This is a genomic window from Vibrio atypicus (assembly GCF_009811315.1).
Lineage (GTDB): Bacteria > Pseudomonadota > Gammaproteobacteria > Enterobacterales > Vibrionaceae > Vibrio > Vibrio atypicus.
In genome coordinates, this window is sequence record NZ_BLID01000004.1 from 288357 (window position 1) to 403699 (window position 115343).

Annotated in this window: 94 protein-coding genes and 1 other RNA gene (2 of these 95 cut by a window edge); 39 read left to right on the top strand and 56 right to left on the bottom strand. The window is 44.2% G+C overall.

The genetic code is table 11. The features are described from left to right. From dnaK to grpE, 3 genes are all read right to left on the bottom strand, one after another. Positions 1 to 248 carry the beginning of a molecular chaperone DnaK gene (gene dnaK / locus GVO60_RS10865; protein ID WP_159653824.1) on the bottom strand. 1663 nt of this gene lie to the left of the window's left edge, so the window shows 248 of its 1911 coding nt (coding positions 1-248); its start codon is at positions 246 to 248; its stop codon lies beyond the left edge, outside the window. 219 nt (positions 249 to 467) lie between these two features. Further along, a complete protein-coding gene (locus GVO60_RS10870; RefSeq protein WP_159653826.1) occupies positions 468 to 1742 on the bottom strand; it encodes a dicarboxylate/amino acid:cation symporter in 1275 nt (424 codons plus the stop codon). Positions 1743 to 2066: 324 nt separating this feature from the next. Then, entirely contained in the window at positions 2067 to 2663 is a 597-nt protein-coding gene (gene grpE / locus GVO60_RS10875; protein WP_159653828.1) for a nucleotide exchange factor GrpE, read from the bottom strand. Between the two features lie 144 nt (positions 2664 to 2807). Here grpE and nadK point away from each other — a divergent pair, with 144 nt between their 5' ends. The 3 genes from nadK to bamE all read left to right on the top strand — a co-directional run bounded on the left by nadK (position 2808) and on the right by bamE (position 6097). Continuing rightward, complete coding sequence (gene nadK, locus GVO60_RS10880; RefSeq protein WP_159653830.1) at positions 2808 to 3692, top strand: NAD(+) kinase; 885 nt, start codon at positions 2808 to 2810, stop codon at positions 3690 to 3692. 196 nt (positions 3693 to 3888) lie between these two features. Then, the gene (recN, locus tag GVO60_RS10885; RefSeq protein ID WP_159653832.1) at positions 3889 to 5553 is read left to right on the top strand and encodes a DNA repair protein RecN; all 1665 of its coding nucleotides are present in this window, start codon (positions 3889 to 3891) and stop codon (positions 5551 to 5553) included. Positions 5554 to 5737: 184 nt separating this feature from the next. After that, positions 5738 to 6097: an outer membrane protein assembly factor BamE gene (bamE, locus tag GVO60_RS10890; RefSeq protein WP_159653834.1), complete on the top strand. Its 360-nt coding sequence runs from the start codon at positions 5738 to 5740 to the stop codon at positions 6095 to 6097. 88 nt (positions 6098 to 6185) lie between these two features. Here bamE and GVO60_RS10895 read toward each other — a convergent pair whose 3' ends face one another. Both GVO60_RS10895 and GVO60_RS10900 read right to left on the bottom strand, forming a co-directional pair. Continuing rightward, a complete protein-coding gene (locus GVO60_RS10895) occupies positions 6186 to 6539 on the bottom strand; it encodes an RnfH family protein (protein WP_159653836.1) in 354 nt (117 codons plus the stop codon). Continuing rightward, positions 6529 to 6972: an SRPBCC family protein gene (locus tag GVO60_RS10900; RefSeq protein WP_159653838.1), complete on the bottom strand. Its 444-nt coding sequence runs from the start codon at positions 6970 to 6972 to the stop codon at positions 6529 to 6531. The genes GVO60_RS10895 and GVO60_RS10900 overlap by 11 nt, the downstream gene beginning before the upstream one ends. Positions 6973 to 7090: 118 nt before the next feature. Here GVO60_RS10900 and smpB point away from each other — a divergent pair, with 118 nt between their 5' ends. From smpB to GVO60_RS10930, 6 genes are all read left to right on the top strand, one after another. Continuing rightward, positions 7091 to 7576, top strand: a complete 486-nt coding sequence (gene smpB, locus GVO60_RS10905) for an SsrA-binding protein SmpB (RefSeq protein ID WP_159653840.1) — start codon at positions 7091 to 7093, stop codon at positions 7574 to 7576. A gap of 66 nt (positions 7577 to 7642) precedes the next feature. Continuing rightward, positions 7643 to 8009, top strand: a transfer-messenger RNA (tmRNA) gene (gene ssrA, locus GVO60_RS10910). Positions 8010 to 8199: 190 nt separating this feature from the next. Next, positions 8200 to 9423, top strand: a complete 1224-nt coding sequence (locus GVO60_RS10915; protein WP_159653842.1) for a tyrosine-type recombinase/integrase — start codon at positions 8200 to 8202, stop codon at positions 9421 to 9423. A 260-nt stretch (positions 9424 to 9683) separates the two neighbouring features. Continuing rightward, the gene (locus tag GVO60_RS10920) at positions 9684 to 12971 is read left to right on the top strand and encodes a hypothetical protein (RefSeq protein ID WP_159653844.1); all 3288 of its coding nucleotides are present in this window, start codon (positions 9684 to 9686) and stop codon (positions 12969 to 12971) included. Continuing rightward, on the top strand, positions 12952 to 13404 hold the full coding sequence (locus GVO60_RS10925; RefSeq protein WP_159653846.1) for a response regulator: 453 nt from the start codon (positions 12952 to 12954) through the stop codon (positions 13402 to 13404). The genes GVO60_RS10920 and GVO60_RS10925 overlap by 20 nt, the downstream gene beginning before the upstream one ends. Then, the gene (locus GVO60_RS10930) at positions 13397 to 14554 is read left to right on the top strand and encodes a response regulator (RefSeq protein WP_159653848.1); all 1158 of its coding nucleotides are present in this window, start codon (positions 13397 to 13399) and stop codon (positions 14552 to 14554) included. The genes GVO60_RS10925 and GVO60_RS10930 overlap by 8 nt, the downstream gene beginning before the upstream one ends. A gap of 141 nt (positions 14555 to 14695) precedes the next feature. On the opposite strand, the gene GVO60_RS10935 is transcribed toward GVO60_RS10930, so the two are convergent. Beyond that, positions 14696 to 15541: a hypothetical protein gene (locus GVO60_RS10935; protein WP_159653850.1), complete on the bottom strand. Its 846-nt coding sequence runs from the start codon at positions 15539 to 15541 to the stop codon at positions 14696 to 14698. Continuing rightward, positions 15541 to 15777, bottom strand: coding sequence for a helix-turn-helix transcriptional regulator (locus tag GVO60_RS10940; RefSeq protein ID WP_104028042.1), 237 nt, complete (start codon positions 15775 to 15777; stop codon positions 15541 to 15543). The genes GVO60_RS10935 and GVO60_RS10940 overlap by 1 nt, the downstream gene beginning before the upstream one ends. A 226-nt stretch (positions 15778 to 16003) precedes the next feature. Between GVO60_RS10940 and GVO60_RS10945 the strand changes: the two genes are divergently transcribed. After that, entirely contained in the window at positions 16004 to 16585 is a 582-nt protein-coding gene (locus GVO60_RS10945) for a hypothetical protein (RefSeq protein ID WP_159653852.1), read from the top strand. Positions 16586 to 16949: 364 nt separating this feature from the next. Here GVO60_RS10945 and GVO60_RS10950 read toward each other — a convergent pair whose 3' ends face one another. Next, positions 16950 to 17921 (bottom strand): alpha/beta fold hydrolase, encoded by a 972-nt coding sequence (locus tag GVO60_RS10950; protein ID WP_159653854.1) that lies wholly within the window; start codon positions 17919 to 17921, stop codon positions 16950 to 16952. 151 nt (positions 17922 to 18072) lie between these two features. Here GVO60_RS10950 and GVO60_RS10955 point away from each other — a divergent pair, with 151 nt between their 5' ends. Then, entirely contained in the window at positions 18073 to 18792 is a 720-nt protein-coding gene (locus tag GVO60_RS10955) for a helix-turn-helix transcriptional regulator (RefSeq protein WP_159653856.1), read from the top strand. Positions 18793 to 18941: 149 nt separating this feature from the next. Then, the gene (locus GVO60_RS10960) at positions 18942 to 20093 is read left to right on the top strand and encodes an amidohydrolase (RefSeq protein ID WP_159653858.1); all 1152 of its coding nucleotides are present in this window, start codon (positions 18942 to 18944) and stop codon (positions 20091 to 20093) included. 50 nt (positions 20094 to 20143) lie between these two features. Here the strand turns inward: GVO60_RS10960 and GVO60_RS10965 are convergent, their stop codons facing one another. From GVO60_RS10965 to GVO60_RS10980, 4 genes are all read right to left on the bottom strand, one after another. Next, a complete protein-coding gene (locus GVO60_RS10965) occupies positions 20144 to 20569 on the bottom strand; it encodes a universal stress protein (protein WP_159653860.1) in 426 nt (141 codons plus the stop codon). A gap of 1 nt (position 20570) precedes the next feature. Next, positions 20571 to 21893, bottom strand: coding sequence for a TRAP transporter large permease (locus GVO60_RS10970; RefSeq protein WP_159653862.1), 1323 nt, complete (start codon positions 21891 to 21893; stop codon positions 20571 to 20573). Further along, positions 21890 to 22468, bottom strand: coding sequence for a TRAP transporter small permease subunit (locus tag GVO60_RS10975; protein ID WP_159653864.1), 579 nt, complete (start codon positions 22466 to 22468; stop codon positions 21890 to 21892). Before GVO60_RS10975 ends, GVO60_RS10970 begins: the two co-directional genes overlap by 4 nt. 117 nt (positions 22469 to 22585) lie before the next feature. Next, positions 22586 to 23617 (bottom strand): TRAP transporter substrate-binding protein, encoded by a 1032-nt coding sequence (locus tag GVO60_RS10980; RefSeq protein ID WP_159653866.1) that lies wholly within the window; start codon positions 23615 to 23617, stop codon positions 22586 to 22588. On the opposite strand from GVO60_RS10980, the gene GVO60_RS10985 reads away from it, so the two are divergent. Next, complete coding sequence (locus tag GVO60_RS10985) at positions 23616 to 23924, top strand: hypothetical protein (RefSeq protein ID WP_159653868.1); 309 nt, start codon at positions 23616 to 23618, stop codon at positions 23922 to 23924. The two genes, GVO60_RS10980 and GVO60_RS10985, sit on opposite strands and share 2 nt — an antisense overlap. 11 nt (positions 23925 to 23935) lie before the next feature. Here the strand turns inward: GVO60_RS10985 and GVO60_RS10990 are convergent, their stop codons facing one another. Further along, positions 23936 to 25381: an NAD-dependent succinate-semialdehyde dehydrogenase gene (locus tag GVO60_RS10990; protein WP_159653870.1), complete on the bottom strand. Its 1446-nt coding sequence runs from the start codon at positions 25379 to 25381 to the stop codon at positions 23936 to 23938. Between the two features lie 153 nt (positions 25382 to 25534). On the opposite strand from GVO60_RS10990, the gene GVO60_RS10995 reads away from it, so the two are divergent. Further along, positions 25535 to 26467: a LysR family transcriptional regulator gene (locus GVO60_RS10995; RefSeq protein ID WP_159653872.1), complete on the top strand. Its 933-nt coding sequence runs from the start codon at positions 25535 to 25537 to the stop codon at positions 26465 to 26467. Positions 26468 to 26569: 102 nt separating this feature from the next. On the opposite strand, the gene lhgD is transcribed toward GVO60_RS10995, so the two are convergent. Both lhgD and glaH read right to left on the bottom strand, forming a co-directional pair. Then, on the bottom strand, positions 26570 to 27844 hold the full coding sequence (lhgD, locus tag GVO60_RS11000) for an L-2-hydroxyglutarate dehydrogenase (RefSeq protein ID WP_159653874.1): 1275 nt from the start codon (positions 27842 to 27844) through the stop codon (positions 26570 to 26572). A gap of 109 nt (positions 27845 to 27953) precedes the next feature. Further along, a complete protein-coding gene (glaH, locus tag GVO60_RS11005; RefSeq protein ID WP_159653876.1) occupies positions 27954 to 28913 on the bottom strand; it encodes a glutarate dioxygenase GlaH in 960 nt (319 codons plus the stop codon). Positions 28914 to 29109: 196 nt separating this feature from the next. On the opposite strand from glaH, the gene GVO60_RS11010 reads away from it, so the two are divergent. Both GVO60_RS11010 and aptA read left to right on the top strand, forming a co-directional pair. Next, positions 29110 to 29991 carry a LysR family transcriptional regulator gene (locus tag GVO60_RS11010; protein ID WP_159653878.1) on the top strand — a complete coding sequence of 294 codons (882 nt, stop codon included), beginning with the start codon at positions 29110 to 29112 and terminating at the stop codon, positions 29989 to 29991. 145 nt (positions 29992 to 30136) lie between these two features. Continuing rightward, positions 30137 to 31447 carry an omega-aminotransferase AptA gene (gene aptA / locus GVO60_RS11015; RefSeq protein WP_159653880.1) on the top strand — a complete coding sequence of 437 codons (1311 nt, stop codon included), beginning with the start codon at positions 30137 to 30139 and terminating at the stop codon, positions 31445 to 31447. 104 nt (positions 31448 to 31551) lie between these two features. Here the strand turns inward: aptA and GVO60_RS11020 are convergent, their stop codons facing one another. Both GVO60_RS11020 and GVO60_RS11025 read right to left on the bottom strand, forming a co-directional pair. Then, the gene (locus tag GVO60_RS11020; protein ID WP_159653882.1) at positions 31552 to 31887 is read right to left on the bottom strand and encodes an ATPase; all 336 of its coding nucleotides are present in this window, start codon (positions 31885 to 31887) and stop codon (positions 31552 to 31554) included. 9 nt (positions 31888 to 31896) lie between these two features. Further along, positions 31897 to 34257, bottom strand: a complete 2361-nt coding sequence (locus tag GVO60_RS11025) for a S8 family serine peptidase (protein ID WP_159653884.1) — start codon at positions 34255 to 34257, stop codon at positions 31897 to 31899. Positions 34258 to 34680: 423 nt separating this feature from the next. Here GVO60_RS11025 and GVO60_RS11030 point away from each other — a divergent pair, with 423 nt between their 5' ends. Beyond that, positions 34681 to 35448, top strand: a complete 768-nt coding sequence (locus tag GVO60_RS11030; protein WP_159653886.1) for a 1-acylglycerol-3-phosphate O-acyltransferase — start codon at positions 34681 to 34683, stop codon at positions 35446 to 35448. 181 nt (positions 35449 to 35629) lie between these two features. Here the strand turns inward: GVO60_RS11030 and GVO60_RS11035 are convergent, their stop codons facing one another. After that, positions 35630 to 36490 (bottom strand): MBL fold metallo-hydrolase, encoded by an 861-nt coding sequence (locus GVO60_RS11035; RefSeq protein WP_159653888.1) that lies wholly within the window; start codon positions 36488 to 36490, stop codon positions 35630 to 35632. A 110-nt stretch (positions 36491 to 36600) separates the two neighbouring features. On the opposite strand from GVO60_RS11035, the gene GVO60_RS11040 reads away from it, so the two are divergent. The 3 genes from GVO60_RS11040 to GVO60_RS11050 all read left to right on the top strand — a co-directional run bounded on the left by GVO60_RS11040 (position 36601) and on the right by GVO60_RS11050 (position 40059). Continuing rightward, a complete protein-coding gene (locus GVO60_RS11040) occupies positions 36601 to 37491 on the top strand; it encodes a LysR family transcriptional regulator (RefSeq protein WP_159653890.1) in 891 nt (296 codons plus the stop codon). 127 nt (positions 37492 to 37618) lie between these two features. After that, on the top strand, positions 37619 to 38635 hold the full coding sequence (locus GVO60_RS11045; RefSeq protein ID WP_159653892.1) for an alpha/beta hydrolase: 1017 nt from the start codon (positions 37619 to 37621) through the stop codon (positions 38633 to 38635). Positions 38636 to 38778: 143 nt separating this feature from the next. Beyond that, on the top strand, positions 38779 to 40059 hold the full coding sequence (locus GVO60_RS11050) for a hemolysin family protein (protein ID WP_159653894.1): 1281 nt from the start codon (positions 38779 to 38781) through the stop codon (positions 40057 to 40059). Between the two features lie 79 nt (positions 40060 to 40138). On the opposite strand, the gene GVO60_RS11055 is transcribed toward GVO60_RS11050, so the two are convergent. Continuing rightward, a complete protein-coding gene (locus GVO60_RS11055; protein ID WP_159653896.1) occupies positions 40139 to 41407 on the bottom strand; it encodes an O-acetylhomoserine aminocarboxypropyltransferase/cysteine synthase family protein in 1269 nt (422 codons plus the stop codon). 249 nt (positions 41408 to 41656) lie between these two features. On the opposite strand from GVO60_RS11055, the gene GVO60_RS11060 reads away from it, so the two are divergent. After that, positions 41657 to 42184 carry a hypothetical protein gene (locus GVO60_RS11060; protein WP_159653898.1) on the top strand — a complete coding sequence of 176 codons (528 nt, stop codon included), beginning with the start codon at positions 41657 to 41659 and terminating at the stop codon, positions 42182 to 42184. Between the two features lie 44 nt (positions 42185 to 42228). On the opposite strand, the gene GVO60_RS11065 is transcribed toward GVO60_RS11060, so the two are convergent. Further along, positions 42229 to 43461, bottom strand: coding sequence for a S1 family peptidase (locus GVO60_RS11065; protein ID WP_159653900.1), 1233 nt, complete (start codon positions 43459 to 43461; stop codon positions 42229 to 42231). 194 nt (positions 43462 to 43655) lie between these two features. On the opposite strand from GVO60_RS11065, the gene GVO60_RS11070 reads away from it, so the two are divergent. Beyond that, a complete protein-coding gene (locus tag GVO60_RS11070; protein ID WP_159653902.1) occupies positions 43656 to 44381 on the top strand; it encodes a DUF3581 domain-containing protein in 726 nt (241 codons plus the stop codon). A gap of 81 nt (positions 44382 to 44462) precedes the next feature. Here GVO60_RS11070 and GVO60_RS11075 read toward each other — a convergent pair whose 3' ends face one another. Beyond that, positions 44463 to 45440: an ion channel gene (locus GVO60_RS11075; RefSeq protein WP_159653904.1), complete on the bottom strand. Its 978-nt coding sequence runs from the start codon at positions 45438 to 45440 to the stop codon at positions 44463 to 44465. A gap of 78 nt (positions 45441 to 45518) precedes the next feature. Continuing rightward, positions 45519 to 46421, bottom strand: coding sequence for a LysR substrate-binding domain-containing protein (locus GVO60_RS11080; protein ID WP_159653906.1), 903 nt, complete (start codon positions 46419 to 46421; stop codon positions 45519 to 45521). 101 nt (positions 46422 to 46522) lie between these two features. On the opposite strand from GVO60_RS11080, the gene GVO60_RS11085 reads away from it, so the two are divergent. Both GVO60_RS11085 and GVO60_RS11090 read left to right on the top strand, forming a co-directional pair. Beyond that, positions 46523 to 47773 (top strand): D-amino acid dehydrogenase, encoded by a 1251-nt coding sequence (locus GVO60_RS11085; RefSeq protein WP_159653908.1) that lies wholly within the window; start codon positions 46523 to 46525, stop codon positions 47771 to 47773. Positions 47774 to 48055: 282 nt separating this feature from the next. Next, entirely contained in the window at positions 48056 to 49594 is a 1539-nt protein-coding gene (locus tag GVO60_RS11090; protein WP_159653910.1) for an alanine/glycine:cation symporter family protein, read from the top strand. Between the two features lie 129 nt (positions 49595 to 49723). On the opposite strand, the gene GVO60_RS11095 is transcribed toward GVO60_RS11090, so the two are convergent. Both GVO60_RS11095 and GVO60_RS11100 read right to left on the bottom strand, forming a co-directional pair. After that, a complete protein-coding gene (locus tag GVO60_RS11095) occupies positions 49724 to 50320 on the bottom strand; it encodes an acetate uptake transporter (protein ID WP_159653912.1) in 597 nt (198 codons plus the stop codon). A 175-nt stretch (positions 50321 to 50495) separates the two neighbouring features. Further along, positions 50496 to 52199 (bottom strand): chitinase, encoded by a 1704-nt coding sequence (locus GVO60_RS11100; RefSeq protein ID WP_159653914.1) that lies wholly within the window; start codon positions 52197 to 52199, stop codon positions 50496 to 50498. A 432-nt stretch (positions 52200 to 52631) separates the two neighbouring features. Here GVO60_RS11100 and GVO60_RS11105 point away from each other — a divergent pair, with 432 nt between their 5' ends. Further along, entirely contained in the window at positions 52632 to 54782 is a 2151-nt protein-coding gene (locus tag GVO60_RS11105; RefSeq protein ID WP_159653916.1) for a two-component system response regulator, read from the top strand. Then, positions 54782 to 58936, top strand: coding sequence for a response regulator (locus tag GVO60_RS11110; protein ID WP_159653919.1), 4155 nt, complete (start codon positions 54782 to 54784; stop codon positions 58934 to 58936). Before GVO60_RS11105 ends, GVO60_RS11110 begins: the two co-directional genes overlap by 1 nt. Positions 58937 to 59011: 75 nt before the next feature. Here GVO60_RS11110 and guaA read toward each other — a convergent pair whose 3' ends face one another. Next, positions 59012 to 60565 (bottom strand): glutamine-hydrolyzing GMP synthase, encoded by a 1554-nt coding sequence (gene guaA / locus GVO60_RS11115; protein ID WP_159653922.1) that lies wholly within the window; start codon positions 60563 to 60565, stop codon positions 59012 to 59014. A 115-nt stretch (positions 60566 to 60680) separates the two neighbouring features. Next, on the bottom strand, positions 60681 to 62144 hold the full coding sequence (gene guaB, locus GVO60_RS11120) for an IMP dehydrogenase (protein WP_006877936.1): 1464 nt from the start codon (positions 62142 to 62144) through the stop codon (positions 60681 to 60683). A 232-nt stretch (positions 62145 to 62376) separates the two neighbouring features. Between guaB and xseA the strand changes: the two genes are divergently transcribed. Beyond that, positions 62377 to 63708 (top strand): exodeoxyribonuclease VII large subunit, encoded by a 1332-nt coding sequence (gene xseA, locus GVO60_RS11125; RefSeq protein WP_159653924.1) that lies wholly within the window; start codon positions 62377 to 62379, stop codon positions 63706 to 63708. On the opposite strand, the gene GVO60_RS11130 is transcribed toward xseA, so the two are convergent. From GVO60_RS11130 to GVO60_RS11195, 14 genes are all read right to left on the bottom strand, one after another. After that, entirely contained in the window at positions 63701 to 63925 is a 225-nt protein-coding gene (locus tag GVO60_RS11130) for a zinc ribbon domain-containing protein (RefSeq protein WP_159653926.1), read from the bottom strand. The genes xseA and GVO60_RS11130 overlap by 8 nt on opposite strands. 44 nt (positions 63926 to 63969) lie before the next feature. Continuing rightward, entirely contained in the window at positions 63970 to 65010 is a 1041-nt protein-coding gene (locus tag GVO60_RS11135) for a sensor domain-containing diguanylate cyclase (protein ID WP_159654219.1), read from the bottom strand. Positions 65011 to 65336: 326 nt separating this feature from the next. Continuing rightward, positions 65337 to 66203: an alanyl-tRNA editing protein gene (locus tag GVO60_RS11140; protein ID WP_159653928.1), complete on the bottom strand. Its 867-nt coding sequence runs from the start codon at positions 66201 to 66203 to the stop codon at positions 65337 to 65339. An 84-nt stretch (positions 66204 to 66287) separates the two neighbouring features. Beyond that, the gene (gene der, locus GVO60_RS11145) at positions 66288 to 67778 is read right to left on the bottom strand and encodes a ribosome biogenesis GTPase Der (RefSeq protein WP_159653930.1); all 1491 of its coding nucleotides are present in this window, start codon (positions 67776 to 67778) and stop codon (positions 66288 to 66290) included. A gap of 168 nt (positions 67779 to 67946) precedes the next feature. Further along, complete coding sequence (gene bamB / locus GVO60_RS11150) at positions 67947 to 69107, bottom strand: outer membrane protein assembly factor BamB (protein ID WP_159653932.1); 1161 nt, start codon at positions 69105 to 69107, stop codon at positions 67947 to 67949. A gap of 11 nt (positions 69108 to 69118) precedes the next feature. After that, positions 69119 to 69733: a YfgM family protein gene (locus tag GVO60_RS11155; RefSeq protein WP_159653934.1), complete on the bottom strand. Its 615-nt coding sequence runs from the start codon at positions 69731 to 69733 to the stop codon at positions 69119 to 69121. Between the two features lie 53 nt (positions 69734 to 69786). Continuing rightward, positions 69787 to 71055 (bottom strand): histidine--tRNA ligase, encoded by a 1269-nt coding sequence (hisS, locus tag GVO60_RS11160; RefSeq protein WP_159653936.1) that lies wholly within the window; start codon positions 71053 to 71055, stop codon positions 69787 to 69789. A 45-nt stretch (positions 71056 to 71100) separates the two neighbouring features. Next, on the bottom strand, positions 71101 to 72219 hold the full coding sequence (gene ispG, locus GVO60_RS11165) for a flavodoxin-dependent (E)-4-hydroxy-3-methylbut-2-enyl-diphosphate synthase (protein ID WP_159653938.1): 1119 nt from the start codon (positions 72217 to 72219) through the stop codon (positions 71101 to 71103). An 8-nt stretch (positions 72220 to 72227) separates the two neighbouring features. Further along, positions 72228 to 73178, bottom strand: coding sequence for a cytoskeleton protein RodZ (gene rodZ, locus GVO60_RS11170; RefSeq protein WP_159653940.1), 951 nt, complete (start codon positions 73176 to 73178; stop codon positions 72228 to 72230). 324 nt (positions 73179 to 73502) lie between these two features. Next, on the bottom strand, positions 73503 to 74627 hold the full coding sequence (rlmN, locus tag GVO60_RS11175) for a dual-specificity RNA methyltransferase RlmN (RefSeq protein WP_159653942.1): 1125 nt from the start codon (positions 74625 to 74627) through the stop codon (positions 73503 to 73505). A 135-nt stretch (positions 74628 to 74762) separates the two neighbouring features. Then, positions 74763 to 75191 (bottom strand): cysteine desulfurase sulfur acceptor subunit CsdE, encoded by a 429-nt coding sequence (csdE, locus tag GVO60_RS11180; protein ID WP_159653944.1) that lies wholly within the window; start codon positions 75189 to 75191, stop codon positions 74763 to 74765. 23 nt (positions 75192 to 75214) lie between these two features. Further along, positions 75215 to 76024 (bottom strand): tRNA cyclic N6-threonylcarbamoyladenosine(37) synthase TcdA, encoded by an 810-nt coding sequence (gene tcdA, locus GVO60_RS11185; protein WP_159653947.1) that lies wholly within the window; start codon positions 76022 to 76024, stop codon positions 75215 to 75217. An 86-nt stretch (positions 76025 to 76110) separates the two neighbouring features. Beyond that, entirely contained in the window at positions 76111 to 77214 is a 1104-nt protein-coding gene (gene mltA / locus GVO60_RS11190; RefSeq protein ID WP_159653950.1) for a murein transglycosylase A, read from the bottom strand. A gap of 69 nt (positions 77215 to 77283) precedes the next feature. Then, positions 77284 to 77688, bottom strand: coding sequence for a DUF2850 domain-containing protein (locus GVO60_RS11195; protein WP_159653953.1), 405 nt, complete (start codon positions 77686 to 77688; stop codon positions 77284 to 77286). Positions 77689 to 77927: 239 nt separating this feature from the next. On the opposite strand from GVO60_RS11195, the gene argA reads away from it, so the two are divergent. Both argA and GVO60_RS11205 read left to right on the top strand, forming a co-directional pair. Continuing rightward, positions 77928 to 79265 (top strand): amino-acid N-acetyltransferase, encoded by a 1338-nt coding sequence (gene argA, locus GVO60_RS11200; RefSeq protein WP_159653956.1) that lies wholly within the window; start codon positions 77928 to 77930, stop codon positions 79263 to 79265. Positions 79266 to 79468: 203 nt separating this feature from the next. Beyond that, the gene (locus tag GVO60_RS11205; protein ID WP_159653958.1) at positions 79469 to 79648 is read left to right on the top strand and encodes a hypothetical protein; all 180 of its coding nucleotides are present in this window, start codon (positions 79469 to 79471) and stop codon (positions 79646 to 79648) included. Positions 79649 to 79700: 52 nt separating this feature from the next. On the opposite strand, the gene recD is transcribed toward GVO60_RS11205, so the two are convergent. The 9 genes from recD to GVO60_RS11250 form a co-directional block, all read right to left on the bottom strand. Beyond that, complete coding sequence (gene recD, locus GVO60_RS11210) at positions 79701 to 81803, bottom strand: exodeoxyribonuclease V subunit alpha (RefSeq protein WP_159653961.1); 2103 nt, start codon at positions 81801 to 81803, stop codon at positions 79701 to 79703. A 2-nt stretch (positions 81804 to 81805) separates the two neighbouring features. Next, positions 81806 to 85426 (bottom strand): exodeoxyribonuclease V subunit beta, encoded by a 3621-nt coding sequence (recB, locus tag GVO60_RS11215; RefSeq protein ID WP_159653964.1) that lies wholly within the window; start codon positions 85424 to 85426, stop codon positions 81806 to 81808. A gap of 263 nt (positions 85427 to 85689) precedes the next feature. Beyond that, on the bottom strand, positions 85690 to 89148 hold the full coding sequence (recC, locus tag GVO60_RS11220) for an exodeoxyribonuclease V subunit gamma (protein WP_159653967.1): 3459 nt from the start codon (positions 89146 to 89148) through the stop codon (positions 85690 to 85692). A 171-nt stretch (positions 89149 to 89319) separates the two neighbouring features. Continuing rightward, on the bottom strand, positions 89320 to 91038 hold the full coding sequence (locus GVO60_RS11225; RefSeq protein WP_159653970.1) for an ABC transporter substrate-binding protein: 1719 nt from the start codon (positions 91036 to 91038) through the stop codon (positions 89320 to 89322). Between the two features lie 127 nt (positions 91039 to 91165). Next, complete coding sequence (locus GVO60_RS11230) at positions 91166 to 91438, bottom strand: DUF2160 domain-containing protein (RefSeq protein WP_159653973.1); 273 nt, start codon at positions 91436 to 91438, stop codon at positions 91166 to 91168. An 11-nt stretch (positions 91439 to 91449) separates the two neighbouring features. After that, positions 91450 to 92268 (bottom strand): carbohydrate ABC transporter permease, encoded by an 819-nt coding sequence (locus GVO60_RS11235; RefSeq protein ID WP_159654221.1) that lies wholly within the window; start codon positions 92266 to 92268, stop codon positions 91450 to 91452. A gap of 16 nt (positions 92269 to 92284) precedes the next feature. Further along, positions 92285 to 93148 carry a carbohydrate ABC transporter permease gene (locus GVO60_RS11240; protein WP_159653976.1) on the bottom strand — a complete coding sequence of 288 codons (864 nt, stop codon included), beginning with the start codon at positions 93146 to 93148 and terminating at the stop codon, positions 92285 to 92287. After that, positions 93148 to 94248, bottom strand: a complete 1101-nt coding sequence (locus GVO60_RS11245) for an ABC transporter ATP-binding protein (RefSeq protein ID WP_159653978.1) — start codon at positions 94246 to 94248, stop codon at positions 93148 to 93150. Before GVO60_RS11245 ends, GVO60_RS11240 begins: the two co-directional genes overlap by 1 nt. A gap of 5 nt (positions 94249 to 94253) precedes the next feature. Then, positions 94254 to 95342: an ABC transporter ATP-binding protein gene (locus GVO60_RS11250; protein WP_159653981.1), complete on the bottom strand. Its 1089-nt coding sequence runs from the start codon at positions 95340 to 95342 to the stop codon at positions 94254 to 94256. Between the two features lie 337 nt (positions 95343 to 95679). Here GVO60_RS11250 and GVO60_RS11255 point away from each other — a divergent pair, with 337 nt between their 5' ends. After that, positions 95680 to 97548: a sigma-54-dependent Fis family transcriptional regulator gene (locus tag GVO60_RS11255; protein ID WP_159653983.1), complete on the top strand. Its 1869-nt coding sequence runs from the start codon at positions 95680 to 95682 to the stop codon at positions 97546 to 97548. Here GVO60_RS11255 and GVO60_RS11260 read toward each other — a convergent pair. Continuing rightward, the gene (locus GVO60_RS11260) at positions 97545 to 98519 is read right to left on the bottom strand and encodes a TDT family transporter (protein WP_159653985.1); all 975 of its coding nucleotides are present in this window, start codon (positions 98517 to 98519) and stop codon (positions 97545 to 97547) included. The two genes, GVO60_RS11255 and GVO60_RS11260, sit on opposite strands and share 4 nt — an antisense overlap. A gap of 104 nt (positions 98520 to 98623) precedes the next feature. Between GVO60_RS11260 and GVO60_RS11265 the strand changes: the two genes are divergently transcribed. The 7 genes from GVO60_RS11265 (at position 98624) to GVO60_RS11295 (ending at position 104111) form a co-directional block, all read left to right on the top strand. Continuing rightward, entirely contained in the window at positions 98624 to 99514 is an 891-nt protein-coding gene (locus GVO60_RS11265) for a LysR substrate-binding domain-containing protein (RefSeq protein WP_159653987.1), read from the top strand. A 137-nt stretch (positions 99515 to 99651) separates the two neighbouring features. Then, positions 99652 to 99957: a YebG family protein gene (locus tag GVO60_RS11270; protein WP_159653990.1), complete on the top strand. Its 306-nt coding sequence runs from the start codon at positions 99652 to 99654 to the stop codon at positions 99955 to 99957. Positions 99958 to 100107: 150 nt separating this feature from the next. Next, a complete protein-coding gene (locus GVO60_RS11275; RefSeq protein WP_159653992.1) occupies positions 100108 to 100857 on the top strand; it encodes a copper homeostasis protein CutC in 750 nt (249 codons plus the stop codon). Between the two features lie 66 nt (positions 100858 to 100923). Next, entirely contained in the window at positions 100924 to 101850 is a 927-nt protein-coding gene (locus tag GVO60_RS11280) for a LysR family transcriptional regulator (RefSeq protein ID WP_159654025.1), read from the top strand. A gap of 181 nt (positions 101851 to 102031) precedes the next feature. Beyond that, a complete protein-coding gene (locus GVO60_RS11285; RefSeq protein WP_225874924.1) occupies positions 102032 to 102733 on the top strand; it encodes a hypothetical protein in 702 nt (233 codons plus the stop codon). A gap of 50 nt (positions 102734 to 102783) precedes the next feature. Beyond that, positions 102784 to 103458, top strand: a complete 675-nt coding sequence (locus GVO60_RS11290) for a hypothetical protein (protein ID WP_159654027.1) — start codon at positions 102784 to 102786, stop codon at positions 103456 to 103458. Positions 103459 to 103598: 140 nt separating this feature from the next. After that, positions 103599 to 104111 (top strand): hypothetical protein, encoded by a 513-nt coding sequence (locus tag GVO60_RS11295; protein ID WP_159654030.1) that lies wholly within the window; start codon positions 103599 to 103601, stop codon positions 104109 to 104111. Here the strand turns inward: GVO60_RS11295 and phoU are convergent. The 4 genes from phoU to GVO60_RS11315 form a co-directional block, all read right to left on the bottom strand. Then, positions 104108 to 104806 carry a phosphate signaling complex protein PhoU gene (phoU, locus tag GVO60_RS11300; protein ID WP_159654032.1) on the bottom strand — a complete coding sequence of 233 codons (699 nt, stop codon included), beginning with the start codon at positions 104804 to 104806 and terminating at the stop codon, positions 104108 to 104110. The two genes, GVO60_RS11295 and phoU, sit on opposite strands and share 4 nt — an antisense overlap. A gap of 196 nt (positions 104807 to 105002) precedes the next feature. Next, entirely contained in the window at positions 105003 to 105821 is an 819-nt protein-coding gene (gene pstB, locus GVO60_RS11305) for a phosphate ABC transporter ATP-binding protein PstB (protein ID WP_159654034.1), read from the bottom strand. 2 nt (positions 105822 to 105823) lie between these two features. Beyond that, complete coding sequence (gene pstA / locus GVO60_RS11310; protein ID WP_159654037.1) at positions 105824 to 107470, bottom strand: phosphate ABC transporter permease PstA; 1647 nt, start codon at positions 107468 to 107470, stop codon at positions 105824 to 105826. A 26-nt stretch (positions 107471 to 107496) separates the two neighbouring features. Continuing rightward, positions 107497 to 109680, bottom strand: a complete 2184-nt coding sequence (locus tag GVO60_RS11315; protein WP_159654040.1) for an ABC transporter permease subunit — start codon at positions 109678 to 109680, stop codon at positions 107497 to 107499. 200 nt (positions 109681 to 109880) lie between these two features. Here GVO60_RS11315 and ppk1 point away from each other — a divergent pair, with 200 nt between their 5' ends. After that, positions 109881 to 112007, top strand: coding sequence for a polyphosphate kinase 1 (ppk1, locus tag GVO60_RS11320; protein WP_159654043.1), 2127 nt, complete (start codon positions 109881 to 109883; stop codon positions 112005 to 112007). Further along, the gene (gene ppx, locus GVO60_RS11325; protein WP_159654045.1) at positions 111982 to 113481 is read left to right on the top strand and encodes an exopolyphosphatase; all 1500 of its coding nucleotides are present in this window, start codon (positions 111982 to 111984) and stop codon (positions 113479 to 113481) included. Before ppk1 ends, ppx begins: the two co-directional genes overlap by 26 nt. 18 nt (positions 113482 to 113499) lie before the next feature. On the opposite strand, the gene GVO60_RS11330 is transcribed toward ppx, so the two are convergent. Next, entirely contained in the window at positions 113500 to 114456 is a 957-nt protein-coding gene (locus GVO60_RS11330) for a PstS family phosphate ABC transporter substrate-binding protein (protein ID WP_159654047.1), read from the bottom strand. Continuing rightward, positions 114456 to 115343, bottom strand: the 3' portion of a protein-coding gene (gene phoR, locus GVO60_RS11335; protein WP_159654050.1) for a phosphate regulon sensor histidine kinase PhoR. Its footprint extends 411 nt past the window's final position; 888 of the gene's 1299 nt are visible here — the last part of the coding sequence; its start codon lies beyond the right edge, outside the window; the stop codon is at positions 114456 to 114458. Before phoR ends, GVO60_RS11330 begins: the two co-directional genes overlap by 1 nt.

Consider the following 115343-nt stretch of genomic DNA (forward strand, 5'->3'; position numbering starts at 1 on the left):
CGCTGAACTTCTTCGTCTTCAAAACGACGACCAATAAGACGCTTGATTGCAAATAGCGTGTTTGTTGGGTTTGTAACTGCTTGACGTTTAGCTGGTTGGCCTACTAGCGTTTCACCATCTGTGTATGCAACAACAGATGCCGTTGTACGCTCACCTTCTGCGTTTTCGATTACGCGTGGTTTGTCGCCGTCTAGTACAGCAACACATGAGTTAGTAGTACCTAAGTCAATACCAATGATTTTACCCATCAGGCTATCTCCGAATAATTTTCTATTTTCGTTTTGCTCTATCCCCTATGTGGGGGACGTAGGATCGGGTTTCAACCCTTGCTCACAAACAAAAATAATGTTGTTTGCTTCATCTATGCCACATAGATAAGGGCGGCAAATGGGTTTTCAAGGGAAGAAGTGAAAAAAAATCAAAAAAAAGCGAGGCACATGGCCTCGCCTCTTAGTTCAATATGAAGATTATGCGTTCGCTTGAGCTGGTTTTACTTCAACCTCTGCTTCAGCGCCGATTTCACCTTCAGATTTTGCAACAATCGTGTTCACTGCTGTATCACCAACAACGTTTGATGATGTACAGAACATATCGTTAATGCGGTCAACAGCGGCAACAATCGCTAGACCTTCTGGCGGTAGACCTAGTTGGTGCAAGATAACGCCAACCATAACAACACCACCACCAGGAACACCACCAGCACCGATAGACAGTAGTAGAACCGTGAAACCAAGTGTCACTAAATCAGAAACTGCGATTGGCTGACCAAATGCGTTTGCACAGAAAACAGCGGCAATAGCGATGTAGATAGATGCACCAGCCATATTCATGGTTGCACCTAGTGGAACACCAAAACCAGCCACTGACTTAGATACACCGATCTTATCTGTCAAAGTACGCATTGTGACAGGAATCGTTGCGTTTGAGCTTGCTGTAGATAGCGAGAATAGAACCTGTTCGCGAGTCTTACGTGAAAACTCTACTGCAGAGATACCCGTGAACATCTGTACTGCGATTGGGTAAACCACGAAGATCCAAAGTACTAACATTGATACAACAAGTGCTACGTAACCCGCTACAGACGCTAGTGTATCCGCATCTAGAGTTGCACCAAGCTGAATCATTAACGCAAATACACCGTATGGCGCTAGGCTCATCACAAGGCCGATTAGCTTCATCATGATGTCGTTAGCCACTTTAAATGTACGAATCGCCGGACCACCTTTCGCATCAAGCGCCTGAATAGCAAGACCTGTCAAAATTGCCATAAAGATGATTTGAAGCATGTCGCCATTAGCAAACGCCTGAACAGGGTTGCTTGGTACAATATTTACAACCATAGAGAAGATATCTGGCGTCTCAGTACTCTTAAGAGTAATTGAATCCGAGATCGTCCCTGCAAGGTTTGCACCCGCACCTGGCTGAACAATCATAGCCACTGTTAGGGCTGCAATAATCGCGACGATGGTATTAATAATGTATAGAGCAAAGGTTTTACCACCTAAACGACCAAAAGAGCGAATATCTTTAAGTTCTACGATACCGCAAACGATAGACACATAAACCAAAGGAACGACTAACAGTTTGATTAGTGAAACAAACATGCCACCAGCACCTTCCGCTGCGCCTAAAAGATACGTATCAAAAATCGCAATACCGCTAAATAAGTACTGAATCGCTGTACCGATCAATAGACCAGCAAACAGACCTATGAAAATCTTACTTGAGAGCGACTTATCCATGTATAAATCTCCGAAATGTTGTGTTTAATATTTATAGTTTTATAGGTATTTCCACCAATATATTCGGTGGATATCGCGAATATTACACGTCAGAGTCACAAAATAAAGGATTAATTTACATAACTATCACATATAGCAAACAAGTTGATTATTTTGAAACAGGCTATAAACACAGACAAACAAACCTAATAGCTGAGATTACATAGAGTTATAACAAGAGCAAATCAGCTCTATTAGAAAGTGCTAATTTTAATCCTTAGAGACAAAAAAAGAGAGGCAATGCCTCTCTTTCATAATTTCCAAATTTATGTGATGTGTAACTAGTTACTTAGCAACCATTACCATCGCAGGGCGAACAACACGACCATTTAACTCGTAGCCTTTTTGCATAACGAACATCACTGTATTGGCTTCGTGGTCCGGGCTCTCTTGAATTGACATAGCCTGGTGCAGTTCAGGGTTGAACGCTTCGCCTTCTGGGTTAATTTCTTTCAAACCAAACTTAGCGACAGTATCAACGAATGTCTTGTGCGTTAATTCAACACCTTCCAGCAGAGGTTTCACCGCTTCTGCTTCTGTGTCTGCTGCTTGAATTGCACGCTCTAGGTTATCGATAACTGGCAGAAGCTCTTCAGCAAATTTGTTCAGCGCATACTTACGTGCTTTGTCGATCTCAGTTTCAGTACGACGACGCATGTTTTCAACTTCCGCTTTTGCACGAAGTACACTGTCTTTTTGCTCTTGAATTTTTGCTTCACTTGAAAGCAATGCCGCTTCTAGTTGAGCAATCTTAGCGTCTTTCTCATCACCAATATCTTCAAGTTCAGCTTCCGCCTCTTGAGCAGCTGCTTCGACTTTCTCAGCCTCTTCGATGATTTGATCTAGCTCTTCTTCAGTAACTTTGTTTTCTTCGTTGCTCATGATATCTCCAGAATTCATTTCCTTCGGCACCTAACGCTTCACGTTTATCGCGTTTAGATACACAAAAATTCGCATAATTAGCTAACTTGCCATTATTATGGGGATGAAGATTATTGATTCAAGCCTATTTAGTGCGGAAACCCTATGAAAAAATCTTTTCAAGTGATCGCCATCATTGGTAAACCACGAGATCAACAAGCTATTCAGACCCACCGAGAGCTGTATCTTTGGTTAAAATCTGAAGGTTATCAAGTTTTTATCGACGATCGCCTAGTCGAGATCCTCGATGACGTACCAAAAGAAGACTTTGCGAGCTTGATTCAACTCGGAAAAGCGGCAGATTTGGCCATTGTTGTTGGTGGTGATGGCAATATGCTTGGCGCCGCACGCGTCTTGTCCCGCTTCGACATCTCAGTTATTGGCGTTAACCGTGGCAATTTAGGCTTTTTGACCGACCTCAACCCTGAAGATTTTCAGTCAGCATTGAAAGCAGTGCTAGAGGGAGAGTTCATAGAAGAAGAGCGTTTCTTATTGGAAGCGGAAGTTCATCGCCACGGCCATGTAAAAAGCCACAATGCAGCATTAAATGAAGCGGTGCTGCACCCAGGTCAAGTCGCTCACATGATCGAGTTTGAAGTCTATATCGATGAGACATTTGCTTTCTCGCTTCGCGCAGACGGATTAATCGTATCTACACCAACAGGTTCTACAGCTTACTCTTTGTCCGGTGGTGGCCCGATATTGTCACCAAGCTTAAATGCTATTTCACTGGTACCGATGTTTCCTCATACCTTATCAAGCCGTCCTTTGGTTGTTGATGGCAACCGCCGCATTAAGCTACTCGTTTCGCCAGACAATCGAGGAACACAGGAAGTCAGCTGCGACGGTCAGGTCTCTTTACCTGTGTCACCTGGCGACGAAGTCCACATTTACCAGAGCCCAAATGTACTTAAGCTGATCCATCCAAAAGATTACAGCTACTACCACGTTTTACGAAACAAACTCGGTTGGTCGAGCAAATTGTTTTAGTGTAGGTTGAAGACACACCAAGGCTGGCGCATAAACGTCAGCCTTTTTGTTTTAATAGTTGAAATGTTTTTACTGGTTACTCCTAAACCTCTCAAAATCTTCCTCACAAAAATTTTCACCTGTAACTTTACTGTATAAAGAAACAGTATATACTGTATTCATACACAGTATTGTTCATTTAAACAGGTACATAAAAATGCTGGCTCATCTAAGTGTTAATAATTTTGCGATTGTTAAGTCTCTCCAGCTAGAGCTATTCAAGGGAATGACCACCATCACAGGTGAAACGGGCGCGGGTAAATCCATTGCAATTGATGCATTAGGGTTATGCCTTGGCGGCCGAGCAGAAGCCAGCATGGTACGACAAGGAGAAGAAAAGACCGAAGTAAGCGCGGCCTTTTCACTAGAGAACAATATTCACGCCACCCGCTGGCTTGAAGATAACGATCTGCTAGACGGTAGCGACTGCATTTTGCGCCGAATTGTCAGCAAAGAAGGTCGTTCACGTGCATTTATTAACGGCAGCCCTGTTCCCCTTTCTCAGTTAAAAAGTTTAGGCCAGCTACTGATCAACATTCACGGTCAACACGCTCACCATCAATTGATGAAGAGCGATTACCAAATGGCGATGCTAGACCAATACGCGGGCCATACGAACCTACTTAAAAGTACTCGAAATGCATACCAGACTTGGCGGCAAGCGGACAACAACTTAAAACAGTTGAAAGAAAACAGCGCCGCTAATCTGGCTCAAAAACAATTGCTCGAATATCAGATCAAAGAACTCAACGAGCTATCACTTGGTGAGGAAGAATATGAAGAGCTTGAACAAGAACACAAACGATTGTCCAATAGTGGAGAGCTTGCCTCTACTTGCCAACAAGCCATCGAGCTTATTTACGAAGGTGAAGAAGTTAATGCGCTTGGTATTTTGCAATCAGCCAATAACTCCCTAATTCAACTCGCCGAACTGGATGAGAAACTTGCCGAGCTTCCAAACATGCTGACTGAAGCAATCATTCAAATTGAAGAAGCAAACAGTGAACTACGAAACTACCTAGATTGTATTGACGTAGATCCAGCGCGTATGGCATTTGTTGAGGAGCGATTCTCTAAAGTGATGTCGATGGCAAGAAAACACCATGTCTTGCCAGATGAGCTCTATCCACATCATCAAGACTTGCTCAGCCAAATTGAAGCGCTAGATTGCTCAGATGAACGCCTAGAAGAACTAGAGCAAGAAGTGGAAACGAAGTATCAACTCTTCCTCACGACCGCAGAAAAGCTGCATAAGTCGCGCAGCCGCTATGCAAAAGAGCTAAATAAACTCATTACGGCAAGTATGCATGAATTGAGCATGGAAAAAGCCCAGTTTAGTATCGAGATTAATAACGAAAGCACACACCCATCACCGCTCGGCATGGACACTGTGTGTTTTGTTGTATCGACCAACCCAGGCCAACCAATGCAGCCTATTGCGAAAGTAGCCTCAGGTGGTGAGTTATCTCGAATATCTTTGGCGATTCAAGTCATTACCGCGCAGAAAGTTGACACACCAAGTCTAATCTTCGATGAAGTCGATGTGGGCATCAGTGGCCCTACAGCAGCTGTGGTTGGTAAAATGCTGCGTAAGCTTGGCGAATCAACCCAAGTAATGTGTGTGACTCACTTACCTCAGGTTGCAGGCTGTGGCCACCAGCAGCTCTTCGTTGCTAAGCAAACCAAAGCAGGAAAAACCGAAACACAGATGAATTCACTCAATGAAGATCAACGAGTGTCTGAACTTGCGCGCTTACTTGGCGGTAGCCAGATCACCGAATCAACCATGGCAAATGCCCGTGAACTGCTTATTGCCGCTTAACTCCGGTACTTTCTTCCTTTTGTCGAGCCAAAGTTCCCTAAATAAAACTTTTTGGCTCGACTTTGCAACAAATCTCAAAAATCACGGTCTGAAACAATTCAAAACCGCATGAGTTTTTTACATTAACGCTCAGCTTGTTTATTATCGGAAAAGTTTAAGAAATATCAGTAGCAAGAATTAAAGTATGCAACTAACTAAGTGGCTTATCGCTGTACCGCTCGCTATGTCTACCCTGACAGGCTGCTCTTTATTGGAAAAATTGGTTTATCGTATCGATATCAACCAAGGTAACTACATTGAACAAGATTCAGTTGAAAAACTGAAATTTGGCATGACCAAAGAGCAAGTACGTTATGTAATGGGATCACCAATGCTCATTGAGAATGGATACCCTGACACTTGGTACTACATCTACCACCATACAGATGGCCACAATGACTCCATTCAAAAGGATCTGATCGTTAATTTTAATGGTCAAGGACAGTTGGTTGAAGTGAAAGGTGACTACCCAGCAAGCACCGATTTTTTTGAAAGCATTAACTAAGGTTTCCTCACTTTAATGCTAAAAATTAGAAAGGGTTGACGTGAAAGCGCCAACCCTTTTTTGTATCCTATCTTTGTAAGCAGTTCGCTTAACTCTCTTTACGCAGTGGATTCTTTTTACCACCGGTCACCGGATCTGCAGCCCCAGCAGCTTTTGCTTGCTCAGCTCGCTTACGGCGAATCTCTTTTGGATCTGCAAGTAACGGACGGTAAATTTCGATTCTATCTTTGTCGCGCACCGTCGCATCAAGTTTAACATTGCGGCTAAATACACCGACTTTGTTCTGCTTAAGGTCGATCTCAGGGTATTGTTCAATCACACCTGACTGCTCAATAATCTCTTCAACCGTCATTGCCTTGTTAACCACAAGTGTGAATACACGTTGCTCGTTGGGCAGTGCATAAACCACCTCGACATGAATCATGTCCGATTCAATACTCATATGCTGGATACACCTGTTTTGCGCGTTGAGTGAAAGCATTCACCATATTGCTCGTCAATTCATTGAAAACTTTACCAAAAGCCATTTCAATCATTTTGCTTGAAAACTCAAATTCAAGCTTCAATTCCACTTTACATGCCTGCTCATCGAGTGGCGTAAAGAACCAGCCACCTTTTAGAGTTTTAAACGGGCCATCTACTAAGCTCATGACAATAGCTTCACCTGCCACAAGCGCATTTGAAGTAGTAAACGTTTTACTGATCCCAGCCTTAGAAACATCAACAGAAGCCACCATTGCATCTGAGCTTGATTCAATCACGCGAGAGCCTGAACACCCTGGCAAAAACTCAGGATAGCTGGCTACATCATTAACCAGATTGAACATCTGTTCTGCACTAAACGACACCAAAGCAGAACGGCTGACTTGCTTCATATTGACTCCTCGTAACGGTTGCTTGAACCTCAAGCTTGTTGCAATTTTACTTTTATTTGCACTCAGCGCAAATAAAGGGATTTCCTAACTTAGCTCCTAACCGTATAATGCAGCCATTATGGCAAAGAAAAAATCAAAACAAAAAGCGGGTAGCAATACCATCGCTCTCAATAAGAAAGCTCGCCACGAATACTTCATTGATGATGAAATTGAAGCTGGGCTTGAGCTACAAGGCTGGGAAGTTAAGTCACTTCGTCAAGGCAAAGCAAATATCGCTGAAAGCTATGTTTTCATGCGTGACGGTGAAGCTTTTGTCAGTGGTATGACGATTACTCCTCTTAATCAAGCATCTACCCACGTCGTTGCTAACCCAACGCGCGTGCGCAAACTTCTTATGAGCCGTCGTGAACTCGACAACCTACTCGGTCGCATCAACCGTGAAGGTATGACATTAGCAGCACTATCATTGTACTGGTCGCGCTCATGGGTAAAAATGAAAATTGGTGTAGCTAAAGGTAAAAAGCTGCACGACAAACGTACTGATCTTAAAGAAAAAGATTGGGCTCGTGAAAAAGCACGAGTTATGAAGAGCTCATTGCGTTAATCTTGAGCACTTAAACGCACAAGTATAGACAGGCTACGCTTTTCTGGTACTATGCGAAGAACACTTGGGGCTGATTTAGGATTCGACAGGAATTTTGAAGTCTGAGGTGCATGCCGTGGGGCGGTTGGCCACGTAAAAAGCCGCAAAAAAATAGTCGCAAACGACGAAAACTACGCACTAGCAGCTTAATAACCTGCTCAGAGCTCTCTCGCCCTAGCTTCCGCACGTAAGACGGGGAACAACGAGAGATCAAACCCAAACGCGCTAGCTCGGATTCTCCCGCCTGAGAGATGAACAGCGAATTATAATTCAGGATAGCTTTTGGCTAGCGTGTCGGTTCGCAGGTCACTGGTGAAATTAAAGATCGACTAAGCATGTAGTACCAATGATGAATGGTTTTTGGACGCGGGTTCAACTCCCGCCAGCTCCACCAAACGTTTGGAAAAGGCCACCTTCGGGTGGCCTTTTTTGTATCTAAAAAACATACATTTCAATTAGTTACCTTTATTTTCTGTCTTATTCTGTCTCATCGCGTCTCATACCTGCTCACGTTTTTAGTACCCAATGAATTACCCTATACTCGTATCCAAGATATTTTTGGGTACTAAATCGAGTATAAAGAAATGGCAAGACGCGTAGTTCCGCTAACAGATAAAAAAGTAAAAAGCCTTAAACCCGCTGGCAAAGAGACAATCGCCAGTGATGGGAAAGGACTTCAGCTTAGAATAATGCCAAATGGAACTAAGTCTTGGCGTTTTGTATACAAGAGTCCTGCTACGGGAAAACGTAGTAATATGACCTTAGGCAAATACCCAGAACTATCGATAGCTAATGCACGGAAAATAGTAGAAGGCTACCGTGAGCTCGTTGCACTAGAAATCGATCCAAAACACCACAGAAAAGAAGAGAAGGAAAAAAGCGAGGCTATACATCAGCACACACTATTCAATGTTTCACAGAAGTGGATGGAGCTGAAGAGAACAGAAGTCACCGAAGACTACGCGAAGGATATCTGGCGCTCATTTGAGCTTCATGTTTTCCCTACTTTAAGCTCAAAACCTATATCTATGATTACAGCACAGTCCGTAATCGAAACTCTAAAGGTAGTAGAAGCTAAAGGTTCACTGGAAACTGTTAGACGCCTAACACAACGCTTAAATGAAGTTATGGTCTATGCGATGAACTGCGGACTACTGCAAGCAAATCCGATTAGCAACATCCTAGCTGCTTTTAAAAAGCCCACTAAGCAAAATATGAAAAAGCTGGAGTCAAATGAGCTACCAGCCCTAATGAATGCACTAGCAAACGCGAGCATTAAACGCTCTACACGCTGCCTTATTGAGTTTCAACTTCATACTATGACAAGACCAAATGAGGCGGCTAGCGCGAAGTGGGAAGAGTTTGACTTGCTAAAGCGCGTATGGACGATTCCGAAAGAAAGAATGAAAAAACGAAAAATGCATCGTATTCCTCTGACTGAAGAAGTCGTTAATCTGCTAAAAACAATGAGAGTAATGAGCGCAACTAGCGAGTATGTCTTCCCTTCAATTAAAGATCCAAAAAAACCGATGCATAGTCAGACGGCAAATATGGCACTCAAAAGAATGGGATTCAAAGATCGTTTGGTCTCTCATGGTATGAGAGCCATGGCGAGCACAATACTTAATGAAAATGGTCATGATTTCGTTCTAATTGAAGCAGCCCTTGCTCACGTAGTTGGAACTAGCACCCAACGTTCGTATAACCGAACTGACTACTTAGAACGCCGTAAAGAGCTAATGAAATGGTGGAGTCATCACATTCTAGAAGCATCTAAAGTTAATGTGTCACTAGCATCGGTAGCTTAAGAAAACAAAGATGTCGTCTAACTATGAGAATACAGAACTCCTTTCAATGACGTAGCAGTAAGAGTATCACGAAGGTATATAACCATAAGTGATAATGATACGCTGGTGTAACTACAATGCCTGTACTTAGTAACCTAAGTAGTTGGCATTGTTAGTTAATTGAGCCTATTTGTTCATTGTTATTTGTGAATAAGCCCTACCTTAAATACCGTAACAAATGATACTATGAGCATATAAGTGTATATTTTTTGGAAAGCATGATGAAACGCTCCATCAACTCGGCAATCTCCACTGTATTCTCAATCAAAACGAAAAATGAAATTGAAACGGATTACTATAGATCAGCATTGATAATTCAAGAAGTAACTCAATTTAGAGGGATCGAGTTAGATAATTTTTGTCACCGTGTATTCAGTCATCCCAAACTTCCGAATGGAATTAAGTTCATTTACAAAGATCTAAGTAAATTCTGTGCTTTGCCGAACATACGCTTTTATGATTCAAATTCAGAGTTAACATGGCTTTCTCATCTATTCAAGTATAATAGTGAGCTTCTTACATACTTTTCTTCTGCAAAAACACGTATTGAATCACGAATATTGACCTCTAATTATGAGGAAGCATTAAGAGAACTTGATAAGTTGCATGATAACTGTGGCTATTCATTTTGGGAAATAGAAATGAGAAGCTGCTTAGAAAAACATGTTAAAAATACATCTAATCAAAAATATATATCAAGCGTTAGAAATACAGTTAAACGTAAGGTAGAAGATTTCTTTCTACAGCAGATATTGTTTAAACACCAAAGCAAGAGATTTGAAACCTTTTCAAAAAATTTAGTTGGAATATTAGATGAAATGCGTGATTCTCAAGGAGATGCAATTGCGACACACTACGCAGATGTATATTCTAGCTATTTTTTACCAATTGAATTTGATAAAAGAATATCTGTAGATGAAAGAAGGTTATACCCATCCACTCATATATCTTGTATTGACCAGTACTTGCTTTTCAAAAAATACTTTAACGACAAAATTGCACATGGTAGCGGCTTAAACAAAAGAGAGTTTACCATATTGAAAAGTGTTACCGATGCAACTAATGACACAGAACTTGAAAATCTAATTAAAGTTCACAACAAAGTGGAAAGAAATGTTAATGACACCATATCACTCTGCATTAAAAAATATACAGAAGGGAACTATTCACCTGTAAAGGAAACCATATCAAAACTTATTTGTGAGGATGTTAGATATACATCACTAATAGAAATACTATCACGAAGTGAAATATATCTTAACTCTCAAAGAGATCCTGATTCTTCATTACTAGATAATATAGTAAATTCATTTAAATCCGTATTATTATCAAAACCGGATTCAGTTACGCAAAGATTATACCTAGAAAGTGTTGCGACAACATTCAATCACTCTAGTATATGCTCTTCTGTACTATTTCATTTATATAACACTATAAAGAACAACGAATATAAGCGAGATATTGCACGCCGTAACTGTTTAATTCAATCTGATTTTTGCACCCCATATGTTAGTGGTATAGACAAGAAAAACCTTGAATCATATGAAAACGTTCCTAATTATAGGAAAATAAAACACAGAGACTTGTCATCACTTAGTGAAAAAGAAATAGAGGAACACTTTAAATCCTATCAACAAGAGTGCTTAATTGAGTCTGACTACATTAGAGACTACTCAAATTATCTGATAGAAACCAACAACCTCTTACAGTGTGCTGAATTTACAGTAAATACATTTATAAGCAATAATCTCACTCATCCATTTCTTCCAATAAATGAATTAGTAGAACTCATAGTAGAAAATGGAATAGAAGAGCAAAGTATTGATATACCAATACTTTATAGCATTTACAGTAAAACCATATCTAAAGATAAGGACGAAGATAAGGTAGAGGCTTATGAAGACTATATCTGCGAATCTGGCACTCACTTACCTTCGATTCTATTTCCAGACCCAGTTAATTTTGATGCCAAGGTGGCATATTTCTTAAAGCATGTATGTATAATCTCAAATATGGATTCATCAGAAGAATTCGAAAGTACGGAAGATATAAAGAAAGAAAGAGTGGTCATACTGGATTTATTACGGAATAGTAAATTTAATGACGAGATAATACTGTCTGAAAGGAACAGTATTTTAGACGAGTTATCCTTTGATGGATTAAAAACAAAATTTGATACTAGTAAAATATTTGTAGATGTGGATGCAATTAAAAACGAGAAATTTGAAAGATACAAATTTTTATATGAACTCTATCAAGACGCCATTACAACCGAACCATCTATAAGTTTAGAAGATGAATATACGGTAATTGATGATTATAATAATGAAAAAACTGTAGTACCTTCAAGCAATAAAACCGATGTGCTATCACAAATATATCGAGAGATTGTAAATGATTTCGTTTGTAACGAAAACTATGGCTTAGATAAATATCTGAGCGCTGATATTAGACATGGAATTTTTGTAAGTCAAATACGCTCAGGCATCGAAAAGCACGGTATTATAACTGATGTCGACGAACATGATAATTATGAAAAAAACACGATAATGGATGAAAAATACCCACTATTGATATCTAATATTAAGAATAAAATAGTCGAAGACATGTGTGAATTTTCCAAGAATTTTGACACTGTGCTAAATTCCGCGAATTCAATATTCAATGTAGTCATAGAAATAAACGATAACAGCAGTGGTAAATTTAATTTCCGACCTACCATAGATAACGTTCACGGTTTAAGAGATGCTATTGAAAATAAAAATAATTTTGAAGATTTTTTTGATTCAATCATTAATTACATGTGGAAACTCACAATTGACGCACTAAATGAAGTCAAAAAATATATCAATGAAAATTTGAAAGTTGAACTTACTGAAACCGTAAACAACCTTGAGTCAAGCTTTATCAACCACAAGAAAACAGTACCTTTGAAAGAACTTTCTGAATGTATTACTCACATGAAAGCATCTGTTGTCGAGGAACTAGATCGAGTGACCTCATGGTTAAATGTGGCAGAAATGAATGAAAGTAATATTTATGATGTTAGATCTGTAGTTTACGCATGTAAAACAACTTTTGAGTCTATATTTTCACAATATCAAATTAACTTAAACTTGGATAATTACACTAAGAATATAGCGTTTACATATAAAGATGCCAAACCACTTATGACATCGATAATTACAGCATTAGATAACGCAAACAGTCACGGCAATGGTGAAGTTTCTTTATCAATAGATGAAAATCAAGAAACCACTAGTATAACTATTACGAACCCTTTCAAATTCGATTCTTATCAAGACATCATTAATTTAAGGACATTAATTAAGCAAAAAATGTCTGACACAGACCCCACTTTAGCTAAAATAGAGGGCGGAACCGGAGTATACAAAATATACAATCTATTGAAAAACTGTTCTAACCGATTTAATTTAGATTGCAATATTACCGATGATGGATATTTTAGTTTAACGATAGGAGTAAAGGATGAAAATATTAATCATTGAAGATAACGAGCACAAAAGAGAAAAAGTATGTACTTTTATTCAGTCGCTAAACAATGGTATTGAGCTATATGAGTCTGCATCTTTCAATTCAGGGATTAAAGCCATATCTAAGTTCGATCTTGATCTAATCATTCTAGATATGAGTCTACCAACTCATGACAAGTCTGCAAATGAATCAGGTGGTAGATTTAGAGTTTATGGTGGAAAAGATATTGTACGTAAAATGAGAAGAAAATCTATTACAACACCTTTTGTAATCCTCACTCAGTATTCGAATTTTGGTGAAGGAGAAAATAAAAAAGATCTAGCTGACATCGAAAAAGAATTCGAAAACACGCATCCAGACCAATATATTTCAACAATTCATTACGAAACTTCAAGCCATTTATGGAAGGAAAAACTTCAACAGGTAATAAATAAAATAAATGATTAAAGTACTAATTGTCGATGACAACAAAAAACGCTTAAAAAAATTAATTACTAAGTTGGAACAACTGGACAATCAGCAATATCTTAAAATAGATGAAGCAAAGAGTTCTTCCAAAGCAAAACAGCTCATGCGAGTGACTAAGTATGATCTTTTAGTTTTAGATGTAGTCCTTCCTAAAAGAGACCGTGAAACACCAAGTGCAAATGAAGGAATCAAAACGCTGAGAGATATTCACGTAAAACCAGACTTTTATACCCCTACTAAAATAATCGGAATCACTGCATTCATTAAAGATATGGGTAAGTTTTCGAACGAATTTTACGAACGAACATCTGTGATTTTGCAAGCAGAATCTCATTCATCCTCTTGGATCAGTCAGATTACAAGTAACGTAGATAGTTTAATTAAGACATTGGTCTCAGAAGCGCAATCTCAATCAAATGTGACACTTATTTCTATTCACGGAATCAGAACTATTGGTCACTGGCAAAATACTCTAAATGATTTAGTAAAAGAAAACTCCCGAAAAATCGAACCAAAACCAGTAAAGTACGGTTTTTTTAGCCTATTATCTTTTCTATTTCCACATCTTAGAGATTACGTAGCAAAAAAAGTAGTAAAGAAGATCCACTCTGCATTAGATAGTTCAAATCAAGATAGAGTTATTTTGGTAGCTCATAGTTTTGGTACATATATCGCTGCAAAAGCGATAGAAACATATACAGGTAAAACTCAAATAGACCTTACAATTTTCGCTGGTTCTGTCTTAAAAACAGATCATGATTTAGATAGTATTTTCAAAAGAACAAACATGTTTATAAATGAGTGTGGAGCAAGAGATAAAATCTTAATGATATGCAATATGCTCGTTCTTGGTTTGGGTGATGCTGGTAGGAGTGGTTTCTCATCTCATCAACACAACTCTTTTATTAATAGGTATTACAATGGAGGCCATGATGTTTATCTAGCTAAAGAAAAAATGCTAGAAAATTGGGTTCCCTCTATTATTTCTGGTCAGAAGCCACGTGATATTGATGAACGACCGAATCTTCGGTATCAAGACATAAGCGAATTTATAATACAACTATTCTCAGCAACAAAACCATTACTTTACTTGCTGATTGGATATGCCATATATACTGGATTAAGATAGCGAAGTAACTTCATTAGGAACCGTATCTCGGTTCCTGATTTGACTGATCGCGATAAGTAGTGTTGTACAAGTAATTTAATCTAAACATTAGTTTCATTGTTATATCCAGTTTCAAACTAAGTCAAAGTTACCATTTGTATTCTATACTTTGGACTGTTTAAGCCATTCTCTAGCGTGCCATTGAAAAGGCAATAATCTTCGGTCTTTGCTATCCAGCCAACAAAGAGACTCACAAAACAATAACTTATTTAGACGATGCTTATGAGTAATTCTCTTACCAGAATGAGTCTTGTAGTCTCTAACTTCAAAGCTTGCTAATTTATAGATATAGCTGAGTTGCTTATGTGGGTCGTTTAACTTTTGTTCCATAAATGGTCTAGCGCACCTGTTTTTCTTTATATTCTTAGGATGCAGCTTATGCATACAGCTTTTTAGCTTTCTGATAGCATCTTCATTGCCTGTTTTACGAATTAGAAGATGGTAATGTGGCAACCACCTTTGAGGTTGTTCATGAAAATCGAGCTCAAAAGATCCAACTACAGGACCGGAAATTCCACACCTTGACAAAACTTGTCGAACGCGGTCTTTATCTTTCGGTACATCATAGTTAACGAACTCATACGCGCTCACACAATGAGAATACTGCAATATGGTGTAGATACCATATTCAAATTCAAATCCATGTTCCTGTTCTAGCTTCATCGCAGAGACGATATCGTTCACTCTTTCGATCTTGAATTTGCGATTGCACTTCTTACATGCCAAGCTTTTGCACTCAATGATGTCCTCGTTACACGCTTCTAGTTTGTCCGCCAACTCATGTAAATCTCCGGTCGAATAACGTCTTCCTCTGTTTAGATACACTTCATCAGCCAACTCGCGTAACAATGCGATCCGATAATCATTCTCTTCATACGCGTCATTTTCACTGGATAGCCAGCTACATTCATCAAGACTGTAGCTAGGAAGATCAATCACACTTACCATTATCCCCAAACCTCTTTCAATAGTCTCTGAGAGCGGTCTAACTCAACCATTAGAGTTGTGCTCTTTCTGTTTTCTGACCAATTGCGTATTTCTGTTTCTTTCCATGCAACTCGATTCTTCGATAATCTATACGAACTCGGAAACTCTCCTGATTTCATTAGTCGATATATCTGAGCACGACTATAAGAAGTTACTTTCACAACTTCCTCTATTTTTAAATACCTTTCACTCAGCATCTTCTACCTCTTTCACTCATTACCTTTGGGACGTGTATAAGCTTAACACTCATTTTTTCACTAAGTGAGGCTCACAAAAAACCGTGAGCCTCACATTGTATAAAATGAAATTTAATACAATAAATTCATGAACTTGAATTGATTTTTTAGTGAGCCTCACATATTTATAATTGACGTTTATCTATAATTTTCTGACAAGGAAACTGAGCTAACAGAGTAGGAAATAATGAGTGATTCAGATGATGCAGTTAGACAGCGTTATGTAACCAATAGGAGGAAAGAGTCTGGATTGGTTACAAAGAAGTACCACCTTAATCAAGAATCTATAAATAAGCTCCGTACTATAGGACTTAGAATGGGATTCAATGAAAATGAACTCGGGAAAAACGAGAATTTATCCGCCATCATCGATGACTGTATAGAACGTTACTTTGAAAATTCACTTGAAAAGCGTAGGGCAACCAAACACGCACTCTATCTCAAACAAGTACATAGAATAGTTAAATACCGTGAGAATGAAGGATATTCCGACAAATCGACAATGAGATTCCTAGAATATTGGGGATATGAGCCACCAATGTCAGCCGAGCTTTATGAGCAGAACGGTGTTAAGCGTGTAAGAAAATTCACTCTAAAAGGCTGGTCAGTAGCTTCAGTGGCTAAACTGAGAGATGAGGAGTATGTAGAGAAGCAATTTCAACTTCTTTGCCGAAAAATGAAAAGAGTTATCAAAAGAAAGAATAAAGGAACGCCTGTGAAGAGAACTAAGCGAAAAAGCTACGAAGACTGGGGATACTTACCCATGTGAAGTGATGCTCTTTAAAATCGTCATCAAATCAGATTGGCGTCACACTTTTCGATAATAAATTTTAGTACCCAATCAGTTACCCAAAACTATTTTTCATCACACCTTTATCTTTAAAAATCAAAGCATTAGAATCAAACTTCAGATGACGCCAGCCCACCAAACGTTTGGAAAGGCGCTAACTCTTTGAGTTAGCGCCTTTTTTGTATTTGCTTCTCAGTAATTTGGCTATTGATACTAAGCCACAGTACTGAACAGTAGCTTTTGTTGATGATAAGCAATCTTTTATTACCCGAATTGGAATGACAATTATTCAGTAAGTTGAGAACAGCAAATTCGCATACCAAGCTATTCAACCGCAAGAGCCTCACTTAGACTCGTTAGAATGGCTACTTTCAGTTGCATTTTTTTGCTGTAGCCAATTTAAAATAGCTCGATTGGTTTCTTGCGGCTTTTCTTGCTGGATCCAATGGCCGCAATCTAGATTTACAACATCCGCATTTGGCACAAAATCTGTAAGTTTTTCAAACTTAGGTATCACGTCTCGATCACCGTAAATCATAAGCGTAGGGTGTTGAATAATTGGATCTACATCTACCAGTAAATGCCAGTTGCGATCCAAGTTTCTGTACCAATTAATACTCCCAGTGAACCCTGTTGATTCAAAGGCAGATACAAAAACCCCCAATTCACTGTCACTCATTAAAGGCTCTCCGGTGGGCACTTCCGCTCTAGCAAGATTAATCATCGCCATGCCCGGTTCAGGTTCGTTAGGCAGCTCGTTTTTTCGATAGAGATTACGAAGAAAACGGTATGTATTGTCGTTCATCACAGCATCTGCAACGCCAGGCTGTCGATTAAAGTGAACAAAATAATTGTCACTTCCTAGCACCTGCTCCATGAACTCAATCCATGGTGTTTCTCCTCGTTCTTGATAAGGTAGGCTCAGATTAATCAGTTTACTAACGCGATCTGGATGCAACAAAGCTAGCCCCCAAACGACCATTGCTCCCCAATCGTGCCCCACAAACGTCGCATTTCTGTATCCATAGTGATCAAGAAGCGCAATGAGATCACCCGTCAAATGTGCGATGTCGTAGGCCGTAATATCAATCGGACAAGACGAGTTACCGTAACCTCGTTGATTTGGAACGATAACATGATACCCCGCAGCGACCAGAGCTGGGATTTGGTAGCGCCAAGAGAAAGCGAGCTCTGGCCAGCCATGACAAAGTACTATTGGATTTCCAATATTTTGCGGCCCCGCTTCGAATACTTCTAGCTCGACGCCATTAATAGCAATAAGGGTTGGATATGGAAAACAGGTTGATTCAAACATACGCTTCTCTATTTACTTAAATTAATCAGACAATGCCTCAGGATTTTCGGAAGTGGATTGCAACTTCGACATAACCTTGATGACGTGTTCAATTAATTTATATAGCGTAATGGTGACAAATATTGGCACCATAAATTGATAAACTGAAGAAATGAATATTCGCCTAAGACAAGATGCCATCGTACGCTGCCTTCGCCGTAATGGTACTTCGACTGTCGCTTATTTAGCGCAAGAGATTGGTGTATCTAAACGTACCGTATTACGCGATATAAGTACGCTGCGCGATGAGGGCTATATTATTAACTCTGAACCAGGACGTGGTGGCGGGCTTCAACTTGACCCGCGATCTATTCAGACGACTGTCAGACTCTCGGTAGAAGAAATCTTTGCTCTTGTGATCAGTGTGACTTCGATGCACGCCAGCGGAGGAATGCCGTTTTCGAACCTTGCAGATGTGGGTCTTGCCAAAATAGAGCAATCACTCCCCCCAGACAAGATTTGCGACCTTCGCAGGTTTCTCGATTGTTTGTATGTCGGACAGCTTGCGCCGCAGGTGGACACATCCAGTATTGGAGTGATGGCTCCCTTGTTACTCCCCTCTTTCGAGGCCGCTTTTCTTCAAAGGCAGCACCTGCGTTTTCAGTATATAGATGCCAAAGGGTCCTCAACTCAACGAGAAGTGGAACCTCAAGCAATGCTGATTTTACCTCCGCTCTGGTACTTAGTCGCGTGGGACCCCACCCGAAAAGATTTCCGCCATTTTAGAATGGACAGAATCCAATCACCAAAGTTGGTTGAAGGGACTACATTTCGTCGGCGACATGTGCCGTTCGATGCTCATGTCTCTCCGGTACGTAACTTGGCGCGCTAACTCCAAGTGCATTTATGACCTCGCGTAATTTATCAACCCCATATCACAAAGAATCACACCTCAATAGTTAGAACTCCATCAACCTCCGTAGTCATTGGTCGGCGTATAGTGGGCAAGTTTTCACCATTACAACGACTTATGGACCTGACATGCTAACCAAAACGCAACTGACTCAGCTTCGAAAAGAGCTCCACCAGCACCCAGAGCTTTCTAATAAAGAGCAACGAACTGCTGCTCGAATTGAGCAAACTTTTGCTGCGTTCTCACCGGATGAAGTGCACACACAATTAGGTGGGTATGGGTTGGCGTTTGTATTTAATAGTCAGTCACCAGGGCCGACAACTTTGATTCGCAGTGAACTTGATGCCTTGCCAATCCATGAACTCAATCAGTTCGAACATCGCTCTGTGGTAGATGGCGTATCGCACAAATGTGGCCATGATGGTCATATGGCAATCATCTCAGCGCTCGGCGTGGAGCTTGCAGATCATCGTCCACTTAAAGGTCGAGTCATTCTCTGCTTTCAACCTGCAGAAGAAACAGGAACCGGCGCGATAGATATGGTCAACGATCCTAAATTCTCTTCGTTAAAGCCTGACTACGCTTTCGCACTCCACAATTACCCGGGATTAGCTCTGGGCCATGTTGCAGTCAGATCTGGCACGTTCAATTGTGCCTCTCGCGGTTTGATCATTGAGCTTACGGGTAAGACTTCTCATGCCGCTCATCCTGAAGATGGCCTTAGCCCTGCCCTTGCAATGTGCCAAATCATCGAGCAGCTTAACCAATTACCACAACAGATAGAGCAGCAAAACCTTGATGGAAAAAATTGGGTCACGGTGATTCACGCTAAGCTTGGGGAAGTGGCGTTTGGTACTTCTCCCGGTCATGCTGTGGTGATGGCAACACTGCGGAGTGAAACCAACCAAGGCATGCAAACCTTAGTTGACTTGGCCAAAGCGTGCGCGCAAAAACAAGCCAAACAAGCGGGGCTAGAGGTAAGTATTCGTTATGAAGATGTATTCCAAGCCAGTGTGAATAGCCAAGAAGGGTGCGATCGTGTGGTTCAAGCGTGTGAGAATACTCATACAAGTTACACCATCATGAATGAGCCAATGCGTTGGTCAGAAGATTTTGGCCAGTTTACAGCCATAGCAAAACAAGGAGCGATGTTTGCGCTTGGTGCAGGAGAGGATACACCGCAGCTACACAATCCAGACTATGATTTTAATGACCATTTGATTCCGGTTGGTAAAGCGCTGTTTTTAGATTTGATAGAGCAAATCAACGGGCTGAGCTGAATCAAATATAGAGCCTAGTTTTCAAGCTAGGCCCTATATTTAGAGACCAATTAACGGACGACAAACACCGAGCATGGCGCATGGCGCACCACTTTAGCCGCATTTGAGCCTAGTAGGTAAGAGCGCAATTTAGGCTTAGCCGATGCCATCACTATCGCATCAACACCAGATTGCTTGGCTTGTAAGACAACTTCATCAAACACCACGCCATTACGGACAATGCTCTTTCCACGATGTGCTTTAGGAACAAGTTGTTCAAGCATTGTCTGCACACCATCAAAAGCGCTCTGATGCTGAGCACAAAACACCTTACCTGCCGCGGTCGGCACCATACTACGATGAACTCTCGCCTCATCGACATAGAGCATATCAATCACGCCCTTTTCCGCGATGAGTTTAAGTGCCATCTCTACTTCTCTTTTCACCACTTCAGGGTAAGCGAGATCCACTGGCATCAAAATACGTTGCAAGCTCATATTAATCGACTCCCATGATCTTATTCGGCAACCACATCACCACTTCCGGGAATAACATACAGGTCACCAATACACATAGCTTAAGTAAGATGAACGGCAAAATGGAGCGATAAATATCCATCATACTCACACCTGGCGGAGCAATGCCTTTTAGATAAAATAGGGCAAATCCATACGGCGGTGTCTGCACGGCAATCTCAATATTTAAGATCATTAAAATACCAAACCAAATCGGATCATAACCCAGTGAGACCACAATCGGCGTGAACAGTGGCGCGCACATTAAAACGATGATCAGCTCATCGATGATGAATCCGAGCAACAGCATGATCACTTGCAATAAGATGATGACACCCAATGGCGGTAAGCCAAGATCTTGAGTAATTTGCGCCACCATGTTTTGCACGCCACTGAGCATATGGAAATTGCTAAACAGTGATGCGCCAAGAATGATCCACATGGAAACGCTGACTAGCATCGCCGTTTCAAAGCCTGATGACTTAAACATCTCAAAACGAAAACGTTTAAAGACTACTGCCAGTAAAATCGCTCCAACCACACCAATCGCACCAGACTCAGTCGGAGTCGCAATCCCTGTAATAATACTGCCCAACACGGCAACAATCAGCAGCAGTGAAAACATACCATCACGCGCAGTTCTCACTTTTTCTTTGCCCGTCATGCTGCTTTCGACACCCGTGCCTAGTGGCGCTTTTTTCGGATTCAACTTACAACTGATGATGACGTAAGTAATAAGCAGGGTAATGGAGATCAGTGCAGGAATAATTGCGGCCAAGAACATGCGACCGACAGAGTTCTGCGTTGTTGCCGCGTACATAATCATTGGAATACTTGGTGGAATCAGAATCCCCAAGCCGCCACCCGCCATGATCACACCTAGCGCTAAGCGTTTGTCATACCCACGCTCCAGCATAGGCTTAAGAGCGATGCTGCCAGATGTCATGATCCCTGCGCCAATAATGCCAACCATTGCGCCAATCATTGAACAAACACCGATCACACTGATCGCCAGCGATCCTCGAATTCGGCCTATCACCATTTGGCTAGCATTAAACATCGCATCGCCGATACCAGAACGTGTGAGAAGCTGTCCCATGTAGATGTAGAGCGGAATCGCAAGCAAGATAAAACTGAAAAAGTTACTTTCTATTGTTGTTGGGATCAGATTGAAAATACCATCGCCCCAAGTCATATAGCCCATGCCCATTGCGATGCCACCCAAAGCTAATCCAACCGGTGCGCCCAAGGCAAAGCTAAATAGGATACAGCCAATCAGCAGCAGCGTTAAAACTTCAATACTCATGCATCACCTGCCTGTTCGACGAGTTCTTCTTGTTGTTCACTGAATTCGGCTTCTTGTTTCAGTAACGTTTTACCTGTGAACACAAAATAAAGGTCCTGTAATATGTCACTGGTGAATTGGATGATAAACGCGCCACATGCCACCATCATCATGACCCAAAAATGTGCCATGGAAGGTGCCCATTCAGATTGGCGTCGATAGTTAAATTCCACCGCTTCTTCAAACTTGCCAAACGCCATCATCAGTACAACGGAGAGGAAAAAAATCGCTAGCGAGTAAGAGAACAGATTGAAAACCGACCGCACCCGCATTGAGACCGATAGATACAAAACGTCGACGTTGATGTGCGCTTTATTTTGTTGAGCCAATGCGCCCCCGAGCGCAGCAATATAACCAAATAAGAACAGCGAAACGTCGTAGGCCCAGATGGTTGGCTCTCCTAATACGTAACGTGAAAAGACTTCAAAGGCGACCGTCGCTGCAAGGATAGGCATCAAAACAGATGCAGACACTCCTACCCAATAAACGATCCGATTCACCCCCAAGCAATAAGCGGCTAAAACCTTACTTAACATAGTTATCATCCCTGCCAGCAAATAGGAAAAGGGGGCAAGCCCCCTAAATTGGCAGTTTCACTGGTAATTCGACATCTACCCCATGATTTGAACGCAGTGAAACCGCCAAATTTTTATTTAGTTGTTTTGTACAATCTTGATTAAGCGTTTACTGTATTTATCCGATTCAGCGTATTCACCCCATAGTGAACCTGCAGCGTCATTCCATTGAGCAACATCTTCTGCACTTGGCTCAGGGCTCCACTTCATGCCTTTTGATTCCATATCTGCAATCGCTTGAGATTCCCACAATCTAGACTTTGTCATTTGCTCACGGGCGTGCACGGCACTGGCAGCGCGGACGATCGCTTGAAGATCTTCAGGCAGTTTGTTCCAAGCACTTTTATTCACTACGATAGGCAAAGCCTGTGCACCTGCAATCGGCAGGCGGTACATGTATTTCGCCACCTCAACGTGGTTACCATCACGGTGGTCAATCAAGTTACTGCCAATCGAACCATCGATAACGCCGGTAGCAAGACTGGTGTAGATCTCACTCCAAGACAAAGAAGCTGGAGACGCGCCAAGATTGCGTAGGAATTTTCCGTAAGCGCCAGGAGCTCGAATTTTTAGCCCTTTAAACTCTTCAATGGAGTTAATTGGCTTTTTGGTTAACACGTACACAGGCAACTGAATGTAAGGTTCTAACCAAACAAGATTCTGCTTGTCGTATGCTTCTTCCAGAACCTCTCCCCAGCCTTTTTCATGGAACAAAGCACTCAGTTCGCCGACATCATCAGTCATACCCGGGAGACCAACTTCAACAACTCCTGCTGGGAACTCACCTGCATGCATTGGTTGAAATGGTGCCCCCATGGTCATTAAGCCTGATTTCACAGAGCCTAAAACCCCAGTTTGACCAACACCTTCACCGGCATACATCACCTGAACAGAAATACGACCGTTCGACATTGCCTCAATGTTTTCTGCAAAGCTTTTATACACTTCACCATAGGCTGTACCACGCGAATAAAGGTTTACAAAGCGCCAGTTATGTTCGGCAGCAAACGCCTGAGACGCAGTAAAAAAAGTGCTAGAAATCGCCAACGCGTATCCAGCCACAAGTTTGGTTACACTTCTTTTGCGCAGCTTGCTTAAGGTTTTAAACATGAATAATCTCCTTGATGTAATCCTGTTTGCTCTGGCCTTGCCAGGAACAGCTATGGGTAACGTTTCACTTCCTCGTTGTCACCTTGTGATAAATAATTACAATTCATTTACATTTAATAAATTCATATTTATCCACCTAAAGTTTTACCGCGCTCAAACCTTTGCAAAGGTTCCGCGTAATTATTCACATTCCCCATTTTCAAAAGACAAAAAAAGCAGCACATTATGTGCTGCTAAAAGCATGAACCCCGAAGGGCCTGAACAATTTAGGGAAAAAAGATCACGTTTAAAACGCAGTCGGAATTAAAAGGGTTCAGGTCAAATACCGTGACATAAGTATTTGATCTCTAGATAGTCATCAATGCCATATTTGGATCCTTCACGACCACTTCCCGACTCTTTTACACCACCAAATGGAGCAACTTCCGTCGAAATAATGCCTTCATTGATGCCAACAATTCCGTACTCAAGCGCCTCACCAACACGCCAGACTCGGCTATGATTTTGGGTGTAGAAATAAGCAGCCAAACCAAATGGCGTATCATTGGCACGTCGAATCACGTCGTCCTCATCACTGAAACGGAAAATGGTCGATACCGGACCAAATAACTCTTGGTGAGCAATATCCATCTCTTCGGTAACATCAGTTAAGATGGTTGGCAGATAGAACTGAGCACCGACATCAGACACTTTACCGCCAAGCGCCAGTTTCGCCCCTTGCTCCACCGCTTTTGCAACCAAATCATCGACTTTATCGACGGCTTTTTGATTGATAAGCGGGCCTATATCGGCACTTTCACTAAGCCCATCCCCAATAACGAGATCATTAACCACTTGGGCATAGCGCTCGATGAATTGATCGTAAATCGCATCATGAATGTAAAGTCGATTGGTACAGACACAAGTTTGACCAGCATTACGATATTTAGAGATTAACGCCCCCTGCACTGCTTTCTCTATATCTGCATCATCAAACACAATAAACGGCGCATTGCCGCCAAGCTCCAGAGATACTTTTTTAACCGTATCTGCGGCTTGACGAAGAATCAACTTCCCCACTGGAGTTGAGCCTGTGAACGACACTTTGCGCACAAGTGGATGCTGACAAAGCACATCGCCGATCTCTGCTGGGCGAGATGTTGTCACAACATTGATGACGCCTTTAGGAATGCCCGCTTGCTCCGCTAACGCCGCCATTGCTAAAGCACATAATGGTGTGTCTTCTCCCGGTTTAACAACCACGGTACAACCCGCAGCAAGTGCAGGCCCCACTTTGCGCGTGATCATCGCCACAGGGAAATTCCAAGGAGTAATCGCAGTAACAACACCAATAGGTTGCTTGATGGTCATATAACGATTGTTGGGATTGGCAGAAGGAATAATATCGCCATAAACACGCTTAGCTTCTTCAGCGAACCACTCTATAAATGAAGCACCATACATCACTTCGCCGTAGGCTTCTTTATACGGTTTACCTTGCTCCGTTGTCAGGAGTTTCGCCAATGCATCCGCATTTTCAACAATCAGATCAAACCATTTTTTCAGTAAACTAGAACGATGTTTTGCGGTGGTTTTACGCCAGTCTAAAAAAGCATTATGCGCAGCAACAACCGCCGCTTCAGCTTCTTGTTTGCCCATATCGGGTACTGTGGTAATGACTTCCCCGTTGGCAGGGTTTACAACCGCGACTTGTTCGCCACTGTTTGCTTCGACCCATTCGCCATTAATAAAGCCTCGGGATAAAACCAAGTCTATATCTCTCATCACTCAAGTTCCTACTGTTATAAATATTAGCAACGTCAAAGATTAATGAATTTAAATCACGCATAATCATCAATGTACATAACAAAATAATAACAAACAGAAAGGGGCAATAAATATGTCCCTCTAAACATAAAGTTTTATGAGCCTAAAACAATGACTAAAAACCCTTCGCCTGTCGGTCAAATTGGTGACTACGAAATAAAACAACTCAAAATCTTCAAAGTCGTCGCAGATTGCGGTGGCTTTTCTGCAGCTGAAACTGAACTCAATATCAGCCGCTCTACCATCAGTATTCATATTTCCAACTTAGAATCTCGACTCAACCTGATTCTTTGTCGTCGAGGACGGGCAGGATTCGCCCTAACCGAAGAAGGCGTTGTGGTTTATGAAGCCACAGTAAAACTCTTGGGAGAACTCGAAGATTTTCGCAATACGATTAACCACCTCGATATTCAGCTTTCAGGGAGCTTAACCGTTCTCTTTAGTGACACCATCAGCTTGGATCAGCGCGCTAGTATGCCCGCTGTGATTCGTAAGTTTTCTAAGTTGGCCCAAGAAGTATACCTCACCGCAGAGGTGGCCCGCATGACAGAAATAGAAAGAATGGTGATGCAAGAAGAGGCCGATATCGGTTTCATCCCTTATCACCGTGAATTGGATGGTTTGGAGTATGAGCACATCTACACCGATATTTGTTATCTCTATGCCAGCAAAGACAATCCTTTAGCTCAATTAAGTGACGATGAATTGACCGATGAGATCATCGATGGTTTTCCCGTTGTTTATGCTGGAATGAAAACTCAAGAGCGAATCAATGGCCACCTCGCCAACATGAACTTAAAAGCAACCGCCTACAATTACGAATCTCGTATGGCGTTGCTGCTTTCTTCTCGCTTTATTGGCTATTTACCAGAGCACTATGCCAAACCCTATGTCGACACTGGCGAGCTAATCGCAATAGCCCCAGACCGCCGCTACTATCATTTAGAAATCATGGCGATTACCAAAAAAACCACAGCCCTAAATAAAGTACGCTCGCTATTTACTAAAACCATGCGTGATTACTACCGCAAGCAGCGCAGCTAGGCTATGTTTCGCTAAGCGACAATCCAAAAAAATGCCTGAGGCGTAAACCTCAGGCATTTGATTATCTATCTCGCAAAGTCTTAACGTTTGCTTTAATAGAACTTAAGCCACTTCTGACACTGTTATGTGCTCTTTTTGATTTTGCTTTAGAGGCGTCTCATCTTGTTGCTGCTTCTGCATAATTTTGTCGCAGATGTAGCCACCAATGGGAATCGCAGAGGTTGCCGCTGGCGACGGCGCATTGCAAACATGCAAGCTTCGTTTACTTTCCGCAAAGAGAAAATCATGCACTAAAGTGCCATCTTTTAGTACGGCTTGAGCGCGGATTCCTGCGGGGTACGGCTCCAAATCTTCCACTTGAATTTGCGGACAGTATTTATTGACCAATTTAAGATAGCCCGCTTTCCACCATGAATTTTTGGTTTCAATTAAGCCTGTTTTTAGATGCTTTGCCGACACTTTCCAAAAACCTGGAAAGCTAAGCATATCGAGCACATCCCGTAGATTGAAATTGATCTTGCCATACCCTTCACGCTTCCAACCTTGAACGGCGTTTGGTCCCACAGTCACCGAGCCATCAATCATTCGCGTCAAATGAACACCTAGAAACGGTAGATCTGGATCTGGGATCGGATAAATCAAGTGGTTAACGATATCGTTGTACTTTTCCGGCAGTCGGTAATATTCACCACGATAAGGCACAATTTGAAAATCCGTCTCAATGCCCATCATACGGGTTAAGCGATCAGCCATAAGGCCTGAGCAAACCACTAAGAATTGACTAGCATAAGTAACAGCTCTCTCAGCTGAATTTGCCGAGACCAGAACACGCTCTGGCGACTCAATCAGCCCAGTCACTTCAGTACTCAGCTTTACTTCTCCACCAGCATCAACAAACTCTTCGGCCATTTTCTCTGTCACTTGGCGATAGTTAACGATACTGGTGGTCGAAACCGCAATCGCCCCTAAACCGACAATATTTGGCTCACGGCGTTTTAGCTCTTGTTGGTCAATCAACTCAACGTCTAGACCGTTCTCGTGGCAGCGCGCGTACAGGGCTTGCATACGCTCAACCTCTTGTGCAGAAGTCGCAACCAACAACTTGCCACAGTTCTCGACTGGGATATCATGCTTAGCGCAAAACTCGGTGGTCGCCGCAACGCCCGCTTTGCAAAATTCCGCTTTTAAACTGCCTGGCGCGTAGTAAACACCGGCATGAATCACACCACTGTTGTGACCAGTTTGATGACAAGAAAAGCCGGATTCTTTCTCAATCAGTAAAATCGACTTATCGGGAAAACGGCTTTGTAATTGCCAAGCGGTAGAGACACCGACAATGCCCCCACCCACCACGATGTAGTCATAGATTTTTTCCACGTTCACGTGCTCCTTCACTTTCATAGGTCTAATTATAGCGAAGCGACTTCATCGCAAAATGTCGATCAAGTCGCTTAACGGTAGATTAAATAGGTTTAGGCACTGAAAATTAACGCGTAAAGTGACCACGTTGACGAAGAAGTTCACGCTTTAGACCTGGATCGGCAACAAACTTGTCACGGCCGTGAAGCCAGCAGTGATTTTGAACCACCAGCATACTGCCAACGTTCACACGTACATTAAAACAGCTCTCATCACTTTCCAGTGACTCGCTCATCTGATGTAAATACAACCCTTGCTGCATATTTTGTGGCTGAGCAAACTGGTCAATAAACAGCATGTGAGGTTTGCCATTTTTATCTTCTTCGAAGAAAACTGGATGCTCGATGGTATATCCGACGTTCTTACTTGGTGGCGCACCCCAAACGATATCTTGCTTCGCCATTGGATGATGATAAAAACGCTCCAGATCGCCCCAATCATCCACATGCAATAGCAATGAGTCGCCCATTTGCATGTTCTTTTCATCCATCTTCATCATCAATACAAAATCAGTACGCTCGTTCACATAAGTGCCGTCATTATGCAGTTCCATTCGGCGATGAGCTTGGCGCAGGTAACTGTCACTGTTGTCATCATTTTTAACGGTAAAACGAGCATAGTACTTACCATACATCGCATCAAAGTTAGGAATACCGATCAGGTGAGAGATCGCGGTAGAGAGAATCACAAAGAAATCGCGCTGTTCGTCGCTGTCTTCAAAAGCCGCTTTTGCGTCCGCATCTGGCTCTAGCAGAAAGGCACCGGTTTCTCTGTCTTCCATTGTTTCCACTAAGAATTTACCTAGTTGATAATCACATACTTTATCGAGAGCATCCGCCACCGCGTAACGGAGAAACGGTTTATATTCGAGCGATTGCAAACTGTAATCTTGGATAAGATCAACGAACGCATCCAGAGTCGACTTTGCCAATGTCACCACTTGTAGGCGCGGGCTTTCTGGGTGGAGCGAGATAGTAAAGCCACTGCGTTCTTGTACGTTTTGATTAAATACCGTCGCGATATTCATTGTTTCACATCCTTTTGGCTGAGCCGCTAAGCGACTTATTCACGTTATGTTTTATTGTTTTGATGGGTACAGAAGTTCAACCTTGAGCATTAATTGTCTCCCACACCTCGAGTTAACAAAACTATAACGACAGCGAGATTATATTAACAATATATGGTAGATATAGTTTCCATATACAAAATAGATGGCGAGAGAAATGGATTTAAAACGTCTCTACTATTTCAACCAATTGGCAAAAACCGGCAATTTCACCAAAGCTGCCGACCAACTTGGTATTGCTCAATCCGCGTTAAGCACCAGTATTAAAAAGCTGGAACAGCAACTAGAGCTGAAATTGATCAACCGAACAGAAAGACAAATGAGCCTGACAGCTGAAGGCCAAGTTTTGCTGCGCCATACAAAAATCATTTTGGAAGACGTCGAACAAGCTGAAAAAGAGTTACAAGAACTTAAAGGGCTTACCAGTGGCGTGATTAACTTCGGCGCACCCGCTATGCTCGCCTCTTATTATCTACCTGATGCGCTTGAGCAATTTAAAAAAGCCTACCCTGGCATTCAGATCAATATTCATGAAGCAGGAACAGCCACACTCGGCCAAATGTTGGTAAACGGTGAGCTCGATTTAGCATTGATTCGCGGTGATCGCGAGCATGAACAAATCCGCCATACCCTGTTAGCAGAAGATCAAATCGCTGCCTGCGTTCCTATCAATCATCCGTTTGCCAAACGAGAGAGCATTAGCCTAGAAGAGTTGTGCCAACAACCGCTCGTCTTGTTCAAAAATGGTTATTTCCTGCGAGAAACCGTCAACAGCTACTGTCAGCAGTATAAAGTTCAGCCTAATATTCACTTTGAAACCAACCTTCCCGAGTTGCTCAAATCGATGGTTCGCCGGCAGATTGGTATTGGCACCTGCTTACCAATTTTGGTTGCCGATGAACCAGAGCTCAAAGCGATCCCATTTAATCCTCCGATTCCTCTCCAGTTAGGTATTGGTTGGAAATCAAGCCACTACCTTTCTACCGCCGCTAAAGCGTTCGTCAGCTTTTTGCAAGGCACGCTGCGCGATCAGCATTAAAGAAGCTCAAGATGGATAGTTTAGAAATCGCTACCCAATGAAAGTTTGATAGCGATAAACCTTTATATTTATTCGGGATGATTTTACGCAGCCAACTCCATGGATAACATTCTCGCAACATTAACAACCGCAGAGCTTGTCGATCATGGAAAGAAAAGTCAGTTACGATGCCTTTTGGATGCCTTTTACCGCAAACCGCGATTTCAAGGCTAACCCTCGTATTATTAATCGCGCCGAAGGCATGTATTGCTACTCCGATAAAAATGTCCAATTGCTGGATGCGACCGCCGGTCTTTGGTGCGTTAACGCTGGCCACGGCCGTAAAGAAATCGGCGAAGCAATGGCGAAACAAGTCGCTGAGCTCGATTACAGCTCTCCATTTAATTTTGGTCACGACATCGGTTTTGAGTTCGCTGAGCGACTGGTTAAATACACGCCACCCGGGCTTAACAAAGTCTTTTTTACGAACTCGGGCTCTGAAGCGGTAGAAAGCGCACTTAAAATCGCCTTGGCTTATCAACAAGCAAAAGGCAATACCGGTAAGTTCAAATTGATTGGCCGCGAGCTTGGCTACCACGGCGTGAACTTCGGCGGAATTTCTGTTGGTGGCCTAACACCAAATCGCAAAGGATTTGGACCACTACTGCAAACCGATCACCTTGACCATACACTCGATATTGAGCGCAATGCCTTTAGCCAAGGATTACCCGAGCAAGGTGTTGAAAAAGCTGAGCAACTGGAACGTTTGATTCAATTCCATGGCGCAGATTCCGTCGCTGCGGTAATTGTTGAACCTATCTCAGGAGCGGGCGGTGTTATCCTCCCGCCGAAGGGATACTTGCGTCGCCTGCGTGAGATTTGTACTCGCCACGATGTGGTGTTGATCTTTGATGAAGTAATCACAGGCTGGGGCCGTTTAGGAGCGGCATTTGCAGCGGAAGAGTTTGATGTAGTTCCCGATCTTATCACTTCCGCAAAAGGGATCAGCAGCGGCGTAGTCCCTCTAGGCGCCGTATTTGCCAGTGAACACATCTACGATACAGTGGTTAATAGTGCGCCAGAAGGTGCAGTCGAATTCTTCCACGGTTACACCTATTCAGGCCACCCAGTTGCGTGCGCCGCGGGTTTAGCAACACTCGATATCTATGAACGAGAAGGTCTACTTAATCGTGCCAGTGGCGAGATTGGCCAATATTTTGAGCAAGGTCTTCATTCACTGAGAGGCACGGGTTCTATCGTTGATATTCGCAATTATGGCTTAATTGGTGCCGTTCAATTTGCCCAAGCATCTCATGGTAAACCGATCGGTTTTGATATTCTTAAACGCTGCTACGACAAAGGCGTTATGGTTCGCAGTATGGGTAACACCATTGCTTTGTCGCCACCACTTATTATTGAAAAAGAACATATTGATGTGATTGTTGATACCTTGGGGGAGGTGGCTAAAGAGCTCTAAAGATAAAAGCCGACGCTAACCTATAACAATCAAAAAAATAAACGCCCAGTTCCAACAAGAACTGGGCGTTTTTCAGATTATGATTCACTAAACTTTTTAATTTGTTACTGAGACAACAATCGGCGTGCGGGCTCTGGCTCGACATAATCGATAAGCTCACTTTGAGTAAGCTTCTCAACTTGTTCTTTGAGCCCAGAAACGATAAACACCTGCTGGCCCTCTAGCGAATCGACCACTTCTAGCTGGTGCGAACGAAGAAGCGATAAAGCTTGTTGCTCTTTACCTGGAAAATATTTAACGAAAAACCGTGGCATTTGATCAGCAGCGGCTTGCTCTCTTTCATCAATAGGAGGGAAAGCAGAATTGTCCGCATGACTACTCATTACAGCCGCGCCAAGTGCGCCCACTATGGCTAAGCAAATATAGGTTTGCTTCTTCATATTCACTCCTTATTGAAATGATAAAGTCCAGCTGTTGACCGTACCTGTATCTTGGCGAGCGTTATCTACCGCTTTAAGTTCCCAGTTACCTTTTGACTCAAAACCGGAAAAATCCGCCTCATACACTTTGTTGATATTGTTCGCCGAACCGCCGCTATTATTGTGCAGTACCACTTGGCCACCGGTTGGGGAGGTCAACGTCACCTCTAGATCACCGATGTAACTGTGACTAATATCCACTTCTATCGTCACCGTACCTGCATCGCCAGAACGTAACACATTGATCTCGCTTGTTGCGCCAACAGCACTGTTATCTGGAATCGCGACCGCATTGTTGTTGCTGTAGCTCAGTGGCTGTTGACTGCCAGAGCCGCTACCGTCGTGCGTTGCAGTTAATGTTGCGCCAGAGAATGCAGAGTAACCCTCAATCAATACTTGATACGTTCCTGCTGACGTCACATCCAATGTACAACTTTCATTGTTGCCACTTTCCCATGAACGACAGTCATAAAGGCGAGAGGTTGGTTCACCTTCAAAACGCACATACATATCAGCATCACCGCTACCACCCGCTAGCGTAAAACTTGCTTGAGTGGCACTGGCAGGTACATCAAAAGTGAAAATCGCGGTGGATTTACTTGCACCGGATAACGGCCCTTTCGTGACACCATTTTCTAGAACATTGTCGGTTTGACCACCGTCTGGCCCGTTACAACCCGCATCCAAATAGGTTTTAGCCGCGTCAGCATTTACTAAACCATAACCGGTACGATTGTCACGCCCAGCGACATCAATATCTGTTGCGCTTGCTGTCAATGCATTACGAACTTGCTGCGCGCTACAGGTTGGGTGGTAACTCCACACCAAGCTAGCAACACCTGCGACATGAGGCGTCGCCATTGATGTACCGTTATAATATTCGTAGTCTTCACCTGTTGTTGTCGATACCGTTACAGGTGTTCCCGCTTGCGCAGAAAGCTCTAGGCCGAACTCGCGATCGACAGTCACAGAGATCAAACGATAGCGATCATTATCATCCAGTACGAATGGGTTCTGTAAACCTGGCAGGGCACCATTACTGTAAACGATGGCAGCTTTAGCACCGGCATCATAACAAGCTTGTACAGGGTTTATCTCAGGTCGAACACCAGAACGCTGGTTTTCAATTCGCTCTGTCAGACAGACCTTGTCACTCATATCGCCACAAGCATAATCGCCCGACGAAATATCACACTCAGCAAGTGCTCCTGTAAAGCTACCTGCAATAGGATCAGAGACATAGCTACCTGATGTTTTGTTCTTACGGTTATGCGGTACGACACCACGAGCAAAACTGCTGACACCATTAATAGTAATGTCCGACAATACCCCCTCTCCAACCGTCACAGTAGAAAGAACGGCCACGCCCGGCGCTGCAATATCCACTTGGTCTGTCGCCTGAGAGAACGCAGCATGATCGCTATTGGTATCGACCGCTGCCACTGACATCACTGCATCGTAAGAGGCAGGGTAACTATGAGCGGTATTCCCATCATTGCCCGCCGCGGCAATCAATAACACACCTTGGTCATACAAAGATTGCAGAGCATTTCTTTCTGTTCGGCTCGATTGGCTACCACCTAAACTCATGTTCACCACATCGGCGCCATTGTCAGCACAAGTCTGAATCGCTTTGACCAAGCTAGAAGAATATCCCCAACCTGACTCGTTAAAAACTTTAACAATGTGAAGATTCACATTCTGATTGGGCATGACGCCTTTAACCCCTTCAGTATTGGCAATCGCCGCAATCGTACCTGCAACATGCGTACCGTGGGCATTGTTATTGCCCGGCGCACTCCAAGAGCCAGTACCGCTATCGTTGGTGCCCGACACTCGGTTACCGCTAAGATCGTTGTGACTCAAATCGTAGCCGGAATCTATGATACATACGGTTCGATTACCCGCATTAGCATCACTAAGTAGCTGAGCGTTGACCGCATTGAAACCCCAAGGTGTGGTTTCACTGAGTAAAAAACGAGGTGGATCGACTTCTACGTATTCCACCTGTGCATTGCTGCGCAAGCTGGATAACTCACCATCGTCCATCTCGACACTGTAGATTGGAGCCGCGCCTAACTTTTCGACTTGGCGCGCTTTGACCTGCTGAAGTACGTTTTCACGCACTTCACTTGGCGCCATTGCCGGCTCACCCGAGCGGGTAAACGGAACGGGTGCATCCTCTTTAAACTTAACAATGTACTTCGTTGGCAAATCTGCCTCACTAAAGCCCATTGATGGCGAAGCATTCACCATTGGCAAATTTGCCATAGCCACTACTATTGCTGAAAGGGCGAATAACCCCTTGGTTTTATTATTGATATTGTGCATCTGCTCGATTCCTTATTGAGCTATTTTTATTCATTTATGTGCTTCGTTTAGTCATTAGTTCGACCAATCACAAGCGTATTAGCTATAAGACAGAACTATAAAACCAACAATAATTTATAGAGTAAAAACACCATATGCAGACTAAGTATCACCAAATAAACGTAAACAGTGAACGGTCAATAAGAATTAATCTCATTAAAAGTGGGGGTTAAGAATTAGGATGATTATGCAAATTACGAAGAAATTCGAATCAACCGCATAGGAATAAAGCCACATCGAGTTCATCTCATCCTAATGCGCTTCAAAAGTGATTCTTACCGACAGCTAACAGAAAAATTGTTGCAATTTAGTTAAATAGAATTAAAACTCTAATAATCTTAAACAGTTCGATCTCTGCATGATGCAGTGAATAAGGAGAGAGTTGTGCTTGCTGTTCTTCGTCTTTTCATGGCAGCGCTGTTTGTCATCATTACTACCCTATTTGCGTTTATTTACTGTCTGTTTAGCCCTAAAAACCCTAAACATGTCTATTTCTTCTGTCGTTGGTTTAACCAATTGCAAAAAATCGTAGGTGTCACGCTAGTTCAACGCGGCTTAGAAAATGCACCAACACCAAACAAGAGTGTTTATATCTCGAACCACCAAAGTGTGTTCGATTTCGTGACCGACCCGGGTATGTTAAGGCCGCGCACTGTATCGCTAGGTAAGCGAGATTTACTCTGGGTACCTTTCTTTGGTTTGCTCTATTGGATCACCGGTAATATTTTGATTAACCGAGAAGACAAGTCCAAAGCGCGCGACACCATCAAGCAAGTCGCTGAGGCTATCCACCAGCGAGATTTGTCAGTTTGGGTCTACCCAGAAGGCACACGCAGTAAAGGCCGTGGCTTATTACCTTTTAAGACAGGGGCGTTTCGAATGGCAATTGAAGCTGGCGTGCCCATCACTCCCATGTGTACCAGTACAACTCACAACAAGATTGACCTAAATCGCGCTAACAACGGCATCGTCATTACTGAAATGCTTGAGCCCATTGATGTCTCTGGTTACAAGTTAAGTGATGCAAGAGCCCTTGCCGATCATTGCCACAGCTTAATGGCAGAGAAAATCGCTCAGTTAGATCGAGAAGTCGCCCAGCTAGAGTCTCAAGCAAATTCCAAGTTCGACTCACACAATCCATCGACGCATTAATTCCGGACCTGTCGTATTTGATTCATAGCGAGCCAGACACTCAAACACACTTTGCCAAAGTGTCGAAAAAGCAGGGCTACTGCGTCAAATAATACCCATAAAAAAGCCCGACTGAATGGGCACTCAATCGGGCTTAGCGGAAACAAATTCGCTTAAAATGGGGAGGAAACGATAGGCGCTTTTACCAGCTCGCTTCTTTCATGTGAACTTGCGCACCTAGCTCTAAGCTAAAATCGGAACCGAGTTCTGGATAATGCTTTACCATGGTCTCGATCAGCTCCGCACTGTTATTGCTCTCTTTTTTCGCCTCTTCAAAGCGCTCTATCCAAGTATGGGTAAAGTTAATAGTGCTCACATCCAATTTGCCATCTGCCATCATATGGCCAGGTACCACTAATTTAGGTTTTAGCGCTTGCATCTCTTCTAGTTGAGTCAGCCAAGCTTGTACTTCTTTGTCTGACTGAGTATCCGCCATCCAAACATGCATTCCTTGAACAATACCGACGTTACCAAGAATGGCCTTTTCACTTGGCACCCATAGATATGGTCGGTGAGCCAATACACCATCAGCATCTCGGATCTGAATAATTTCGTTATCAACCTTAATTTCATTGCTGTGAACCGCCTTTGGTAGCTTTGGCTTCTGTGGTGCATTCAAGCCCATTTTTGGCCCCCAAAAACTCACTTTTTTCTCTAGTTTTTTCGCAATCGCATCGCGCACCGCTGGCGTGGTGATGACATTCGCTTCAGGGAAAATCTTGAGAAGTTCAGAAGCACCAAAATAATAATCAGGATCCGCTTGGCTGATAAAAATGGTGTTGAGCGGCTTACCTGCATCAAGTACTTTCGCCGCAATACGCAGTGCATCAGCGCGGGTAAAACCCGTATCAATCAATAACGTTTCCGTCTCACCAATTACTAATGTCGATGTGACGTTGAAGCTGTTCTCATCCGCGTTGTAAACCTCAAAGTTAAGGTCTGTTTTTGCCATGACACTGCTTGATGTAGCAAGCAGTAGAGCAAGTGTTGTTAAGGCTTTCATAATCTTTCCTATTTCCGGTGGCTTTTATTGTCGAGACTTATGTTAGCCACTGGTTTTATTTCGAAATAGAGCCTATTCTTTGCATCATTATTTCTTAAATCGAGCAAGTAATGGATAAACTGACCGCTGCAAAAGTACTGCTGGATGTTGCACAAACTGAGAGTTTTACCGCCACCGCAGATAGATTAGAAATGTCACGACCTATGGTGACTCGCTACGTCGATGCCGCCGAAAGTTGGCTTGGTGCAAGACTACTGCAGCGCACAACACGTAAAGTTTCTCTCACCAGTATGGGTGAGCAGTTACTGCCCGATTTACAGCGCTGGGTAACGCAGGCCCAGCAAATAGAAGAGAGCACGATGCCCTCTCAAACAATCAGCGGGTTTGTTCGGTTGTCTGTCAGTATGTCTTTTGGCTTCTCTCAACTCATGCCTGCCTTACAAGATTTTCGCCAACAATACCCCGGCATAAAAGTCGATATCGACGCCCAAGATCGCGCAGTCGATATGGTGGCGGAACGCATTGATTTGGCGATTAGGACCACCAATGACCCAAACCCAGCTTTGATTGGCCGCCCGTTCGCGGTTTGCTATTCAAAGTTGGTCGCCTCCCCTGACTATTTAAATCAAAACAACGAAATCCTCTCTCCACTCGATCTGCGTGAACATGCTTGTTTGGGGTACAAAAACTTTGGTCGCCATATCTGGCAGCTGACCAACGAAACAGAGCGTCATGAAGTCGAAGTAAACTGTGATATCACCGCCAATGAAGCCACAGTTTTGCTGCATGGTTCATTAGCTAGCCTGGGGATTTCGATGCAACCCACCTATTTAGCTGATGAGTGGATTGCACAAGGGAAGCTTCATCAGGTGCTGCCAGAGTGGCAATTGATGTCACTACAGATGTATTTGCTCTATCCGTCGAGGAAGCACTTATCTCCTCCCGTTCGCGCTTTGATCGACTTTTTACTGGCCTATTTTGAGAAGACAAAACAGGAATAACCGCACGCTTTACATGCAAATAGAATAAACAAATCTCGTTTGCTTAAATTCCCAGTTTTAGCACACATGAGTGAGTTCATACTCTTCCACACTGAGTCGACATACAACCAACAACTAAGGTGTGGCTATGAACAACTCTCACAGTAATTTCGTCATTTGTGTTCGCAATGTAAAAGGACAGGGAGAAGGCGCAGAATTTGGTAGTGAGCCCGGCTCAACCCGTTATCTTGATGTCCCTGATAGTGAGTATCCACACCCTGAACGTCATAAGCTAACCCGTACAGAATGGGTAAAGAGGTTGTTGGATCGTGCGACGATTGGCATGCATGTAGAGCAAGCTAAATCGCCTGTCTCAGGCTACACCATTGGTGACATTCTGATCTTTGTCCATGGCTACAACAACTCGATAGACGACATCATGCGCCGCCACAATTTATTGCAAAAGCGATTGAAGCAAGTTGGCTATCAAGGGGTTATTGTTAGTTTTGACTGGCCAAGTGCTAACGCCACTCTCAATTACCTTGAAGACCGAAGTGACGCCAAAACCACAGCCATTAAATTGGTTAAAGATGGCATCGCGATTTTAGCCAAAGCGCAGCTAGAACAAGATAAAAACAAATGTGATATTGATGTTCACTTGCTTGGTCATTCAACTGGCGCGTACGTGATTCGAGAAGCCTTTTATGAAGCGAACCACTCCCGTAGCTTGCAGCGAATTAAATGGAACGTCAGTCAAGTAGCCTTCATTGGTGGCGACATCGCCCGTAAATCCACTAGCCAAAGTGATTGCAAGTCACAGGCACTATTTGAGCACTCTGTACGTATCACCAATTACCAAAATCCACACGATAGTGCGCTTAAAGTGTCGAATATCAAACGTCTCGGGACGGCCCCAAGAGTCGGGCGAGTAGGTTTAGCCGACGACGCGCCAGACAATTTAGTCAACGTGCGTGTTGACAGACATTGGAAGCAGCTGGACGAAGATAACAGCGTTGCTGGTGGTAATTGGTCCCATTCTTGGCACTTTGACGATGTCCAGTTTGCTCAAGATTTACTCTACACATTGCAAGGTGATGTAGACAGAAATGCTATTGAAACACGCGAACATTTTAATGGCGAGTTACACCTTAAAATCGCGCCTTAATCGGCACCCCACAGCACTGATAAAACAAATTAATCGTGACCAAAGAAACATCTGATCGTTAACTGCGATTTTCCCGTTTCAGGTCACGTTTATTCACCAAAGAGATCACTATTCTATGGGAGTGTTTATCTCCGGAAATCTATATGGACGTCTTATTGCTGTTTGGTCTTATCTGTTTAAATGGTCTATTTGCCATGTCAGAAATTGCCCTTGTAACAGCGAAGTCAAACCGACTAAAAAAACTAGCTGAAACTCAATCCTCTGCGGCTATCGCACTCGATCTCAAAAACAATCCCACTCAATTTCTTTCTACGATACAAATCGGCATTACGGCCATTGGTATTCTTAGCGGTATCTTTGGTGAAGCTGCGCTTTCCGCGCCTTTCTCACAATGGCTCATTGCTCAAGGCTTATCGGCAGACATTGCCAATGTATTTGCAACTATGAGTGTTGTTGTCACCATTACTTACTTCGCCATTGTGGTGGGCGAACTGGTACCAAAACGGTTTGCTCAAAGCAACGCCGAGCGTATTGCCGTCATTGTTGCCTATCCAATTTACGGTTTGGCTAAAGTAGCCTCGCCATTCGTATGGTTGCTGAGTAGCTCAACCGATGCTTTGCTTAAACTATTTCGCCAGAAGCAAGATGACGGTGATCAAGTCACTGAAGATGACATATTCGCCATCATGACCGAAGGTTCTGAGTCGGGTGCCATAGAACCACAAGAGCAGCAGATGATCCGAAACCTACTCCACCTGAACGATCGCTTGGCTACCTCTTTAATGACGCCGCGTTGCGATATTGAGTTCTTAGATGTCACTCAGCCAATCGAGCTGATTTTAAAACGCGCTCGTCAAACTCAACACTCGGTTTGGCCTGTATGTCACGGCAGTTTAGATAAGATCATTGGCACTATTTCTTCCAAGGTGCTGCTTGATCAATATACAGACCTATCTGTCGCGGCTATCGCAAAACAAGTTCGCCGCCCACGTTATGTACCAGAATCCATCAAAGGGTTGCCGCTGCTGAACGACATGCAGCAAACAAACGGTGAGATGGCGTTTATCGTCGATGAGTATGGCGATGTGCAAGGTCTAGTCACGCACTATGATCTACTGGAAGCGATTGCAGGCGAGCTTGGCATGGCGCCACAGCATCTATGGGCAAAAAAACAAGCCGATGATAGCTGGGTTATGGACGCAATGATTCCACTCAATGAGTTAAAGCATCGATTGGAGCTTGGTTTATTAGATGGTGAAGAAAGCGAAGGTTTCCAAACGCTCAATGGTTTCTTAACTTGGAAAGTTGGCCGAGTGCCTGAAAGCGGTGAAATGCTCAACTATCATGGTTGGCAATTTGAAGTGCTAGCCGTGAGCCATAACCGAGTTTTGCAAGTCAAAGCACGTAAATTAGCCGCCGAGTAACAAGCAAACATCTCATTAAAAAAATACTCCCGATATTCTGCTTTGAATATCGGGAGTGTTGCTTTTCTATCTCACGTAATTAGGCACTTAGCGCTTGTTCAAGATCCGCTAAAATATCATCAATATGTTCAATGCCGACCGACAAGCGAATCATCTCTGGTGCAACACCTGCTTGTTTTTGCTCTGCTTCACTAAGCTGACGGTGCGTGGTCGAGGCCGGGTGACAAGCGAGTGATTTTGCATCACCAATGTTGACCAAACGCTTGAAGATCTGCAATGCATCGTAAAAACGCACTCCGGCCTCATAGCCATATTTCAAACCAAACGACAAGATCGCCGACGGCTTACCTTGCATGTACTTTTCCGCCAATGGGTAGTGATCTGAACTTGGCAGACCGGCGTAGCTCACCCAACTGACTTTATCGTGTTGGTTAAGATACTCTGCTACCTTCAGCGCGTTTTCCGTGTGCCTTTCCATGCGTAGCGACAATGTCTCTAACCCTTGCAGCAACATGAATGAGTTCATTGGTGAAAGTGCAGCACCGGTATTACGCAGTGGCACTGTTCTCGCTCTGCCAATAAAGGCCGCTTCACCAAATGCTTCGGTGTAGACCACACCATGGTATGAAGGTTCTGGTTGATTGAAAACCGGGAAGCGATCTTTATGCTGCGCCCATGGGAATTTGCCCGAATCAATGATGATGCCACCGAGGGTTGTGCCGTGTCCGCCAACGTATTTAGTTAATGAGTGAACCACGATATCCGCGCCAAATTCGATGGGTTTACACAAAGCAGGAGTCGCGACTGTGTTATCAACGATGACAGGCACACCTTGAGCATGAGCCAAGTCTGCGACACGCTCTAGGTCTATGATGTTACCTGCCGGATTGCCGATACTCTCGCAGTAAACCGCTTTAGTGTTTTCATCGATAAGCTCAGCCAGGCTTTCTGACTTATCATCTTTCGCAAACCGAACTTCAATACCTTGGTTTGGCAACATATGGGCAAATAACGTATAAGTGCCACCATAAAGCTGCGGCGTAGAAACAATATTATCGCCCGATTGAGCCAACGTTAAGATGGCGTAGTTGATGGCTGCACTACCGGCACTTACAACCAAACCTGCGATTCCCCCTTCCAGTGCCGCCATGCGTTTTTCCAATACATCATTGGTCGGGTTCATGATGCGCGTGTAAATATTTCCTGGCACTTCCAAATTAAACAGATCGGCACCATGTTGCGCGTTATCAAATTCATAAGCGACAGTTTGGTAGATTGGTGTCGCAACAGATTTGGTCGTTGGGTCAGTTTCGTAGCCAAAATGAATCGAGAGTGTTTCGTCTTTCATGTGCTTTCCTTGCTAAAAACAGATTGAACAATATTCACCCAATAAACCGCATTCCAATCAAGCCTGCTGATTATTTATGCAAATATGTGGATGGACTCACATTCATTTTTACCGAATATATGGCTGCGAATTCATCAATCTATTAGTAGTGCGCATAGTAGTGCACACTTTGCTCCATCACTATTAGCCAAGCTCAATGGCGCTCTTTATACTGCGGCAATAATTAGATAATTCAGTCGCTCATCAAACATGCAAAACACACTCTCTTGTTCTCTTTTAGAGTTCTGTCGCCCAACAAATACGACCAACCTCGAGACCTTTTTGGCTCAATGCCCAGCAACAGAGCAATCATTCGTAAGCCAGAATTGCCAATTGCTCCAAGCTAGCCTCAATCAACTGCCTCACCTCGCAGGTCATATCTTTGTGAGCTTTGCTGTTCCAAATAGCGACCAATTTGTTAGCAGTGTGATTTTGTATCGCGGGCTAATTTTTGTGGTCTCTATTGATCACCAAAGCAGTGAACATAGCCCGGCATTGATAGAACAAACGCACCACTTCGCTCGCCAGTTCAAACAACATCACAAATCAAGCAAAGATAAATTTATTATTCCGGTCGCCCTGACACCAAACGCTCAGCCTCAAGGCGGCGCTATTCATGTTTCAGAAGATCTGGTTGCCAATACCATGTGTGATACCGGCGAGCATTTAGCCGCACTCATTGAACACTTCTCGAATCAATATAAAGACGACGAAATTATTGCTGATGAGTGGGTATAAGGTGGTGCGACTTGCCCAAAAAGTCGCACCATTTAAATAAGGGTTTAGAATGGGTATCGATTAATTCGTCTTCTCCATAGCAATATTAAACCCAGTAGACTTATTGAGCCCATGCCACCACCGCTTCCTCCTCCACTTGAAGAGCAGCCCAGCTCGGTCGTGCCTCCGCCAACACTCACTGGTGTGCCAGAGCAGCTTGAAGGCTGACTTGGTGCCTCCTCCTCTTCACTCTCATCACCAACACCGACATCGGGCGTTTCTGCTGCGGTGATAAAGTTAGGCTTAGTGATCACTTCAGATGGTGGGCTCGTGGCAGTGGTATAAGATTCGATCCACGTTAAGTAACTATTTACATTGGTGTACCAAGCGGGAATCGTCGGAGAGCTACAAATCGTATTGCTGACAGGGCTGGCACTAATAATACCAACTTGATAGGTATTGCTATCAGCGGCTTCAAACGTCAGTGGGCCACCAGGGTCCCCCTCACAGGCACCATTTCCGTACGATTCATCTTGATCATTGAGAACGACCAACGTCGACATGGTACAAAGCTTACTGGCATCTGTGGTAGAAGCAATATAAAGCGGTGTGTCACGCCCACTTTCAACGCGAGCATAACAATCTGCAATAGGGTTAAAAGAAACGTCCACTTCATCGAGAGTTGAATCACTGCCCCCAAAAGCAGGATCGGGCTCAGTTGCATCGCCATCTCCCCAACCCACCACTTTTACATTTAGTTGAGGGTTTGCAGGATCCCACAAAGGTTCTAGAGTGAGTAACTCCGTATAGCGAGTGGCATCTACCAATGTAATTGGTGTTCCAGAAAATGCCCTCTCGACATATAACAAAGCAATATCATTTTGGTAAGCGGTCGAACTGGCCGTCGCGGTTGGGAAGTAATCCGGATGAATCACCACATGAGTAACACGGTAAAGGTTACTGATAGCAGCATCTTCAAGATCAGCAACGCCGGCAGTGATAGATAGTTCAATCGGTTTGGCGACGTCATATTGGGTAATATTATCAGGGTTATCTTCAGAGTCTTCTTGAGTCGCTCCAGAAGAGACCAAACAGTGCGCAGCAGTCAGTACCCATTGGCTTGCGATAATTGTCCCACCACAAAAGTGATCTTCTGCAAACACACTCGCACCGACTGACACCATATAGCTGTACTCATTATTGTATTCAGTTTGGTCGATTTGATTACCCGCTACAATTGCTTGCCCCGACAGCGGCCACATTAAGCCCACTGCCAAAATCCAATGATTCTGTTGCATCTCGCCTCCCTGCACCGATGAACAATAAGAAGTTCTATACTCGTTCAGTTTCTTACTTTAGTATTAGCCAGGTGAGCAAAATTCGCACAATTTTATTATTTTTAAATATCTAACGACCAAAGCATCTGGATAGACCATTTAACCATGAACCTTCATGTATACTTCGCTCCAGTTATAGCCACATGAATAAAAGTATGTTTCTGACACCGTATTTCTCGCAAGATAGCGACCAGTTTCAATTCACTCGCCAGCAAGCAAGTTACTTTGCTAAAAAGGTTGCGGGTGACTTCAACCCAATCCATGACGAAGACAATAAACGCTTCTGTGTGCCTGGTGATTTGCTGTTTGCCGTACTACTGAGCAAAGAGGGCATCAGCCAAAAGATGCGCTTTGATTTTTCAGGAATGGTGAACAACGGTGTTGCGCTGTCTGTCGACAACAAATGTGAGAAAGAAAGCTCTGTTGTTGATGCCAACGGTAAAGAGTACTTACACATGTCGCGTGAAGGTGAAAAAAGCGTTAATGCGGATTTTATCGAACACGTTGTGACTAGCTATGTGCAATTCTCCGGAATGAACTTCCCGCACATTATGGTGCCGTTAATGGAAGAGCAGCAGATGATGATCAACTGTCAGCGTCCATTAGTGATCTACGAGAGCATGGAAGTCGAGTTTGACCACTTAGATCTCACGCACCCTGAAGTGGAGTTTTCAGGCGCGACGTTCGATGTAGAAGGCAAACGCGGCCTAGTAACACTGAACTTCATCTTTAAAGAAAACGGCCAAGTGGTTGGTCGTGGTCTGAAGCGTATGGTTGCAAGCGGTCTTAAACCATATGATCAAGCTTCTGTTGATGACTTAGTAGAGCGCTTCAATGCTCGCAAAGAAGCCTTTCTAGAGCAGTTTGCTAGCGCTGCTTAATTGACTTTAAGCTCTATAGAATTAAAAAACACCAGCCTAATTTAAAGGCTGGTGTTTTTGTTTATTCACTCTTAAATCATTTCAGCGCGTCATTTTTTTTACAAACACCACCACAAATAACGCCATGGTAAAACTGCCTAAGAAGGCTTCAAACGCGGCTATAAACCGCGCGACCCCGACGGGAGAGATATCCCCATAACCCAAAGTGGTAAAGGTGACCACACTAAAGTAGAGGGAATTGAAAAACTCTAACAAATAGAACTGCCAACCCGTAACCCCTTCGTAAATAGGATGAGCCCCTGTCGTATCCAAGAAGAAATACGCAAGTGCGCATATCAAAATGAGAAAAATAGAAAAGCCCACAACTCGAGCTGGATCTTCACCATAACCGCAGAAGAGATCCACCAGCTTAGAAATGATTCGCTTCACACTGAGCCTAGGCATTTGATAACGCCGAAAACGCATTTCTCGTTTAAAGAAATCACCCGCCATCTCAAACAAGCCTTGCTTTTCACACTGCTTACGTATGTTTCGACACACTTCTTCTGCCTCTTGGCATAAAATGATCGCTTGCTTACGTCCTTTTTTCCTTAATGCATACCGAGCCTCTTTTTCTTGCTTTAGACAATCCCCCCACTCGATGTTCTCTAACTTCGCACGAGAGAGTTCGGCCCCCAACAAATTACAGTCATCCAGCTTGGCACAGTGTAAATTCGCACCAACCAGCTTTGATTTCATCATTGAAGTACCACGTAAATCTAAACCGAAGAAATGCGCATCGGTTAAATCGGCACGGTAAAAATCCGCGTCACGACATGAAAAGCCTTCTTTACATCCTCGATTAACCAAATCAATGTCAACCAGGTTTGTTCTTGCCAACTGAAATCCGTCGAGAGGTTTACCCGCTGCGGCCCATTGCTCAACCTTCTTTTTTACGTCATCTTTGCTTTTATCGATTTTAGGATCATGCCAGTAACAAAGCCCGGACTCTCCACACGGTTGATCGCAGCACCAGCCATCAGGATTTTGATAGCTGCATTGGCCATGTTCAGATTTCATATGCGCTGCCCCAAATGCCAGTGTATTGTCATTCACTAACCACTTATAAGTGTAGTGGGTGCATATGGTGCTGCCAGACTATTTTATATTTTTATCACTAACTACCTGTTGTCGAAGCCACTGTTTAAATAATCGAGTGTGAGGGTTATCGACATGGGTAATCACAAAATAACCGGCATTTGCCTTAATCGGTTCGAGCGGTGCGACTAAGCGACCTTTAGCAATCTCATCCCCGAGTAGAGCCATGCGTGCTAATGCAACCCCAACACCTGCTTCCGCAGCCGACATAGCCATATCTGTTCGATTAAAAAAGTGACCTTGATTGGTTTCAAATTCGAGCTGGTTCTGCGACGCCCAATATAGCCATTCATAATCTTTGGGCGCACCTTGCCACGGCATTGCATCGTGCAATAACGTAATCCGTTGCCAAGTGTCTAGATGACTTAATAGCTGACTGTGCCGTTGATAATAACTCGCGCTCATCACTGGCAATAACGACTCTTCCATCAGCAACTCAGCGTCTTTTAACTTATAAGGCATTGGCCCATAATCAATTGCTATATCGAAATTTCGATTGTCACTATCAACTAACGCCCCCTCAGCAAACGTGTGAATTTGAACATCAGGATATTGCTTTTGAAAATCTTCAAGTCGAGGAACCAACCACTTAAACGCCAATGACGGAGTCAGTTTTAGGCGAATCTGCTTGCTCTCAGACACACGCGTGATCTGATAAATGTTCTCTTCAATCGCGCTTAAATGATGAGCAACAGATTCAACAAGCTGACTCCCCTGCTCTGTTAATCGAATACCGCGCGCATGGCGTTCAAATACAGTAAAACCTAACCGTTCCTCGATGGCATGCAACTGCTGACTCACAGCACCAGTCGTTAAACTTAACTCACGCGCAGCACTGGTAAGACTGCTGTGACGAGAAACAATACAGATCAAGTTAATTCCATGCAGGAGTGCTGACTTCATAAGCGTTTATTTTTTCTAAAGGGTGATATTAATTCTTATCGATTGTTAAGCAGATGTAAATCCAACATGCTTGGCGAAAATTCTAATTTGTGGAGTGAAGTGTGAAAGTTGTCGTATTAGGCAGTGGCGTGGTCGGGTTAACCAGCGCGTGGTATTTGTCTCAAGCAGGCTGTGACGTTACTGTCGTTGATCGCCAGCCTCGTGCCGGTGAAGAGACTAGCTTTGCTAATGCAGGACAAATCTCCTATGGCTATTCCTCTCCATGGGCGGCGCCTGGTATTCCGGCGAAAGCCATTAAATGGTTGTTTGAAGAGCACGCTCCATTAAAGATCAAGCCATCTCTAAGCCCTGAACTCGCCAATTGGGCGAGTAAAATGCTGATGAACTGTCAGTTAGAAAAGTACCGAATCAACAAAGCTCGTATGCTGACCATCGCTAACCGTAGCCGCGAGTGTTTAGCTCAGTTAAATAAAGAGCATAATCTGCAATATCAAGGGCGTACTCAAGGTACCTTACAAATATTCCGTAAAGAGCAGCAATTGCAAGCGGTTGAAAAAGATATGGTACTACTCGAAGAGAGTGGTACTAAGTACCAACTCTTGACTCCAGAACAGTGCTTAACACAGGAGCCAGGATTGGCGAATATGCGCGGCGATTTAGTCGGTGGCCTCTATCTACCGGATGATGAAACTGGCGACTGCTACCTATTCTGTCAGCAACTACACAAGATGGCCGAAAAAGCCGGTGTTAAGTTCCTCTTCAATACTCAAGTGTTAGGCTTTGAGCTAGAAAGAAACCAAATCACTGCGGTACAAACGGATCAAGGTAGCATCGAAGCAGACAGTTTTGTGGTCGCACTTGGCAGTTATTCAAAGCACCTTCTAGCCTCGGTAGATATTGACCTCCCTATTTACCCGGTAAAAGGTTATTCACTCACTCTTCCAGTACTAGACGATGCAAACGCTCCGCAATCCACGATTATGGATGAGACTTATAAAGTTGCCGTAACACGATTTGATCAACGAATTCGCGTTGCAGGCACAGCAGAGCTAGCAGGGTTTGATCCCGCGCTACCAGACAAACGCCTAGCAACGCTCAATCATGTCGTTAGTCAACTTTTCCCTCAAGGCTGTGATTTATCAAAAGCGGAATATTGGACTGGCTTTAGACCTATGACACCCGATGGAACACCAGTGATCGGCGAAACCCCCATAAACAATCTGTTTACCAACACGGGACATGGCACATTGGGTTGGACAATGGCTTGTGGATCAGCCGATATCCTCACTCAAATTATTACTGAAAAAAACACCTTATATAGAGAACTTAGTACGGCGAGATATTATTCATAGTAACTATCACTAAAATACCCACCCTATACCGAACATATCAATAGCCCAAAAACTCCGTCGATATACAAAATATCGCCGGAGTTGCCCACCTGTTCGCAAACAAATCCTACCAATTACCTACAAAACCATTAATTAGTTTAGCTTTTAACATTTATTTAGCATTTTGTGCCAAAGCTCACGCAAATTAACTTTAAAGAATAAATCTATTAACAAACGCATTACAGAAAGGGTAATATCCTGCTCATAAAACAACCATTACAAACAATAAACAGGGAAATACATATGCAGTCATTTGTTGATTTTCTGAATGGAATCATTTGGAGTCCGGTACTGATTTATCTGTGCCTCGGCGCTGGTTTGTTCTATTCGATCATGACTCGTTTCGTTCAAGTTCGTCACTTCAGTGAAATGTGGCGTTTGCTTCTTTCGGGGAAAAGCTCATCAAAAGGTATCTCATCATTCCAGGCGTTGGCAGTTTCGCTGTCTGGTCGTGTAGGTACTGGTAACATTGCGGGCGTTGCTGCGGCGATCGGTTTCGGTGGACCGGGTGCTGTTTTCTGGATGTGGGTTGTGGCGTTTTTTGGCGCAGCGACTGCATACGCAGAATCGACATTGGCTCAGATCTACAAAGAAGAAGACAACGGCGAATTCCGTGGTGGTCCGGCATACTACATTGAAAAAGCGATGGGCCAAAAATGGTACGCATGGATCTTTGCTATCGCGACAATCTTCGCATGTGGTTTCCTACTACCTGGTGTTCAATCAAACAGTATCGGTAACGCAGTTGAAGCGGCATTTGGTTCTGGCGCAATGATTGAAACCGGATTAGGCACATTCAGTTTTGCTAAGATTTTTACTGGTACGGTTATCTCTGTCATTTTGGCTTTCATCATCTTCGGTGGTGTTAAGCGTATTGCGAACTTCACCCAGATCGTCGTTCCATTCATGGCTCTGGCGTACATCATTACGGCATTCGTTATTATTCTTCTGAACATCAGCGAAGTTCCTCGCGTGTTTTCGATGATCATCAGTGATGCCTTCTCGCCAATGGCAGGCATGGGCGCCGCTATCGGTTGGGGTGTTAAGCGCGGTGTTTACTCAAACGAAGCGGGTCAAGGTACTGGTCCTCACGCAGCGGCAGCAGCAAGTGTTGACCACCCAGCGCAACAAGGTCTGGTTCAATCTTTCTCTATCTACATTGATACTTTGCTAGTTTGTTCAGCGACAGCGTTCATGATCATCATCACTGGTGCATACAACGTTCATGGCGCAGAAGGTTTCTTGATTCAAAACCTATCTGCTGACATCGCTGCAAACGGCCCTGTATTTACACAGATGGCAATTGAAAGCGCACTTCCAGGTATCGGCAAACCATTTATCGCAATTGCACTGTTCTTCTTCGCTTTCACAACGATTCTGGCCTACTACTACATTGCAGAGACCAACATCGCTTACATCCGCCGTACCTTCAAGGTTAACGGCTTAATGTTCGCACTTAAAGTCGCTCTGATTGCCGTTGTATTTTATGGCACAGTGAAGACGGCCAACCTAGCATGGGCGATGGGTGATGTGGGTGTTGGTCTTATGGCTTGGCTGAACATTGTCGGCATTCTGATCATCTTCTTCATGTCAAAACCAGCTTTGAAAGCATTAAACGATTATGAAGAGCAACAGAAGCAAGGCGTTGAAGAGTACACCTTTAACCCTGTAAAACTTGGTATCAAAGGCGCTGACTACTGGGAAGACAAATACCGTCGTAAGACAGGTAAAGAACCTTCATCAGAAGTAACGTCTGAGCCTGTAGATCAACCATCAACATAAGCACGACATAATAAAAAGCAGTGGTAAAAAAAGGGGTTAGCCGATGGCTAACCCCTTTGTTATTACTGTTCCCATATATCTCTGTACTGGCGCTATCAGGCTAGCTAAACCAATACTCAATATTCTTTATTAAGCTGCAACTTGCTCAAGCTCAACTTGTACGACTGGCTTCTTGTCACCAATAGGCAAAATCGTACGACCGTATTCGTTGTTCAGAACTTGTGCCATCGCAAAGTAAATAGCGCTCGCGCCACAGAAGATGCCTTCAAAGCCCGCAATGGTACCGATAAGCTCACTACCAGTGAAATCACGAGCAGCTAGCAAGAAGAAAAGAATGGTCAACGAACCGAATACAACTTGCTTAGCAACTGGGTAGCAAAGTGAACCAATAAACATGAAGCCAGTGAACACGCCCCATAATAGTAGGTACCAACCCATAAAGCTTGCTGGACTTGCTGGTAAGCCCATGTATGGCATTACGATAAGACCAACTAATGTTAGCCAGAAAAGACCGTAAGAAGTGAATGCTGTAGTGCCAAAAGTGTCGCCGCGTTTAAAACACATCATGCCAACGATAACTTGGCTAAGACCACCATAAAAAATACCCATTGCCAGGATCATTGAATCAATTGGGAAAAAACCTGCATTATGGATGTTAAGCAGGATGGTCGTCATACCGAAACCCATAAGGCCCAGTGGAGCCGGGTTTGCCAGTTTTGTTGACATTTTGCGCACCTTTCAAAAAAGTTAATAAATTTTACGCGCGAAGTTTAATCTTGTTCAACAAAAAAGCTAGATCATGGAATTGCAATCTAAGATTACAAAAATCATTCAAATCATATAGAAATAGAGGCAATCTATCAGACTGCCTCTATTGTGGGTTAATTATGGAACAAAGTTCTTACTGACAAGCAATTTCATCCCAGAACCAGTTGGATTGTGTTGGAGACTCCCACACACCCGGGCCATTCTTAGCTATGAAGCATTTGCCTAAATACGTCACTTTGTCACCATTAGCCACTTGAGAAACACCAGGCTGCCATTGAATAAAGGTATCAGGAACCGGGGTTGGATCTGGTGTAGGTGTTGGTTCAGGATCTGGGGTTGGAGTCGGCTCTGGATCCGGCGTCGGTGTTGGAACTGGATCTGGAGTTGGCTCAGTTGGTGTACCTGCAATGAGCTCCCATGGACCACCTAAGCTTGGATCGTCGCCTTGAGTCCACCATTTCGCTTTGTACGTTGCACCTTTGTAAGTGACTTCTTCGCCGCCAGTGTAAACTTTGTTTGCATCCCAATCTGTACCCGTTCCTGGGCCAGTACCGGGATCAACAGGATCCAGTTTCTCCACCACTCGAACTTCTGGCCAGCTAGAGTGTGAACCATATAAGTTTGTCACACACTTCTCGTAATCTCCCGGAACCAAAGCAGAATAAGCGGTTTGGAATCCAACCAATTCACACTCAAACGAGTAACCACCTGGGCGATCGGCGTAGTACTTCCAGTTGCCGTCCCAGTTGGTATACAACACATCTGTTGCGCCATTTAGATTCAAGCTACCGTAAGGCGTTTGCTGCCAACAGGTGTTCTTTTCATCGGTACCAATCGGAATCTGGTAATGTGAAGATAGCCCTTCCCAATAACGGATACGATTAACTGGCTGACCTTTGTCTTTGTTTTGCTCACCACACTCGATACCACCATTAATAATGTTGATTGTGGTACCAAAGCCGTAACCAATACCCGCATCAATCTCTCGCTGTGAAGGTGTCCACGTTTTATCAATCACATGCAGCATGGCTGGCTTCGGAGCCTGCGGCGTCAGGAAGAACCAAATCGCAGATGCTAAGTTAAGCCATGAGTCAGCGACTAAGCCCGGATTATTTAGCAATACTGTAGCATCGCCATCAAACATCACTTCAGAGAAAGCACCATAGTTAAAGTGATAAGAAAGCTGCTTTGCTCCGCGGCCAAAATAGCCTTGCCCTGCCGCACATGGCCACTTCTTGTTTTGCCAATCGTTCTGACCACAACCTGTTGTGTAACCTTCTTGACCTTCTGACCAGCCCATTTCGCGAACATGTACTAAGGCTTGTTGCCACTCTTCTAGTCCAAGTGGATTATCCGAAACATTATCAATCGCAATGTGGCCGCCAGTTTCTTGAGCAAAGTGAGCGAATGCCGTCACGATTGAACGCTTACAGATAGCATCTGAATCACGACCGTCAGTGTATTCAGCACAGAACGCAGGGAACTTACCGATGGCACGCAAAAAACGTGTATAGGTATATTCTGGGGCTGCCATGCCCGTTAGAAAGTCCCACTCAGCTCTAGGAAAAACACGCTCAGCACGTTTGACGTTTTCAGGGTTAGATGCAAGGCCTGCGTCTATTGCTTCTACTAATGTATTTGGTGCAGTACGTAATGCTTGAGACCAAACTTGATACATAGGGTCTGATGTTTTTGAAGCTTCTGCCGCTTGAATATCACCGCGTGAGACAACATAGCCAGTTGGGTTAAGAGGATCGGGTTGGATGTTCATCGTTGCAGATGCACCAGAGGCGATAACTGCGCAGATCGCTGACGCTAAATAGATGGTACTTTTCATAGCACTTTTTTCCTTGTCATTATTGCTGGAAAAAGGGTATGAGATAGATGAACAATCCGCACGAGCATTAATTGAAACAATGATTAACTTGCGAGGCAATTTGAGTTTGCAACACAACTCGAAACAAAACCGCCGAGTAAAACATAGAGCGGCTTCCAAAAAGTAAGCTCTGAGACGCTACTATCATCACCTCAGCTCAACAAATAACCGAAGCCAATTAAGAGCGGTGGCTGTGTAATTTTGACCGCAGCGTCCTTCATAGGTACTACCTGTAACAACTGTCATTTTTGCAATGATAGCTGTTGAAATGAAACAAACTGGTCTACGTTAACAATGTGAAGTGAGAAAAGTTAACTTTAGTATTACTTCTCCGTATTCGATGAATTTTCTTGTCGAACCGTAACAGTCATTACCTATAAAGAATATAAGAATATGACCCCAGCTTTGTCTTCAAAGATTCAACCCGCATCCCGAATTTTGATTGTTGATGATAGGGAAGAGAACCTATTTGTTCTAGAAGAGCTACTAAGCGGCATGAATGTCGATGTTGTCAAAGCCCTTTCCGGCACTGAAGCCTTGCATATTCTTATCAAAGACTCCGATTTCTGCTTAATCCTAATGGATGTCCAGATGCCGGTGCTTGATGGGTTCAAAACCACTCAGTTGATACATAAACACCCCAAGACCCGCCACACGCCTGTAATTTTTATCACAGCAATCCATAAAGACCTCAATTATATACATAGGGGGTTTGACTCAGGTGCTGCCGATTACATCTGTAAGCCGATAGATGCAAAAATCCTGCTGGCCAAAATACAGGTCTTTGTTGACCTGGAACAAAATAAGCGCGCTCTAGAAAGACTGTTCCAAAAAACAAAGGCTCTGGAAGAAAGCAAAAATCTGCTGTTGAACTATTCGCAAGACGGCATCATTGCGGTAGATGATAACGGCCTTATCAATTTTTGTAATCCAGCGGCACAAGAGATTCTTAAGGTAGACTCAAACCAGCTCATCAATAAAAGCATCCTGATGCTGCTCGATCATCCAGCATTACGTGACAAGCTTGATTGGGAAAACAGTATTTTTCGTCGCGCGATTCTTCAAGGTGACACTATCCGTGAAAATGATGCCAAGATAGCCAATGAAAAAGGGCAATGTACTCCCTGCAGTTATTCCTTCGGGACTTTTCGCTCCGGTGATAAGGGCGGTGGCGTGTTAATGTTTCATGACATTTCTCAACGCAAGCAGAATGAAGAAAAACTCCTGTACATGGCAACTCATGATCCGTTAACCAAACTGCCAAACAGAATTCTGTTCAAAGAGGCTCTAAATAACGCGATTAACCGCTGCAAAAGAAACGGTCATCGACTGATAGTCATGTTTGTTGACCTAGACCATTTTAAGAAAGTTAACGATGAATTCGGCCATTCTGTTGGTGATGAATTATTAGTCAATCTCGCACAACGACTTCTATCCTATAGCAGAAAAGTCAGCCTATTTGCTCGGTTGGGAGGAGATGAATTCGGGGTGCTGTTTGAAGACGAAGACGGCAATTTCGATTCTACTGTCATGGCTGGAAAAATGCTCGAGGTATTATCTAAACCGATTGAGCTAAAGAATCACTCTATTCTTACTAGTGGCAGTATAGGGATAGTCGAGCATCCAGAGTATGGGGAAGATGCGGAATTTCTTATTAAGGCGGCCGATCTTTCCATGTACCAAGCTAAGAATATGGGTCGAAACTGTTTTGCCATGTTTGACCCCACATTTGAGGATTTGGCTGTTCAACATTCTCATCTGGAGCGAGATTTTAAAAATGCAGTATTGGAAAACAAGCTATGCTGCCATTTTCAACCCATCATAGATTCCCATAACGAAAAGTTAGTCGCTGTGGAAGTATTAGCCCGGTGGATTCACGACACTCGTGGTTTCGTATCTCCGGACAATTTTATTCCTATCGCTGAAACCTCTGGGCTCATTATTCCGTTGAGTACTCAAATCTACACCCAAGCATTTAAGGCTCTCCAAGCATGGATAGATCAGGGGATTTGGCCGCAAGGAGCACGTATAGCCCTAAATACTTCCTCGGTTCAATTTAGAAACAAGCTGGTGATTGATCAACTGATGGAGATAAAGGACAAATTCAGGCTGGAGATGGATCATTTTGAGATAGAAATTACTGAATCACTGCTGTTGAACGACCAAGAGGAAGTAATAGAGACTCTCCGCATGATGCAAACCATGGGACTGAGTATTTCTATCGATGATTTTGGTACTGGTTACAGTTCACTCAGTTACTTGCGACGTCTACCCATCAATACACTTAAGATCGATCGTAGCTTTATCAAAGATATAGGAAAGGACAAGGATGACGAGTGTATTATCACCGCCACCATTGATCTTGCTCACAACCTCAATCTAAAAGTGATCTCAGAAGGTGTAGAGACCGAGGAGCAAGCCGAATTTCTCCGTCACGCAAACTCGGACTATTTTCAGGGATATCTGTACTCGCGTCCTCTTCCCGAAAAGGAAATGGAAGACTGGCTGAAGGCTTATGCTGAGAATTCAAAGAGGCCTGATTAATGTTATTTATCGGCAAAGAAAGAAAACTCAAAACAGTACTGCTAAGTGGTTTTGGTCTGGTCATTATTCTGCTGGTACTTACTTGCGGATTGGCTTGGTATTTCTTAAGCGGTGCCAAAACCATTGCTACTGGTGTTGAAGAGGATGACGTGCCGAGTGCATTTCTCTACCTGGATATGGGTAAAAACGTCAGCATTATGCAGACCAATGTGCTCGAATACCTGTCAGGAGAGACGGAGGGTATTCAGGAAGACTTCCGTGAGGCCTATAAAAACTTCGGTATCGCTCTAGACAGGGTCACTCGGTTGGAAGTAGGCAGCATAGAAAGTCTGGAGCGCCTTTCTACCATTCGTGCACTGGTCGACGAATACTTCAGTGAGGTCAATCGATCTGTCTTCCAGAGTTACGACCCATTGGCAGAGATATGGGCTTTGAAAGCCGTCGATGACCTGGAAGATAATCAAGGCGCGGAGCTTGAAGTCCTGCTCGATCAATTGACAGAAAATGATTACCGGGAGGCATTGGAGTCCACTACGCTGGAACAGGCTATCGGTGATGATATTCCGGGCCTGCGCTACTACCTAGAACTGCTTGACCAGTCTGGTGATATGCTCTCCTCATTAGCTGAATATGTTGGTGGCGAAATCGACGAAAAAGATGCGTACGACGACTATGCGGATGAGTTTCTCATTTATTTTAATTTGCTAACCACACTGGAAATAGAAGAAGGCGATAAAGAGAATCTAGACAAAATTAGGAAGCTGTTTGATGACCTTGAAGATACGTCTGACGTAATTTTCAAACGTTATGATCCCCAGACCAAAAAAGATGCGATTGCCACTACCGATCAGTTGGAGCGGACGATTTATGCAGAGGTGGACCATTTGCTGACAACCGCAGCCAATGAGGAACAAACTGATGCCAAAACTGCGCTGGCTAAACTGGTGAACAGTATGGACAGTACAGTCGCAGTGCTGATCGGAGTGACCTTATTTTCACTTGTTTTGGGCTTTTTGATTGCCTTCGGTGTTAGTAATATGATTGGCTCCGCCCTAATACAGGTTCTCAGAATCACAGAATCACTGTCTCATAATGATATTACTGAGGCACGAAATTTACTCAAAGTAGATATCGATCCAACACTTAAAAAGCTGTCTGATCCTGATTCTAAAATAGCGGGTGGACTCAGTTATTTTTCTGAATTTGAAGAAGTACGCAACAGCCTGACGAAAGCGGTGGACGATCTTGAAAGAGCAAACATAAGCAACGCCCAGCAAGACTGGCTCAAATCTGGAATATCGGAGTTGAGTAAGAAACTCAGTGGCGAATTACCGCTTGCCCAGATGGCTAAAAACACTGTCGATTTCATTTGTGAATATCTAGGCGCCTCAGTTGGCTTTGTTTACCGCACTCACACTGCCGAAGGGACAGAAGCAAGTCAGGAGTTGCACCTGATGTCTCACTATGGCGCACTTGTAGAACACGGAGAAAATGGACGTGGAATGGTGTTCTACCCTGGCGAGGGATTGGTAGGCCAAGCGATGAGCCAGAAGAAAATAATTGAACGGAATCTAGAACTTAATGAGCGATTACCCATTGCCCAATCGGCGGCTTCGCATACTACCCCCGCCTACATAGTCGTTGCTCCCTTGCTTTATGAAGGCAATGTGGAAGGGGTGATAGAGATTGGACATAACCAGCCGATGACGCGAGGACAACTTGAGTTTATTGAACAAGTAATTCCCAGTATTGGTATTGCTATGAGAGTTTCTACCTCGCGTGACACTATGACCAACTTGTTACGCCAGAGTCAGTTGCAAGCTTCTCAGCTAGAACAGCAACAAGGAATGTTAGGCGAGTCAAATGAGCAGCTCAAGCAAAAAGCAGCCGAGCTAGAAGATAAGCAAGCCACGTTACGTAACCAAAATCTCAGTTTGCAAAAGGTACGTCAGGACCTTGAACGCCAGGCCAGGGAGCTGGAGCAGTCCAGCAAATACAAATCAGAATTCTTAGCCAATATGTCGCATGAGCTACGCAGTCCTCTTAACAGCCTATTGATTCTTGCCAACCTGCTAAAAGAGAACAAAGAGCAAAACCTGACTGATAAACAAATTGAGTACGCGACAGTAATCCACCGCTCCGGAAGCGATCTTCTTTCGATAATCAATGACGTCCTTGACCTGTCAAAAATTGAGGCGGGTAAGTTTGATGTCATCATCGAAAATATGAACTTGGACAGCTTCCTGACCAATCTTTACCAACGCTATATCGAAGTAGCCAACATGCAGGGCTTGGCCTTCACTACACGTAATGACAGCGGCCTGACAACGATTAAGACCGATCCGAAGCGATTCCAGCAAGTGATCATTAACCTACTGTCAAATGCCTTTAAATTTACCGAAAAAGGCGAAGTGCAACTGGTCATAGAACGCATTAACAAAGGCATAAAAGACTCTGATGGTAAGGAAGTCCACCAGGACATGCTGTGCGTCAAAGTTGCTGATAGCGGAATTGGCATAGATAGTGACAAGCTGAATGCGGTGTTCAATGCCTTTGCCCAAGGGGACGGAAATACCAACCGTAAATACGGAGGCACCGGGCTGGGATTGTCCATTTCTAGGCAGTTGATTGAATTGCTCGGTGGGTATATTACTGTGACCAGTAAGGTTGGCGTTGGTACAACCATGTACACCTACTTGCCGCTAGAACTCATCGGCCCCGAATTAGGCCACGACTCATCTTCAGATATCTTTACGGCGCAAAGGGATGTTCCCGCTGCCGCCAATACTAATGAAGCTTCCAATTCCTTAGGCTTGACTGAGCTGCAAAAAGCCCATATCCCAGCAGAATTTGCTCTGCTTGATGAGGAAGTATCTGCGGCCGCCTCTGAGTTTGAGAATTCTAGTGTAGACATTAGTGACACAGATCAGCTTGCGGAACGCCGTCTTTTGATTATCGAGAGTAATCCTGAGCTTCATGCTCAATTGAAAAAACAGGGGGAGCAAACCGGCTTCAATGTTGTTACCGCTTTCGATGGTGGTAAAGGCCTTCAGTTTGCTGAGGAACTGCTCCCAACTGCGATTATCATGTCGGAAGATGCTGAGTGTGTAGACGGGACTCTGGTCTTGGAGAAGCTCAAGGCAAATATTAAAACACGACATATTCCTGTATATGTACTGACCGAAGACTACAACAAGCTGCGCAACCCAGAACTGGTAAAAATGGGGGCTATCGGTTCTTCCTTCAAACCTATTGATGATGAAACCGCAAAACAGATAATGGAAGCATTTTCCTCACGCATCAAAAAGGCTGAGGCGCAAGTGTTGATCATTGCAGAAAAAACAGCGATGACGGCCTCTCTGTCGGAGTTCCTCACCGCGCCGGGATTAAAAATAGATACCTGCGAAAACACCGATTCGATGATAAAGATGGCTCAAGACACAACCTATGACTGCATAGTATTAAACATCAGCCAGGCAACCGATATTTCGTTTATTCAGCAGGTTATCGACGGGTTGAGTGACAGTTTAACGACACCTTTGATCATTCACAGTAATGAGCCTCTGACCAAACCACTACAGGCAATGGTTGACCAGGTGGCGGAGCAGCACCCAGTTTCGCCAGTTATGAGCCGCAGTGCCCTTCTTATTGAAACCAGCCTTTTCCTGCATCAGATCAGTAGGCAATTGCCAGAAGAACAGCTCCGTATTCTGTTTGATCAACTTAATTCCAATGATGTACTGAACAATAAAAATCTGCTGGTAGTTGACGACCAGATCAGCAATATTTTTGCCCTGACATCCGTTCTTGAGGAGCACGGTATCCACTGTACGATAGCTAATAACGGTAAAGAAGGGCTGTCACTTCTGGAAGGCGGAGACAAGGTCGATTTGGTGCTGATGGATATTATGATGCCGGAAATGGATGGCTATGAAACCATGCAGCATATTCGCAACATGAGCGGATTTGAGCATTTGCCTATTATTGCTCTGACGGCCAAGTCAATGCCAGAGGATCGTGAAAAATGTATCCGGGCCGGAGCCAATGATTACCTGACTAAACCCTTAGATCCAGATAAATTACTTAAACTGCTTAATATCTGGCTGGTCCATTCACCAAATGGAGTATATGGCGCAGATACAACAAAGCCTTGACGCTCTCCACAACGTGGAACCCATCAAGGCTTTTATTTATTTTACAATGAGTTAGATGTAGGAGTTAACCTAATCTTATTCCCACTCGATTGTCGCTGGTGGCTTACCAGAAATGTCGTAAACCACGCGAGAAATACCGTCTACTTCGTTGATAATACGGTTAGAAACCTTACCTAGGAAGTCGTATGGTAGGTGTGCCCAATGCGCTGTCATAAAGTCGATTGTTTCGACTGCACGTAGTGATACAACCCAATCGTACTTACGACCATCGCCCATAACACCAACAGAACGAACTGGTAGGAATACCGTGAACGCCTGCGATACTTTGTTGTAAAGGTCTGCTGCGTGAAGCTCTTCAATGAAGATAGCGTCTGCGCGGCGTAGTAAGTCACAGTACTCTTTCTTGATTTCGCCAAGAACGCGAACACCTAGACCAGGACCTGGGAATGGGTGGCGGTAAAGCATGTTGTAAGGTAGACCAAGCTCTAGGCCGATCTTACGTACTTCATCTTTAAATAGCTCACGTAGTGGCTCAACCAAGCCCATTTCCATATCGTCTGGCAGACCGCCAACGTTATGGTGAGATTTGATTACGTGCGCTTTACCTGTCTTAGATGCCGCTGATTCGATAACGTCTGGGTAGATTGTACCTTGAGCTAGCCATTTCGCATTTTCCAGCTTCTTAGACTCTTCATCGAATACATCAACGAATACGTGACCGATAGTCTTACGCTTCTCTTCTGGATCAGACTTGCCTTCAAGTGCTGCTAGGAAGCGCTCTTCTGCGTCAACTTTGATGATGTTTAGGCCGAACTTGTCGCCAAACATATCCATTACTTGCTGACCTTCGTTCAAGCGAAGCAGGCCGTTATCAACGAATACACACGTTAGCTTGTCGCCGATTGCGCGGTGAACCAGCATCGCAACAACAGATGAGTCAACACCACCAGATAGACCTAGAATTACTTCGTCGTCACCGACTTGCTCTTTAATACGAGCAACGGCGTCTTCGATGATTGACTCAGATGTCCAAAGACGCTCACAGCCACATACGCCAAGAACAAAGTTCTCTAACATTTGTAAGCCATTTTTAGTGTGCGTTACTTCTGGGTGGAACTGAACACCGTAGTATTTCTTCTCTTCGTTTGCCATCGCAGCGTAAGGACATGTGTCTGTCTCGCCCGCTTTAACGAAGCCTTCTGGAATCTCGACAACTTTGTCGCCGTGGCTCATCCAAACGTCTTGAGAAGCTTCAAGATCTTTGAAGATTGATGAATCGCCTGAAACTTGTACCGCAGCGTAACCAAACTCACGCTCATCAGAAGTTGAAACTTTACCACCTAGCTGCTCAGCCATAGTCTGCATGCCGTAACATACACCTAATAGAGGAACACCTGAGTCAAATACATATTGAGGCGCACGTGGAGAGTTTTCTTCCGTTACGCTTTCTGGGCCACCAGATAGGATAATACCGTCTGGATTGAATTCACGAATATCCGCTTCTTCAACATCCCAGCTCCAAAGTTCACAGTAAACGCCGATTTCACGTACGCGGCGTGCTACTAGTTGAGTGTACTGAGAACCGAAGTCCAAGATCAGAATACGTTGGTCATGAATATTTTTAGTCATTTTGAGCAGTCTTATAAGCTAAGTGATTAAAACGGAGGCGAGTGTACTCGCCTCTTCTTAATGCTTCAAGGAAAAAAGCAAACGTTTACGTCAGGTGTATAAATCTCTAGCGAAATTAACCTAGACGGTAGTTTGGTGCTTCCTTGGTGATTTGAACGTCGTGTACGTGAGACTCTTTCATGCCTGCACCTGAGATACGTACAAATTCAGCTTTAGTACGCATATCTTCAATAGTTGCAGAGCCTGTTAGACCCATGCTTGAACGTAGACCACCCATTTGTTGGTGAACGATCTCTTTTAGGCGACCTTTGTACGCGATACGACCTTCGATACCTTCTGGTACTAGCTTGTCTGCTGCGTTGTCAGACTGGAAGTAACGGTCAGAAGAACCTTGAGACATAGCGCCAAGTGAGCCCATACCACGGTAAGCTTTGTAAGAACGACCGTTGTATAGGATTACTTCACCAGGTGCTTCTTCAGTACCCGCGAACATAGAGCCAACCATGACACATGATGCGCCCGCTACGATAGCTTTACAGATATCACCTGAGAAACGGATGCCGCCATCCGCGATAACTGGAATACCGTGCTGGTTTGCGACTTCTGCTGCATCAGCAATAGCTGTAACTTGAGGAACACCCACACCAGTTACGATACGAGTTGTACAGATAGAACCAGGGCCGATACCCACTTTAACTGCACTTACGCCAGCGTCGATAAGTGCTTTAGCGCCAGCACCTGTCGCTACGTTACCACCGATGATGTCTAGATCTGGGTATGCTGCGCGAGTTTCGCGGATACGGTTTAGAACACCTTCAGAGTGACCGTGTGAAGAGTCGATAAGTAGAACGTCAACGCCCGCTTCAACAAGAGCAGCAACACGCTCTTCGTTACCAGCGCCAGCGCCAACTGCAGCACCTACGCGTAAACGACCTTGTGCATCTTTACATGCATTAGGCTTACGCTCTGCTTTGTGGAAATCTTTTGCGGTAATCATACCGGTTAGTTGGAACTCATCGTTCACTACCAGTACTTTCTCTACGCGCGCTTTGTGCATTTTCTCTTGAACTTCTTCACGAGTTGCACCTTCTTTCACTGCTGCTAGACGCTCTTTAGGTGTCATCACAACATCTACTTTCTTAGAAAGGTCAGTTACAAAGCGAACGTCACGGCCAGTGATAATACCAACAAGTTCGTTAGTATCCGTTACCACTGGGAAACCTGCAAAACCATGCTTTTCTGTTAGGGCAACAACATCAGCAATCGTTGCATCAGGGCTTACTGTAACAGGGTGAGAAACCACGCCCGCTTCGTAAATCTTCACCTGGTGAACCATCTGCGCTTGCTGCTCAATAGACATGTTCTTGTGGATAAAGCCAATGCCACCCTCTTGCGCTAGCGCAATCGCTAGACGAGCTTCAGTAACGGTGTCCATAGACGCCGAAATCATTGGGATGTTTAGGGTGATGTTCTTGGTCAACTGAGTGCGAAGATCAGCTGTGTTTGGGAGAACGGTGGAGTGTGCTGGCACAAGTAGTACGTCATCGAATGTCAGCGCTTCTTTGGCAATTCTTAGCATTTGCAATATCTCACAATTAGAGGAGTAAAAAGAACAATCCGGTCTCATCGTTTCGCATAATGAGGGCAGTAAGTTTTGCTAACTTAACTACATTTGGATTAGATATTGCGGACGGATTATACGGCCTACGTAATCGCTTGACCACAAATTTTTTAATTTTTTTCTTGCATTTACCCCCTTGATATGTATTATATTGCCGCTAATTTCCATATTCACGTCCGCGAGATTAGCTGTGTCATCTCTGACCAATCAAAACATCTTCACTGTTTCTCGTCTCAATGCTGAAGTACGTCTGTTACTAGAAAATGAAATGGGTATTGTTTGGTTAGTCGGTGAGATCTCAAACTTCTCTGCTCCTGTTTCCGGCCACTGGTATTTAACGCTTAAAGACTCTCGCGCCCAGGTCAAATGTGCCATGTTCCGTGGCAATAATCGCCGTGTTACCTTCAAGCCGCAAAACGGCAATCAAGTTCTCGTTAAAGCTCGTTTATCACTGTATGAACCGCGTGGTGACTACCAGTTAATCATCGAGAGTATGCAGCCAGAAGGCGACGGTAGGTTGCAGCAGAAGTTTGATGAGTTAAAAATGAAGTTGGCAGGCGAAGGCTTATTTGCTCAAACCAATAAGCAACCATTGCCTGAATATCCGAAACGAGTTGGCGTGATCACCTCGAAAACTGGCGCAGCACTTTTCGATATTCTCGATGTACTGAAACGACGTGACCCTTCTCTACCCGTCGTGGTTTACCCGACTATGGTGCAGGGTGAAGAGGCTGCTATGCAAATTGCTCAAGCGATTGGCTGTGCTAACAGCCGCAATGAGTGTGATGTATTGATCGTCGGACGCGGTGGTGGTTCTTTAGAAGACCTTTGGTGTTTCAATAATGAAATCCTAGCGCGAACGATTGCAGCGAGCCAAATACCTATTATTAGTGCCGTTGGCCATGAAGTGGATGTGACAATTGCCGACTTTGTCGCGGATATGCGTGCCCCAACACCATCAGCGGCTGCTGAACTGGTTAGTCGAGATAACAGCCACAAAGGCCAAGCACTAGTGACTCGCCAACAAAAACTCGCGAGCGCTCTACGCTACTATCTTAGCCAACAGCGTCAACGTACTACTGCACTACTCCACCGTCTTGAGAAACAGCACCCTAATCATCAGTTGCAGCGTCAAAGTCAACAACTTGATGATTTAGAAATGCGCCTTCAACGTTCAATGGAGCGCTACCTATCATTGCGCCAGCAAAAGGTTGAACGCCAGCAGCACAGACTTGAACTGAATTCGCCTGTAAAACGTTTGAGTATTCAGCAATCAAACTTGCAGCGCCTAGAGCAAAAACTGTTAGATGCGATGGATAGAAAACTACTCAATACACGTCATCAGCTTGCCTTAGCCGCAGAAAAACTAGATACAGTCAGTCCACTAGCTACATTGAAGCGTGGTTACTCCATTACCCAGAGCGATTCTGGCAAAGTGATCACCAAAGCATCTGAAATGAAAACGGGCGACACCTTGGTCACCCGCTTATCTGATGGCGAAATTCGCTCTACTGTTAATTAATTTTTTGAAACTCAAATCTAACTCGTGATTTAGATTTGAGTTCATTGCAGCTGTTACAAAAGTAGCTAGCAGCGCCACACGCTTGTAGCTTTTCAAGTTCCGCATCACAATCAGGGCAAAATCCAACTTTCTTATAGCCTTCATCACACTGAGAGCAATGATAATGGCCTTGCCATTCAAGCTCTTGTTGGCATTCTGGGCAATGATTTTCGTTCATAATAATCCTCACAATTTGCTCTATTGTGTCCAAACAGTCAGTGACTAACTATGATCAAAATCAGGAGTAGATCGCTTGGTTAGACCTCTATGCTCGCGTTTCACCTGATACATACTAACATCGGCTTCTCTGATCAACTGTTTTAAGCTGTCATGATCAATATCTATACCACAGGCAGCGCCAAGACTGATAGAAACTTGAAACTCTTCAAGTAAACAAAAAATCTGCAATTTCTGTTTTACTTGATGATAAAACTCGATGAATTCTGATTCGGTTTCAAAACAACTAAACACAACAAACTCGTCGCCACCGTATCGACCAATAGCAGAGCAGGAGTAAAATTGACGTTTTAGCCATTCGGCAACGTCTATCAAAACTTGATCACCAATCTCATGACCAAAACGATCGTTAATATATTTAAAGGCATCGATATCAGCAAAAAATGCCGCTACATAGCGCTTCTTACCACAATCCGTTCGGAAGCTATTCTCAACCTTTTGAATGAGAACACGACGGTTATAGCAAAGCGTTAACGGATCACGGCTCGCGTGAAAGTGTAGCCGCTCCTCTAACAAGTATTTTTCGATAGCAATGGAGTATAGCGATGCCAACATTTGCAAGATTTCCATCTCATCAGGCTGTGGCTCCGAAGGAACACTACTGTATATAGCAAAAGTTCCTAATACTTTATTATCACGAGAAAGGATCGGTACAGACCAACAAGCATGGAGATTAGCTTGTTGAGTTAGGGCTGTAAACGGTGCCCAATTTACGTGCTGGTTGATATTCCCGACAACAACTGGGACTTTGTGATAGGCGGCGGCACCACAAGATCCTATGGTACTTCCTACCCCTACCCCTTCAATCGCATCATTATAAAAATCAGGGAGATTCGGGGCATATTCAAGATGTAATGTTTGCATTTCAGAATCCAAGCGTAATATTGACGCTAGGCGCTGACCAAACAGGTGCTCTGAAAGCGTAACAATTTCGTGATTTAGCTTATCGCGCTCAAGTCCTAATGCTAACTTGCCTAATAAACCATTCACGGAACGATGCGCTTCTAATAGCCTCTCGTTATCCATATGGCGCTCTACTTTGACTTTACTCATTATTATAATTTGCTGAGAACTGGTGCCCAAAAAAGCAACTTGGCGACAGTTCAGCCGCCTTTAGGATAGCATATACAACCTTTGTATTACTTTTAGCTTACGCACACTTACAAAGATCATAGTATGATCGTGGGCGAATAACGATTTGATCAGCGATCTGCCTTCAAAAGAATATTTATATAACCACATACCGAAAGCATAAGTTACATATGCTGCATTTCAATTTAAAACAGCATACTAAACCAATAAAACACAAATAACGCAAGATATTAGAATTTAATAAAAAGATCGTATTTCTACTATTTCCCTTTTACATCGGTGTGCATTTCAATATTCTGAGCATCTATTTGAGCTAAAGTGACTAATATTTCATCAAATTCAGTCAAAGAAGAGGCATGCGTACCACCACAAGGGATTTCTGCGATACTTTTTTCGTTGAAATCACATTGCCAGTAACGTGAATCCGTTAAGCACTCACCATGGCACTCAACCTTAATCACAGAATCCAAATTCAACCACTGGTTTATTTGTCTATTTACTTGCTCTTCAATAGTTTTTAAATCTGTTAGAACATCAGCGCTATTCAAACCGCGTTTGCGCAGTGTTTTGCCTAAACGATAGGTATCAAGACATTTATCTTCACTTACAAAGCTTGTCTCTTGTGCGTAACTATTAAAGTCATAGTAGCCATGTGGATCTTTTCGGTCGGCATCTTTACGCCAATATGCACCTTCAACTAGCACTTTGTTCAATGCTAAGTAAGCGATATGACCAGCACTGTGACCTCGGCTCAGGCTATCTTGGTATTCCTTATCCACTTGAAGGGTTACAACTTGTCCTTCTTCAATGGCTAAATCCGCTTTTGCTAAAACATGTACCACAACAAAAGCCCAACCTGGTTCGTCTCGCTTCACTGGGATTGCTTTGCCAACATATAGAGTGTTAGATTCGAGCTCAACCGCCCCAACTAAGCAATCTTCAACTTCAACACCATTTAAAGTGCCTCTATCTGCTGGGTGATCGGGCCATATATGGCTTACTGGGTGAAATGGGGTTTTCTCAGTAACTACATAGATTTGATTATCGGATTCTTGAACAAGAAGAGCTGTAGACTCAAGTTGCCACGTCTGATGACAAAACTGAGTGATTGTTGGAGTAATAGACATTTTCTAACCTATAAATACAAAAAAGCGCCAATAGAATTCTACGGCGCTTTATTTCAATTCAGAACTTATCTCAAATAGATAAGCTTATTTTTTGCGATCTTTCATCATGCTCATCAAGCGCTTACGTTTACGCTCTTGAGACAGAGTCATCTTATTCGACTTACCTTCAAACGGGTTATCGCTGCTCTGGAAGCGAATACGAATTGGCGTACCCATGATTTCCAAAGACTTACGGTAGTAGTTCATCAAGTAACGTTTGTATGAATCTGGAAGTTCATTAACCTGGTTACCGTGTACTACAACGATTGGTGGGTTGTAACCACCTGCGTGAGCGTATTTCAGCTTCACACGGCGACCACGAACCATAGGTGGTTGGTGATCATCCGTTGCCATTTTCATGATGCGAGTCAGAACTGAAGTACCAACACGAGTCGTTGCAGACTTATAGGCTTCTTGAACCGATTCAAATAAGTGACCAACGCCTGTACCGTGCAGTGCTGAGATAAAGTGAATACGTGCAAAGTCAACGAAACCTAAACGGCGATCGAGTTCTTTCTTTACGTGTTCTTTAACATCAGTATCTAGACCATCCCACTTATTCACGGCAATCACAATTGAACGACCCGCGTTCAAAGCAAAGCCAAGTAAGCTAAGATCTTGATCAGAGATGTTTTCGCGTGCATCAATAACAAGAAGAACAACGTTCGCATCTTCTACCGCTTTTAGTGTTTTAACTACCGAGAATTTCTCTACGGTTTCGTTAATACGACGACGACGACGAACACCAGCTGTATCGATCAATACGTACTCACGACCATCACGCTCCATAGGAATGTAGATAGAGTCACGAGTTGTACCCGGCATATCGTAAACAACTACACGCTCTTCGCCGAGAATACGGTTAGTTAGCGTTGATTTACCTACGTTCGGGCGACCGATAATCGCCAGCTTGATCGGTTGATCTTGAAGACGCTGGAATTCTGCTTCCGCTTCTTCTTCAGTGAAATCAAGTTTCTCTTCTTCTTCATCATCGATGAAATCAGTTAAGTCTTCGATTTCGCCTTTAGATTCTTCAAGCAATTTCTCAGCAAATGGGTTAAGTGCAAGATCAATCAGAGCAGTTACACCACGACCGTGAGCCGCAGCAATCTGGTACATGTTTTCAACACCAAGCTGCCAAAATTCAGCGCTTGCTGCATCTGCGTCAATACCATCAACCTTGTTCACAACAAGCATCGAAGGCTTTTCAATTTTGCGTAGGTGCTGAGCAATGGCTTCATCTGAAGCAGTTAAACCAGCACGGCCGTCTACCATAAATAGCACAACATCAGCTTCATCAATCGCTGCAAGCGACTGCTCTGCCATTTTGGTTTCTACGCCTTCTTCAGTGCCATCAATACCGCCGGTATCAATCACAATAAATTCGTGTTCACCAAGCTTAGCTTGGCCATACTTACGGTCACGAGTTAAGCCAGGGAAGTCCGCAACCAAAGCGTCACGCGTGCGAGTCAGTCGGTTAAATAACGTTGATTTACCAACGTTTGGACGCCCTACCAGAGCAACAACAGGAACCATAACAACCTCTACAATATACTTTTCTTTATGTAGTTATAGGTAACAACTCGCCATATTTCACTCTATTGGCGACTTACCTATAACCACACATAACTTCTTGTTTTCAAAACAAACAAACGGCTCCCAACTGTTACCAGCTAGGAGCCGAATGTGAATTATATCACACGATTACTCGTTGATCGTCAGTTTCTTTACATTGCCATCGCGCGTCGTTAAGACGTAACCACCAGGAACAACCATAGGTGGTACAGCAAAACCGCTACTATCGACTTCTTGCTTTGAAACAAACTCACCGCTATTGCGATCAACCCAGTAGAGATAACCTTCGCTATCGCCAACAACAACATAGCCATTGATGACTGTTGGTGCCGTTAGAAGTCTGTGCTCTAAGCGTTCGTTCTTCCATAGCTCAGTACCACTGCGCGCATCAAAAGCAGCTAAGTGATCTTTATCGGTAACAACGAACAAACGACTACCATCACTAGCGATATCTGTTGCCGATGAGTAATTACGTTTCCACGCAGGCTTGCCTGTACGCAGGTCAATCGCTGTCAACTGGCCGTTATAGCCAATAATGTAAAGCGTACTGCCTAAAACAAGTGGCGTTGCATCAACATCAACCAGACGATCAATTTCCGTTGCACCTTGAGGAAGACCAATTGGTTGTTGCCAGATCAATTGACCACGCTCAGCGATAGCAGCAGCAAGGCGACCATTTGCCGTTCCCCAGAACACACCGCCTGAAACTGTCACTGGTGCACTGTTGCCACGCAATGTTAAGTTTGGCACTTCCGTACTGATCGCCCACTTTTCTGAGCCATCTTCTTGGCTAAGCGCTAAGACAGTACCTTTATTGGTATGAACAATAACAAGGTTGCTATCCGTTGCCGGAGCCGCAAGAACTTCGCCGTCAACTTCTACACGCCAGTTTAGCTCACCCGTCTCTTCATCAAGAGCAATCACTTCGCCGTTTTCGCTACCGATAAACAACTGGCTATAACCTGCAGTAATACCGCCTGATAAACGTGGAGAAACATCAGCTTCTACGGTTTGTTCCCACAATGTTTTACCATTTTCAGGATCCAGCGCTTTCACTTTACCGTCACGACTTGCGACAAAAACTTTGCCATAAGCGTACTCTGGTGACAGTTTTGAGTAGTAGAAATCAACGCCATTGCCGATAGAGTTACTCCACACACTTTGGGGAGTAAATTCACTGCTCACCTGTGGTACAGGTGCCATGACAATTGTATCTTCTTCACTAGCACAGCCCGCAAGCACACCAGTAAAGATGGCAACTGCGAGTGCTTTCTTTAGCATTTCCTTCATGCATGTCGCCCTTACTTGGCTAGATCATCCAACTTCATTTGCAGAGTCTGACTCGCATCACCTGCTTGTTGAGCTTCTGTGTAAGCGGCATACGCTGCTTGAGTATCGCCTTTACGTAGTAGAATATCGCCACGCTGTTCAGCAACACGACCAGCCCAGCTTTCATCTGTGATAGCGTTAAGCTCAGCGATTGCGGCGTCAAACTCACCTTGCTCAGCTTTTAAACGAGCCAAACGGTAGTTGATCACAGCAGAAACAGCTTCATCTTTAGTTGCCGTTTTCGCCCATTCTAGTTGCGCTAAAGCTTCGTCAATGTTGCCTGCTTCTACTTGAACTTTTGCAAGTTGAAGTGCTGCAAGAACGGCATATTGAGTCTCTTTGTTTGCGTCAATAAAACCTTGGATCGTACCTTCAGCGGCAGCGCCTTGTGTCGCTAGCTGTTGAACGGCTTTTGTATAGCTCTCTGACGCTGCTTCTTGAGCCGCTGTCACTGAATCTTGGTAATAGCGCCAACCAAATAGGCCGCCTAAACCGATAACTGCGCCAAAAATGACCGCTTTACCGTTTTCTTTCCACCAATCTTTGATTGCTTCTACTTGTTGTTCTTCAGAATCGTAGAGTTCCACTTCCTGTCCTCTTATAAAAAGTGGCGAATGCCTCGCCACTCTAAAATATGTTGTTAAACCAGTTCAGCTAGCTTAGCAATAACGTCTGCTTGGCTGTAAGTCTCTTGCGTACCACCGATAAGGTCTTTCAGTACAACTGTATTGTCTGCAACTTCGTTCTCACCAAGAACCAATGCTACTGCTGCACCCACTTTATCTGCACGCTTAAACTGCTTCTTAAAGTTACCGCCACCGAAGTGGTTCATTACGCGTAGACCAGGCACTTTCTCACGTAGCTGTTCTGCCAGCTTCATACCCGCGATAGTCGTACCTTCACCTGCTGTTACCATGTACACGTCAACACTGCGACGTACTTCGTTCAGCTCGAGTGTTTCTAGCATCAGCACAAGACGCTCTAGACCCATAGCGAAGCCTACAGCTGGTGTCGCTTTACCGCCTAGCTGTTCAACTAGACCATCGTAGCGGCCACCACCACACACTGTGCCTTGAGAACCTAAGCTCTCAGTGATCCACTCAAATACCGTGCGGTTGTAGTAATCTAAACCACGAACCAAACGTTCATTTACTGTGTATTCGATACCTGCAGCGTCAAGAAGTTCACACAAACCAGCAAAATGTTCTTTCGACTCTTCGCCTAAGTAATCAGATAGACGTGGCGCGTCACCCAGAATCGCTTGTACATCCGGATTCTTAGTATCCAGTACACGTAATGGGTTAGTGTGCATACGACGCTTACAGTCATCATCTAAAACATCGATGTGCTGTTCTAAGAATGCAATCAATGCCGTACGGTAGTTCGCGCGATCTTCTAGAGAACCAATAGAGTTCAATTCAAGGCGAACATGCTTGTCGATACCCAACTCACGCCATAGACGTGCGGTCATCATGATAAGCTCTGCATCTACATCTGGACCATTTAGACCAAACACTTCCACGCCACATTGGTGGAACTGACGGTAACGGCCTTTTTGTGGACGCTCGTGACGGAACATTGGACCCATGTACCATAGGCGCTGTTCTTGGTTGTACAACAAGCCGTTTTCGATACCAGAACGTACACAACCCGCAGTCCCTTCAGGACGTAGCGTTAGGCTGTCACCGTTGCGGTCTTCAAACGTGTACATTTCTTTTTCAACAACGTCTGTTACTTCACCAATTGCACGGCTAAATAGATGCGTCATCTCAACGATTGGCATGCGCACTTCGTTATAACCGTATGCGCTGACTACGTTTTTCACTGTGCTTTCTAGCTTCTGCCACAGTGGTGATTGAGTTGGGAGACAATCGTTCATGCCTCGAATTGCTTGAATAGTTTTTGCCACAATATCTACCGTAATTTGTCTTACTTACCGTAATCTTGGTTGAGATTAATCTTGTACTTTAATGTCGATGCGTTGTTGCTCATCCAGAATAGAAGCTTTCGCTCGAATCTTCGCTTCCAGTTGATTCACAAGGTCAGTGTTATCGAAGCGCTCTTTTTGACGTTTTCCGTCTTCATAAAAAGCACTCTTCTTGTTACTGCCTGCAAGACCTAAATGAGAAACTTCCGCTTCACCTGGGCCATTCACAACACAACCAATGATGGAAACATCCATCGGAGTAATAATATCTTCTAGACGCTGTTCTAGAGCATTCACCGTACCGATTACATCGAACTCCTGACGAGAACAACTTGGGCACGCAATAAAATTGATGCCACGAGAGCGAATACGTAATGATTTTAGAATATCAAAGCCAACTTTGATTTCTTCTACAGGATCTGCTGCTAGCGAAATACGTAATGTATCACCAATACCCTCGGCCAAAAGCATACCAAGGCCCACAGAGGACTTAACCGCACCTGCGCGAGCACCACCAGCCTCTGTAATGCCAAGGTGAAGTGGTTGGTCAATCTTCTTAGCCAGCAAACGGTAAGAATCAACCGCTAGGAAAACATCAGATGCTTTCACACTCACTTTAAACTGATCGAAGTTAAGGCGATCCAGAATATCCACATGACGCATTGCTGATTCAACCAGCGCTTCCGGTGTTGGTTCGCCGTATTTCATCTGGATATCTTTTTCCAGAGAGCCACCGTTCACACCGATGCGAATTGGAATATTCTTGTCACGAGCACAGTCAACAACAGAGCGAATACGTTCTTCATTACCGATGTTACCTGGGTTGATACGCAAACAATCAACACCATACTCCGCGACTTTAAGCGCAATGCGGTAATCAAAATGAATATCTGCAACAAGAGGAATGTTTACTTGCTGTTTGATGAGCTTAAATGCTTCTGCAGCATCCATCGTTGGCACAGAGACACGAACAATGTCTGCACCTACGTTTTCTAACGCTCGGATTTGAGCAACAGTCGCGTCTACGTCTGTTGTTCTTGTGTTGGTCATCGACTGCACTGCGATAGGTGCGCCATCACCAATAGGTACATCGCCCACGTAGATACGAGTCGATGGGCGACGTTTAATAGGAGATTCGTATTGCATAGTAATATCTAAGGTAAGGTGAATCTTGCAACTTTGCCTGAAGTATACCCAGAAAGGTCGACAGGTTCACTTGCTAATGTCATTGAAACGTTTCTTGGCGCGCCTAAAACCACTTTATATGGCATTTCTCCGGTCAATTCTAAAGTTTGACCCGATTTTTTCACACCGCTAGAAATCGTTTTACCTGATTTGTCTTTAATCTGAATCCAGCAATCACCGTTAAATGTCATGCTGAGTAGATTCGCGGCTACGGTAGGTACAGGCTCTTCTACAGGCGCTTGAGGCTCTGCAACTGGCTCAATTTTCGCCACTTCTTCTACTGGCTGTGTTGGTTCACTTTCAGGTGTGACAAGTTCTTCACTGACTTCAGGCTCTACAACTTCTGGTAGGGTTGTTGGTTCAGCGTCTTGCTCTGTTGCTGGCTCAACGACCAACACAGGTTCAGCCGGATTAAGCTCTGCTTGTTGAGCATTTTCAAGTTGCTGCTCCAGCTCTAATTCCTGATCTGTTGCTTGAGTCAAATCGACGATGCTAGTTTGTTGATTTTGCCACCACCAAACTGACGAGATACCGATAATGACCACCAAGATTCCCCAAGTGATCGTCATAATGCGGCTGTCATGTCTTTCACGCTTTGTTTGGCGAGAAAAGCTCTGCATTGTTTGTTCTTCTGGCTCAGGATTATCGAGCGTAGTGTAAGCGCTCAATACTTCCGCTTCACTGATACCTACCGCTTTCGCGTAAGAACGAAGATAACCTTTAGTAAAGGTTGCTACGAGATCAGAAGAGAACTCGTTGTTATCAATACTTTCGATAATCGAAACACGTAAACGCAGGCGATCAGCAATCTGTTTTTGACTTAATCCTAGTTGTTCACGCTTTTGTTTTAATAGCGTCCCCGCTTCGACTACATTTGAATGCGTCTGCTCTGTTGCTGTCATTTCTTTTTCAGCTGTCATGGTCGTAATTTATCTCTTAACTTTATGAGCACGATTGCATTTACTTTTGTTTTTCTTTATTGGTAGTCTTGTATCAATCATGTTTAATGAATTTTTGCTTGGAGATGCCAGCTCCGAACCAAGCCACACTCCACGAAATTTCAAAGATGCCTCTTTAGAGTGTTAACTTTCAATTCTAATAGATATCAAGGATGAAACAACACAAGAGATGTGCATAATTTACAGTCAGCTCAAGGTTTTTCCTTAATTTGACAGAATATCTGTGTATTGATGTAACAAAAAAGCCAGAGCAAGGCTCTGGCTTAGTAATTTTCGACTTAAGTATTACACCGCTTTTACGGCGATAGTGTCACCTTTTGCCGCTTTATTCATCGCTGTACGTTTAGTGCGATCGATAACGTCTCCCACTAACTGACCACATGCAGCATCAATATCATCACCACGAGTTTTACGAATCGTCACCGTGTGATCGTATTGCATTAACGTTTTCTGGAAACGGTCAATACGTGAGTTACTTGGCTTCTTATAAGGCGAACCTGGATAAGGGTTAAATGGAATCAAGTTGATTTTACATGGCGTGTCTTTCATCAACTCTGCCAATTCACGTGCATGGTCCATATCATCGTTAACATGGTCAAGTAGCACATACTCTACAGTTACTTTACCGCGGTTAGCATTTGAAGATTCAATGTAGCGACGCACTGACGCTAGGAAATCTTGAATATCCCAACGGTCATTGATTGGCATAATTTCACTGCGCAGCTTGTCGTTTGGCGCGTGAAGAGAAATTGCCAAGGCTACATCGATTTTACCTGTCATTTGGTCAAGGCCAGAAACAACGCCCGATGTCGATACGGTTACACGACGTTTTGAAAGGCCAAAGCCGAGGTCATCAAGCATGATTTCTAGTGCTGGGATCAGGTTCTTCATGTTTAGAAGCGGCTCACCCATACCCATCATTACGACGTTAGTAATTGGACGACGCCCTGTCTCTTTTTGTAGACCAACTTCGCGCGCAGCACGCCAAACCTGACCAATGATTTCAGACACTTTCAAGTTGCGGTTGAAACCTTGCTGAGCAGTTGAACAGAATTTACATTCCAGTGCACAACCTACTTGCGAAGAAACACACAGCGTAGCGCGGTCATCTTCTGGGATGTATACCGTCTCTACGTCTTGATCGCCAACTTTCATCGCCCATTTAATAGTGCCGTCTGAAGAGTGTTGAGCTTCTGCTACCACAGGGGCTTTGATCTCACAGCGATGCTGAAGTTTCTCACGTAGCTTCTTGTTAATGTTGGTCATGTTATCGAAGTTATCGACACCGAAATGGTAGATCCACTTCATGACTTGATCTGCACGGAACGCTTTCTCACCGAGTTCATCGGCAAAAAACTTACGCATACCTTGGCGATCAAAGTCGAGTAGATTAATTTTTTCAGTGGTCATGTGGCCTCTCAAGCGACGGAACATTAATTAAGGGCGCGAATTGTACAGCCTTTACGCGGTGACAACAAGCACAGTAAAGCCATGAAATTACTAAGGCGTTAATATAGAAGTGGTTATTTATTGAACAATGTTATTTTAAGTGGCAGTTTGCTTGATCTGATCAACAATTGCTTTCAAGCCATTACCACGAGATGGACTTAAGTGAGCAATTAAGCCGAGTTTTTCAAAGTAACCATCAATATCAAATGATTGTATCTCTTCGGCGCCTTTACCATCATAAGCCGCCATCACCAAAGCGATTAAACCGCGCACGATACGCGCATCCGAATCGGCGCAAAAATACCATTGTCCATCAAGCTTCTCACTCACTAGCCAAACGACACTCTCACACCCAGAGACGGTTACCTGTTCAGATTTTAGTTCATCTGGCATTGATGGGAGCTTTTTGCCCCATTGAATTACTTGGCGATAACGGTCTTCCCAGCCTTTGAAGTTTTGCATTGTTTGTGCAATATCTTCAGCACTGATTTCGTGACCAAACGGGGATTGAGGAAACGAGGACATACTACTCTCCAGATCGAACCAAACTATTTACTGTGCTTTTGAATCAGTTTTTCTACGATGCGCGCAACCGCAACAAAACCAAACGTCGCCGTAACAACCGTCGCCGCACCAAACCCACTAGCACAATCCATACGTTTTGGTCCTTCCGCTGTCGATTTGACTCCACAAACACTGCCGTCAGCTTGTGGGTACTTCAACTGCTCAGTAGAAAACACGCACTCGATATTGAACTTACGCTGTGGATTCTTCGGAAAGTTATGATGACGGCGCAAGGTATCTTTAATCTTTTTCGCCAGCGGATCTTGAATAGTTTTGGTTAAGTCCGCCACCTTGATTTGAGTTGGATCTGTTTGACCACCAGCGCCACCAGTCGTAATCACTTTAATTTTATTGCTGCGACAATATGCAAGCAGTGATGCTTTCGCTTTTACGCTGTCAATCGCGTCCAGTACGTAATCAAACTCTTTACTCAAGTACTCATGCTGATTGTCTGGTGTAATAAAATCATCAATCAGATTGATTTTACACTCAGGGTTAATCAATTTAATGCGCTCTGCCATCACTTCAATTTTGCTCTGGCCTACCGTCCCTGACATTGCATGAATCTGACGGTTGATGTTGGTAACGCAAACATCATCCATATCAATCAAGGTTAATTCACCCACACCCGTTCGAGCTAACGCTTCCGCTGCCCACGATCCTACACCACCAATACCAATCACACAGACATGCGCTGCGCGTAGGATTTCTACTTCGCTATTACCGTATAAACGACGAGTGCCGCCAAAACGTTGGTTGTAGTTATCAGAAGCTGGAGTATCGAGTTCGCGCATGGTGCTATTCTTCCGCTAAGTCAGGGTACAAAAATAAAGAGTGCGATTTATACGCACTCTTTATTAAAAAGTCTAGATGTGAAGTTCTATTGTAACTTCTCTGGTGGTATTGCCCAAGGCGCTTGCGTTACCCCACCTTTTAAACCAAGTTTCCAGACTCGGCCAAAGTGTTTGTAATGTCCCGCTTCAGTGCCAGCTCTTGGCCCCATTCCGTGGTATAGGTCTAGGTGGTTTCTTTTCACTGCACCTCCAGTATCAAGGACAATCAACAGACGCAATTGGTGAGCACCACTCCAAGTACCATCGGCATTCAATAAAGGTACTTCGGCTAAGATTGGCGTACCCATTGGAAAGATTGAGCGATCACCCGCAACTGATGCCATTGGCAATAGAGGGATACCTGCCGATCCTGTCACAGGCGCATCGGCTTGTGGCAAAAAGAACACATATGAAGGGTTCTGCTCTAACAGTTCACGCACGGTTGCTTCATCGTTAGCTAGCACCCAGTCTTTGATCGCTTTCATCGACATGTTTTCACGCGCGACCTCATCACGCTCAATCAGGACGCGACCAATGCTGACATAAGCTTTATTATTTTTGCCGCCGTAAGCGAAATACTCAAGCGTGTCATCATCCTCAAAATGAACAAATCCACTGCCCTGCACTTCCATTAAAAACGGATCAATCATGTTCGCCGCATAGCCTAACTCTAACCCTTGACCAGCTAGTGCACCCGAGTATATTTCAGCGCGAGTTGGGCAATTGCTATCACAATTTGGTTTGCCATAAACAGGGTATTTGAAGGTTTCATTCGGCTCATGGCGTAACTCCATCACTGGAGAGAAATAGCCAGTAAATAACACGTTACCCTTGCTATCACCGCCACCTAGTTGCGCTGTTTGAATATCAAAATTTGCTAGTTCACTTGGGTCACCACTTTGTAGTACCCATTCATTCAGCTTTTCATACAGAGGTTGATAAACCGAAGCCATAGAAGGCGACTTATTGACCACTTGTTCAGCCTGCTTATGAAACTCGGTAAAATCACGCGGTTTGTCAGATTCAACAACTGCAGTTTTATTCAAAATCGTGTTGAATTCGTCGCCCGTATATTGTTGAGCACGTTCGGTCGGTTGAGCACAGCCAAAAAGTAACGTGGCTGCAGCGATAGGAAGATATTTTTTGAACACGGATTAGATTCCTCTCTAGCAATCTAATCAGCATGACAAACTCAAGGAATTTGCGCAATCAAAGAGAGGTTAGCGAATGTTATTTTTAACGTTTTCTGACAAATGGAACACAGGTTGATAATGTGGCTGAGAGATAAGTTTCATCTTAGTAAAGCTTTCATTGAGCATTAAATAACGACGCTCCTTATCACCGACCTGGTATTCCACATAAGTCCCATCAAAACTGTACTGAGTGTCCACCACGCCACCATCGATCGACACACCAGCAGGGCCCAAAGTAAATATTTCCGCAGAATAACGTGCAACATCTTGCTCTACCCAAGTGCCATAAACGTTCGACTTAGGGTAAGTTATCGATAAATAGTGCTGATAAAGCGGGACAGATAAGGCGATCAACGCCGCTGCAGCACACAGCGCCAGTAGCAATACTGTTCGTTCTACAACTTTCTTTTTACGCGCGCTCAAATTATCCACTTGATTTCTAGTTATGGTAGTAATAATTACCTCACCTATGCAGTTAGTGTAAGACTAAACTCATACAAACGCAGCATCTATCGAGCTTCATTCACTCATTTTCGCCTTCTATAACACCTAAAATTAAATCGAACAATAACCGCTATATAATTATCAGAAAGCAGTTCCAAAAATTCGCTTGCTCAAAATGGAATAAAATTGCAATATTATTAAATATAAATTCACCACTAGGTTGTACCGTGAAAATAAGAAACACAGCACTCGTAAAAGGATTCAGACAGTCTGTCCCTTATGTTAATGCTCACCGAGGCAAAACCATGGTGATCATGCTTGGCGGTGAAGCAGTTGCTGACAACAACTTCTCCAACATCATTAGCGATTTAGCTTTATTACACAGCCTTGGAGTAAAAATCGTATTGGTGCATGGGGCAAGGCCACAGATCACGAGTATTTTAGAAAAAAATGACCACCTTTCGCCCTATCACAAAGGGATCCGTGTAACGGATGAAACTACCCTCAATTATGTCATGCAAGCCTCTGGTCAGTTGCAACTTGCCATCACCGCTCAACTTTCTATGAGTCTAAGCAATACACCGATGGCAGGTACTCAGCTCAATGTCGTGAGTGGTAATTTTGTGATTTCTCAACCTCTTGGTGTCGATGACGGTGTCGACTATTGTCACAGCGGCAAGATTCGCCGGATTGATGTTGAAGGCATTAACCGCATGCTGGATCAGGGCTCTATTGTTTTGCTTGGCCCAATTGCAAGCTCAGTAACAGGTGAGTCCTTTAACTTGCTTTCAGAAGAGGTGGCGACTCAAGTCGCTATCCGATTAAAAGCCGATAAGTTAATCGGCTTCTGTTCCGAGCAAGGCATTATCGATGAAGATGGTAATGCACTTGCTGAGCTCTTCCCACGTGAAGCTGAACAGTTCCTGCAGAGACTTGAGCAAGATGTAGATGTAGGAGGCGATAACTCTTCCGGTACTTTACGTTTTTTACGCGCAGCGATATCCGCTTGTCATGCTGGCGTACCAAGAAGTCACTTAGTGAGTTATAAAGTTGATGGTGCACTGGTTCAAGAGTTGTTCTCACTAGATGGTATCGGCACGCAAGTCGTACAAGCAAGTGCTGAACAAGTCAGGCTGGCAGATATTGATGATATCGGTGGTATTCTCGATTTGATTCGCCCACTGGAAGAACAAGGTGTATTGGTTCGCCGCTCCCGTGAGCAGTTGGAGCAGGAAATCCATCAATTCACCATTATTGAAAAAGATGGCCTCATAATAGGTTGCGCCGCTCTATACCCTTATCCAGAAGAGAAGATGGCCGAGATGGCCTGCGTCGCAATTCACCCAGAGTACCGGGATGGAAATCGTGGGTTATTACTCTTTAATCACATGCGACTACAGTCAAAAGCTCAAGGTATTAAGCATATCTTCGTATTAACGACCCACAGCTTACATTGGTTTAGAGAACAAGGTTTCCACGAGATGAATGTCAACTTCCTGCCTTCTCATAAACAGAACCTCTATAACTACCAGCGAAAGTCAAAAGTACTCGCTATCGAACTTTAACCCCTAATTTTCTCAAAGTAGAGACACAATTGCGTAAAGTTGACATAAATTCCGACTTTATACCCTTTATTTCATATCCTCTATTGGTTAAAATTTCGGCTCCTTATTTAAGGAGCCGATAGGACTCATCTCTGCTTCACCTTTTCAGGTCAAGTTGCACGGATTGCTTAGGTTGATAACAACGTCACTAAGAGCACGATTCGATGAAAACTATTATTTGCAACTCAATTCAGAGCTTTTGGGATATGGCGGATAACGAGCTATTAGAGGGCTTGGATGTACACTGTGTTTTCCCTGTCACAGAAGGCCTAAAAGCCTTCATATTGAACTATCAGGAAAAGTACCACATCCGCAGCATCTCTTTTACTACCGCTCTTGTATAAATTGCTGCTGGCTTAATTTTGCTAACCAGGGATGGTTACGCAACACTTCATTCTAAGATTCAAACCGACCACTCAAGCGACTCACCAACCCACTCGCCCTTTCCGTTCTAATCTTGATACCACGCTTCATCACTCGCTCATCGATATACAGACTTAAACGTTTTTTGGCACGTGTGATCCCTGTGTAAATCAGCTCACGAGTCAAGATAGGCGTAAATTCCGGCGGCAAGATCATTAAAGTATGCTCAAACTCACTGCCTTGAGATTTGTGAATCGTCATCGCGTAGGCCGTTTCATGTTCAGGCACTCGACTTGGCAATACTGCTTTCACCGTACCATCAGGCAATTCAAAAAATACTTTCAGTTTGCCTTCTTGCTCATCTCGAATGCAAAGCCCAATATCACCATTATACAAACCGAGCCCGTGATCATTTCGAGTCACCATGACAGGTCTACCGTGATACCAAAGCTCATCCTGTACTTGAATTAACTTGCGAGTGACTAAAGCTCGTTCAACACGCTGATTAAGGCCCGTCACACCGAAGTCACCTTCGCGAATCGCACAAAGCAATCGACAGCGACTAAACGCATCTAAGGCCGATTTAGCTCGTTGCTTAAGTGTCTCTTCTTCACCTGTATCTGGGTTCATTTCGACACGTTCAATACGTTTCAAGTAATGACTATACTCAGCCACTAACGTTTGAATCATATGCGTATAGTGCTGGCTATCTATCGGATACTTAGCAATATCTTCAAACGATTTCTGCCATACCCAATCCACCTGCTGCGCTGAGCCCGCATTGATCGCTTTTGCTAACTGGCCAATCCCCGAACGAGCATCGAAGCGGTAACTCTTTTGCAGCATGCACAAGCTATCGGCAATAGAGATGTTGCTCTGATTACAATGAGATAGCGTTTTATAGCCTGTCAGTTGAGCTACCAAATTGCCTTGCGCAGCACTGTAACCAAATTGATTGAATGAGCAGATATCTCCCAGTACCGCCCCCGCTTCTACTGAGGCGAGCTGATCTTTATCCCCCAATAAAATCAAGCGAGCGTGTTTAGGTAGTGCATCAACCAATTTATACATCATTGGCAAATCAACCATTGAGGCTTCATCCACCACCAAAATGTCTAAATGCAGCAAGTTGTTTTGGTTATGTCTAAACTCTGCACTGTTAGGCAATGCGCCAAGTAAACGATGGATGGTGCTCGCATCTGTTGGAATGGCTTGTTTAAGCGCCTCTTCTACAGGTAATTGTGCAACAGCTTTACCAATAGACTCAGTCAGACGAGCCGCAGCTTTACCCGTTGGTGCCACCAGCTTAATTGTCGGTAGATCGTTGCTCTGCTTCGCTTGTTCAATAAGCGCGGCAAGCAGTTTGGTCACTGTGGTCGTTTTACCGGTACCAGGTCCACCAGAAATAACAGCGAATCGCCTTGTCAGTGCCACCGCGGCCGCAACCTTCTGCCAATTGACACAAGCAGACAACGGAACGAGCTCATCAAGCACCGAGTATTGTTCAATTTTTTTGGCTGTAGAGAGCTTTTGGCCTATGGTAGGCCAATCCAACGTTTCTTCTGCCACTATGTCCAAATGGTCACAGACTAAGCGTTGAATTTTAACCGCCGAAAGATCAGGTTCATTATTAATACTTTCAAAAAGATAGCGGTAGTTTCGCGCAAATAAATGATTCAATAATTCCGTCAGTTTCTGGCCTTCTTCAGGCTTTAGGATCATAGGAGTCCCAAAGCTATTTAATCTATCTGCGAGTGTGACTTCGTAATGCCAGTAGCGATGAAGATAAAGTCGTTCGCCATCGAAGATAAGAGGAAGTGATTCACCCTGTTTACCAACTAGGGATGAGTCATTTAATCGCTGATGCCAATCGATAGAGACCAATTCACTATTCAGCTCAAGCGCATTATCACCAAACAGACCTAACTTGGCTGCCAAGTCTGTACTTTGACCCTGCGGATCAGTCAGAGGCAAACAAATATGTCCTTTGCCTAATTCACTGCTTACCACACCAGCAATAAATGCCAGACAATCATCATTCGATTGTGTTTGAATAAAGCGCGCGAATTGATAATCCAATTGGCGGATAGAGCCTTTCGCCGCAAGCTGTTTTAGTTTAGAGATAAGATTCAACATGGTTAAATTAACTCTCCTTGACCTGCGCTGTTGTACTTAGTGTCAATCGGTAACCCATCAATTAACCTGTCCATATCATCTAAAAACTCTAAGCTAGGTTTTGCAGAGAAAATACCATGTTCACTTTCGCCATCCATACCACGTAAAAATAGGTAATAGACGCCACCAAAGTGGTGTTGGTAATCGTAGTTAGGTAAGCGACTACGTAGAAAACGGTGTAACGCCAAAGCATATATTTGATATTGAAGATCGTAGCGGTGATCCGCCATTGCAGCTTTTAACGCGTCACCATGATAGTGACTGACATCGTCGCCAAGATAATTCGACTTCCAGTCCAATACATAGTATTTGCCACTGTCTTCAAAGACTAAATCGATAAAGCCCTTGAGCATACCTTGCACAGTTTGAAAGCCGAGGTCACCCGCTTTAGCCGACAAAGGATCATGACGCTGTATAACTCGATTTAGTGCCGGAGAAGAGAGCACTTCGATCGGTAGTAAGAACTCCATCTCGACCAAACGTTGCGCTGGCTGTTTTTGGTTAAGTAGCATCTTTCTGCCGTCCAATGGCGTGGCGAGTACGGTATCAATCAAAGTCTGTAATACGGGTAGCCAACTTTCTTCAAGCTGTTCGCTTTCCATCAAACGTAAAATGGTTTGCGTATTCTCATCGCTACTAGCAGGCTCAGTAAACTCAACCTCCTCAAACAGGGAATGCAAAAACGTACCAGGGCGCGCACCACGAGGAAAGGTGAAAATCGTCTGCTCAGGTTCCAGCATTTCTTCGTCATCTTGCTCGCCAGAAGAATCGACATCCAGTTTCATCAAGTCAGTTAACGCATCATCGCTGTGATGGGAATGGCCTTGCTTAACCAACCCAGAGTAACTGGTAATGCGCCAGTGACGATCAATTTGCTGTGCTAACTCTCGAGCATTCAATTCAGTCTGTTCTGCCTCGACCAAAACGAATGGCCCATCATGTTCCTCAGGCAAAGATGAACACGCCACAGCGCTTAACCCTGTGACCTGCTTTTGGATTGCGTTAGACAAATCACTAATGCCACCTTGCTCACCATCTTGCAGTAAATACCCCATCGCACTATGGTGAACCCCTGTCGGTTCTTTGGTAGAGCGACCGTTACGCAGTGGCGCAGCGCCAATAAAGCAACCATAAACGGCGCGAGTTAATGCTACATAAATTAATCGCAAATCCTCGGCTAAGCGTTCTTTATCTGCTTGCGCTAAAGCGGCATCTTGTTTGGTAATGTCGAGTACCGTTCTGTCTTGCTCAGCATCATAGTATTTTGCTTCACTGGCTTCACGATAACTCAAGACAAAAGGCAAGAAGACCAAGTCATATTCCAAACCTTTGGACTTATGGATAGTAACGATCTGAACTAAGTTCCGTTCTGATTCCAAACGCTGTATTTGGTCATCACTGCCACCCAGTCCATTTTCTGCATCGCTGATCGCTTGAGCTAACCAGCGCAGCAAACCATGGTCACTATCGAGCTCTATACTTGCTTGCTGCAATAGTTCACCGATGTGCATTAAGTCAGTCAAGGCTCGCTCACCGTTATCTTCTTCCAACAATCTTTCAGCAATATGACGTTTGCTCATTACACTGCGCAGCATAGGTAGTACGCCACGTTGAACCCAAAGTTTTCGATACTCTTTGAATTCATTGATCGCACTTTCCCACTCATTCTCATCATTGTTGAGTTTATCGAGCGTGCCTGCATCTAGCGCAAACAACTCAGAAGCCAAACTGGCACGCAGCGCTCTATCATGCTCTGGAGTCAATACCGCTTGCAGTAGTCGCTGTAGATCACTCGCCACAACCGAGGTAAACACGCTGTCTCGGTTCGACAGGTAAACACTGGCTATGCCCTGCTTGGCCAATGCCTCTTTAACCATTCGACCTTCATTACCGGTACGAACCAACACCGCAATATCACCAGCCTTTATTGGATGTTCTAATTTACCATCTGAAAAATGCGCCTCACCATTTTGTGCACAAGACAAGATGGTTTGGATTTGATCCGCCGTGGCGGTCGACATTGCTTTTAAATACTCACCTTTAGGTAACGGTTTTTCTTCAGCATCTTGCAGCCAGTAGGTCAGCGCTGGTTGCTTTTGGCCTGCCATGGTCCAAACGCGCTTATCCGCATTCGGACTCGCTTTAACTGGCAAAAATGGGATGTCTTGATCATAAATAAACGGGCTGGATGGCAACTCAAACACTTGGTTCACCGCGGCAACCATATCCGCACTTGAACGCCAGTTAGTGCCCAAGGTAAAGTGCGAAGACACCTGATTACGAGCTTTGATGTAGGTAAAGATGTCCGCACCACGGAAACCGTAAATCGCCTGTTTTGGATCGCCAATCATAAACAGGCCACATTCAGGATTGTCTAAATAGATGCGACTAAAAATACTGTATTGCAGCGGATCAGTATCTTGGAATTCATCAATCATCGCCACGGGATAAAGGGTTCGAATGCGCTCGGCGAGTAGATGAGATTCGTCATTATCAATAGATGCAGATAAGTTGGTCAGTAGATCGTCGAACGATAACCACTGCTTCTGTTGCTTCGCTTTGGCGAGCATCTCGCGGCAATGCTCAATTGCGTGGGCCAAAATAGGCGCCTTTAAACTGATAGGTTTGGCAAGGAAGTCCTCTACCGCGCTGAACACCTCATGGACTGGAGCTTCACCTTTTGGCGTCTTCTCGAGCAGCACATTTTGAGCAAACTTCTCTAACTTGTCAGGAAACTCATAACCTGTCGTTTCTGCGCTCGCCCACTCATTAACCACTTCAAGCCAAGTGGGTAATGATTTTTTTGTGTAGCTGCGTCTATTGATGTCCGAATTACTGATCAGGGCTAAGAAGTCATCTTGGCTTGCTCGCCACTGCTGTTTAAGCGCCTCTATCCCCGCTAAGTTCTCTTTATGCAAATCGGCCAAGCTACCTTGCATTGCTTCAACAGACAGCTTTAATGGAGCACCCGTCAAGTAGTGCGTCACCTCAGATAGTAGTGCAGATGGAGAGCCCCAAATTCGGCGCACTTCGCCCGCCAGATTAAACGGCAGTGGGTAGAAATTACGTCGCCAATAATCAGCAACAATCTGAGCTTTAAGGTGGCTTTCATCAGTCACAAATTCATTGTCAAACCGACTGCCCGATTCAAACGCATTTTGGGTCAGCATTCGTTGACAGAAGCCATGGATGGTATAGACCGCCGCCTCATCCATCTGCCTTTCGGCTTGCAATAAAATCTCAGCCGCTTGTTTATGATCAGAGACCTCTTCAAGCAAAGGTTCAATCACAGGATCGCTACTTTGACCGCGTGAAAATGCCAGTCTCGCATCATGGATTCGAGCGCGAATACGGTCACGCAGCTCTGCCGTGGCCGCTTCGGTAAACGTCACGACCAGAATCTGATCAACCGTCAGTGGAACTTGATGTTTCGTTTCGCTGTCACCATGGCCTAAAAGCAGTCTTAAATAGAGGCCAGCAATGGTAAAGGTTTTCCCCGTACCCGCGGATGCTTCGATCAACCGAGCACCATGCAAAGGAAAAGTCATGGTATTTAGCGGAGTAACCACGGACGATGCTGTCATAAAAATATTGCCCTTCGAATGTAAAGCCACGATTCAAATGTGATCCTGGCTTAAAAATGCTAACTATTAATAAAAATCCGTTAAAAGTGAGGGCTTTATGCGATCCCTCTCACAGCAGAAGATCCTTCTAGCCGTTAGTATGCGCCTCACGTGTTGAGCAGCATCCATTGCTGCAACAGACCACCGAATAATGGTCCCTCTGACCTGTGGCCGTACAGCGAACGCCCTACACAATAATGATTTACTGGCGGCCACCTACTTTCCTACTCGAGATCACTACCCTCTTTCGCAGCCAATCGAGCAGCTTGAATAACTCTTACCGCAATCGTGCGTGTTTGCTGTGCTAACTCTTCATTCCAATTTGGCCAAATTCGCGAAATGTAGGCATTGTTACCTTCTCCCGGAGCCATGTAGCTGTCGTTAAACGCGTCTGCCATTTTCTTTAATGACTTCTCTTCATCATCGACCCAGTTTCCGCGGCTGAACCCCGCTTCAATACAGGCTAACGAGGTTTTTGGGAAGTAGCTCAAAGGCTCTGTCATGCCTTGATAGAAGAGTGCCACCAACTCACCGAGCAAAGACTTCGCTTGAGCCGCATCCTGCATTGGCGGATAGATAAGATGAACGACACCCTCTTTGCGATCATAACCAATCATATGCGTGCGCTTGGCTTGTCCCATCGCACACATTGCAAGATGGTCAATCCAAGCAGATAAATAATCTTGTGAGCGAATCTTGCCACTACGGAAACGAATCAATCCCGATTGATAGTGCTGAGTGAGCCAGCCTGTGAGGTTAACGTTGTTGCCTTCTCCAAGCACATCAAAGGTCAGTTTAATCTCTAGATCATCGCCTAACGATTGGCAGAGAAAACTGAGCTTCTCGACTAATTCTTCAGTTTGTGCTCGGTTGGTTTCAAATTCGATATCACCAAACGCACCAACGGGCAATTTACCTTGCGCTCGCTGCTCTGCGACAAACTCGGCAATCACCCTCTGAGTATCACTTTGGCCCGCTAACTGATGCGACAAAAGATCATCAAGCAACTGGTCGCGCATCTGATAACTTTCAAGGCCACCTAAAACAAACGGTTCATCATCTTCCATTACCGGAAGCGGCGGTTCGAACATCACCTTGAGACGGCGATTAAAGAAATACTGCACGGGTAAGCGCCAGAAACGTTGCAGTTCAACCAGATCCAGCTCAAGCGGATAAGTAACATCGAGTAAAAAGTCAGCGAGTTGTCGGTTGAATACACCACTCCCCTTACCTTGACGATTGGCAGCAGGTAACCACTCTTTGGCGTAACTGGCCTGCTGGCCGACAAATGCGGATGGGCTAAAAGGTACCATAGAGTGATGCGTGACGAGCATATCAAGCAATCTATCTCCGGACGTATCGCAAGCCAGATCAGATTCACCTTCCAAACAGTAATTCTGGTGACAATATTCCATCAACTCAGACACGAGCACTGACGGAACTCGCTCAGTGTTGTCTTGAATAGAGCGCCCAACATAGCTGATGTAGAGATTGTGCTGCGCAGACAATATGGCTTCTAAGAAAAGATAGCGGTCATCATCACGACGAGATCGATCGCCTGGTTTCGCGCGGCCATTCATTAAATCAAACCCTTCAGGCGGCATAGAGCGAGGGTAGACACCATCGTTCATACCCAGCAAGCAGACCGTTCTAAATGGAATTGAGCGCATTGGCATCAAGGTACAGAAGTTCACCTGCCCCGCTAAGAAACGCTGACTTACACGCGTACCCGATAATTTGTTATGCAGATATTGTGCGACGATAGAAGGTGTTAACGGTTGATCAAAAGCAGCATCCATTAACTGCTCTTTTAACGCAGACAAAGTATCACGAATCGATTTCAGTGCTGCCTCACCTTCGAGATCAACACTAAAGAAATCATCCAGTAATAGAGTCAGCACTTCACGCCAATCATCAATCGATTGAGTACGAGTCAATTGATGACGGTATTGCTCAACACATTCAATAAAGTGCGCCAACTTACCCGCCAGCTCTGCGCCCATACCTTGTACTTCATTGTATGGGGCCAGTGCTCCGCTGTCTGTTAAAAATAGCCCTGCCGATTCTGGCATCGCGTAACCCAGCAGCATTCGTTGAATACCAAACTGCCAAGTGTTTTGCGCGGTTTCCGGCAAATCAAATTCACCGCCAGTCGTTTCGTTCAATCCCCAACGAATACCAGACTCTTCAACCCACTGCTTCGCTTGAATAAAGTCATCTTCGCTCAAACCAAATCGAGCAAGAATCGCTGGCGTTTCTAACAATTCAAGGAGTTCTGATGCCAAACAACGCGTGTTGGGTAAATTCACCAACTGCATAAAGGCATTTAAAATTGGGCTTTCTTGATCAGCACTGCGATCTGAAATCGAATATGGAATAAAGCGCTCGCCCGGTGCGTTACCAAACACAGCCTGAATCGCCGGGCTATAAGCATTGATGTCTGCCACCATGACAATAATATCGCGCGGCTTGAGGTTTGGATCCGCATCAAACATCGCCAACAATTGGTCATGCAGTACTTCAACTTCTCGCATTGGGCTATGACAAGCGTGCAGAGAAAGCGAGAGGTCGTCTAATTGAATAGGCTGTTTGTGCTGGCTCGTTTCGAGCTTTTGATCATCTTGGTGTTCTTCAAGATTAAAGATATCCGCCTGTAATTGATGAAGCAGACTATCGCGCTCTACCTCTACAAAGGCTTCAATTTCATGCGATTCTAACTGGGACAACAAAAACATATTGTCACGCCCCAATTTACCCATAGAGGCAAGTAAGCTGTTACCAACCACATCTGTATGCAATTCACCTTCGAGGTTATCTTCGATTTCACCTTTCAGCTGCGAAGATTCTCCCTCGATTTCAGAATGGTCTTCTTTCCAGACTAGGTGTTTACGATGCTTAGCCGCTAAGCGGGCGAGATATTTTCTGTCACGCACTTCACCCCAGTAGTAACGACACGGGTTGGTAAACATCAAATGGACATCAATGTGCTCACCAATCGCTTTTAGTGCATCCATATAACGTGGAGGCAAAGAAGTAATACCAAACACAAACAAACGCTTAGGAAGATGATCAAAGCTGCCGTTATAACTCTCAAGCGTATCGATAAAATGCTCATACAAGTTGGCACGATGATAAGGCGATTGGTCTAATGCGACGGTGTGATCGTACAGTGCCTGCCACAAGATTGGCTGCCATGGGTGCTCATCTTCCAGTTCAAGTACTGGCTTCCCCGCTTCCCAACTGGCGATCCACTCCGGTCGATACACCAAATAGCCATCAAAGATATCGGCGATTTTTTCCGAGAGTTGATAGAGTTTACTGCTGTCTTGATCATTCTCTAGATAACGTTGCAGTGGCTCAAACTCAGCTTGATTCAGCATAGTAGGCAAGATGTGCATCAGCTTCCACGTCATCGCCTCTTTATTGAAGGCACTGCGCTTCGGTACATCTGGCAGCACCTCTGTAAACATGTTCCAGATAAAAGTTGCTGGCAGTGGGAAATCAAGATTCGCTGCCACCCCAAACTCTTTCGCCAGTTCCATCTTCAGCCACTGCGACATACCAGGGCTTTGTACCAAGATTTGTTCGGCTTCAAATGGATTCTCTAACGGGTTCAACCTGACGAGTTCTACAAGTAGAGACTTTAATACATCGACTTGATTGGAATGGTAGACAGTAAACAAAATGCACTCACACTATTCTTGCTGCAATTAGGGTTGAGACTAGCACAAGCAGCGCGGTTAGCGGAGTAATATAAGCGTATGATTTGGCTCGAATCAAAATACCCGCTCAAGCCTTAATCAGACGAGAGCGGGTAGAAGGGATAGATCATCGTTTAGAGCGTGAGTCTCTGATTATTGTCCGATGAGATCTTTATAAGCGATGGTTTTACCCTGTGGCTTTTCGTTAGCCAGTTTCGCTTTTGGTGCACCCGGTTGTGACAGCCAGTAATCACGATCTTTCTTCGGATTAAGTTGAGGACCACACTCACCCTGAGCACCACTACGTTCTAGACGTTGAAGTACACGATCTTGTGCTTTAGCTAAACCATCCAATGCTTCTTGCGGCGTTTTTTCACCACTTGCTGCTTCAGAAACGTATTGCCACCACAGCTGAGCCAGTTTTGGATAATCTGGTACGTTGGTGCCTGTTGGCGTCCACTGCTTACGTGCATCACTACGGTAGAATTCAACAAGACCACCTAACTTAGGTGCCATGTCTGTCATTGCTTGCGAGTTGATGTCTGATTCGCGAATTGGTGTTAGACCAACCAAGGTTTTCTTCAAGCTGACGGATTTAGAAACCACAAACTGAGCATAAAGCCATGCAGCTTGGCGACGATCAAGCGGTGTACTGTTGAGGAACGTCCACGAGCCTGCATCTTGATAACCTAGCTTCATGCCATCTTCCCAGTATGGACCACGTGGCGAAGGTGCCATGCGCCATTTTGGTGTACCGTCTTCATTCACAACCGGTAATCCAGGTTTCGTCATGTCAGCGGTAAAAGCGGTATACCAGAAGATTTGCTGAGCAATTGAACCTTGCGCAGGGACAGGGCCTGCCTCACCAAATGTCATACCTTGAGCTTCTGGTGGCGCGTACTGTTTTAACCAATCTACGTATTTGGTTGTTGCGTACACGGCTGCTGGGCCATTGGTTGCACCGCCACGAGCGACATCAGAACCAACCGGTTTACAACCTTCAATACGAATGCCCCACTCATCAACTGGCAAACCATTAGGGATACCTTTGTCACCCGCACCGGCCATAGAGAACCAAGAGTCAGTGAATCGCCAACCTAGCGATGGATCTTTCTTACCGTAATCCATGTGACCATATACTGGCTCGCCGTCGATGGTTTTCACTTTGTCAGTAAAGAATTCCGCAATGTCTTCATACGCAGACCAGTTCAATGGTACACCGAGTTCATAGCCGTACTCTTTCTTAAATTTTGCTTTAAGATCATCACGCTCAAACCAGTCAGCTCGGAACCAATATAAGTTAGCAAACTGCTGATCAGGTAACTGGTAGATTTTACCATCAGGGCCCGTCGTAAAGTCTAAGCCGATGAAATCGGGTAAATCTAAATATGGGTTAGTGACGCTTTTGCCTTCACCAGCAATGAAGTCTGAAATAGGGACAACTTTACCGTAACGAAAGTGAGTACCTATCAAGTCAGAGTCATTGATGTAGCCGTCATAAATGTTACGTCCCGTCTGCATTTGTGTTTGCAGCTTTTCAACGACGTCACCTTCTTGAATAAGGTCATGGTTCACCTTAATACCGGTAATTTCGTAGAACGCTTTCGCCAACACTTTCGCTTCGTATTCATGCGTTGTGATGGTTTCGGACGCAACATTGATTTCCATGCCTTTAAAAGGTTTAGCAGCATCTATAAACCACTGCATCTCTTGCGTCTGTTCTGCTGCTGACAACGTGGACGGAGTGAATTCATCACTCAACCACTTTTTCGCCGCCGCCATATCCGCGAACGCATTTGGTGACATAGCAGCAAGCGTAAACGACAGTGCGAGACTGCGTGCTAAGAAAGACTTTTTGATATCCTTTTTCATTATTGTGTAACTCCAGTTGTGAGTATTCTCGTTTCTTACGTTATTGATTACGCCGACGTCCGATACTTGCAAATTGCAGAAACTGCTACCTGTAAACGGCCGGCGACACATGCTCATTCAGTTATCTTCATCCCCATTTCAAAACTGTACTTAGCCAAATCACGGAAACCGTAAATGGCACCCAAATTGAAAGTTCTGTCAGCCCCACAAACCCTAAATGGATAAATGCAGAGCTCAACAAACCAACAAACAGACGATCGCCGCGTGTTGTGGTGATCGGTAAAAATCCTTTGCGTTCAATACACGGTGTGCGAATTTCCAAAATTGTCATCGTGATCAAAATCAGCGCTATACCCAAAAAGAACAGTGCTGAAGGGGTGGTCCATGCCATCCAAGCCATGATATTTCTCCTTATACTCGACCGAGCGCGAAGCCTTTCGCGACGTGGTTACGAACGAACCAAATAACTAAAATACCCGGCAGAATAGTGAGTACACCTGCCGCTGCTAATACCCCCCAATCAATACCCGAAGCACTCACTGTACGAGTCATTACGGCAGAGATCGGCTTGGCATCCACCGACGTCAGCGTGCGCGCAAGCAGTAGCTCAACCCAGCTGAACATAAAGCAGAAAAAGGCCGAGACCCCAATCCCCGAACGGATCATCGGCAAAAAGATTTTCACGAAGAATTTAGGAAAGCTGTAACCATCGATATAAGCGGTTTCATCAATTTCACGTGGGACACTCGACATAAAACCTTCGAGGATCCAAACAGCCAATGGCACGTTGAATAGACAGTGCGCCAATGCCACCGCGATATGAGTGTCAAACAATCCGACCGATGAATAGAGCTGGAAAAATGGCAGCAAAAATACCGCTGGTGGTGCCATTCGGTTGGTTAACAACCAGAAGAACAGGTGCTTGTCTCCAACAAACTTAAAGCGTGAAAACGCATAAGCTGCGGGTAAGGCTACGGTTAAGGTGATCACCATGTTCATCACCACATAGATGATCGAGTTGACGTAGCCCATGTACCAACTGGAGTCAGAGAAAATGGTCGCGTAGTTCTTAAACGTCCAGCTTTCTGGAAAGAAACTGAGCCCACCTAGAATCTCTTGGTTTTCTTTAAACGACATGTTTAATAGCCAATAGATTGGCAGCATCAAACAGAAGATGTAGAACGCTAACCCGACGATTTGTGTGTATCGAGTGTAGGTAGATTTTGTCATCGCCATTGTTGTTTCCTTACTTACTTTCACCGTGCGTCATTGCGGTATAGAACACCCAGCTCACCAATAGGATGATTAGGAAGTAGATGATTGAGAATGCAGCTGCAGGGCCAATATCAAACTGACCGATCGCCATTTTGGTCAAGGTTTGGCTGAGGAAAGTAGTCGAGTTACCCGGCCCGCCGCCTGTCAAAACAAAAGGTTCGGTATAGATCATGAAGCTATCCATGAACCGGATCAGGATGCCGATCAGCAGAACACTCTTCAGCTTCGGCAGCTGGATGTAGCGGATGATTGACCAAGTCGAAGCACGATCGATGTTCGCCGCTTGATAGTAGGCATCTGGAATCGCTCGCAAGCCTGAGTAGCAAAGCAGAGCAATCAGTGATGTCCAATGCCAAACGTCCATTAAGATCACCGTGAGCCAAGCATCAATCGGATTACCCGCATAGTTGTAATCAACGCCCAAGCTATTGAGAGCCCAGCCAAACAAGCCAATATCTGCACGGCCAAAGATCTGCCAAATCGTGCCCACTACGTTTAGTGGAATCAGCAATGGGATCGCCAGAACAATCAAGCAGAAAGCAGACCAACGCCCTTTGGTCGGCATGGTCAAGGCGACGATAATGCCGAGCGGAACTTCGATCAGTAAGATGGTAAATGTAAATCCAAATTGACGAAGCAAGGCGCCATGCAATCGCTCGTCATTCAAAGTTTCTCGATACCATTCCGTACCAACAAAATAAGCCGTATTCGCATCGAAAATATCTTGTAGCGAGTAGTTCACTACTGTCATCAACGGAACGATGGCACTGAATGCCACCAGCGCAAACACAGGTAGGACAAGAAACCACGCTTTGTTGTTTGAAACCTTATCCATTACGCTTCCCCTACATTGACTAGAAATTCATCGACATACAGCATGGTCCATTGCTCCGGAAAACTGATATACGCCTCTTGCTTTGGTACTGGCTGATCTTCTTGCAAACGAGCCTTAATCTGCTTGTTGCCCAGTTGTAGGGTGACGATCTTGTAAGTCCCGAGATCTTCCACATGCAGCACATCACAGCGCAGTGCTGACTCGTTTCCTTTCTCCCATACATGAACAAACTCAGGGCGAATACCAATCTTGATGTTTTGGCTACCAGCTTGAGAAACGGCATGACGGTAAGATTCAGAAAGCGGCACTTCGACACCATCAAAGCTCACACCATTTTCAGTGGGTGTGACTTCCATTAAGTTCATGCCTGGGCTACCAATGAAATACCCCACAAAGGTGTGGTTTGGTCGCTCAAATAACTCGCGGGGTGTACCAAATTGCACAATTTGGCCGTTGTACATCACGGCAATTTCATCAGCGAAGGTGGAGGCTTCGAGCTGATCGTGTGTCACGTAGACCATAGTGATATTGAATTGCTGATGGATTTGCTTAAGCTTACGGCGCAATTTCCATTTCAATTGTGGGTCGATGACGGTTAGCGGCTCATCAAACAAGATCGCCGACACATCATCGCGGACCAAGCCTCGCCCCATCGATACTTTCTGTTTTTCATCCGCGGTTAGATGCTGCGCTTTTTTTGATAACACATTGGTTAGCTCTAAGATCTCAGCAATTTCAGTGACTTTGGAGTGAATTTTGGCCTTATGCACTTTCATGTTGCGTAGTGGAAACGCAAGGTTGTCGTACACCGTCATGGTGTCGTAAATCACCGGGAACTGGAAAACCTGCGCAATGTTGCGATCTTGCGGTCTTAGTTCATTGACGCGCATGTCATCAAACATCACATCGCCTTGAGAAGGGCTCATTAATCCGGAAATGATGTTCAATAGAGTCGATTTACCACAACCAGATGGGCCTAGTAGCGCGTATGCCCCGCCCTGCTTCCAAACATGATTCATCTCTTTAATGGCGTAAATCGAGTCACTCGTTGGCTTCTTATCGTAGGTATGAGCGAGTGAATTGAGTGTAATTTGAACCATGACCGTTACCCCCTAACATCACGAGTTGGGGCATGGATAAGGTTCTGATCCATACCAAAAACATAAAACTTATGGATTGGGATGTAGATTTTAATTGTCTCATCCACGTCGTAGCTGTGTACGCCCGGTAAGTGAAGCACCATATCCAGATGACTGTTGCGCACATGCAGGAAGGTTTCGGAGCCACTGATCTCTGCCACCTCAACTTGAACAGTCAACTCAACATCATCATCGTTCTTCGGTAGCAAACTCAGGTGGCTTGGGCGAATACCAAATTGATACTCACCTTTGTCTAACTTGCTGAGAGATTGATTGAGAGGGAAATGCGCGCTTTGATCAAACGTCACTTCATTACTATTGATTTGACCAGAGATTAAATTAATTGGCGGTTCACTAAATAGCGTTGCCGAATCAACATTATCAGGGTTGTGATAGACAGAGGCGGTAGGGCCAGTTTGAATCACGCGACCTTCATGTAAAATGGTGGTTGTACCGCCAAGTGCCAGCGCTTCGTTGGGCTCTGTGGTTGCGTAGATAGCAATCGTATGACGGCTTTCAAATAGCTCACGCATCTCTTGGCGCAGCTCTTCGCGTAACTTGTAATCCAAGTTAACGAGAGGCTCATCAAACAAAATAATCTCAGCATCTTTGACCAAAGCTCGAGCCATGGCCGTGCGCTGCTGTTGACCACCAGAAAGCTCTAAAGGATGTTTCGGTAAATGTTCCGTAATGCGCAGCATTTCAGCGGTCGCATGAACACGTTCGTTTATTTCTTTTTCAGCCATTCCAGCCAAGCGCAATGGTGACGCTACATTTTCAAATACGGTAAGGTTGGGATAATTGATGAACTGTTGATAAACCATCGAGATATTGCGGTCACGAACAGACACACCAGTAACATCAATACCATTGACCCATATCTTTCCAGAAGTCGGGCGATCCAGCCCCGCTATGAGTCTCATCAATGAGGTTTTGCCTGCCAAAGTTCGCCCTAGCAGAACATTGAACGACCCCGGCTCAAAGGTGAGGTTGACGTCAGAGATGTGCATCTCTCCATCAACATATTTGCTTACCTGCTCAAGTGTTAACGACACTAAGAACTCCTTTCTATTCGAACAATAATTTTTCGTTATTGCTCACTAGAGCGAGAGTCGTGCCAAGTTACAAAAATGTAACCAAAATATTTCACCCATCTTTCTCCAGCCCTTTAAAACTGGAGATTTAGAACCAAACTCAACCAAGTTCACCTATTTTGTTGGCATTTTCACTAATGAGACTGCGGTAACATTTGTTAATTAAATGTGTTCAAACAATGTTCAAACTGTTCACTTGAGTGATATGTTAATTGCTCGAATATGAACATTAACGTTCACATTCGAACAATTAGAATAATTACTTAACTCTACTTTTTGCTTGTAATTGGCCGATATTATGGACAAGAAACACCTATCAATGATTGAGAAATCTTGGCAACGATGCCGAGAAGCGGGCTTAGTGCACAATAGCAACCCCATTATAGAAATGGAGACAGGGGCTTCGTTTGGTCATACGCTCGAGGAGCACTCTGGACTGATTACCACCACACAGCAAAAAGTTCTGCCCTTTTACGACAGTTTATTAGCCAACAGTAACTGTCTTATCACGTTAGCCAACCCCAATGGGCAAGTGTTAAACAGTTGGGGGGAGCAACGCTTCTTTTCTCAGCGGCAGCCACAAGTGTTTCAAAATGGGGTGCATTGGCAGGAAAGCTTAATTGGTACGAATGCCATCGGAACAGCTCTAGAAACAGGCTCTATCGTTCAAGTTTTTCACGATGAACACTTTCTAACATCCAATCGATTTATGACGGGATCTGCTGCTCCGTTGTTTGATGCGGATAGAAAAGTTGCAGGCGTACTCTCCATTTCAAGTGACGCCTATATGCCAACCTCCCATACATTGGGCATGGTGAAATTGATGTCTCAAGCGATAGAAAATCAATTGATCGCCTCGCAATTTCATCGTGATCATCACTTGATGTGGTTTAACACCTCGGCTGAAAATATCGATAGCCAATGGTCTTCGCTAATCGTATTCAATGAACATGGCATGATTATCTCTGCCAACCGACGAGCCGAAGTCGTACTTGGTCAAGATCTAGCTCTGCAAAGGGTTGATCAAATCTTTGATATCAAACTTGAGCAGTTGCTTTCTCACCCACCTTATATACCGGTCTCAATTAGTACCCACTCTCAATTTAGCTTTTTTGGCATCATCACTCCGCCAAAGGTCGCACAAGGACGCCAAATTGATTACCGGCAATCTACGCCAAAAACCAATACAGAAGATGCGAAAGCTCCGCTGACATTAGAACGATTAAACATGGGCGATGCACGACTTGCAAAAGCCATTAACCAAGCGAGCCGCATACTAAACACCGATATCCCGATCTTAATTCACGGAGAAACTGGTGTGGGTAAAGAGGTGTTCGTCAACGCTCTTCACCTATCCAGTGAAAGAAAACACGCGCCGATGATTGCAGTGAACTGTGCAGCAATTCCTGCCGATTTAGTTGAGTCTGAACTGTTTGGTTATGAAAAAGGGGCATTCACTGGAGCGAATCAAAAAGGTTACATCGGCCTTATTCGCAAAGCCGACAAGGGAACGCTGTTTTTAGATGAGTTGGGCGATATGCCAATGAATGTGCAGGCTCGACTGCTGCGCGTATTACAGGAGCGAAAAGTCACACCGCTTGGCTCCACCACCTCTTATCCAGTAGATTTTAAATTGGTCTCTGCGACCAACTGCAATCTTAAACAAGATGTAGAACGAGGTACCTTTCGTCAAGATCTCTACTATCGAGTCACTGGATTGAACCTTTCTCTGCCCGCTCTTCGAGAACGAACCGATAAAGAAGCGTTAGTGAAGTTTTTACTAGCTCGATACGCGTTAGAAAATGAAACACCGTCGATCAGCCTCGAAGTTCTTGCCATGTTTAAGAACCACCCATGGCCAGGGAATATTCGTCAAATGGTCAGCGTATTACAAATTGCAGTGGCCATGGCCGACAACCAAACCATCACCATTGAACACCTGCCCGATGATTTCCTGCAAGACCTAGAACCCGAGGATTCTGTTCAGCCGCTGCATCAAGGGGACAATATTACCCTATTATCCGAGGTGACTTCGCTCAGCCCACCCGATGACAATTGGTTGGAAGTATATGAACAAAGCGGTCGCAATGTTTCTGCGACCGCAAAGAATTTGAATATTAGCCGCAATACCTTGTACAAGCGGCTAAGAGAGCAAGGTTTACGTTAGTGCGAAGCTAGACCGAAGGTTTGACTGACTGGGCGATAAAACGCTAGGTAACGCATTGCGACATAACCTACCACCACAGTCGCGATAATCAGTTCAAAGCCTGCTAACCAATGTACTTGCTGAACATACTCAGCAGCAATTCCGACACTGTCCATCCAACTCGCCAACTTAAAGAGTGCAGTTGAACCGATCACCATAGGGAAGGTAAACGCTGCATAGCCTGGGCTAAATGGCAATCTAAGCAGTTTAAAGAAAGCAAGGTAGATAATAGCTGTCATTAACACAGCAATACCAAACAAAACCCCAATGATGACAGGCGATGGATTCGCCGCAACAGTCAGGTAGCCTGCTAAAGATAGACTTGCTGGTGCTGCTAAGATCGCAAGTGTTGGTTTTGCTGCATCAGGGACTTCATGAGTAAACATAAAACGATAGATCATCATCGGCAGCATGACGGCATACGCGACCATACCAAAAATAAGCGCGCCGTTAGCAACCATACTTAACGCTGGATTCCCCGAAAAAGAGACATCCGCTACGATAATACCCACTGGTGGTACAAACCAACTCGGTACCATATGGTGCAATTCAAACTCTTTTGCTCGGTGATACAAAAAGCTCACTAAGAAGATGATGTGCAACGCCACGGCAAACAGCCACAATACATCCCCTGCTATAGGAAAAAAATTACCTAACGAGTTCGAGACCACCATAGTCCCCATCGCAAACGTAGGTACAACACTCCCCACCACTGGGTGAGCCAGATCTTGTTGTAGCAAATGGCGATGAAAAAGAAATTTAACCGCCAGAATACTCAAAAGAACACTCGCGATGACTGCGCCACTCCATTGGCCAACCCCGTTTAAGGTTGCAAAGTTCTCCCAACACCAGCCAAGGCTTGCGATACCTAACGCTAAGCCCGCCATAGGAGTCGGAGCACCCATCACTTTTGCTTTTGCTGTTTTAATCATCTCTGCCTCACAATCTTGTTTCTATGCTTGCAGTCTACGCTTGCTATTTGTTCGAAACTATCTAATTATTTAAAACAGTCGTTCAACTAAACTTAACGAATAATATGGCAGCCAATATCTCGCTGAAACAACTAAAAGTTTTCATCACTATCACTCAACACGAGACGCTTACATCGGCCTCTGAGGCGCTGTTTTTATCTAAAGCGGCAGTCAGTATGGCGCTGTCAGAACTTGAGAAGCAGATTGGCCACTCTCTATTTGACCGGGTTAATAACCGGCTTATTCTCAATCAAGAGGGCCAGAAGTTACTCCCTTTAGCCGATGAGCTTATTGAGCGAGCACAAAACATTGAGCAGTTATTTGATAACGACCAGACCCTATCGGGCGATCTGAAAATTGGGGCCAGTGATACAATCGGCAATCAAGTCGCACCTTATCTGCTCAGTGACTTTCGTCATCAAACTCAGCATAAATCGCAGAGCTTGTTTATCTCAAACTCCGCGTTGATCTGCGAAAAGCTGATCGACTACGAACTCGACCTGGCCTTAATTGAGGGTAAAACTCTGCACCCACAACTGATTTCTACTCAGTTCAGCGAAGATGAGATGTGTGTAATTTGTGCGCCTAACTCCCCACTAGCAACTCAACAGCAGTGGGCGGTAGGCGATCTTGAAAACAGTGAATGGATATTGCGCGAGGCGGGATCGGGCTCCAAAGAGTTCTTTCTAAGAGTCATCGCGCCACGCCTTGAGCATTGGCATGAATCCTTCCAACTCAACACCACAGAAGCTCTGATCAATAGCGTTTCTGCGGGTCTAGGTTTAGGTTGTCTGTCAAAACTCTCCGCTGAACCAGCTATAAAAGATGGTCGAGTTGTCGAGATACAGCTACCGCTCGACATGAAAAGACGCTATTGGTTACTGGTACACAAAGAGAAATACCAAAGCCCACTGTTAAAAGCCTTTATTGAGTTTTGCTACCAATGGCAAAAGTAGCTGAGACTTAATCCACAAAGGAACAAAGAGTAGCCACTTAGATCCCATAATAAGCCGCTCGCCTAGACTTAATTGGTTAAAAACTGTATAAACAGCCAGTAATTATTTTGGCAAATTTTGACTAGAGGACTAACACCATGGCTGTTATCGTCAAGTACGTGGTAGAACGCAATGGAGAAGAGAAAATGACTTTTACCTCTAAAGCGGAAGCTGACGCATATGACAAAATGCTTGATATGGCTGATGAGCTATTCGAGCTACTCGATAAAAGTGACCTGCTAGAAGACGAAGGCAAGAAAGAAGACTTAGCCATGTTCCTAGCACAAAACAAAGAAGAAGTGCTCTATGCGCTGGGTGCTAAGCGGAAGCCAGCACCAAAGAAAGCCAAAAAAGTTGAAGCTGTTGAAGATTCAGCAGACGATCAGCAAGAAGACGCAGCCTAATTTCGCTCTGTTCACCAGTGACTTTTTTAAACCTCGGCCATGTTGCCGAGGTTTTTGTTTTTAGGGAAACTGAATTGATAAGTTTTACCCTAATAACATCGTTAACCAAAGGCTAAGATAAACTCAATTACGACCACATTGAGTATCGTCATGAACTACCACATCGAAGTCTGTATCGACAATTTAGAGTCTCTTCACCTAGCGATTAAAGGTGGAGCAACGCGTATTGAACTCTGCTCTTCACTGGCACTCGGTGGACTTACACCAAGTTGCGGTTTCATGAGAAAATCCGCTGAAATATCGACCATTCCTGTCTACGCCATGATTCGCCCTCGTCAAGGTGACTTTCTTTATGACCAAGATGATATTGATGCCATGCTTTTAGATATTGAAGCGGTCGCCGAAGCAGGCTTACAAGGCATTGTGTTTGGTGTGTTAACCGCTGATGGCGATATTGACATGCCACTCGCAACTCAAATTGTCGAAAAAGCGCAGCTCTATAATTTAGGTGTGACGTTCCACCGTGCGATAGACCAGTGCGCAAACTACGAACAAGCAATTGAAGATGCGGCTAACTTAGGCTGTGAGCGAATTCTTACCTCCGGCTTAGCGCCCAATGTTGAGCAAGGCGTTGAGACTCTTGCACACATGGTTCGATTGGCTGATGGGCGTATTTCCATCATGGCTGGTGCAGGTTTAACGCATGAAAATGTGGCTGATATCGTCCACCAAACAGGTGTAAAAGAAGTCCACCTTTCAGGAAAAACAACACGCTCTAGCCAGATGAGGCTGGTCGCTAATCAAGCAAAAATGGGAACGAAGCAGCTCGACGATTTTGTTGTTCCTGTGACAAATCCAGATGCAATTAAAAAAGTGCTTAACGCTATCTGTAAATCATAAAGCAATGTATATTTGTTCTTCTCTGGAAGAACAAATAGTTACCACTTTGAAGTATTAGGACAATTCATGGCAAAGGATCTGTTTTACAGTTTAGATCTTAATCTACTGCGCACTTTTCTGGTGTTATCGCAAGAACTCAACATGCGCAAAGCATCCCAGCGCCTTTTTGTCTCACAACCTGCAATCAGTCAGGCACTGCAAAAACTACGGAATCACTTTGGTGATGAGCTGTTTGTAAAGGTACCTAAAGGCCTTACAGCCACCCCCTTTGCAGAACAATTGGCAACATCAATTACACCTTTACTAGACGGGCTCGCCTCAGAACTAAACAAATCCGATCTATTTGATCCTAAAGAAATTAACTACCCTATAAAAATTGCCGTTTCTCCTATCGTTTTAACCTGCCTTTCTGGTTCACTATTCCATCGAATCAAAGAGCAAGCACCTAATTGCACATTAGAACTCATTGGCTGGAATCACGCGACAATGGAAGATATTCAGCGAGATCAGGTGCTTATAGGTATTGGTTATGAGCAAGATGCCATGCTTAACGTCTACGAGCAGAAAGTTGCAGTACTAACAGGGAAGATAATCGTTCGTAAAGATCACCCAATCAAAACTAACCCTGTGTCACCACAAGATATGGTCGGCTATGAAATTGCTTCTATTATCACCCCTGGCTGGAACGACAACTTTTCCGTCGCCGCAGAAATAATGAAACGTGCAGGATTTGAAGCAAAAATAGGTTTCCGCTCGGAATTTGCGTTGGCTGCTGTAAGTGTTGCTCAGCATACCGACATGTATATTCCCCACTCTAATTTATTCCCAATAGAACAATTTCCTGCCCTTAAAATGCTTGATGTCATTGTAAATGATAGCTATATGGACACTCCGCTCTTTTGTTACTATCACAGCAAGTATCGTCGTAACCCTCTTGTCACTTGGATCGCAGAGCAAATAGCCGCGGTACTTAATGAACAAACATCTCGATAAGCTAGGCTTATTAAGTAAATAACAATAGGCAATTAGAGGCTTCGCTACAAATCATTCATTATACCCACATCAGTTAGCCATAAACGTTAGGACGATAACGTAGAAGAGTAAACATCGTTTCTTCTCGGCTGCCTAAGGAACTGGGCAAACCAATTACTAATTAGCTTCTATGGGTATAATTATGATGAAGAAATCTCTTATCGCTTTGGTTGTTGCAGGCTCATTTGTCCTAGCAGGTTGTAGCTCTTCTGGCAGTGCTGGTTCAAGCGACGGCGATTACGTGGTAGATCGCCCTCAACCTCAGGTTCCTGTAATCCCAGATATCGATAACTCACCAGAATGGGGCCTAGATACAGGTAATAACCCAGACCGCCCTGAACCAGTTGACCCAGATTTTGGGTTACCTACACCTTCTATCCCGGATATCGATAACACTCCTGATTGGGGCCTAGACACAGGCAACACACCTGACCGAAACCCACCGACGTGGAGTGGCCCGGACAACAGCGGCAACACACCAGACCGTTTACCACCAGTATGGGGGGGACCAGAATTACCTTCAATTGATACAGGCCCTCTCACTAGCTATGTTATCAATGGTGACAAAATTACTGACGTTGATGGCAACGAATTTACCATAATTAAGCATATCGGAGCGGACAACGAGTTCACGGTAGAAGACAGCAACGGAAATACGTTCACAGTTCGACTGATTACGACTGGCGAACATGCTGGTAACTATTTCGTCTTCCACAATGGTGGCGGATTCTACATTGGTGGCGATACTGTCAATGGAGGAATATCTCCTTCAATCGAAAAACCAGGTCAAGATATTGACCGAAACTCTGTTCGCGATGCTATACGCGCTCGACTAAACAAATAATTCCTCTTCAGCTCCCGAGTAAATCGGGAGCTCATCCTTTAGGTAAAAAAATGAAAAATATTTCGGTTGCTTGCAGCGCAATGATGCTCTGCACTTCAGCAATAGCTGGGATCGATCTATCTATTGAAAAGGATGTCTTAGAACTCGGAGTAACAGCCTCAGTCACAGACAACACCTACCTTTTTATTGGTGGCGACACTGATGAATGGGTCGGTATAGGACTTGGCTATCACACATTCCTTACTCCTCAATGGAAAGTGAATGCGTACTACGAGTATGGATTGGAAAATGACTGGTTGGTTGACGAAATGCTTGGTATTGATGGTGTAAAAACACATACCCATTTTGTTGAACTGTCAGCGACTCGCTACTTTGAAAAATATGCCGCTAAATTTGGTATCACCAATGAATATGTGCGCAATGGTTTCACCTGGATCACAGTCGACAACGCTAATAAATATTCAGGCTATATCTCTCTAGCAAGATATTTTGAGCACCTGTATGTGTCTGGTAAATATGAATATCACTACGCACAAGATAAATCAGACATGGTCGACTTCAACCAAGGTCAGGCGAATGAATTGGAGCTTTCCATCGGGCCTATGCGACCAATTTGGAAAGTTTACCCATACGCTCAAATTTCTGCTTTCTCTCCAAATGGTACTTATTACGGAATGAAAGAAACCGATATTAACTGGACCATTGGTGGAAGAATCTCGTTCTAGTGCACATCCTAAAAGCACTAATAACCAGTGATTATAACCCAGATAACTGATACTAATTTCTGCTTATCAAACAAACTATTTACTATAAAAGCCTAAGGAAAACAGACACCAGGAAGGGTTAACAACTAGTGAGAAATAATATGAAAAAGCTTGCCCTTATTGCTCTAACACTTTCTAGCTTCGCAGCTAACGCTGCAAATATCCACGTTTCACCAGAAATCAAAATGGGCCCATATGTTGGCTCTGGTATCTCTGGCCTAGGTTTACAACTTGGCGTCGCTGATGTACTTGGTTTGGACGCACTCTATGTTAGCTACTCTCATACTGAAGCAGAAATCTTACTCGACGAAGATAAACTTACGACTTATCGCATTGGTGGGCAATATCAGCTCGTTGACAACCCAATGAAAATGGCGCTGCAACTTGAAGCGGGCGTCGTTCACTACGAAGGTCATCGTGACTACATTTGGCCAGATAAATCTCGAAGTGCGGAAGGAAAAGGAGCGAGTGTTTCAGGCTCTTGGGTCGTGTTTGTCAATGATAATGTTGGTTTTCGCTTAGGTGCAGACATCAATTATATCGACCAGGACAAAACCTTATTCGGCACTAACTGGTCGGCAATGTTGTCAAGCGGTGTTGTACTCCATTTTTAACGCAAAGCGTCATCAATACTTTGCTCACCTAAGTGGCGTACATCTTTCCCTTTAACGAAATAGATGATGTATTCGCAAATGTTTTGACAACGATCGCCAACTCGTTCAATTGCTCTCGCTGACCACATGACCTGAAGAATATTTGGAATGTTCTTTGGGTCTTCCATCATATATGTCATCAACTGGCGAATAACCGCTTCGTATTCTGCATCAATTTTATCATCAAGCTTGTATACTTCTGCGGCCGCATCTACATCCATACGAGCAAACGCATCAAGTACTTGGTGAAGCATAGCAATGGCTTGGCGACAAAGCGGTTCTAGTGAGACTTGAAATTGACGCTCTTTTGAGGATGGACTTTCAATGGCTACTTTGGCTATTTTAGTTGCAACATCACCGATACGTTCAAGATCTGTAATCGTTTTAATGATTGCCATAATCAAACGCAGATCTTTGGCGGTAGGCTGACGTTTAGCAATAATACGAGTGCAAGCTTCATCAATAGAAACTTCCATTGAATTCACTTTATGATCATCTCGAACTACCTTTCTCGCCAACTCAATATCTTCTTTGTGCAGCGCTTGCATCGCAAAAGATAACTGCTGCTCAACCAAGCCGCCCATGGTTAAGACATGAGTACGGATCGACTCTAATTCGACATTAAACTGGCCTGAAATATGGCGTCCAAAATTCATAAATAAAGTTATTCTCTTTTTGGGGATATATAGAAAAAATCACATACTGAATAAGTACAAAACTGCCCTTGTTCTGAATAGTTGGAGCTTTAGCAAGCCAACAAGAGGTTTCAGCCCTATGAGCATAGCTCGTCTATGTAATTAGGATGAAATATCGCACTTAACGCCGCTACAGTTTCAAATATGACGAACAAACCTAACCATATCTACCTGTAATATAGTCTTCCGTCTGCTTTTTCAATGGCGAGGTAAAAATTGAATCCGTATCTGAGTACTCGATCAACTTACCCATGTGTATAAAGGCTGTGTGGTCACTGACCCTCGCTGCCTGTTGCATGTTGTGAGTAACAATGGCAACCGTATATTTGGTTTTAAGATCGTTGATCAGCTCTTCAATCGTTAACGTTGAAATTGGGTCAAGTGCGGATGTGGGCTCATCGAGAAGCAAAACCTCTGGCTCGATTGCAATGGCTCGAGCAATGACCAATCTTTGCTGTTGCCCCCCAGATAGACCAAACGCATTCTCGTGTAAACGATCTTTAACCTCATCCCACAAAGCCGCGGCTCGCAAAGAACGTTCAACGGAATCATCTAAAACTCGACTGTTTTTAATACCTTGCAAACGCAGGCCATAAACGACGTTCTCATAAATCGATTTTGGGAACGGGTTTGGCCTTTGAAACACCATCCCCACTCTGCGACGTAAAGTCGCAACATCGACATCAGGATCGTAAACGTTTTTGTTATGCAGCTTTACTTTGCCAGAGACAGAACACCCTTCAACTAAGTCGTTCATACGGTTAATACAGCGCAATAGTGTTGACTTACCACACCCTGATGGACCGATGAATGCCGTCACCTGCCCTTTAGGAATACGCATCGAAATATCACTCAAGGCCTGACTGTTTTGATAAAACAGATTGAGCCCCTCGATAGCAATCGCCGTTTGATCATCAGTCAAATTGCTGACATCTAGCGGAGGTGGATAACCCAAAGTTTGATCAACGGAAAACATCTTTAATCTTGCCCCAAAGTTCGGTATTTCTCTCGTAAGTTATTACGAATGCTGATGGCGGTTAAGTTTAAGCCAATAATTACAGTCACCAGTAAAAATGAAGTGGCATAAACCAATGGTCTGGCACTTTCAATATTAGTTGTTTGAAAGCCAACATCATAGATATGAAAGCCTAAATGCATAAACTTACGTTCTAAATGCAAAAACGGAAACTGGCTATCAACTGGAAGCGTCGAAGCAAGCTTAACAACGCCGACTAGCATTAATGGCGCCACTTCTCCCGCCGCTCTCGCAACCGCCAAAATAAGCCCCGTAATAATCGCCGGGCTGGCCATTGGCAGAACAATTCGCCACATGGTTTCAAACTGAGTGGCTCCTAATGCGAGTGAGCCATGACGCACTGAGCTAGGAATTCGGGTAAGACCTTCTTCAGTCGCAACGATAACCACTGGCAATGTTAATACCGCTAACGTTAATGCTGACCATAACAGACCTGGAGTGCCAAATGTTGGCGCAGGTAATCGCTCTGCATAAAACAGCGAGTCAATAGAGCCACCTAAGGTGTAAACGAAAAAGCCTAAGCCAAACACACCATAAACAATCGAAGGCACCCCCGCGAGGTTAATCACCGCAACACGGATAATTCGCGTAAAGGCGTTATTTTTAGCGTATTCATGTAAGTAAATGGCAGCGATCACCCCAAGTGGCATCACGATAATCGACATGATAAGCACCATAAGAACGGTGCCAAACATGGCTGGAAAAACACCGCCTTCTGAGTTTGATTCTCGCGGGTCGTCAGACAAAAACTTCCACGCCTGCTTACCCCATTGAACAAACTTATCCAGTATCGACATCTGGTTTGGATACCAAATATCAAGAATATGGCTCAACGGTACTTTATGCACAGCCCCTGACACATCAGCAATTAACAAACCTTGCTCTGTCAGTTGCGCTCTTAGCGTATCCAACTGTGCTTCCATATCAATCAACTGCTGGCTAATGATATTGGTTTGAGTGTCATAACGTGTGATAAAGGCTTGATCTAAATTTCCATTAAGTTCACGTCTGCGTTTTTCTAATCTAAGTTGCTCTGCTTGAGAACTCAGAACACGAATCTGTTTACTCACCAACCTATCAATTTCATCACGCAACGTATTTGCGAAGGCCAAGGCACGTGTCATCTCAGAATGAAAGTCACTCGTCACGTCACCAGAATCTTGATAATAGCCCTGAGGTACGCCATAAAAATCACCACCTCGAGTACGCTCAACCACAGCCCAACCTTGAGGTTTACTTCGACTCAACACATCAACCTCTAGAATCGAAATAAAATCTGCAGGATAGATATCTCGGTTAGCCACTTTGATACTGAGACGCTTAACCAACCCTTTATCTATGACTTCTGGCGGCAGTGTAATGTCCATCTCTTTCAAGTGGCTGATTGGTACGTACTCTTCTGCATACAGCTGACCAACCAAGGTAGAACCTTCCTCAGTTTGCCATTGATATAAAGGCGCAGGCCAAAAGTAAGAGAGCCCTTTCCAGCCAATCAACAGCAATAGCCCAAGTACAGAAAGCAGGCTGATGCTCACAGCACCGCCTGTTAACCATATCCATGGTGCCCCTGATTTGAGCCACTTAAACACAATAATTTCCTATTAACGTCTTCAATTTATAGTGCACGGTACTTCTCTCTCAGCCTTTGTCGCACCCATTCCGCGACTGAGTTCACTGCAAACGTAAAGACAAGCAATATCAACGCAGCCAGGAACAAAATTCGGTAATGAGAGCTGCCCACTTCAGACTCTGGCATCTCAACAGCAATGGTCGCAGACAAAGTGCGCATCCCTTCCAAGATATTCCAGTCCATGATCGGTGTATTGCCTGTCGCCATCAAGACGATCATGGTTTCTCCCACTGCCCGGCCCAATCCCATCATAATGGCTGAAAAAATACCTGGGCTCGCGGTTAGTAGTACGACATGAATCAATGTTTGCCAAGGGGTTGCTCCCAAAGCCAGTGAACCGTCAGACAAATGTTTAGGCACAGAGAAAATCGCATCTTCTGCGATAGTAAAAATGGTAGGAATCACCGCAAAGCCCATAGCGAAACCGACCACCAGCGCATTTCGCTGATCGAAATCGATTCCCTGCTCAGCGAGAAAAACTCGAACATCACCCGCGAAGAACCACTGCTCGATATTGCCACTTTGGGATAAAATTCCGACAGCAAGTAATGCAATCACGGGCATTAAAATCACAGCGTGCCAACCATTTGGAAAGCGTCCTACCCAAGCTTTCGGCAATTTATGCCAGATGGCCCCCACAACAATGGTCGAAATAGGTAAGAACAGCATCAATGCAATCACTGATGCTAAATGACGCTCCACAATCGGTGCAAACCAGAGACCTGCTAAAAAGCCAATGATCACTGTAGGGAGTGCTTCCATTAACTCAATGGAAGGCTTAACCACACGGCGCATGCTCGCTGTCATAAAGTACGCGGTATAAATCGCGCCAAACACCGCAATAGGAACAGCAAACAACATTGCAAATGCGGCGGCTTTTAAAGTACCAAAGGCGATTGGCACCAGACTGAACTTAGCTTCAAACTGATCATTACCAGAAGTGGTTTGCCATACATATTCCGGCTCTGGATAGCTTTCATACCATACTTTTTGCCAAAGCGAAGAGAGTGAAACCTCAGGAAATGGATTATCAATTTTAGCAAGCGTTAGCTTATCTCCAGCCAACGCAATAAGATACTTTTCATTGTTTGACATGGCCGCCAAAGAAGGCGCTTTATCGTAAGCTCGATTAAACATCACCAGTTTTTCACTCGTGGTGTAATGGCTTTGAACCGTGCCGTTAATGTAAAAGCTATAAAAGCCTTTTCGATAAGTCTCTGGAAGTAAGAACTGCAATTCAGAAGCGAGCTTAAATTCTCGAATATGGGTGAAGCTTCTCACTCCATCATTCAATACATCAAACCATTGCGAAACCAGACCATCTTTATGACTCACTAGTAGCGAATACGCTCCGCTCAACAGCTTGATGTCTGTGACTGCGTGCTTTTCTTGGCCCAAACTCAGATCCACGATTTCACGCACTGTAAAGGAATCAGCGGTTTTCTTAGCAATCACTAACTCAGAACCACTGCGTAAATACAGAGTTTTACCATCCGGTGTCAGCAAAAGCTGATCAAGATGCTGAAAAGGCTGATTAAACTGATAACTGCGCTTTAAGCCAATGTCATCTTTCCAAGTGATCTGAACAGAATTATCAGAAAAAGCACCAGCGATAGTCCAGCCCTGATTTAACGCAAAACTAAACTGTGTTAAAGAAGCGTTGCTATCAAAAGATAAGGTTTCTGGGTATTTCTCGACTCGCGGAGAAAAAACACGTTGTTGGCCCTGTAAAGTGCTATTCATTTGCGGGCGAAATAGAGTCACATCGCCCGACTCAGTGGCAAAACCAAACCAACCACTAGACGCAACGCTACGTGCAAATAGCTGAAAATCACTCCCCAAGACAACACGCTTCTCGGGCGCGCTCGACTCTGAGTTAAGCTGCCAAAACGCAATCTGACCGCGTTGAGAGATCACATACGCGTGCTCACCATAATCATCGATGCCCAGAGCGACAGCTTGAGAGCTATTAATATTTTTTTCAGCAACATCTGGGGTTAAATGTGCATCAGCAAACAACGGAAGCACCATCATCGCCAAGTAAACAAAGATCAACACTAAAGCCGCCAATACGCCGACTCCGCCGGTTGATACCGCAAGCCGAACGAGGCGATCTTTAATCAATCGCTTTCTATCACGCTCTCGTAATGAAAATTCGGCTTTGCCCATTTGTCCCACTTAGTTAAATTTCCCCAGACGTATAATATGTCCATTAGGTGACAATTATATTACAGTTCGCACTAAACCGCTGAAAACAATGCAATAAAAAAGTGCAATAAAAGTGTCATACTAAGATCTTACTTTGCTTATGCTTAATTGGATGGAATATGTCCTAAAACGATGGTTAGTTAGGTCAATAAGGTGGAATTATGAGCTCAGAAAAGTTGTATATCGAGAAGGAACTTAGCTGGTTATCCTTTAATGAGCGAGTACTACAAGAAGCCGCAGACAAAAGCGTCCCTCTGATTGAGAGAATTCGTTTTTTAGGTATATTTTCCAATAACTTGGATGAGTTCTACAAAGTAAGATTTGCCGGAGTTAAACGCCAAATTTTAATCAACCAGAAACACGGAAAGAACGACAATTCCAAACACCTGCTGACAAAAATGCAGACAAAAGCACTCAAGCTTAACGAACGTTTCGATGAACTCTATCCTGAGTTAATTCGTCATATGGCGCGCCATCGCATCTTTTTAGTGAATGAAACTCAATTGAGTGACGCCCAACAAAAGTGGGTAAGAAAGTATTTTCGTAAAGAAGTTCTACCACACATCACTCCACTCCTAATGCGTGATGACATCGACGTATTGCAGTTCTTAAAGGATGAATATGCTTACATCGCTGTTGAACTCAAAAAAGAACTCACCAACCAATACGCATTAATTGAAATTCCGACCGATCACTTACCACGATTTGTCATGGTGCCCGAACAAAAAGGCAAACGTCGTAAAACCATCATCCTACTTGATAACATCATTCGCTATTGCCTTGATGAACTCTTTCGCGGCTTCTTTGACTATGACGAACTGAACGGTTACGCGATGAAGATGACCCGAGATGCGGAATATGACCTCAACTTCGAAGTTGACCATAGCCTACTTGAACAGATGTCTGAAGGGGTCAATCAGCGCTTAACGGCAATGCCAGTACGCTTTGTTTATGAACGTGACATGCCAAAAGAGATGCTCGATTTCTTATGTAATAAGCTAGGTGTCTCTCACTATGACAGTTTGATCCCAGGTGGACGTTATCATAATTTTAAAGACTTCATTGGCTTCCCAAACGTAGGTCGAGACTACCTAGAGAACAAACCGCTTCCTCCGATGAAGTGTGCCGATTTTGAAGGCTACGCAAATAAGTTTGATGCAATTAAAGCACAAGACATTTTGCTCTATTGCCCTTATCACACCTTTGAACATATTAGTGAGCTGGTCCGCCAAGCATCATTCGACCCTAAAGTAATCAACATCAAGATTAATATTTATCGTGTTGCTAGCGACTCTCGATTGATGAACTCACTGATTGATGCTGTACACAATGGTAAGAGCGTGACTGTCGTCGTCGAGCTTCAAGCACGATTTGATGAGGAAGCCAATATTGAGTGGTCTCGAGTTCTTACTGAAGCAGGTGTCCACGTCATTTTTGGTGCACCGGGTCTAAAGATCCACTCTAAGCTTTTACTCATTAGCCGACGAGAAGGTGAAGAAATCGTTCGCTATGCGCATATTGGCACCGGTAATTTCCACGAGAAGAACGCTCGTATATATACCGATTTCTCACTGCTTACCGCGGATCCGGAAGTAACAAATGAAGTACGTAATGTCTTTGGGTATATCGAAAACCCTTATAGACCGGTAAGCTTTGATTTACTGATCGTTTCACCGAGTAACTCTCGCCAACAGCTCTCTCAGCTGATTGAAAATGAAATTGCTAACGCTAAGCTAGGTAAAAAAGCCAGTTTAACCCTAAAAGCCAACAATCTCGTCGACAAAGAGTTGATCAATAAACTCTATGAAGCGAGCAGCGCTGGGGTAAAAGTTCGTATGATCATTCGCGGCATGTGTTCACTCGTTCCGGGGATTGAAAACATCAGCGACAACATCTCCATCATCAGTATCGTGGATCGATTCCTTGAGCACCCGCGCGTTATTATCACCCACAATGATGGCGATCCTCTGGTCTACCTCTCTTCAGCTGATTGGATGAAGCGCAATATTGACCACCGAATTGAAGTTGGTGTCCCAGTCCGTGACTCACGTCTTAAACAGCGCATTATTGATATCATTAATATTCATTTTACCGATACAGTAAAAGCACGCAGGATAGACAAAGAGATGAGCAACACCTACGTACCTCGCGGTAATCGCAAAAAAGTACGTTCACAACTCGCCATTTATGACTATCTTAAAAATGTAGAAAAACAAACAAAGCATCGTAATCATCAAAAACGTAAAGAGCAGTCAGAGAGCTATGACTCAAACGTCGGAAATACGTGATGTCGCCGCCATAGACCTTGGATCGAACAGCTTCCATATGGTCGTCGCACGCGTCGTTGACCAAGATTTACAACTTGTCAGTCGTCACAAGCAAAGAGTCCGTCTTGCCTCAGGTTTAGACGGACAAAAGAATCTCGACAACGCCGCGATTGAACGCGGCTTAGAATGCCTTGCTATGTTTGCCGAACGTATTCAAGGCTTCGAAGAGCACAATGTTCGAATTGCAGCGACTCATACGTTACGCCAAGCGAACAATGCCCATATCTTCTTGCAGCGCGCCCGCGAAATATTACCGTTTCCCATAGAGATCATTCCCGGAGTTGAAGAAGCTCGCTTAATCTACCTTGGCGTAGCTCACACTCAACCAGAATCAGACTCTAAGCTCGTGGTCGATATTGGTGGCGGCAGTACAGAAATGATCATCGGTCATGGTTTCGAACCTAGCCTGATTAATAGTAAGCAGATGGGCTGCGTCAGTTATACCAAACGCTTTTTCGCCAATGGGAAGTTGTCCCAAACGAATTTTACTAAGGCCATTCTAGCCGCAGAACAAAAACTTGAATCCATCGCATCACGTTATAAGAAAAAAGGCTGGGACATTGCCTTTGGCTCTTCAGGGACGATTAAAGCAATCCGCGAAGTATTAATTGGGCTTGGTTACGCTGATGGTATTGTTACTGCCAAGCGACTGGAAAAGCTGGTCAATAAGCTCTGTGAATGGCCAACAATTGAAGAGATTGATTTGCCCGGATTGGCACCAGAGCGCCAGCCGGTTTTTGCTGCTGGTGTTGCCATTCTTTGCGCTATATTCAAAGACCTTAAATTAACCGAAATGCACTTTTCCGAAGGAGCTTTACGTGAGGGCTTGCTGTTTGAAATGGAAGACGGGTTCAAGCGCGCAGACATTCGCATGCGAACAACTGAAAACCTAGCCAGCAAACACCTGGTCGATCTCGAACATGCCGCTCGAGTAAAAGGGCAAGCTAAAGCATTTCTAGAACAAGTTCATGCGCAATTAGGAATTAAACCCAAATCAGAGCTGTTTGATTTGTTGGAATGGAGTGCGCTGCTGCATGAAGTCGGGCTCAGCATCAGCTTACAAGCCTTCCACCGCCACTCAGCTTATATTTTAAAACACACCTACATGCCGGGCTTCAACCGTGAGCAGCAAGGTGTTTTGGCTATGTTGGTTCGATTCCAACGAAAAGCGCTCAAACTACATGAGATGGAAGAGCTAACACTATTCAAGAGAAAGCAGATAGTAGGATTAATTCGGCTATTGCGCTTAGCGATTCTATTGCATGGTCAACGCAGCGATGAGCCGCTACCTGAACTCACCCTCTCTATTGATGGTGATAAGTGGGCACTCACTTGTGATGAAGAAAATTGGTTAGATAACAATAAACTGCTCCATGCGGACTTAACAACAGAGCAAGAGTATTGGCGCTCGGCAGAATGGGAACTGCACTTCTAACTAGAACAGTACCCGCTTCTATTTTATGGCAATACCGACTTTTTCCAGTTCATGCTGAGCAAGTGCCGGAGAGATTGGAATATAGCCATCTTTTTCTACGAGCTCTTGACCTTGAGCCGAAAAAATAAAGCGAATGAACTCACGCTCTATCGGTGATAGCGGCTTTGATGGATGCTTATTTACGTATACATAGAGGTAACGCGATAGTGGGTACTTACCAGAAAGGATGTTCTTTTGGCTCGCTTGCACATAGTCATCACCCTGTTTAGCAATAGGCAGTAGCTTAACACCAGAAACTTGATAACCCACTCCAGAATAACCAATGGTATTGACGGCAGAAGCAACTGACTGCACGACCGATGCCGACCCCGGCTGCTCATTGACGCTATTTTTAAAATCGCCGCCACAAAGCGCATTATTTTTAAAATAACCGTAAGTCCCTGATACAGAGTTGCGGCCAAACAGTTGGATGCTGCGTTTGGCCCATTGATAATCCAAGCCTAATTCAGCCCAAGTCAGTATCGGCGTCGTGGCTCCACAGCGCATTGTCGACGAAAAAATACTGTCTAACTGCGCAAAATTTAAACCTTTGATTGGATTATCGCGATGAACAAAAATACCAATAGCATCAATCGCAACCCTTAACTCAGTCGGTTTATAACCATGCTGACGTTCAAATGCTTCAATCTCGCGATTACGCATTGGTCGACTCATAGGGCCAAACTGCGCGGTTCGTTCCGTCAAAGCCGGAGGCGCTGTCGAAGAACCCGAAGCTTGTACCTGACCATTCACACTCGGATAAAGCTGCTTAAACTCTTCTACCCATAGTGTTGTCATTCCCGCTAACGTATCTGAGCCAACGCTGGTTAATGTGCCGGTAATCCCGGGGACTTTACGATAATCAGCCAAATCATTCGCGTTAACTGAAAAGTTAATTACTAGAGAGGAAAAAAGCGTAGTGAGCATTAACTTCATTAGCTGACCACTAATCGAGGTGGCAATACAAATGAGAACTTACTACCAACGCCAACTTCGCTGTATATATCCAAATGAGAGTCATGGTGAGTCAATGCGTGCTTCACAATGGCCAAACCAAGGCCGCTACCGCCGGTATCTCGCGAGCGCGCTTTATCTACACGATAGAAACGCTCCGTCAATCGATGAAGATGCTGAGGCTCAATGCCATCACCTTTGTCTTCGACCTCTAAACATGCACCTTGGTTATCTTGATACCAACGAACATATATTTCGGCTCCTGCTGGGGTATATTTCACCGCGTTGTACACCAAGTTAGAAATCGCACTACGCAGTTGGTCTTCATCAGCGAATACACGCAAGCGAGAATCAACATCAAAATGAAGTTTATGGTTTTGCTCTCCACTCAAGCTAGCCGCCTCTTTTTCTAGAACTTCTAGCATCGCAGGCACGTTCACCACTTCTTCCAGTTCATGCATCGGCGCAGCTTCAATCTTAGATAAAGTCAGAAGTTGATTTACCAAGCTGTTCATACGGTTGAGCTGCTCTGTCATCACGCCATGCGCTTTTGGCCACATAGGCCCAACAACCATATCTGGGTCTTCTGTCATCTCTAGATAACCTTGTAGAACCGTCATTGGTGTACGAAGTTCATGAGAAACGTTGGCGAAAAAGTTACGTCGCATGCCCTCAAGCTGCTTAAGCTGAGTCACATCACGCACCACCATCAGGTGCTCCCCCTCCGTATAAGGTACGATACGCAACTCAAGCATGCGCTCTACGTTCAATGGTGAACGCATTTCTAGCGGCTCTGAGAAATCTTGCTTGTTGAGATATTTGATAAAATCTGGTGTACGAATCAGATTAGAGATTGGTTGACCGGAATC

Bases quoted from the DNA above. Each gene is read 5' to 3' on its own strand.
- GVO60_RS10870 (WP_159653826.1), bottom strand. From the start codon at position 1,742: ATGGATAAGTCGCTCTCAAGTAAGATTTTCATAGGTCTGTTTGCTGGT.
- grpE (WP_159653828.1), bottom strand. From the start codon at position 2,663: ATGAGCAACGAAGAAAACAAAGTTACTGAAGAAGAGCTAGATCAAATC.
- nadK (WP_159653830.1), top strand. From the start codon at position 2,808: ATGAAAAAATCTTTTCAAGTGATCGCCATCATTGGTAAACCACGAGAT.
- recN (WP_159653832.1), top strand. From the start codon at position 3,889: ATGCTGGCTCATCTAAGTGTTAATAATTTTGCGATTGTTAAGTCTCTC.
- bamE (WP_159653834.1), top strand. From the start codon at position 5,738: ATGCAACTAACTAAGTGGCTTATCGCTGTACCGCTCGCTATGTCTACC.
- GVO60_RS10895 (WP_159653836.1), bottom strand. From the start codon at position 6,539: ATGAGTATTGAATCGGACATGATTCATGTCGAGGTGGTTTATGCACTG.
- GVO60_RS10900 (WP_159653838.1), bottom strand. From the start codon at position 6,972: ATGAAGCAAGTCAGCCGTTCTGCTTTGGTGTCGTTTAGTGCAGAACAG.
- smpB (WP_159653840.1), top strand. From the start codon at position 7,091: ATGGCAAAGAAAAAATCAAAACAAAAAGCGGGTAGCAATACCATCGCT.
- GVO60_RS10915 (WP_159653842.1), top strand. From the start codon at position 8,200: ATGGCAAGACGCGTAGTTCCGCTAACAGATAAAAAAGTAAAAAGCCTT.
- GVO60_RS10920 (WP_159653844.1), top strand. From the start codon at position 9,684: ATGAAACGCTCCATCAACTCGGCAATCTCCACTGTATTCTCAATCAAA.
- GVO60_RS10925 (WP_159653846.1), top strand. From the start codon at position 12,952: ATGAAAATATTAATCATTGAAGATAACGAGCACAAAAGAGAAAAAGTA.
- GVO60_RS10930 (WP_159653848.1), top strand. From the start codon at position 13,397: ATGATTAAAGTACTAATTGTCGATGACAACAAAAAACGCTTAAAAAAA.
- GVO60_RS10935 (WP_159653850.1), bottom strand. From the start codon at position 15,541: ATGGTAAGTGTGATTGATCTTCCTAGCTACAGTCTTGATGAATGTAGC.
- GVO60_RS10940 (WP_104028042.1), bottom strand. From the start codon at position 15,777: ATGCTGAGTGAAAGGTATTTAAAAATAGAGGAAGTTGTGAAAGTAACT.
- GVO60_RS10945 (WP_159653852.1), top strand. From the start codon at position 16,004: ATGAGTGATTCAGATGATGCAGTTAGACAGCGTTATGTAACCAATAGG.
- GVO60_RS10950 (WP_159653854.1), bottom strand. From the start codon at position 17,921: ATGTTTGAATCAACCTGTTTTCCATATCCAACCCTTATTGCTATTAAT.
- GVO60_RS10955 (WP_159653856.1), top strand. From the start codon at position 18,073: ATGAATATTCGCCTAAGACAAGATGCCATCGTACGCTGCCTTCGCCGT.
- GVO60_RS10960 (WP_159653858.1), top strand. From the start codon at position 18,942: ATGCTAACCAAAACGCAACTGACTCAGCTTCGAAAAGAGCTCCACCAG.
- GVO60_RS10965 (WP_159653860.1), bottom strand. From the start codon at position 20,569: ATGAGCTTGCAACGTATTTTGATGCCAGTGGATCTCGCTTACCCTGAA.
- GVO60_RS10970 (WP_159653862.1), bottom strand. From the start codon at position 21,893: ATGAGTATTGAAGTTTTAACGCTGCTGCTGATTGGCTGTATCCTATTT.
- GVO60_RS10975 (WP_159653864.1), bottom strand. From the start codon at position 22,468: ATGTTAAGTAAGGTTTTAGCCGCTTATTGCTTGGGGGTGAATCGGATC.
- GVO60_RS10985 (WP_159653868.1), top strand. From the start codon at position 23,616: ATGAATAATCTCCTTGATGTAATCCTGTTTGCTCTGGCCTTGCCAGGA.
- GVO60_RS10980 (WP_159653866.1), bottom strand. From the start codon at position 23,617: ATGTTTAAAACCTTAAGCAAGCTGCGCAAAAGAAGTGTAACCAAACTT.
- GVO60_RS10990 (WP_159653870.1), bottom strand. From the start codon at position 25,381: ATGAGAGATATAGACTTGGTTTTATCCCGAGGCTTTATTAATGGCGAA.
- GVO60_RS10995 (WP_159653872.1), top strand. From the start codon at position 25,535: ATGACTAAAAACCCTTCGCCTGTCGGTCAAATTGGTGACTACGAAATA.
- glaH (WP_159653876.1), bottom strand. From the start codon at position 28,913: ATGAATATCGCGACGGTATTTAATCAAAACGTACAAGAACGCAGTGGC.
- GVO60_RS11010 (WP_159653878.1), top strand. From the start codon at position 29,110: ATGGATTTAAAACGTCTCTACTATTTCAACCAATTGGCAAAAACCGGC.
- aptA (WP_159653880.1), top strand. From the start codon at position 30,137: ATGGAAAGAAAAGTCAGTTACGATGCCTTTTGGATGCCTTTTACCGCA.
- GVO60_RS11020 (WP_159653882.1), bottom strand. From the start codon at position 31,887: ATGAAGAAGCAAACCTATATTTGCTTAGCCATAGTGGGCGCACTTGGC.
- GVO60_RS11025 (WP_159653884.1), bottom strand. From the start codon at position 34,257: ATGCACAATATCAATAATAAAACCAAGGGGTTATTCGCCCTTTCAGCA.
- GVO60_RS11035 (WP_159653888.1), bottom strand. From the start codon at position 36,490: ATGAAAGCCTTAACAACACTTGCTCTACTGCTTGCTACATCAAGCAGT.
- GVO60_RS11040 (WP_159653890.1), top strand. From the start codon at position 36,601: ATGGATAAACTGACCGCTGCAAAAGTACTGCTGGATGTTGCACAAACT.
- GVO60_RS11045 (WP_159653892.1), top strand. From the start codon at position 37,619: ATGAACAACTCTCACAGTAATTTCGTCATTTGTGTTCGCAATGTAAAA.
- GVO60_RS11050 (WP_159653894.1), top strand. From the start codon at position 38,779: ATGGACGTCTTATTGCTGTTTGGTCTTATCTGTTTAAATGGTCTATTT.
- GVO60_RS11055 (WP_159653896.1), bottom strand. From the start codon at position 41,407: ATGAAAGACGAAACACTCTCGATTCATTTTGGCTACGAAACTGACCCA.
- GVO60_RS11060 (WP_159653898.1), top strand. From the start codon at position 41,657: ATGCAAAACACACTCTCTTGTTCTCTTTTAGAGTTCTGTCGCCCAACA.
- GVO60_RS11065 (WP_159653900.1), bottom strand. From the start codon at position 43,461: ATGCAACAGAATCATTGGATTTTGGCAGTGGGCTTAATGTGGCCGCTG.
- GVO60_RS11070 (WP_159653902.1), top strand. From the start codon at position 43,656: ATGTTTCTGACACCGTATTTCTCGCAAGATAGCGACCAGTTTCAATTC.
- GVO60_RS11075 (WP_159653904.1), bottom strand. From the start codon at position 45,440: ATGAAATCTGAACATGGCCAATGCAGCTATCAAAATCCTGATGGCTGG.
- GVO60_RS11080 (WP_159653906.1), bottom strand. From the start codon at position 46,421: ATGAAGTCAGCACTCCTGCATGGAATTAACTTGATCTGTATTGTTTCT.
- GVO60_RS11090 (WP_159653910.1), top strand. From the start codon at position 48,056: ATGCAGTCATTTGTTGATTTTCTGAATGGAATCATTTGGAGTCCGGTA.
- GVO60_RS11095 (WP_159653912.1), bottom strand. From the start codon at position 50,320: ATGTCAACAAAACTGGCAAACCCGGCTCCACTGGGCCTTATGGGTTTC.
- GVO60_RS11100 (WP_159653914.1), bottom strand. From the start codon at position 52,199: ATGAAAAGTACCATCTATTTAGCGTCAGCGATCTGCGCAGTTATCGCC.
- GVO60_RS11105 (WP_159653916.1), top strand. From the start codon at position 52,632: ATGACCCCAGCTTTGTCTTCAAAGATTCAACCCGCATCCCGAATTTTG.
- GVO60_RS11110 (WP_159653919.1), top strand. From the start codon at position 54,782: ATGTTATTTATCGGCAAAGAAAGAAAACTCAAAACAGTACTGCTAAGT.
- guaA (WP_159653922.1), bottom strand. From the start codon at position 60,565: ATGACTAAAAATATTCATGACCAACGTATTCTGATCTTGGACTTCGGT.
- guaB (WP_006877936.1), bottom strand. From the start codon at position 62,144: ATGCTAAGAATTGCCAAAGAAGCGCTGACATTCGATGACGTACTACTT.
- GVO60_RS11130 (WP_159653926.1), bottom strand. From the start codon at position 63,925: ATGAACGAAAATCATTGCCCAGAATGCCAACAAGAGCTTGAATGGCAA.
- GVO60_RS11135 (WP_159654219.1), bottom strand. From the start codon at position 65,010: ATGGATAACGAGAGGCTATTAGAAGCGCATCGTTCCGTGAATGGTTTA.
- GVO60_RS11140 (WP_159653928.1), bottom strand. From the start codon at position 66,203: ATGTCTATTACTCCAACAATCACTCAGTTTTGTCATCAGACGTGGCAA.
- der (WP_159653930.1), bottom strand. From the start codon at position 67,778: ATGGTTCCTGTTGTTGCTCTGGTAGGGCGTCCAAACGTTGGTAAATCA.
- bamB (WP_159653932.1), bottom strand. From the start codon at position 69,107: ATGAAGGAAATGCTAAAGAAAGCACTCGCAGTTGCCATCTTTACTGGT.
- ispG (WP_159653938.1), bottom strand. From the start codon at position 72,219: ATGCAATACGAATCTCCTATTAAACGTCGCCCATCGACTCGTATCTAC.
- rodZ (WP_159653940.1), bottom strand. From the start codon at position 73,178: ATGACAGCTGAAAAAGAAATGACAGCAACAGAGCAGACGCATTCAAAT.
- rlmN (WP_159653942.1), bottom strand. From the start codon at position 74,627: ATGACCACTGAAAAAATTAATCTACTCGACTTTGATCGCCAAGGTATG.
- csdE (WP_159653944.1), bottom strand. From the start codon at position 75,191: ATGTCCTCGTTTCCTCAATCCCCGTTTGGTCACGAAATCAGTGCTGAA.
- tcdA (WP_159653947.1), bottom strand. From the start codon at position 76,024: ATGCGCGAACTCGATACTCCAGCTTCTGATAACTACAACCAACGTTTT.
- GVO60_RS11205 (WP_159653958.1), top strand. From the start codon at position 79,469: ATGAAAACTATTATTTGCAACTCAATTCAGAGCTTTTGGGATATGGCG.
- recD (WP_159653961.1), bottom strand. From the start codon at position 81,803: ATGTTGAATCTTATCTCTAAACTAAAACAGCTTGCGGCGAAAGGCTCT.
- recB (WP_159653964.1), bottom strand. From the start codon at position 85,426: ATGACAGCATCGTCCGTGGTTACTCCGCTAAATACCATGACTTTTCCT.
- GVO60_RS11225 (WP_159653970.1), bottom strand. From the start codon at position 91,038: ATGAAAAAGGATATCAAAAAGTCTTTCTTAGCACGCAGTCTCGCACTG.
- GVO60_RS11230 (WP_159653973.1), bottom strand. From the start codon at position 91,438: ATGGCTTGGATGGCATGGACCACCCCTTCAGCACTGTTCTTTTTGGGT.
- GVO60_RS11235 (WP_159654221.1), bottom strand. From the start codon at position 92,268: ATGACAAAATCTACCTACACTCGATACACACAAATCGTCGGGTTAGCG.
- GVO60_RS11240 (WP_159653976.1), bottom strand. From the start codon at position 93,148: ATGGATAAGGTTTCAAACAACAAAGCGTGGTTTCTTGTCCTACCTGTG.
- GVO60_RS11245 (WP_159653978.1), bottom strand. From the start codon at position 94,248: ATGGTTCAAATTACACTCAATTCACTCGCTCATACCTACGATAAGAAG.
- GVO60_RS11255 (WP_159653983.1), top strand. From the start codon at position 95,680: ATGGACAAGAAACACCTATCAATGATTGAGAAATCTTGGCAACGATGC.
- GVO60_RS11260 (WP_159653985.1), bottom strand. From the start codon at position 98,519: ATGATTAAAACAGCAAAAGCAAAAGTGATGGGTGCTCCGACTCCTATG.
- GVO60_RS11265 (WP_159653987.1), top strand. From the start codon at position 98,624: ATGGCAGCCAATATCTCGCTGAAACAACTAAAAGTTTTCATCACTATC.
- GVO60_RS11270 (WP_159653990.1), top strand. From the start codon at position 99,652: ATGGCTGTTATCGTCAAGTACGTGGTAGAACGCAATGGAGAAGAGAAA.
- GVO60_RS11275 (WP_159653992.1), top strand. From the start codon at position 100,108: ATGAACTACCACATCGAAGTCTGTATCGACAATTTAGAGTCTCTTCAC.
- GVO60_RS11280 (WP_159654025.1), top strand. From the start codon at position 100,924: ATGGCAAAGGATCTGTTTTACAGTTTAGATCTTAATCTACTGCGCACT.
- GVO60_RS11285 (WP_225874924.1), top strand. From the start codon at position 102,032: ATGATGAAGAAATCTCTTATCGCTTTGGTTGTTGCAGGCTCATTTGTC.
- GVO60_RS11290 (WP_159654027.1), top strand. From the start codon at position 102,784: ATGAAAAATATTTCGGTTGCTTGCAGCGCAATGATGCTCTGCACTTCA.
- GVO60_RS11295 (WP_159654030.1), top strand. From the start codon at position 103,599: ATGAAAAAGCTTGCCCTTATTGCTCTAACACTTTCTAGCTTCGCAGCT.
- phoU (WP_159654032.1), bottom strand. From the start codon at position 104,806: ATGAATTTTGGACGCCATATTTCAGGCCAGTTTAATGTCGAATTAGAG.
- pstB (WP_159654034.1), bottom strand. From the start codon at position 105,821: ATGTTTTCCGTTGATCAAACTTTGGGTTATCCACCTCCGCTAGATGTC.
- GVO60_RS11315 (WP_159654040.1), bottom strand. From the start codon at position 109,680: ATGGGCAAAGCCGAATTTTCATTACGAGAGCGTGATAGAAAGCGATTG.
- ppk1 (WP_159654043.1), top strand. From the start codon at position 109,881: ATGAGCTCAGAAAAGTTGTATATCGAGAAGGAACTTAGCTGGTTATCC.
- ppx (WP_159654045.1), top strand. From the start codon at position 111,982: ATGACTCAAACGTCGGAAATACGTGATGTCGCCGCCATAGACCTTGGA.
- GVO60_RS11330 (WP_159654047.1), bottom strand. From the start codon at position 114,456: ATGAAGTTAATGCTCACTACGCTTTTTTCCTCTCTAGTAATTAACTTT.